This is a genomic window from Salinispora oceanensis (assembly GCF_000383575.1).
Lineage (GTDB): Bacteria > Actinomycetota > Actinomycetes > Mycobacteriales > Micromonosporaceae > Micromonospora > Micromonospora oceanensis.
On the sequence record NZ_KB911579.1, the window covers coordinates 3,150,280 to 3,263,407 of the forward strand.

Below are 113,128 nucleotides of genomic sequence, written 5' to 3' on the forward strand. Positions count from 1 at the left end.
AACACCCGTAGCGTCGTGATCAGTTCCGCTATGACCGAGTCGATCGGGCCACCGCCGCCCCGTCCGGCGGTGATCCGGTCCAGCCCAGCGTTCATCGCGCGACCGACGAGCCCGCCCGCCTTCATGCCGGCGTAGGCTGCGCCAACCGCAACCAGCGGGGAGGGGTGGTAACCGGCGGCGTCAACGGCTGCGGTGGCGGCAATCGCCATTCCACCCCCGGTAGCCTTGCCGATCTTCTCACTGGCCTTGCTGATGCCATCTCGCGCAGACTCGATGGCGGTGTCACGGAGAGCGCCGGCAACGGCGGTCAGCGCTCCGGCAGCCTTTTGCCGTGCTCCGGGCCTACCCAGGTCGCTGGTGCGCCTTCGCTGGTAGCGCCCTCTTGTCCACGCCATCGACGCTACCGAATCTGATCAAGGAATGCGCAGCCGGACGCGATCAGCATTGGCAAGATCCCAGCAGTTTCACCTGCAACCTCGGCTGCGGTGGTCTCCGCTACATCCTCGCCAGCCGCACGTTGTTCCTTGGCGCCTGTCTCAAAGTCGATGCAGGCTTCCCAGAGGGATCCGATGCTTGACGAGTAGGCCCACATTCCATAAATAGTTGAGTTGACTTTGACGTGTGCCTGACCGTTGTGTCCGATGAGGCGGCGGTCTGGTTCTTCGGGGGTGTTGCCCATCCCTTCGGCGAGTGGGTGGAGCTTGATGCGCCGGAATGGCTTCTCCAGCTCACCGTCCGGATCGAATTCGATCAGTAGGCCCCGGTCGAGGAGCTGCTCGATGACCGGCCCTGGGTTGGCGGGGCCGGCGCCCGCGGCGAGGAGGTCGCGTTGGAGCGTTTCGCGGGTGACTTCCAGGCGGGCGTGGCGCTCGGGGTCGAGGAAGGCGCGCCCCCATACCTGGAATTCGTCATCGGTGAGTTCCTCGGATTCGTTGCCGAGCCGAACCTCCCAGTACTCCGGGTTGGGGTCGGGTGGGGTGACGTACCGGTAGGAGGGGCCGAGGTTGAGGCCGACGGGGACGATGACGGTGGGCATCGGGGCACCTTCCGGGAGTTCGGTGTCAGAGGACGGCGTTGTACTTCTCGGTCTGCGCGACGGCGGCCTGGATCAGGCCGGCGCCCTCACCGAACTTCTGCTTGGCGGCGGTGAGCTTGCCGATGGCGCCCATGACGGCGGGCTGCTGGGTGCCGGCCGCGAGGGCCTGGAGTACGGCGATGGCCTTGTCGACCTGGGCGTTGACGCCCGCGAGCTGGGCGAGGGCCTTGTCCGCTTCAGTCTTGCCGTGGGCCAGGCCCGCCTTGATGTCTCCGATGGTGGCCATTGACTTTCCTCCCTGGGTTGTGGGGTCCAACGCCCTGCCGTCGGTCGCAGGTGCGCCTGGTGTCAGCCGCGGGTCGCGGCGATGAAGATGAACCACAAGATCGGCATGCCGACAAAACAGATCACGCCGCCGACTTTTCTGGACCGGGTGCCACCACCCCCGAGGCGAGGCTGCCCGACGAGACTGATGGTGAGATAGCCGGCGAAGAAGGCGAGCGCGGGCAGCCCACACAGGGACCAGGGCACCAGGTGCAATGGGATGCGACCGAGTTCCTTGTCGGGGCTGAGGGCAAACATCAGCAGCGATGCGAAGGTGCCGACTATCGCCGCGATGGAGTAGACGAGGGCATTGCGGGCCAGCGGGGTGAACGCCGGCAACAGCGGCGGCTGGGCTGCTCGCCGGTGGGCGTTCTCGGCGGCGGCGTCGGCGGCGTTCGCGGCGGCTGTCGCTCGCCGCAGCGCCTCCGCCGGGTCCGGGATGGGGCCGGGCGCGACCCGGTCAAACTGCGGCGCGGGTAGGCGCAGGGTGGCGGCGAGATGGTGCAGGTGCTGCCGTTGCGCCGCCACCCGGTGGGTGAGCTGATCCACCGCGGCCTGCCCGTCGCGGCCGGCGGCGGCCTGCTGTTCACCGCGGGAGCGTTCCTCCTTCAGCAGGGCGGAGAGGCGGCGGGCGTGATCGGTGTAGGCGGCCCAGCCACCATCGCGGGGCAGTGGAGTATCCGGTTGCTCAGTCATGCGTACTCATCGATCTGGTCTAGGGTGCCGGGGCGCACGTAGGGGACGATGAGGGCGCGGCGGTTGTCGTGCCGGTCGACCAGCAGTGCACGGTTGGGGCGGGACTGCCACTCCGACGCGTAGTCGCCGAGCAGGGAACTGACCTCGTTGCTGGGCAGGTTGAGGGCGACGAGGCAGGCGACCTCGTTGCCGCCGGTGGGCCCGAGGTCGCTGCTGAACCGGCTCACCGAGCGCCACCAGCCAAGCAGGTGGACACCGTGGGTGGGCCCATTGGCCAACACATCCCGCAGCTCGTCGTGCCCCGAGCGGTAGGTGGTGGGGTCGCTGGTGGTGAGCAGGCTGCTGGCGATATCCGCACCGAAGATCACCAGGTGGGTGGTCGGCCCATCGTCGGAAACGGTCGGCTGGGCGAGCTCCGCGAGCCGCGCCCGAAGCTGGGCCGCACTGAGCGTCTCGTACGGGTGCCCGGCGGCGGCGACCGCCTCCACGGTGGCGTCGGAGGCATCGTCGGCGGCGGCGACCAGCGGCGCGATGAGGAACCGGGCGGTGCCGGGCGCGTACTGGCGGGCCAAACTGGCCGTGGCCGCGTAGAGCACGTCGGCCCCGACCGGGGAGGTACCCAGGACCGCCAGGTGGCTGCCCGGGGTCGCGTCGAGGGTGAAACCCGCGGTGGGCAGGCCGACGGCCACGGTCCGGCCGACCAGGGCTCGCCGCCGCCGGACGTCGGGCGTCAGGGCGACGAAGGTGGGATCCTGGTCCGGATGTTGCTCGGCGTAGCCGGCGAAGACCGTCGGCGGGGCGCTACCGGGTCGGCGGGCACTCCACAGCAGGTGCCGCTGGGTGGCCACCGACCCCGCGTCGGCGTTCGGGAAGCGGATGACCCGGTTCGCCCCCGGAATCCCGGCCGCCGAGTTGATTACCGCCCCGCCGAGGGGCAGATTGTCCGCACCGTCGTTGAGCTGGTCGAGGACACCACCGCCACCGGCGAGGGCGACCCGCAGCGGAAACTGCCCAAAAATGGAATCGGTCTTGGTGAAGAGCGCCTCCACCCCGGAGATCGTCTGCGACGCCAGGATCAGGTGGACGCCGTACGAGCGGCCCTTGCGCGCCAGCTCCTCAAGGAGCGCCACCGCCTGCTGGGCCACCGCGTCGTTGCCCTCGAAGAGCACATGGAACTCGTCGATCACCGCCAGCAGCCGGGGCATCGCCACATCCGGCCGACCGGTCCGCAGATCGGCCAGCTTCGTCACGCCGGCCCGCTTCAGCTCCGTCGCCCGGCGGGTCATCTCCCGCGACAGTGTCCGCAGCACCGCCAACCCGTACTCCCGGTCGGACTCGATGCCGACCGTGTGGGCGTGCGGAATCCACGACGGGTCCACCACCGTCGGGGTGAACTCCGCGAACGACACGCCTTCCTTGAAGTCCAGCAGGTAGAGCGACAACTCGTCCGGCGAGTAGCGCGAGGCCAGGCCGTAGAGGACGTCGAGGAGAAACACCGTCTTCCCCGACCCGGTGCGACCCCCCACCAGCCAGTGCGGCGTCGCGTCGTCCAACGCCAGCACACACTCGGTACGCCCCTCCCGGCCCACCACGGTCCGCAGGCCGTCGATCGACGACTGCTGCCAGATCCGCTCCGGCATCAGCATCGTGAAGTCCGTCGCCGTCTGCACCCGAGCCGACTTCGCCAACCGGCGGCAGACCGCCTCCACCAGCGTGTCCGGCGGGCCGGCGTCCAGTCGTACCGGCACCGCCAACCCCGAGTCGTCCGAGCTGAACCGGTGCTGCCCCGGCGGGTCGGAGACCGCGAACACCCCACCGCTCGACGCCGTCAACGCGGTGGTGCCCGCCAGGCGCGGCGCCGGGTTCAGCCCGCCCGGATGCTGCGGGGGCGGGTAGCCGGCGAGCAGCAGGAACACCCCGGCCGCCGGGCCCGCGTGCGCGATCGCCGATAGCCGGGACCACTCCCTACGCCCGGCGCCCTCCGGCATCGCCGCCACGCACACCAGCAGCACCGAAGGGTCCGACTCGCCACCCTGGGCGCGCTCGATCCGCGTTTCCGCCTCGGCCAGCACCTGCTGAAACCCCGGCAGGTCGATCGCCGGCCGCGGCCACGCCTCCGCCTCCACCATCTCGCGGAACGGACCGAAGACAGTCCCGAGGGTCGCCCCATCCACTGCCGCGACCTGAAGCACGCCGTCCGGCATCGCCGCCAACACCCGCAGCAGTACGCCGCGCAGCCAGCGCGCCACCGCCGGATCACGGGCGTCACTGTCGACCGAGAGGTGACCGGCACCCAGGAACGGCGCCACAACGCTGAACCCGCTCCCCGCCACCGGCGTCGTGTCGCCCAGCCGAATCGGCATCGGCCGTCCCAGCGCCGCGTCCACACCGGTGGGAAGATCCGCGGCCGAGCCGTCCAATCGGCAACCAAGCCAACCGGGCGTCAGCCCCTCGGCGAGTCGCTGCATCCGGGCGGTGAGACGTTGTGCTTCCTCGCGGGCCTGCGCCGAGACGCCAGCTTCCGCGGTGCGGTCGCGCAACCGGGCCCGAGCAGCCTCAATGTGAGAGACGGCATCCCGGTGCGCCGCCACCGCCCGACCGAACGCTGACGCCACCGACTCCAACGCACGCCCCCAGCTCACCGACCACGGCTACTCGCGCAGACCCTACCCAAAGTGGCCACTCCGAGTCAGCCCCCACGTCGCCCTCAGCAACGGTTTCCATCGACACGCGCCTGCGCGGCCTTGAGCTGGTCGATTGCCTGGGTGCGGGACTTGATGGCGGAGGACTTGGCCAGCTTGAACACGATCACCGTGACGTCCTCACGGTTCAGCATTCGGTTCAGCGTGGCTCCGAGTTCTGATCTCAGTGATCATGAAGGTCGTGACCAGGACGGACGAGGCTTTCGGCACCCGCAGGGTCGGCCGGCGCTGGTGTGGATCGTCGCGCGGAAGTGCGGCGCCGCCAGTAGTGGACAGTGCAGATCCACACCAGCGGTCCCCACAGTACGAGCGGTAGGTAGGTACCCCAGAAAGCCACCGCCTGCCAGTCGCTGAACTGCATGACCCCCAGGTCGCCGTTCAGTTTCCGGCCTAGGACCAGCATCAGGAAGGCGTACGGCCACAGAACGGTGCAGATCGTGGCGCCGATCGCGGCTGGTACGACCGCAGCGAGTACCGGTATGCGCCGCCCGCCGAGACCGGGGACCCAGCGCGGGACGACCTCACCCCAGACCGCGACCAGGCCGACCGTCAGTAGTGCGAGCAGTTCGCTGACGATACTCAGGGTTATCACGTACACCGGGCCGTCCCACACCACCGGACCACGTCCTCCGGGTGCCGGCGTCTCCTCCATGAGATGGACGCCTGCCGCGACGAGAGCGATGCGCCAGATGCCAGAGGGAAGAACCGTGAGAGGGACCGCATAGGCGCACCACACCACCCACCTAGGAACCCCGTCGACAATCCGACCGTGTGGAGATATCACTCAAATACTCCTGTCGGGCGCGCTCTTATGAGGGACATTTGAAATTTCTGGAGGGTCCTCATCGCGCCACGCTACATCGAGACGTCGATGGCCGGACTGCGCGCCGGAAGACGTGTGGAGAGGCGCCAGGAGTGCCCTGTTGACGGTTCAGCCCACGGTTCACGACGGACTGCTCGTGCACGGATGTGGGCGCCAGGCGCCGTTGCTTCATCGTCCCTGGTGGACGGCCGGGTGCTCGGTGGTGCTCGTGCGACTAGCATCCCCCCGTCCCGCTCCGTCCTGGTGGCAGCCAGGCTGCCCCAGTGAGTTTTGATCATGGTTCCCCTCTCTTGAGCAGCCCGTCCGGGCCCGTCAACGACAGCCCTTGTTCCTTAGCGGCTCGGACCAACTCGACGGCGGCTTTCGCCTCCGCCGTCGGCTCGGGCCGCTTGTTGCGTCCGGTCTGGTCGTTCAGTGTCGCCGTCATCACGGCACCCTCCTCACCAGGCACAACGCCTGGCGGGTCAGGCCGGAATACCGTCAGATCAACACTCTCGCCGGCCCCCGGGACGCTGGTCGGCAGCATCCCGGGGGCCCTGGGCTGAGATCAGAAGCCGTGATTGATTCCGGTGAAGTTGTGGGTGACGCCGGCGGCGATGGTGTAGTTGCTTCCCCAGCCGCAGTACCAGGTCACTCCGTTGTCCAGGCAGAAGTGCATGGCGGTGACTCCTGGTAGCGGGGTGCTGGTGTCGGAGTAGGAGTAGGCCTGAACGGCCGTACCGTATGGGCCGAAGCGGCTCTGCCACCCGTCTCGCTCGAACCAGACGGATGCCCGCCAGCCGGCATAGCTGCTCCTGAAGGTGCCCTGGTAGTAGTTGTTGTCATTGCAGGTGCCGGCGACCGGGGTCTCGCGGACGGCGACAGCGGTGCCGATGTTCAGGGTGCTGGTGATGCTGGTGTTCACGCCGTCGCACCGTGCCTGTGCGGCGCTGGGAGACACCGCCAGTGATGCGAACGTGGCGCCGACAAGCCCCAGCATCGCGGTGATCGCACGCACCCTTGTTTGTCGCCTGAGCATGAGTTCTCCTTCCCTGGCACGGTTCGATGGACCGTGTCGTTCCGGGCCTGACTCTCGATGCCCCCAACCAACGGCACCGCTGTTGCACCGGAGTTGTGGCGCTGTTGTGTCTGGCGGTCTGCCCTGCCCCTGCGGTGGCGCCGCACGGAGGCGAGACGGCCCCACAACCGCGCCACAACAGGCAGGGGCTAATCCTGGAGGTGACCTGTTCGACCAGCGCCGATCGGGCGCCAAGGAGGTGGACTATGAAGGGCATGACACGGCTGGGCGCGGTCAGCGCAATGCTGGTGCTGGCGGTGGCCGCCGTATCGGTCGGTCCGGCTGTCGCGGACGATATCTGTGCGCCGCGCAGCATTGGCGTCAGCGATACCACCCAGTTCGAGGGTGGCTTCTTCGTCGAGACGATGACCTTCACCGTGACATCCGCGGGCTGCGCGGGGGGAACCGTCCAGTATGCGACGGGGGCTGACCCAGGCGGCGCGATGCCAATGGCTGAGCCCGGACTCGACTACACGCCAGTATCTGGTGAGTTGTCCTGGGCGCCGGGTGACACCACCAACCGCACGGTCGTCGTGGACCTTGTGGGTGACTACGCGATCGAGCCGGACGAGGTGTTCACGCTAGAGCTGTTCAACCCGGTCGGGCTGGTACTTGCCGACCCGGTCGGCCTGGGCACGATTCACAACGACGACGTCACGATCACGCCCCTTGGCAAGCCGCACTGTCTGGAATCGTGTGTAGCCTGCCGGCTGAGCGTGATCACATCGGAACCAGCGCCGGTTGATTTGACCATCCACTTCGCCACCCAGGACGGTAGTGCGACGGCCGAATCGGATTACACCGGAGTTTCGAACGGGGTGCTCACCATTCCGGCGGGGACGTCAGCGGCGGAGCTGAACATTGCGGTCCACGACGACCAGGTGGCGGAGCGGGACGAGAACTTCTACGTTTACCTCCACGCACCCTCGAACGGAAAGATCACTGAGGATCAGGTAGCCATGGGGATCGTTGACGATGACTGACCTGGTCGTGGGGGAACGTGGACGGCGCTGGTGTCGGTTGGCGGCGCGGCGGGCACGGCGGCGGGTGAGCTGAGCGGCGTTTCGCCGGTCAGCTTGCTGGCGAGCTGCTCCGCCTCATCGGTCGCGTTCGCCTCGCGGTACAGCCGAACAGCGGTTGACCAGTGGCGCTGGGCGGCACCTCGGCTGCCGGTCAGCTCCGCGAGGTCGCCGAGGTTGCGGTGCACGTGTGCCTGCTCGTACAGGTCGGGTACGGACCGCCGAAGGCTGGCGCTTGCCGTCAGGCACCGGTGGGCCTCGTCGAGGTTCGCCAGGCGTAGCTGCGCCTCGCCGAGTTGGTTGAGGGTGCGCGCCTCGATGTGCCGGTGCCCCAGTCTCCGACTCATGGCCAGGGCCCGGTCGAAATGCTCCACAGCAGACGCCGGATCGCCGCGCGCCAGGTAGGTGCGTCCGAGGTCGCTCAGGGCAACCATCTGGTAGCGGCGGTCGTCGGTTTCGCGGCTCACGGCGAAGGCTCCGTGGAAGCAGTCGAGCGCCGACTCGTGTCGCGTCTGCTGCAGGTACGCCTCGCCGAGGCTGTTCAACGTGCTGGCCTCGAGTCGGTGCAGACCGATGGATCGGCTGGTGGCCAACGCCGCGTTCAGTGGGGCGAAGCTGAGATCGGCACGGCCCATCCGGACCTGGACGTACCCGAGGTTGCGCTGGGCGGTCGCCGCGCCAGCCTGGTTGCCGCAGTGGTCGTGCAGCCGCAGCGCGGTCTCGTACGCCTCAATCGCGGCGGTGAACCGACGCATTTCGACGAACGCCCCGCCGATATTGTTGTAGACGTACGCCAAGCCGCTTTCGTCCCCGAGCGGCCGCAACAGCGCCAACGCCTGGTTGTGGCTGTCGAGTGCCCGGTCGAGCTGGTGCGTCGTGCGGTAGGCCACGCCAAGTGCCCGATGCATCTCGGCCTCGAGGACCGGATCGCCGAGCCGGCGGGCGGCCCGGACCCCGTGCTTGCACATCTCCACCCGCTCAGACCAGTCCCCGTGCACGTCGAAGTAGCTGGTCAGTAGGTAGGTCAGCTGGCATGCCGCAGCAGGCTGGGCGTGCTCCTCCGCGTACCGCACGACCGGCAGTAGATTCTCGCGCTCGGACTCCAGAAATGCGATCGCGTGTGCGCGAGCGGCGGGGAAGGGAAGCTCCGGAGCCGGATGACGCAGCACCGCCGCTACCCGGTCAAGACTGCTGTCGAGCACCTGGGTGGCCGTTTCGGCGCCGACGAGATACCAGTCGAGCAACCTCTCGGCCACCTCGGCGCGCGTACTCGCGGGCTCGTCGGCCAGCGCACACCGCCGCGCGAAGAGCCGGACCAGATCGTGGAACTGGTACCGGCCGGGCTGTGGCTCGGCGATCAGATGTGCCGCGACGAGTTCGGCCAACGCGTGTCGCCGCACGTCGGCGGGGAGGCCGCAGAGCGCGGCGGCCAGGGGTGCACCGATGTGCGGCCCGGGATGCAGGCCGAGCAGCCGGAACAGCCGCATCGCGGGTACCGACAGCGACTGGTACGCGCTGGCGAACACCACACTGACGTCGCGGCTGCCGTTCTCGACGGAGAGGTGGGCCAACCGGTCGCCGTCAGACAACTCCTCAACGAGTACCGCGATGGGCTGAGCCGGGCGCATCGCAAGCTTTGCCGCCGCGATCCGTAACGCGAGCGGAAGCCGACCGCACAGCTCGGCGAGCCCGGCCACCGCGTCGCGCTCTCGGCCTACCCGCTCGGCGCCGAGCATCTTCGCCATCAGGTCGGTCGCCTCGTCCTGGCTGAACAGGTCAGGGAGGATGGTGTGCACCCGGGTGTGCGTCACCAGGGCGACGAGGCTGTTCCGGCTCGTCAGCACGAGCAGGCTCGCGGCGCTGCCCGGGATCACCGGCAACACCTGCTCGGTGGACCCGACGTCGTCGAGCACGACGAGCATGCGCTGGTCGGCGAGGACCGTGCGGTACAGGGCGACCCGCTCGGCCAGCCCGGTGGGAAGCCGGTCATCCGGTATCCCGAGGCACCTCAGCAGGACTGCCACCACCTCAGCCGGGGCAAGCGCATCGGCCCGGTCGTGGCCACGAAGATTGACGAAGAGCTGACCGTCCGGAAATCGGTGGGCGACGCTGCCGGCCCACTGCACCGCGAGCGACGTCTTGCCGATCCCGCCTTGGCCGCTGATCAGCACCACGGGCCGGACGTCATCGTGCCCTGTCTCGATGACACTGCTCAGCTCACCAAGCTCGGTGCCGCGGCCGGTGAAGTACCCCACCGGTGCCGGCAGCTGCGCTGGTCGGGGTGGCGTCGCCGCGACCGGGTTCCGGCCAAGAACGGTACCCGGCGCCCGCAGCTCAGCCGGCGCGGCACCACGTAGTAGCGCGGTGTGCAAGTCTGCCAGTTCGGGCGACGGATCTACCCCGAGCTCCTCCGCGAGCCGAACGCGTAGCCGTTGATAGGCGTCCAGTGCCTCGGTCGGTCGCCCGGATCCCGTCAGGGCGAGCATGCGCAGGCCCACCAGCCGTTCCCGGGTCGGATCCGCGGCCAACAGCCGCTCTATGTCGCCGAGCGCCTCATCCGCTCTGCCGAGGCAGGTCAGTACCTCGCAGCGGTCCATCTGCGCGGCGAGCCGCAGGTCCGCCAGGCGCGCCGCCTCGGCCGCCGTCCATCCGATCGGCTCCGCGTCGGCGAGAGCCTCGCCACGCCACAACTCCAAGGCCTGCGCCATGGCGTCGGCAGCCCAACCGGCCATACCGGCGGCCAAGCCGTCCCGCGCCGCCCTGGTCTGCTGTTCGAACCGGTACGCGTCCACCGCCGTCGCGTCGATGGCGAGTAGGTAGCCCGGCTCCCGGGTCTGCAGAATTCCGCCCAACCCGCTCCCGTCGAGCGCGAGGCGCAGCCGCGCCACGTGACTGTGCAGCGACCGGACGGCGGTTCGTGGTGGACAATCTCCCCACAGCGCCTCAACGAGCCGCCACAGCGGCAGCACCGCGCCGGGCCGCAGGGCCAGGGCGGCCACCAACGCACGATGCCGTCGACCCACCAGCTCGGTCCGGCCGCGCGGTCCGATCACTTCGACGCCGCCGAGAATGCTGACCTGAACATCCGGCATCAAGGACCCCTCCCGCTATGGCAGCCCAGGCCGTCGCGGCTGCTGACGAGTTGGCATCGAGACCGGAAGGAACCTGGCTCCGAGGCCACCCTTCGACCAAAGGATAGGTAGGGACCGGCTGGGGCGGGCGGCTAGCGCTGGTACCGGACAGCCCAGACCACGGTGGGTGGCTCAGCAACTTCTGCTTGCGCCTCACGTAGCGGCAGGTCCCATAGTCGACGCCGTGGAGGATCACCTGACTGTGGGGCAAGCGGCCGAGCTGGCCGGGGTAACCGTCCGCACGCTGCATCACTATGACGAGATCGGCCTCCTGCGGCCGTCCACCCGGACCGTTGCGGGACACCGCGCCTACTCGGCGGGTGACGTGGAGCGGCTGCGGGAGGTGCTCGCGTACCGGCGGCTCGGCTTCGGGCTGCGGGAGATCGCGGACCTGGTCAACGATCCGACCACCGACGCGGTCGCGCACCTGCGTCGGCTGCGCGGGTTGCTGCTGGACCAGCGGGACCGCGCCGCCGCCATGGTGACGGCCATCGACCGGGAGTTGGAGGCACGGGCAATGGGAATCAGGACGACACCAGCTGAGCAGCTGAGAGTGTTCGGCGCGCAGCTGTACGACGAGATCGGGTCCGCCTACCCGGCGACGCGGCGCACCGAGCCACGGATCGCCGCCCGGATCTGGGACGCGCTGGGAGACGCCCGTACGGTGCTGAACGTTGGGGCGGGCACCGGCTCCTACGAACCGCACGACCGTGAGGTCACGGCGGTGGAACCGTCGGCGGTCATGCGCGCGCAGCGTCCCGCGGGCGCGGCGCCGTGCGTGGCCGCCGCTGCGGAGAGTCTGCCGTTCGAGGACCAGTCCTTCGACGCCGCGATGGCGGTCAGCACCGTGCATCACTGGCGGGACCCGGTCGCCGGGCTGCGGGAGCTGCGGCGGGTCGCCCGTCGGGTGGTGGTCTTCACCTACGACGCTGAGGACACCGGCTGGGGGCAGCGGTTCTGGCTCACCCGCGACTACCTCCCCGAGTTCGCGGACCTGCTCGTGGGCTGGCCTTCCCTCGCCGACCTGACCCGTGCGATCGGCGGACGTGCCGAACCGGTGCTCGTCCCATGGGACTGTGCTGACGGCTTCTTCGAGGCCTACTGGCGCCAGCCCGAGGCGTACCTGGACGAACACGTACGCCGGGCGACGTCGGTCTGGACCAGAGTGGGAGCGCAGGCGGAGCAGCGGGCAGTTCGGTCGCTCCACGAAGACCTGTCGTCCGGGCGGTGGGCCGAGCGGAACCGCGACCTCGTCGCCCTCGACGCGGCCGACCTCGGCCTCCGGCTGCTCGTAGCGGGAGGTGACGACGGCGCCGCCGTCACCCCGGCACGGACCTGAGCCGATTTCGCCATCGCCGCCGCCGCGACCCCGAGCCGGAGCTACGCCGTCTACCCGCGCCACCCAGGCGGCCCCTGAGCGGAGCCGGCGATCGGGTAGCCTGGTGCCCCAGCGGGCCGTTAGCTCAATGGTAGAGCTGAGGACTTTTAATCCTTAGGTTCAGGGTTCGAGTCCCTGGCGGCCCACTCCAAGCCACTCCTGAACTGCGGCTCTTGGTCGTACCGCAGTCGTCATGCGAACCAGTTGATCGAGGGTCCGAGCCTTTCCCGGCCAGCGAGCGATGCTGCATGCATAATGAATGCATGGTTGCTCTCCAGATTCGGGACGTGCCGGAAGAAGTGCGAGACGCCCTGGCAGCCCAGGCCAGGGCGCGCGGGCAGTCACTCCAGGCATACCTGCTGGAAATGGTGGAGACGCAGGCTCGACGGCTGCGCAACACGGCGGCCCTTGATCGCTTCGCCGGCCGATCCGACGGTGCTCGCTCTCTGCCGGGGGAGAGCGCCGCAGAGTTGAACGACCAGCGGGAGCAGCGCGGACCGTGGGGAAGCGCCGCGTGATCGTCGTAGATGCGTCGGTTCTGGCCGACGCTCTGGTCGATGATGGGCCGGTCGGGGACGCGGCGCGGGCGGAACTGACCGGAGATCCGCACTGGGCCGCGCCGAGTCATCTTCTGGTCGAGGTCATGTCCGTGATCAGAGGCAAGGTCCTCGGTGGGAAGCTCGGCCTTGACCGGGCTCAGGAGGCGATCGACGCCCTGCCTTCGTTGGTCATCGACGAGGTTGGCGTCGCGATGCTGGTTGACCGGATGTGGCAGATGCGGGGCAATGTCACGGCGTACGACGCGGCTTACGTCGCGGCGGCGGAGTTGATGGCCTGCCCACTCGTGACTGGTGATGGTCGGCTCGCCAAGGCCAGCGGTATCCGCTGCGAGATCCGACTGCTCACCGCGTCCTGACAGCGGCCGCCCGAGGATCATCGGCCTGACGCCCTTGGACCGGCCATCCTGAGTGGAAGCGGCTCACCGACAATCGTCGCACTGTGGTTCGTATGGGTGCCTCCGGCCCACCACCAAGGAAGTCCCCTGAGCTGGGTTTCTGGCAACCTCAGCGATCTTCCTATCCCAGGATCATCGATCTGTGGGGTCATTGTGAGCCCGAGGTGAGCCCGGGAGTGTATTGCCGTGTCATCGGACGTTGGAAGCTTTCATCGCCTCAGGACGCTCGCGCATCGGTGCTGGTCGAGTTCCTAGGCTCGTGTGAGCCCGGGAGCGCTTTGCCTGGATACCAGACGTGCGGCGGCTTCCGCCGCTTCGTGCGCCACCTCCGGCAGGACCGAGGTGTATGTGTCCGAGGTGAGCCCGATGGAGGCGTGGCCTACCATCTCCTGTACGACCTTCCGGTCGACTCCCGCGTTCTGGAAGTAGCGGGTGCTACCCGTGCCGGTCTCCGTCATGCCGGCGGCCGAGATCTTCATGGGTGCGCACTTCAACGTGCACCAGTCAGCCGGTGGCGCGGTAGAGCTTCACCCCGCCGCTGGCATCCGGTGGGCTGGCGACCGCGGTGTGTTCGTTTACGAGCCACGGTGTGAGGCCGGGAGCCGTTTCCCGGTCCTCGCCGGTGCGGGCGTCGAGGATGACGGGGCCGTTCGTCGTACGGCCGTAAACGGCTCCGTGCCATGTGGTGGTGACGGTGGGGGCGATGCGGTTGGCCTCTTTGTCGGGTAGTTCCCAGAGCCACTTCCCGCTGTCGTCAAAGGCACCCGTCCAGTCCTGGCGTTGGTCCTGGCAGATGGTGACGCTGCGGCCGTCGTGGAGACAGGTGATGTTGTAGGCGGTGCTGCTGGTAGCTGTTGACTCGTCCAGCACGCGGCCGGTGGCTGCGTCGAGGAGGCGGAAGAACTGCTTGCGGCCTTGCGATGCGCCGGTGGCGGTCACGATCTTCGGGCTGCCCGGCTTGATGGTGATCGTCGCTGCGGGCTCGGTGCGCCAGCGCTCCGCGCCGCTTTCTATGGCGAGCGCACGCGCGACTGCGGCCTTGGTGTCGGTACCTACTGCCACATTGCCAGCGACGGCTCCGAGGGCGAAATCCGGACGGCGCCAGATCTCGCGTCGATCATCGAGATTCACGGCGACGGTGTCGGTGCCGACCTGGGCGATGACCACGGGGCCGGACGCGCCGATGACGACCGGGTGCTTCCGCGTCAACTTGTGCTGACTATCGTCACTGGGCTCGATTTCGATCCGATGAGCTTCACGTCCGGTTCCGGCGTCAACGGCGAGGATTTCGATAACCGGGCGCGGCGGTGTTGTGCCCTTACCGGGAGCAGTGGCGGCGAAGGCAGTCACTACACTGCGCTGCACACCGGTTCCGGCCAGGATCGGCGGTTGAGCGGGGTTACCGCCAACGAACGGGTCTTGCGTCGACGGCGACAGTGCAGGCTGGTGTGCGGGTCGCAGCGTGCCGGTGACCATGCCGGAGGTGATGTCAACGATTTCCAGCCGGTCCACCGACGAGATCCAGAGACGGTTCCCGTCGAGTAACAGGGGTAGCGGCTCGACGCGTTGTCCACCCAGGTTGATCTTCGACAGTGATGCGCTGTCCGGTAGCGGGATGGGGTCGGACACGTCAAATGTGCGCGGTGGGTCAAAGGTGGGCCGCTCGCTCGGTGCGCTGGCTGTCGCTTGGGCTGGTGGCTGTTGCGCCTCCGGTGCGGTTCCGCAGCCGATGATGGCGGCAAGTGCGCCTAGGCCTATGCCGGACACGCCCAGATTTGCTTTGCGCACCGCGTCACGTCTCCCCGTCGCCGTTGGGTATAGCCGGGGAGTGTAGCGACTTTGTCGACTCTTCGTGTCCCGCCCGTCGCAGCCCGGAGCCGTACGTCGTGGAGTGAGATGGGCAACGGAACTCGGGAGGCTGCCATAGGTCATGAGCAGCATCAGGAAGGAATTCTCTGCTGGCTGTGCGTCCTCAGGCTTCTCCGCCACAAGGCGTCGGACATGACGTTCGGACACGTCGGCGGCCAGAGCCAACTCCGCCGGGCTCGCCTGCGGACGCTCGGCACGCAGCCGGGCTACAACGTCTGCTGTCCGCTCCGCGCGTCCCGTCACCGGCTTGCGTCGTGAGGTTCGCCTCCGGAGCGGCGCACAGTGGCGGACAACGCCAGCTCCGTCAGACCGTCATCGTGGCCGGATCCCGCGTCCGAGCGACGGCATGGTCATGAAGATCGAGAAGGAGTTGGAATGGGTTGATCTCTTCCGCATCGGCGAACCGAACCGGCGGTTCGGACGGATGGCCCGGGTGCATCGGGCACCGCCCGGTGCCCGTGAACTGGGCAAAGTCAGCGGTAGCGGGTCACCGGCGATCGTGGCGGTGTGGTTCGCATGGTGGTACCTCCGGCCCACTCCAAGCTAATCCTGAGCTGCGAAAACGGCAGCTGAAGATCATCGGGCACAGTCGGGCCGCAACCTAACTCCGGTCTTGGGCTCGGTAGCTACTCTGCCCGGCACTGCCGGAGTTCCGCGGGAGGTCACCGACCAGGCCACGCGGCCGGTCCTTCTTCGGCAGCCAGTGCACGTAGGTCTCCACGGTGATCCGCAGGTTGGCATGCCGGAGCGCCTTCTGCACCTCCTGGGGCTCGACGCCGAGTGGACGTGCGGCGCCTCGGTTCTCGACGTGGTCCTCTACTCCGATTTACGTAGTTCGAGACACGAAACCAGCATCGCAAATCTTCTCCCCTAGCCTTGACAGGCGAAGCATGCTTCGCGAATAATTCGTCGTAGTTCGAAGGGGAGTACCCGACGTTCCGCGCACCGCCGTCAGTACGAGTCCGGCCTACCCGGGTTCCGGTGGTGCAGCCACTGGTTCAGTGGCTTGGGGAGACCTTCGTCCAGCACCGGCCGGCCCTTGTGTGGGTCCGGCCAGGACGAAAGGTCTCCCCTGGCATGTCCGTGTCCTGGTGGGTCTGGGCCGTACTCATGCTCGCGGTTGCCGCGATGCTGGCAGTCGACCTGTTCCTGCATCGCGACAACCACGTCATCGGTTTCCGCGAGGCCGCGATCTGGTCTGGTATCTGGATCGTCGCCGGTCTGCTGTTCGGCGTGATCCTGTGGCTGTGGCAGGGTGGCGAGGTAGCCGGCACCTATTACGCCGGATACCTGATCGAGAAGGCGCTGTCGATCGACAACGTGTTCATCTTCGCGCTGATCTTCACCTACTTCGCCGTCCCCGCCGCCTTCCAACACAAGGTGCTGTTCTGGGGAGTCATCGGCGCCCTGGTGTTTCGGCTGGTGTTCATCATCGTCGGCGCGGAACTGCTGGAGTCGTTCTTCTGGACCGCCTACGTGTTCGGTGCGTTCCTCATCTACACCGGCTACCAGATGGCATTCCGACACGGCGGGCAGACCCCGCCGGACCGCAACCCGGTCGTACGTCTGGTGCGCAAGGTGATCCCGACCGACCCGGCATATCACGGCGACAAGTTCTTCACCCGAATCAACGGCAGGCGGGTGGCCACCCTGTTGTTCGTGGTGCTCATCGCGGTCGAGGCCACCGACCTGATCTTCGCCATGGACTCTGTGGCGACGATCTTGGCCATCACCACTAGCACCTTTATCGTCTGGACCGCCAACGCGTTCGCGATCCTCGGCCTGCGCAGCCTCTACTTCTGCCTCGCCGGGCTGCTGCGCCGCTTCGTGCACCTGCACTACGGACTCGCAGTCCTGCTCACCTTCGCCGGCGTCAAGCTGATCCTGTCGGAGACCCCGGTCGGCAAACTCCCGATTCCGGTCACTCTCGGCGTCATCGTCGCCACGCTCACGGTGTCGATCGTATGGAGCCTTCACAGCACCCGCGGCACCACCACGGACGCCATCGATGCCGGCGAGCCGACTGACTCCGCCCCGGATTCGCGCACTGATCACCTCGAACGGTTGCCGACACCGCGACGAGGGGCACGGTGATGACGACGACCCCGCTGTTTGTCCGCCGAACTGCCCACCACTGCGACCACCGATGTCAGGAACTATTCGACGCATGCCGCCGCGCAGCGGACCGCGGGCTGCCTGCCCGGCCGACGGCCTTCCGGTCCGGCACGCCAGCGTCGTCGGTGTCGACCTACGCCTGGCTGATCGTCGTCGCGGGTGACGCCCACTACCGTCGGCGCCCTCGACCACCATCGCGGCGTCGCCCGCGCCGTCCGGAACGGACAAGCAACCGCCACGCCCGGCCCTCGCGAGCGAGGTGGGCAGCGACCCGGCGGCGAGGCCGAGCCGTACAAAGCTGATCAGCCTCGCCGTGACACGTCCCTCGTGAGGCGCTGCCCCGTACCTACCAGACAGGAGGACCGATGGACGCCACCCGACGAGATCTCCCGCCCGGATCCGTCGTACGACGCCAGGCCGGCCGCATCGCCGATGTCCTGCGCGCGGAGACGACCGGCGGCGCGCTCCTGCTCGCCGGAGCCGTCATCGCGCTCATCTGGGCGAACTCGCCCGGATCCCCCGGCTACGACGCCATGCGCTCGTTCACTGTCGGTCCGACCTGGCTGCACCTGGATCTGTCGCTGGCGGCATGGGCCAAGGACGGCCTGCTGGCCATCTTCTTCTTCGTTGCCGGGCTGGAACTCAAACGCGAGTTCGTGACTGGTGAACTCCGGCAGCCACGCCGCGCCGCGGTGCCCATCGCCGCCGCCGTCGGCGGTGTCCTGGCACCCGCAGCCGTGTACGTGCTGATCACCGCCGCCGCCGGAGCCGACGCCCTACGCGGCTGGGCGATCCCCGCCGCCACCGACATCGCCTTCGCCTTGGCGGTACTCGCCGTCATCGGCCGGCACCTGCCACCCGCCGTCCGGGTCTTCCTGCTCACCCTTGCCGTGGTGGACGACCTGATCGCCATCATGATCATCGCCGTTTTCTACACCGCGACCCTGTCGGTCACGCCGCTGTTGGCCAGCGCCCTACCGCTGGTTGCCTTCGCGATCTTGTTACGACGGCGGGTGACCTCCGCCTGGCTGCTTCTGCCGCTGGCTCTCACCGCCTGGGCACTCGTGCATGCCTCCGGTGTCCACGCCACCGTCGCCGGAGTCTTGCTCGCCCTCACCGTGCCCGCCCGCCCGCAGGCCCAGCACGAGCACACCGCCGTGCCCACCAGCCTGATCGAACGCTTCGAGCACACCGTCAAACCGGTCTCCGCTGGCCTGGCCGTACCTGTCTTCGCGTTGATGTCCGCCGGGGTCGCCATAGGCGGCCTGGGTGGACTGGTGTCCGCCCTTACCGATCCGGTCGCCATCGGCGTCATCGCCGGGCTCGTCATCGGCAAGCCCCTCGGCGTCATCGCGGTCACCTGGCTCGTCACCCGCCTCACCCGAACAGGTCTCGGCACCAATCTGACCTGGACCCACATCACCGGGCTGTCCATGCTCGCCGGAATCGGCTTCACCGTCTCCCTGCTCATCGGTGAGCTCTCCTTCGCCGATGGCACCGGACGCCATGACCATGTGAAGATCGCCATTCTCACCGGATCTCTACTCGCCGCCATCCTCGCCGCCGTCATCCTGCGTCTGTCCCACCGTGCCCACCGACACAGCAACGACGCGATAACCCGCGAGCCCGAGCGGACCCGAGCCGGGGAGACGGCAGGGACTGCGTAGATTTCCGTGTTTGACCTGGGTGTGGTCCTTTCTGGACAGGTGTCGATCCTGTCCAGAAAGGACCTGTTGGACGGGCCGGGATGTTGTCGTACGGCGAGTCGCACGACGGCGGCCCGCAGCCGCCGCAGGGCGGTGTCCCTCGGCGGAGGGCGTGGTCCTCGACCTCATTCGTAGTGGTAGCGGCACTGTGCTATCTGCACTGTGTCGTCCATGATCCGGTATACGAGGCGGTGTTCCTGGTCGATGCGTCTCGACCAGAATCCCGCCCAGTTTCCGCGGAGCTGCTCCGGTTTGCCGATGCCTTGGTGGCCGTTGCGTCGGATGTCCTCGATCAGGGCGTTCACTCGTTTGAGCATCTGGCGATCTCGTTGCCAGGTCAGATAGTCTTCCCAGCCTCGGCCGGCGAACTGGACCTTCACGCTGCCGGCGCCTCGCCGGCACTGGCGTCGGGGTCGATCAGGTCGTGCGTCTCCCCACCGCCGTTACGCAGCTCTTCGACGGCTTCGTTCAGGCGGCGCGCGTTGGCGGGGCTGGCCATCAGGTAGGCCGTCTCCTTCAACGACTCGTACTCGCGCAGCGAGATGATGACCGCGGCCTCCCGGCCGTGGCGGGTGACCACCACTTCCTCGGCGTCGTCCACGACGTGGTCGAGCATCTTGGCCAGGTTCTGGCGGACTTCTGAGTAGGGAACGGTGCGCATGCTGCTGCCTCCCACACGTTACGTACAATAAATTGTACAAGCTTGCCCGGGCTGCTCGTCGGCTGTTCCGAGGTCTGGCCTTGAACTGTCGATCAGGCTCAAGGGCGGTGCGGGCGTAGCGGGAGCTGATCACCGATGATCGTGGCGAAGTGGTTCGCCTGGTGCTGAAGATCATCGGGGGCACGGTCAGGGTACAAGTGGCGTAGCGAAGGTCCCTCCTTCGGCCAGCCAGGCGCCTCGCGATTCCAGGCCACCCTCGACCATCAAGATCCGTAAGAGGGCCTAGCCGAGCGCCTGCATCACTGGGCTGAACCATCGGCCGCGATCTTCCGGAAAAGCTGACGATCCGGAGACCATCAGCGTGGTGCTGCTTCGCAGCGTGGCTCCGGCGCTCTCCACCCAGTCACGCAATTCTCCTTCGTGATCGAGCAGATCGACCCGCACGGACCCTCCCGCATCGCGGGCAAGATCACCGATCAGCGTCGCCGCAGCGCGACGATCCGCCGCCACCACCGGCCCGATCATCAGTTGGCCGAGGTTCCGCCACGCCGCGCCATACCCGACGATGTGGTCGTCGAGCTCCACCACGTGCAGTCGGGTGGCGAACGACAATAGCCGTTGCACCAGCTCCCCGCGCGGGGCGCCGACGATCGCGGCGTCGAGTGCCGCGATCGCCGAGACATCCTCCGGTGTGGCCGGCCGGGAGCGCGCCGTCGCATGGCCGGGGACGCTTCCGACGTACGTGTGCAACTCCTCGACGGCAGTGAAACCGAACTTCTCGTACAAGGGGCGGCCCGCTTCGGTGGCGAACAGTGCTGCTGTCCGGGTGGGGGTTGCCGCCAGGGCCTGGGTCACGAGCTGTCGGCCCAGTCCCTGGCCGCCGTGTCGCGAGGCGACCAGCACCATGCTGAGTACCGCGAGCGAGGTCCCGTACCGGGTCACGATCGCCGTGCCGACCACATCCCCACTGTCGTCCCGGGCACCCCACACGGTGCCCAGTTCGAACAGCAGACGCCATTTTCCTTCCTCGGCAGGCCACCCCCGGTCCTGTGCCAGAGCGAGGCACTGCGGAAGGTCCGCGACGGTCAACACCCCGATATTCCACGCCACGCCCACGATGCTGTCAGCGGCCGCTCACCGGCCGGGACGGCTCCGGTGTCCCGACCGTACGGGTCTGCCGCTGTGCCGGGGACTACCCTGCCGGCCGTTCCCCGCCGGGCGCGGCGAGCGGCTTCGTGCGGGGAGGTTCCAGGAGGACCGCTCGTACAGGGCGATCCCGGCGCAGACCGAGACGTTCAGCGACTCCGCGTCCGGATTGAGGGGGATCGACACGGTGCTGCTGGCGATGCTCTCGAATGACTGCGAAGTGCCAGTCTTCTCCGCCCCGAGCAGGAGGGCGAGCGGCTCGTCGGCGTCGCGCAGATCGCTGACCGCCAGATCGCCGTCCGTGTCGAAGGCGATCAGCGGGACTCTGCTGTGCCGGAAGTGGTCGATCGCCTCGGCCCGGGACGCGAGCACGATCGGCAGGGAGAAGACGTAGCCTCGGCTGGCCCGGACGAGGCGTCGGTCCGCGACGGTGGCCAGGTCGCTGTCCACGAGCATGATGCCGGCGGCGCCGAGCGCGAAGGAGGTGCGCACGATGGCGCCGATGTTGCCGACGATCTTCACGCCGTCCAAGACGATGATGTCACCGGTCGTGCGGGACAGGTCGTTGAAGCTCCATGGTCTCGGCGTGCGTGCCACACCGAACACCTTGGGCTTCTTGTCGGCCTTGAACAGGTTGCCCATGATCGGGACCGCCACCAGGCGAACGGGAATGTTCCGCTGCCGGCACGCGGCGAGTACGTCGTCGGGGAAGGGACTGCTCTCGACGCCGTAGACCTCGATGAAGTCCAACCCCGCGCGGATGCACTCCACGAGCGGCTCGGCATCCTCGATGAGCACGGTGCGGACGGCGGATCGCGAGTGCTTGACGACGTCGCTGATCCGCTGCACGGCCGGATCCGACCGTTCGGTGATGACATCGAGGCTTACCACGGGCGCGACCCTAGCACAAGCCCCTTTCGCTTCCGCTATCTGGCTCGAGCCGACGGAACCAGTCGTCAATCGAGCGCCGGTACCCGTCGGGCATGGGCAGGTCTACGATCTCGTCGGCGGCGAACAGGCGGCCTTCCTTGTGTTCGGAGCTCACCGTGATCGGCGAGTCGTCGTCGGCGAAGCAGCCGTAGGTCACGATCAGCACGTTGACGCCGTCGCCGATCTGGTACTGCCAGGAGTCGAGGATCGGGCCGACCCGTACCGCCCAGCCGGTCTCCTCGCTGATCTCCCGGCCGACGCAGCCAGCCGGGTCCTCGCCGAGTTCGAGCTTGCCGCCGGGCAGTTCCCATTCTTCTCGCTCGTTGCGGAGCAGCAGAACACGGCCGCCACGGACGCAGACGCCTTTGACAGACACCGGAAAGGCGTGTGGTCGATACAAGTTGAGTGTCCTTCCGCGGTCGGTTGGCATCACGGCATCGAGGGTAGCGGTGCCGACGCTGGGGCCTGCCGAAGGCGACCCGGAAGCCGAACGTGACCGCGAGCAGCCTCGTCAAGGCAGCGGGATGGCCCGGCTGGCGCCGGACCATCCTCGCGGCTGTTGACGGCCCGTGGGGTTAGGTGATGCTGCGGAAGAAGGTGCGGATGTCGTTCGCCAGTAGTTTGGTGGCGTCCATCGCGGGGAAGTGGCCGCCTTCGGTGAACTCGCTCCAGTGGCTGATTGCCTGCCCCGGGTCCATCGCGCGGCGTAGGAGTGGGTGGGTGTTGAACACGGCCCATCCGGTCGGCACGTGGGCGGCCATGACCAGGTCGAGGCCGGAGTGCTCGGCCTCGTAGTAGAACTGGGCGCTCGACGCGCCGCTGCGGGTGAACCAGTAGAGGCTGATGTTGGTGAGGAGCTGGTCGCGGTCGACCGACTCGTCCGGGGTCTGGTAGGTGCCGTTGGCTCTGGTCTTGAACTTTTCGGCGATCCACGCGAGCTGACCGACCGGCGAGTCGGTGAGGGCCGCGCCGATGGTGTCGGGGCGGTGGTTGTGCATCAGGAGGTACCCGCGATCGGCTGCGTCCTCGGTGCGTACCGCTTCGATCTGGGCGATCTCGTCCGCGGAGAGGCCGTCGGGGTAGGGGAACTTGTCGCCGACCAACCCGAGCAGGTGGGGGTCGATGCCGAGGTGCGTGCCGATAACGCGCTCCGGGTATTCGGCGGCGAGGCGGCCGGTGGTGCCGGAACCGATGTCGGTGCCGTGGGCGGCGAACCTCTCGTAGCCCAGGCGCGTCATGATCTCGGCGTAGGCCGCCGCGGTCCGCGCCAGTTCCCAGCCGGTCCCGGACAGCGGGGTGGAGAACCCGAAGCCGGGCAGCGACGGGATGACCACGTGGAACTCGTCGGTCAGCAGTGGGATGAGGTGCTGGTACTCGACGAACGAGCCGGGCCAGCCGTGGTTCAGCATCAGCGGGGTGGCCTGCGGGTTCGTCGATCGTACGTGGACGATGTGGAACGTCTGGCCGTTGACGACCGTCGTGACCTGTTCGAACTCGTTGAGTTTCGCCTCCTGCGCCCGCCAGTCGAACCCGTCGTGCCAGTACTCGGCGAGTTCCTTCAGGTACACCAGCGGGATGCCGCGGCTGAAGTCGGTGCGGTCGTCGCGGCCGGGCGTCGGGTTCGGCCAGCGGGTGTGGGCCAGCCGGGTGCGCAGGTCGTTGAGGTCGGCCACTGGGATGTCGATGCGGAACGGGGTGAGCGCGTTGTTCTCGTGCATGACACCGACGGTCTCAGGCAATGCGGCAGGTTAGCTTCCGCGATTGCCGAGAGAGTGGAGAAAGTAGTGGAGACCTCGGGTCGGTGTCAGCGGAGCTGGCGGTCGATTTCGGCCAGCTCCTCGGCGGTCAGCTCGAGGTTGTCCAGCGTGGCGAGATTGGCCTCGAGTTGGGCGACGCTGCTGGCGCCGATGATCAGGCTGGTCATTCGGGGATCGCGTAGGGCCCAGGCGAGTGCGAGCTGCGCGAGGGACTGGTGGCGACGTTGGGCGATGGCGGCGAGGCCGCGGATGGTGACCAGCCGTTCCGGGCTCACGTCCCGCTCGGAGAGGTGGACGCTGGTGCGGACCCGGGAGTCGGCCGGGATGCCGTCGAGGTAGCGGTCGGTGAGCAGGCCCTGGGCCAGCGGGCTGAAGGAGATGCAGCCCGCGCCGACCTCCGCGAGGGTGTCGAGCAGGCTGTCCTCCTCGGTCCAGCGGTTCAGCATCGAATATGACGGCTGGTTGATCAGCAGCGGGGTGCCCAGGTCGCGCAGGATCGCCGCGGCCCGCCGGGTCTGTTCGGCGGTGTAGTTGGAGATGCCGACGTAGAGCGCCTTGCCGGCCCGGACGACGGCGTCCAGGGCGCCCATCGTCTCTTCCAGCGGGGTGTCCGGGTCGTACCGGTGGCTGTAGAAGATGTCGACGTAGTCCAACCCCAGGCGGCGGAGCGACTGGTCCAGCGAGGCGACGAGATACTTGCGGGATCCCCACTCCCCGTATGGACCGGGCCACATCAGGTAGCCCGCCTTGCTGGAGATGACCAGTTCATCGCGGTACGGCTTCAGGTCCGTGGCGAGCATCCGACCGAAGTTCTCCTCGGCGGCGCCCGGCGGTGGGCCGTAGTTGTTGGCGAGGTCGAAGTGGGTGACCCCGAGGTCGAAGGCCCGGCGGACGATGTCTCGTTGCCGCTCGAAGGGGCGGTCGGGCCCGAAGTTGTGCCACAGGCCGAGCGAGATCGCCGGTAGGCGGAGCCCACTGGCCCCGCTGCGCCGGTAGGTCATCTGGTCGTAGCGGGTGGCGGCGGCCTCGTAGGTCACGATCAGGAGAGTAGCCGTTGGCCGGGTCAGGCGAGTTCGCGGGCGTAGCAGACGGAGAGTGACTCATCCTGGTACGGACCGAAGTTCGCGATGCGGTGGTAGCCCTCCCGTTCGTAGAAGCGGATCGCGTCGGGTTGGGCGGGGCCGGTCTCCAACAGCAGGGTCCGTACGCCGGCGGTGCGGGCGGTGTCCTCCAGGGCTTGCAGGATTGCGGTCGCCACGCCGGTGCCGCGGGCTCCCGGCTCGACGTACATCCGTTTGATCTCGGCGGATTTGGTGGAGAGGAAGCGGAGGCCCCCGCAGCCGAGCGCGGTGCCGTCGTGGTCGCGGGCGACGAGGAAGACGGGGACGCTGTCGGCGGTGGGCGGGGCGCCGGGTTCGTGGTCGTCGCTGTGGTAGCGCGCGTCCAGTTCGGCGCGTTGCGCGGCCCGCAGTCGGGTGCTGTCGGTGGACTCCCACGGTTCGGGGTGGACGGAGATCACGTGTCCTCCTTGGTTTGGGCCGGTCGCACCCCGGGTGGGGAGCGCTCGTAACAAGCGTTACCGTAACGTACGTTACGACAGGGAGCTGGCGCGGTGGGTGCGGGCCGGCCGGAGGGAATCGGACCGGGGAGGGTGGATGGCCAGCCGACGTGATCGCGTTGACCAGCGGCTACGCCTGTCGGCGGCCACCTGGTCGGTGCTCGCCGAACGCGGGCTACCCGGTCTCACCCTGCGCGCCGTCGCAGAACGGGCCGGCTGCACCACCGGGATGGTGCTGCACACCTTCGCCGACAAGCAGGCCCTGCTGGTGCACGCGCGCGAGCTGCTCCACCAGCGCACCGGCCAGCGGGCCGACGCCGCGCAGGCCGCCGCCGAAACACCCGGGATGGCGCTGCGGGCCGTACTGCTCCAGGCCGCCGCCCCGACCGCGGAGCGTCAGGAGGAGGCGCGGGTATGGGTGGGCTTCCTGGCCGCCGCCTTGGCCGACCCGGTCCTGGCCGAGCTGCACCGCAACTACAACCGCCGGTTCGTCGATCGGGTTCGGGGGCTGGTTGCCGCGGTCCGGCCCGACTGGCCCGCGGCGGACTGCTCGTCCACCGCCACTGGGCTGGTGGCCCTGGTCGAGGGGCTGAACACGCTGACCGCCATCGACCCGGCCACCTACTCCCGGGCGGCGCAGCGCGTCGCCCTCGACGCCGCGCTCGCCCGGCTCGGCCCGGCTGCTGCCGACCACCCATCCGGGTGAATAGCGGACCGGAACGCGACGCGGACCGGCGCGGCACGGGTTTGACTGGCAGGCGTGGACAGCGCAGCGCTGGTGCGGGCCTACGACGAGCTGCTCGCGGAGGTGGCCGCGGGAGGTTTCGGCCCGGCGCCGCAGGGGCGGCTCGACGCCGAACAGATCGTGGCCCATCTCGTCGCGAACGACGAGCTGATGATCGAGGCGACGGAGGCGGTCCTCGCCGGCTCGCCATTCGCCTACTACGACCTGGAGACGATGCACCGGCCCCAGGTCGATGCGCTGGTCGCCGAGCTCGGCGACCTCGACGCGTTGGACGCCCGGTTGCGCACCACCAGTAGCCGGCTGGTGGCCCTGGTCGATCGGCTCGGCCCGGCAGCCGGCACGCCGGTCGACACCCACCTGCGGGAGGGCTACGACCTCGCCGTGGACGGCCCGCTGCCCTGGGGGCGGGTGCTGGACCTGCATGCCCGGGTTCACCTTCCCAAACACCAGGCCCAGCTCAGAATGCTCCGGGTGACCGAGTAGCCGGTCAGCCGAGCTGCCACTGCTGGTCGGGGGCGTCAACGCAGGTGATCTGCCGGATGTCGGTGCCGGCGTCGGGCCGGCTGCCGTCCGGGTACGCGCACCGGCCGCTGTGTAGCGCCGCGATCAGCACCGACCCGCCGGTGGTGGGTACGAGCTGCCACTGCTGGTTGGCCTCGCCGTGACAGGGATACTGCTGCAGCCTCGCCCCGTCGTCGGCGTTGGCGCCCTCCACGTCGAGGCACATGTTCGAAGCCTGGTTGACCAGGCTCACCAGGCCGGGGCCGATGGAGTTGGGCAGCCACCGCTGGCGGGGGTCGGCGCCGTGGCAGTCGAGGAGTTTCGCGGTCGCCTGCGCGCCGTCTCCGTCCACGCCCAGGCACCGGCCCGACGCCACCTGGCGGAACGCGGTCGGGCCGGTGGGGATGGCCGGCGGGGAGCTGACTTCCTCGGTCGGTGGGGCGGAGTTCGGGGAGTTGGCTGCCACGGTGGGCGGGGCGGGCGGCTCCTGTGCCGACGCGGTTGTTGCGCCGGTTGGCGGGGTCGCGGCCGCCGCCGGGACGGCTGGAGCGCCGTCGCCCCCCGGGCCGCCGAGGACGAAGAACCCCCCGAGCAGGAGGCCGGCAACGCCGATGAGCACCGCCCCCCACAGCAAGGGATCGCGGGACAGCCGGGGGCGGGTGGGGCCGGGCCGGCGGTAGACGGTGCCGGCCGGATCGGGGCGTTGTGCGGAGGGGGACATGCCGGCATCCTGGCCCACCAGCGGGGGCCACGGCTAGCCGGCCCGGCCGCATCGCCGTTCAGTCGATGACTTGGACGTCATCCGAGAACGCGACCCGGTCGCGGACCATCCCCGCCTTCGGCCCCGGAATCGGGTAGTACCAGACCGCGTCCGGGCTGATCTGGCCGTTGTGTTCTAACGTGTAGTAGGACGCGGTTCCCTTCCACGGGCAGACCGTCTGCGTGTCAGACTCCCGGATCAGGTCGTCGCGCAGCGTCGAGCGCGGGAAGTAGTGATTTCCCTCGACCAGCACGGTGTCGTTGCTCTCCGCGATCAGCAAGTCGTTCCACACGGCCTTCGGCATGACCCTACGCTAGGCCGCTGTCCGCAAGTCAGGTGGACATTCTGGCCATCGGCCACCATGGACGTCCAGCGTTGTGGCCCGGTTGGGCTTAAAGTGATCTGATGAATGCCGTGCGTGATCATGATCAGGCGGTGGTCCAGCTCCGGCGCTCGTACGCGGCCGTGCGGCCGGGACAGCCGGTTCGGCTCGCCAAGCGCACATCCAACCTGTTCCGCCCGCGTGCGGCACCGCGCGCGCCGGGCCTTGATGTTAGTGGCCTCGGCGGTGTCCTCCACGTTGACCCGGTGGCTCGCACCGCCGACGTGCAGGGCATGTGCACGTACGAGGACCTGGTTAACGCGACCCTGCCGCACAAGCTGATGCCGCTGGTGGTGCCGCAGCTTCGTACCATCACCCTCGGCGGGGCGGTGACCGGCCTGGGTATCGAGTCCACGTCGTTCCGCAACGGGCTGCCGCACGAGTCGGTGATTGAGCTGGACGTGCTCACCGGGGCCGGGGAGGTCATCACCGCCCGCCCGGAGGGGGAGCACGCCGACCTGTTCACCGCCTTCCCCAACTCGTTGGGCAGCCTCGGCTACGCGACCCGGCTGCGGATCGAGCTGCAACCGATCGGCCGGCGGGTCGCGCTGCACAATGTGCGGTTCAACCGGCTGGAGGAGCTCGCCGAGGCGATCGGCGAGGTCATCGTCACCCGCTCGTGGGCTGGGGTGGCGGTGGACGCGATGGACGGGGTGATGTTCAGCCCGGACGAGGCGTACCTGGTGCTCGCCACCTTCACCGACGACCCCGGGCCGGTCAGCGACTACACCGGTCAGGAGATTTACTACCGGTCGCTGCAGCAACGTACCCAGGACGCCCTGACCGGGCACGACTACCTGTGGCGCTGGGACACCGACTGGTTCTGGTGCTCCGCGGCGTTCGGGGCGCAGCACCCGGTGCTGCGCCGGGTCTGGCCGGCGCGCTGGCGGCGCAGCGACTTCTACCACCGGCTGGTCCGGTTGGAGCACCGCCATCAGGTGGCCGCGCGGATTGACCGGTGGCGCGGCCAGCCGGCGCGGGAACGGGTGGTGCAGGACGTGGAGATCCCGCTGGGGCGCACCGCGGAGTTCCTGCGCTGGTTCGCCAGCGCGGTGCGAATGACCCCGGTCTGGCTCTGCCCGTTGCGGCTGCGGGAACCGAGCGGGCCGGGATCGGCCCGGTCCTGGCCGCTGTATCCGCTGCGGCCGGGGCAGGACTACGTGAACATTGGGTTCTGGGGAAGCGTGCCGATCGCCGGGGGTGCCGCCGACGGTGACATGAACCGGGCGATCGAACGCAGGGTGTCGGAGCTTGGCGGGCACAAGTCGCTCTACTCCGACGCGTACTACGACCGGGAGGTGTTTGACCGGCTCTACGGCGGCGACACCTGGCGGGCGGTCAAGGACCGCTACGACCCGGCCCACCGGCTAACCGGACTGTACGAGAAGGCGGTAGCACGAGCATGAGTCTGATTGATCGACAGCAGGAGTCGGCGAGCGTCTCCGCGGCCGCGCCGAAGGCGGCCGGCAATCGGGGACGCACCCTGGCCGACATCATTCGGGCGCTGACCACCGAGCCCCTGCCGGTGCGGATCACCGGGTACGACGGCAGTTCCGTCGGCCCGTCTGACGCCGGCATCACCCTCACCATCCACACCCCGCGCGGCCTGTCCTACCTGCTGACCGCCCCGGGTGACCTGGGGATGGCCCGGGCGTATGTCAGCGGCGACCTTGGCCTGTCCGGGGTGCATCCGGGTGACCCGTACGAGGCGCTGCGGGTGCTCAAGGACGAGGTGCGGCTGCGGATCCCGCCGGTGCCCGAGGCCCTGGCCCTGGTCCGGGGTCTGGGCTGGGAGCGGCTGCTGCCGCCGCCACCTCCGCCGCAGGAGGCGGTGCCCCGGTGGAAGCGGGTGTTGGGCGGGCTACGCCACTCCCGGATCCGGGACAGCAGCGCCATCTCGCATCACTACGACGTGTCGAACGCCTTCTACGAGAAGGTGCTCGGGGAGTCGATGACGTACACCTGCGCGTTGTTCCGCTCGCCGCAGGACTCGTTGGAGACGGCGCAGGCGGCCAAGTACGACCTGGTGGCGCAGAAGCTCGCGGTCAAATCCGGGATGCGGCTGCTGGATGTGGGCTGCGGGTGGGGCGGCATGGTCCGGCACGTGGCCCGCGAGTACGGCGTCCAGGCGCTCGGGGTGACCCTCTCCAGAGCACAGGCCGAGTGGGCACAGGCCGCGATCGAGCGGGAGGGGCTGACCGGGCTGGCCGAGGTGCGGTACCTCGATTACCGGGACACGCCGCGGGAGCAGTTCGACGTGGTGTCGTCGATCGGACTGACCGAGCACATCGGGGTGCGTAACTATCCGGAATACTTCGGCTCGCTCCGGGACCGGCTGCGGCCCGACGGTCGGCTGCTCAACCACTGCATCACCCGCGCCGACAACCGCGCGCCGCACCGCTCCGGCGCATTCATCGACCGATATGTCTTCCCGGACGGCGAGTTGGCCGGGCCGGGCCGGGTGCTCTCCGAGATCCACGACGTGGGCTTGGAGGTGCAGCACGAGGAGAACCTGCGCCGCCACTACGCGTTGACGCTCGCGGCCTGGTGCCGCAACCTCGTGGCGAACTGGGACTTCTGCGTCGGCGAGGTGGGCGCGGGAACTGCCCGGGTCTGGGGCCTGTACATGGCCGGATCCCGGATGTCATTCGAGCGCAACGCCATCCAGCTGCACCAGGTGCTGGCGACGCGGACCAGCGCCGCGGGGGTGACGAGCTACCCGCTGCGGCCGGACTGGCTGCCCTGACTCCGGTGCTGCCGGCGGTCTCCGTAAGGCGACCGCCGGCAGCACCCCGTACCCGCCCGGGCTCCACCGGACCTGGTGGCTGTCCGGGACCGCGGCCACTAGCCTGGAGCGGCTCGAAAGGGAACGGGGGAGTCGTGCAGAACCGACGTGTCGTCGTGCTGGTCGCCGTCCTGGTGTCGACCTTCGCGTTGCCGCTCTCGCTGACCGGGGCCTCGGTGGCGCTGCCGGAGATCGGGCGGGGCCTCAACGCCGACCTGGCCGGGGTGCAGTGGGTGGTCAACGGCTACAACGCCACCTTCGCCAGCTTCATGCTCGCCACGGGCGCCCTGGCCGACCTGGTTGGTCGGCGGCGGGTCTTCGCCGTCGGGCTTGTGATCTTCGCCGGGGCAGGGCTACTCGCGAGCGCCGCCGGCGACGTCCTCCTGCTGAACCTGTTGCGCGCAGTCGCCGGTGTCGGTGCGGCTGCCGCCGCGACCAGCGCGGGGGCGGTGCTGGCCAACACGTTTCAGGGGCGGGCCCGGACGCGCGCGTTCAGCGTCTTCGGGATGGCCATCGGTGCTGGCCTGGCTTTCGGGCCGACGATCGCGGGGCTGCTGATCGACCTTCTGGGGTGGCGGGCGGTGTTCGCCGTGCCCGCGTTGGTGGCGGTGGCGGTGCTGCTGCTGGTGCCGTGGCTGCCGGAGTCGCGTCAACCGCACGCGGGCCGGCTCGACTGGGGTGGGACCGTCTCCTTCACCGTCGCGCTACTACTGTTGATCTTTGGCTTCGTGCAGGGGCCGGCGTACGGCTGGGACGATCCGAGGATCGTGGCCGCCTTCGCGGCGACGGTGATCCTTTTCGTGGCCTTCGTCCGGGTGGAGCGGTCTCACCCCGAGCCGATGTTCGACCTGACCCTCCTGGCCAGTCCGCGCTTCGTCGGCATCTGTCTGGCGGCGGCGACTGTCGTCTCGGTTCTGGTGCCGCTGCTGGTGTATCTGCCGTCCTACCTCACCACGGTGGTCGGGTTGACGCCCAGCGCCGCCGGCCTGACCCTGGTCCTGCTCACCGCGCCGACCGTGGCGTTGCCGCTGCTCGCCGGGGCGTTGACCCGGTGGGTGTCGGCGTCGGCGGTGATCGTCGTCGCCGTCCTGTCGGTCGCCTTGGGAGCGGCGTGGGCGACCGTGCTCGCCCCGACCAGCGGCCCGGCTGACCTGGCCGGCCCGCTGCTCGTGATCGGTACCGGCATCGGGTTGTCCATCGGGCTGCTCGACGCGCTCGCCATCGGTAGTGTCCCGCCGCATCGGGCCGGCACCGGCGCCGGGATGATCAATACGGCGCGATTGGCGAGCGAGACCGTCGCCATCGCGGTCGTCGGGGCGGTGCTGGCGAGCACCACCGCGGGTCGGCTCGCCGATCCTGGCTTCACCAGCGGGCTGCGGACGGTGCTCTGGGCGATGGCCGGTGTGGCGGCGCTCGCCGCGCTGACCGTCGCGGTGCTGGTCCGCCGCGATCGACGCCAACGCGACCAGCCGGGCTTGCGTGAGGGGGCGGGGCGCGGGCTTTGACGGTCGTAGGCTGGCTGGTGAGATTTCGTCCGCCGGCGACGGTCGAAGACCGGCTGGTGGGATCTCGCCAGTGGATCACAAGTCTGGGAGGTCCGGCAGGTGCTCATCGTCGCCGGAAGTATGTACGTCGACCCGGAGGATCGAGAACGCTACCTCGCCGGGTGCCTTGAGGTCGTGACGGCTGCGCGGGGCGCGTCCGGCTGTCTCGACTTCACGATCAGCGGGGACCTGGTCGAGCCCGGCCGGATCAACGTGTACGAGCGCTGGGAGACCGAGGAGCAGCTGCTGACCTTTCGCGGTGCCGGCCCAACCGAGGAGCAGCAGGTGGCGATTCGAGACGCGAAGATTTTTCGGTACGAGATCTCTGCCGTCGAGACGCCCTGACGAGGCCGGTCCGCCTATCGTCTAGACCACTCCGTCGATCGGACACATTGTTTGCCGTAAGCCGTCCCCCGCGGGGTTACACCAGAGTTATTCCTGGTGACACCCCCGAATGGTGGCCTACGCGGCGGAGGGTCGGCGTGGCGATGACTGGCTCGACGGGTTCGACGTGGCGGTACCGGTGGGCGTACCGGCAGAACGAACGGCGACAGCGGGTGTTCCGCGAGGCCGACGGGGCGTGGCGGCGGCGGGACGAGGAGCTGCGGCGCCTACGAACCCTCGCCGAGGAGCTCGGTGGCTCGGTTGACGCGGGTGCGGGTCTCCCGATCGAACTCGACCCCGGGGAGACGGTCTGTTGGGTGCTGCCCGCCGCCCAACTGGTTGAGGTACGGCGTGCGGTGGTGCTTCCCGCACCCGAGCTGACGGTCACCCTGCAACCCGGTCCGCTGCGCAGGCGGCGCTCGGACAGCGTGCGGATCGCGGACACCGGTATCGCCGTGATCACCAACCATCGGCTGGTCCTGCTCGGTGGGCGCGGCCGGCGAGACTGGGCGTACGGAAAGATGACCGGTCTGGCGCACGACCCCCGCGCGCCGGTGACGCTGATCCAGGTGCTCGACCGGCGGCGCGCCTCCGGCCTGCTGCTGCCCGCGGATGCGGCGGCCGACTTCCGGTTCAAGCTGAGTGTGGCCTTCGCGGACGCGATCGAGCAGCGGGAGGCGGTGCTCGCCCAACTCGACGAGGCCCTCGTCGAGCACGCTCAGGGCAAGCCGCTTCGCCCCGCCGTTGTCACGCCCGCGCAGGCGCGGCTGACTGGGTTCGTCCTCGGTGGCGCGCGGACGGTGGCGGTCGCCGCCGGGATCGCCCTGTTGGTTCCGGCGGCGTTGATCGTCTCTGCCCCGTCCGCCCCGTCCGACTCGATCCGGACGGAGGTGGCGGCGGCGACGGCCGGGGACGCGACGGAACCGCCAGCGGTAGTCGCCTCGGCTACCGCTACCACCTCGGCGAGAGCTAGTGCCTCGGCTACCGCTGTCACGGCCGCCGGTGCGGGTCACGCCGAGGCGGGGCCGCCAGCACCGACGCCGATCGCGGCGCCAGACCTGTGTGGCGCCCCGACCAACCCGCTGGGGTACGGCTTCTGCGCTGGGGACCCGATCCGGAAGCCGGCCGCCGAGGTGTGTGACTGGTTCGACTGCGTGCCCGGATTCTGGGCCGGCCGGGGGTATCTGGTGCAGTGTGGGAACAGTTCGGTCAGTCTCGCTGGCGGCAGCCTGCGCGCCTGTGGACAGCACGGCGGCGTCTGGCGCACTGTCCGGGCGTTGAGTCCGTAGTCAGGATGAGGTCCCTCTGGGGCCGCTTCGGCTAACTGCCGAGGCTGTACCCGCCAGCAGGGGACGACCGTATCCAATCCCAGATGTGAAACGTTGTGCTGTACGTGACGGCGACCTCACCCCGCCTCGTGCGTGGTCCCCGACTGCCCTGGCGGTCCCGGTGGGCCGACCGGGAAAACGACCGGCGACGGCGTGTCCATGTGGCCGAGGCTGCTGCTTGGCGCCGCCGTGCCGACGAGCTGACCCGGCTGCGGGTTGAGGTCGGCCTGCTTGGGTCTGGCCGGCCGAGGAGCGTGCCGGTGCAACTCTGCCCCGGTGAGGTGGTCCACCGGGTCTTCCCGGTCGTGGAGTTGGTCGAGGCCGTCACCGGGAACGTCGGCCGGCTACCCGTGCCCGGGCGGGCGGTGGACCTGGCCGGCACCGACCAGCCGTCGCGTCCGCTGCCGCCGGAGATTCGGGCGGTGGAGGCCGGCAGCGGCGTGGTGACCGACCGGCGCGTGATCTTCCTCGGCCGGCACCGACAACGGGACTGGTGGTTCGAGGAGTTGGTCGCCCCGGCCCACCATCGCAGTTCGCCGCTGACCCTGCTGCCCACCGTTGACGGGTCCCCGGTGGCCGGGCTGCTGGTGGCGCGTCCGGTGACCGTGACCTTCCGCTTCCACCTCACGCTGGCCTTCGCCGATGGTCTCGGCAACCGAGATGCGGTCGCCGCCTGCCTGGATGAGCTGGTCGCCAAGCACCAGCGCACTCGGCCGACAGCGCCCCCGGTCGCCCTGCCGGAGCAGGCACCGATGCGGGCCCGGTTGACTAACCGCCGGTGTGTCAGCGCCGTAGCGGCGGTCGCCGCGGCGGTGGTGTCTGCTTTTGTTGTCGCCCCCGGGGTGGCAACACTGCCGCCGGCCGCGCCGGTGGCCGGGCTCGACCGGTCCGAACCCAGTGCGGCCTCTGGCCCGGGCGGCCCGGCCGGCCCAGCATCGAGCAGCCGCCCGATGCCCCCCGCGTCGCCGCAGCCCCCCGCGTCGCCGCAGCCCCCCGCGTCGCCGCAGCCCCCCGCGTCGCCGCAGCCCGCCGCGGTGCCGCCGTCCGCTGCGGTGCCGCGATCCGCCGGGGTGCCGCCGTCCACCGTGGTGGTGCCGTCGGCGCCACCCCCCGTTGAAACACCGGTACCGCACCGCCCCGAGCCGTCGCACCATGCCGATCGGCCGCACCACCCCGATCGGCCGCACCACCCCGATCGGCCGCACCACCCTGAACGGCCGCACCGCTCCGGGGACGGGTGGGACGCCAAATGCGAGTGGCACTGCGGGCCGAAACGCCGGAATGACCGGTCGTCCTCGGTCGGCCAGGACGGTCGGTCTAGCGGGTGGGAGCCCGGTCGCGACCGCGTCGCCGGGCGGGATGGGACGGGAGACCAAGGCGACGGACGCTCGCACGGCGCGACGAATCTGTCGTAGCCCGCTGGCAGGGTCCGAGCATGCTGTTGACCTCGCTGGCCGAAACCGATCGAGCTTCCCTGGCCGAGACCGACCGGGCCGCACTGGCCGAGCACGACCCGGCGCTGCTGACCGACATCGACCGGGCGTTCCGCGCTTCCTGGTCGACCGAGACCTGCGATCCGGTTGATCTGCCCTGGACTGCGACGAACCCGGCCCGTGGGCAGTGTGGCGTTACGGCGCTCGTGCTGCGTGAGCTGATCGGCGGCGAGCTGCTGTGCGCAGTGGTGCTGCGGCGGGACGGGTCCCGGCAGGGCATGCACCTGTGGAACCGCCTCCCCGGAGGGGTGGAGATCGACCTGACCCGGGAGCAGTTCACGGTGGACGAGATCGTGCAGGAACCGGTCGTGCTGGGGCTGGGGCCGCTACGCCGCTGCGTCCAGCAGTACGCGCTACTCCGGCACCGGGTGCGCGGCCTGCTCGGCCTGCCGCCGGACGGAGTGGTTCACGCCTGACCCGGCGCCTGGTAGGTGACCGGCGTCTGCGCTGCTTCGTCGATCTCCTCTGGCGTAATCAGCGGGATGACCTCGGCTCTCACTCCACCCGTCGCCTGGGCGGCGATGCCGAGCGCGGCGGTGGTCATGTTGTCCGGCACGTCGCAGGAGACGAAGAGGTCGTGTTTGCCGATCGCGAAGTACAACGACTCCACCCGCCCGCCCGCGTTTTCGATCAGCGCCCGGACCACCTCTGCCCGTGCCGTTCCACCCTGCTCACTCAGCCCTGCCATCCCCTGGGCGGTATAGGTCGCTTGAAAGAGATATTTCGCCACGCCCCTACCACCTTCCCGGGCACCCGCGGCCCGGTCCATTGGTACCCGCTCGCCACCCGGATACGCCTCAGTCGCTTGGCTGTTCGCGGACCCGGTGGCGGGCGGAGGGTCGCAGGGCTCAGGGCTGTGTCCGCGGCCCGGGACAAACGGGGGTGTGGGTCGCCGCGTCGTACGCCGGGTGGATCATCGCTGCGTGGCTGGCGGTAGTACGCCGTACCGGAGCAGGACGGTGTCGAAGTTGTCGAAGGCGCGTACGCCCAGGCGTCGGAGCGAGACCGGGTGCTTGAACAGGGGGGTGCCGCCGGCGAGGGCGGCGGGGCCGAGGAGCACGTGGATTTCGTCGATCAGACCGTGCTGGAGTAGCCCGTTCCAGGTGGCCCGGCTGGCCCAGGTGACGATCTCTCTGCCGTCCTGTTCCTTGAGCTTGGCGATTTCGGTGGGGGCGGCGGCCCGGCTGATGATGCGGGCGTTGTCCGCCCAGGGGTGGTCGGCCGGCGGCGGGGAGGCGTGGTCGGAGACGACCACCTTGTCGACCACGTTGTAGATCTTTGAGAACTCCCGGTCGGCCTCGAAGGCGGAGCTGTCGTCGGCGACGCCGGGCCAGTAGCTGGAGAACATCGCGTAGGAGTTCGCGCCGAGCAGTACGGTGTCGGCGGCCTGGATCCGCTCGAGGTTGTAGGTGCCGAAACAGTTCTCCATCGGCACTGTGACGCCGCCGCCGGGGCCGTCGTAGAAGCCGTCCATCGACACGGCACTGACCACGATGAGTTTTCGCATTCCGCTCCCTTTCGGTGCTCGCTTCTCGGCTACCGGGAGGGGGCGCAGCTGGGCCCGCGCCCTCCGCTCGGTCGTCGGGGTTCGTGGGTGGGACGGAGCGGGAGTGGGGATTTCGACATCACCGCCGGGGTCGGCCACGCCGTGACGAGGAACACCTGCCGGTGGGCCTCTGCGAGCGTCAAAACCGACGGCGAGTTGTCGGTGGGGAGGGCTACTCTTCCTGCGGTTCCGCTCTTCCCTGGCCAACCGCCGCCCATGGCGGGTGCCCGTGGCGTGCCTGCAGCGACCTCCCTTCGGTCGAACCGACATCAGGAGTATTCGTGACACAACAATCGGTCGCGTCCCCCCAACCGGGCGCGACATCGGACAAGCTTGACGCCGCGGTGCTCAAGGTGGCGGGCGTGGTCGTGCTTGGCGCGATCATGTCGATCCTCGACGTGACGGTGGTCAGCGTCGCGCTACCGACCTTCCAGAGTGAGTTCGACGCGTCCTACGCCCGGGTCGCGTGGACGATGACCGGCTACACCCTCGCCCTGGCCACGGTGATCCCGCTGAGCGGGTGGGCAGCCGACCGCTTCGGCACGAAACGCCTCTACATGATTGCCCTGGCCCTGTTCACCATCGGGTCCGGTCTCTGCGCCACCGCGGACACGATCAGCGAATTGATCGCGTACCGGGTGCTGCAGGGCCTCGGCGGCGGCATGCTGATGCCGATCGGTATGACGATCATGACCCGGGCGGCGGGGCCACACCGGATCGGGCGGTTGATGGCCGTCCTGGGCATCCCGATGCTGCTCGGTCCGATCGGTGGTCCGATCCTGGGCGGCTGGCTGATCGACGTGGCGAGCTGGCACTGGATCTTCCTGATCAACCTGCCGATCGGGCTGCTCGCCCTGGTCTACGCGCGGCTGGCCCTCCCGAAGGACGCGCCGGAGCCGTCCGAGTCGTTCGACTTCCTCGGCATGCTGATGCTCTCCCCGGGGCTGGCGCTCTTCCTCTACGGCGTCTCCACGCTGCCCGAGGTGGGCACCTTCGCCGACCCCGAGGTGTGGGTGCCGATGCTGCTCGGCGCCGCGCTGGTGGTCTCCTTCGTCCGTTACTCGTTCAAGCCCCGGCACCCGCTCCTCGACCTGCGGCTGTTCCGGAACCGTAGGTTGACCATCGCGTCGGTGACGATGTTCGTGTTCATTGTCGCGTTCATGGGCGCGGGTCTGCTCTTCCCGAGCTACTTCCTGCAGGTGCGCGGGGAGTCGACCCTGCACGCCGGGCTTCTCATCGCGCCGCAGGGCATCGGTGCGATGGTGACGATGCCGATCGCCGGGACGCTCGCCGACCGGGTGCCCGTGGGGCGAACGGTGCCGTTCGCGTTGGTGCTGATCGCCGCCGGGTTCTTCACCTTCACGCAGGTCGGCCCAGAGACCTCGTACCTGTTGATCTGTGGCTCGTTGTTCGTCATGGGCCTGGGCATGGGCGGCACGATGATGCCGATCATGACCTCGGCGCTGCGGACGCTGACCGGGCCGGAGGTAGCCCGCGGCTCTACCCTGGTGAACATCATCCAGCAGATCGGTGGTTCGGTCGGCGCGGCGGTGATGTCGGTGATCCTCACCAACGAGTTGAACGGGTCCCGGCCGATCCCCGGCCTGACCGGTCCAAACGGTGAGCCGGTCACCGAGGCGGGCCTTGCGATCGCCGCCCAGCGGCAGCCGGAACTAGCCCAGCAGGTCCCCGACCCGACGCTCATCGAGCGCGGGCTCGCCTTCGCCGCCGACTCCTTCGCCACCACGTTCTGGGTGGCCTTCGCGCTGGTCCTACTCACCTTCATCCCGGCCGCGTTCCTGCCCCGGCGGCGGGATCGGTCACAGTCGCGCGATGACCAGCCGGGCGAGCCGAGCACCCCGGTGGGTGTTCACTGAACTCCCCGGTGTCGGGGTCACCGCGGTGACCCCGACACCGGGCCTCGCCCGGGTCCGTCGGGGCTGATCACCGGGTCCCGCCCTCGCGGGCCACGGCCCTTCGCGCCACACCAGGCGGTGACAGCCCAGCCTGCCGCCGCCCAGCCGGTAACGTCGGCGCCGCTGACGAGGGGAGGTACCAGGTGGCGCGCGGTGGTGTCTTCTGTATCGAGGGCCAGTGGCACCGGGACCTCAACGAGCGCGGTTCGGTGCTGCCCACCCTGGAACTGCTGGAGCGACTGAGCCGGATCCGGTTTATCCACAAGGACGCGGCGACCCGGGACGAACTGTTCTACTTCGTTGACCGTTGGCTGCTCAAGCAGTATGCCGACTACCGGGTCGGCTTCTTCGCCACCCATGGGGAGCCCAGCCGGCTGCGCCTGACCGACTGGGAGTCGGTGGCCCTCACCGACGTGGCCGAGCTGATGGCTGGCCGCGGTGAGGGGCGGCGTCTCTACTTCGGCAGCTGCTCGGTGCTGCGCGCCAACGACGCGGTGCTGCGAGCGTTCCTGGATTCCACCGGTGCGGCCCTGATCTGCGGCTTCACCCGGGAGGTCGACTGGGTGGAGTCCGCCGCCTTCGAGACCGTACTGCTCGACGTGCTCGCCAACGGGCAGCGGCACAACGCGGCTGAACTACGAATGGGTTCGGCGCACTGGGCGCCGCTCGCCTCGTACCTCGGCTTCCGGGTGATCTACGCCAACGGCCGCTCCTGGCGCCCGCCGGTCCGCCCCCGGGTGCCCGCTCAGCCCGCCCGTCCGCCGCGCCCGCCGACCATCAGGCCGACGGTGTCGGGTCAGTAGGCGGCGGTGAAACGGGTGTTCTCGTGCCGTGGGTTCTCGATCTCGTCAACGATCGCGACGGCCATGTCCTGGTAGCTGAGGACCGACCGGCCCTCGTGATCGGTTACCGGGTGGTCCCCGCCGGTACGGTAGTGCCCGGTCCGGGCGCCGGGGTGGAACTCCAGTGGCGGTGGTGACACGTACGTCCAGCGCACCCCGTCGGCCGCGGACCGGTAGTACGCCAGGGCGTCGGCCTGGCCCAGCGCGGCGTCCCGGTACTCCTGGGGAAAGTCGGGCTCGTCCAGGAACCGGCCGCCGCGCGGGGTGCAGAGGGTGGCCCCGCCACCCAGGTGGATGATCCGGGGCGGGTTTGGTGTCTCACGTACCGCGCTGACCAGCGTTCGCGCCGCGTCTAGCCAGAGGCTGCGTTCCCCGCCACCGATCGCCACCACCAGCGCGTCCGCCTCCGGGGCCAACTCCCGTACGCTCCGCTCGCTGGTCGCGTCCCCGGTCACCACCTGCACTCCTGCCGGTAGGTACGAGGTGGCCTCTGGCCGACGTACCGCAGCGGTGACCCGGTGCCCGCGGTGGAACGCCTCCTGGGTGATCTGGAATCCCGCGGTTCCGCCCGCCCCGAAGACGACGATGTTGCCCACGCCCTCAGGCTAGGGATGCCGCCCGGCCACCGCCCGGGGAACGCCCATCTCGACCCCGGGCGGCCACGTCGCCGCCAGGCAGTGCGGCCCCGCTGCCCCCGTCGTCACGGCTGCGCTGCCCGGGTGGTTTGCGGTGCCGGTTCGGTCGGCCGTTGTTTGTCGGGGTCGGGCAGTAGCCTGGCGCGATGCCGGATCAGCACGATGGGGTAACCCTCCGCGACGAGGACTGGTATGGCGAGGAAATCGCCGAACGGCACTACATCGGCTGCCATTTCGAGCGGGTCGACCTCACCGAGGCGACCACCCGGGGGGCGCTCTTCACCGGTTGCACGTTCGGGAACGTCAGCTTCAACGCCTCCCGACACGTCAACACGGCCTTCACCCGCTGTGTCTTTCGCCGCTGCAACTTCTTCGCCGCCGAGTTCACCGGCTGCAAGCTGGTCGGCAGCACCTTCGACCAGTGTGACCTGCGGCCGATGACGATCGTCGGTGGCGACTGGTCATTTGTCGCGCTGCCGGGCGCCGACCTGCGCGGCGCGCGCATCGTTGACGTCCGGATGCGCGAGGCCGACCTGACCCGAGCGGATCTGAGCGGCGCGACGGTCACCGGGGTCGACCTGTCCGGGGCGCAGTTGCAGCACGCGAAGCTATCCCGTGCCGACCTGCGTCGCAGCGACCTCACCAACCTTGATCCGGTCGGGGTGGAGCGGGCTGGGGCGATCGTCAGCGCCGAGCAGGCGGTGGTGCTGGCCCAGACGCTCGGCTTTCAGATCGGCTGACCCGGGCCTCCCGGCAGCCGCACCGCAACGCACCGCGCCGTCCCGACCGGAGCCGCCCGGTGGTCGTGCCGCGCTGACCGGGTGAACCGGTCGAGTGGCCGCGGGACGGGATAGCGTGGGAGCAATAGATCGATCACGGAGGATGGGAGTCGTTGATGACCGAGCAGGTGCAGGACAGTCCCACGGACTGGGTGGCCGACCACATCGCTCGATACGAGCGAACCGACGGCGCGGACGGGCACGAATTTCGGCCCGGCGTGTTCACGCTGCTGTTGACCACCCGGGGGCGGAGGAGCGGTTCGCTGCGGCGTACCGCGCTCATCTACGGACGCGACGGCGACGCGTACCTGCTGGTCGCCTCGCAGGGGGCGCGCCGAAGCATCCTTCCTGGTACCTCAACCTGCGCGCTGATGAGCGGGTCGAGCTGCAGGTCGGTGCGGAGCGGTTCGCCGCCCGGGCGCGGGTGGCGGGCCCGGAGGAGAAGCCGCGGTTGTGGGCCACGATGGCGGCGATCTGGCCAGATTACGACGACTACCAGGCCCGGACCGACCGGGAGATCCCGGTGGTGGTCCTCGAGCGGAGCTGACCGTCCGTCTCCGCCGTAGCACGGTGGCCCCGACCCGTGGGCCGCAGCACTGGTTTTCACCCGATCAGGTACGGGCTGGCGGCCCGGGATGACGCAGGCCCCCGCCAAGGGGCACCGTTGGCGTGCGGGACCCAACGCGGTCCCGGGCCACGGCGGCGATCGCCGCCGGTTCCCCGGCCCCATCTGCGGCCGGTGGCGAATCCCAGGACCATGAGGAGCTCCGCCATGCTGACCATGACCGACAACGCCGTGCTGGTGATCCGAGACCTCGCCAATCAGCAGGACGTCGCGAATGACGGTGGGGTCCGGATCGCCGCCGACCCGGAGGAGGGCTCGCTCACCGTGCAACTGGTTGAGGGCCCCGCCGACGGTGACCAGGTGGTGGACAACCAGGGCGCCCGGATCTTCCTCGACTCGGACGCGGCCCAACTGCTCGGGGATGCCGCCGTGGACGTGACCGTTGACGAGGAGGGCATCGTGCAGTTCGGCTTCACCGAGCAGCCATGACCCGAGCTTCCCCCGGTGCGTGCGAGCGCCCGGCGTCGGGGCGTCCGACCGGACCCGGCGCTATCCCCGGACCCGGCGCTCTCCGCTGACGGGCCCCTACACCCGAGCGCCCCACCGCTGCGCAGGGCGGCGGTGGGGCAACGAGTGCACGGTGCCGTCCGACCCGCGTCGGTACGTCGCCGCGCTCTGGCCGTCTCCCACCAGCGCAGCCGTACGGCGGTACACCAGCGGGGACTTGGCGAGACCGGGTCAGTGCGGCCGGGCTGGAGGTCGCAGGGCCGGTCGGGCAGACTCTTCCCGCTCAGCGCGGGCGCAAACGGCGGGACAGCGGCGAAAGTACGGACCGCGCCGAACCGGCCTGACCGGCCGGGTTCGGGGTATCCGCGGTGGGTGGACCAGCCGACGATCGCCGACTACGGGTTCCTGTCCGACTGTCGCTCCGGCGCGCTGGTCGGTCGGAACGGCTCCATCGACTGGTGGTGCCCGGATCGGTTCGACTCTCCTGCGGTGTTCGGGCGGATCCTCGATCCCGAGGCGGGCCACTGGCGGCTGGCACCGGTCGACGCGGACCGTCCCGGGTGGCGGGTGGAGCGCGCGTACCGGCCGGAGACCCTGGTGCTGCGTACCGTCCACCACACGCCGCAGGGGAGCGTCGCGGTCACCGACGCGCTCGCCGCCGAACGCGGGGCGCGGGGGCACCAGCTTGGCCTGAACTCCCCCGCGGTGTTGCTGCGGTGCGTCGAGGGGCTCTCCGGGCGGGTGCGGCTGGCGTCGGAGTTCGTGCCCCGTCCTGACCACGGACTGCTCACCCCGTACCTGCACGACCAGCCGGGCGGGACGGTGCTGGCCGTGGCCGGCGCGACGGTGGTGGAGCTCTGCTCGGATTCGCTGACCCTGCGCGCCGGGACGGACCGGGTGCATACCGAGTTCGAGGTCGCGGCTGGAGAGACTGTCGGCTTCGCCGCCGGCTATCGGGCGGCGTACGGTGCGCCGTCGGTGCGGCTGAATCCGTCGGCCATGCTGGCCGAGACGGTGCAGGCGTGGGAGGCCTTCCGGGAGACCCACCGCTACCAGGGGTGCTACCCGGAGCTGGTGCGGCACAGCGCCGTCGTACTGACCGGGCTCACCTATGCCCGCAGTGGCGCGGTCGCCGCGGCGCTCACCACCTCCCTGCCGGAGCAGCTCGGCGGAGACCGCAACTACGACTACCGGTACGCCTGGCTACGCGACTTCTCGATGACGCTGCGGGCCCTCTGGGTGGCGGCCTGTCCGGCGGAGGCATCCCGGTTGTTCACCTGGGCGGCGCATTCGATCGGTCAGGTCGGTGCCGAGCCGGTGCCGGTGCTCTTCGGGTTGGCGGGGGAGCGGGACATCTCCGAGCATGTCGCGGAGCACCTGCGCGGGTACGCGGACAGCCGCCCGGTGCGGTTCGGCAACGACGCCTGGCGGCAGCGGCAGCTCGACGTACCCGGTGAGGTGGTGGCGGCGGTGTGGCGCCTGCACCACCTGCTCGGCGACCCGCTCGACCACGAGGTGCGCGAGATGGTGTGTGGGCTGACCGAGCAGGTCGCCGAGACCTGGCAGCTACCGGACCGGGGCATGTGGGAGACCCGGGACGCGGACCGGCACCACCTGTCGTCGAAGGTGCTCTGCTGGGTGGCGCTGGACCGGGCGGTGGCGTTGGCGCCCCGGCTCGGTGAGCGCGCGGACCCGCGTCGTTGGGCGACGATCCGCGACGAGATCCGGGACACCGTGCTGCGGTCGGGGTGGAGTGAGCGGGCCGGGGCGTACACCGGGGTGTTCGGCTCCGACGAGCTGGACGCCTCCGTGCTGTTCCTGCCGGTGGTGGGCTTTCTGCCGGCCACCGATCCGCGGATGCGGGCCACGATCGACGCGGTGGAGCGGGTCCTGGGTGCCGGGGGCGGGCTGATCCGACGGTGGGAAACCGATCCGGCCGGCTTCCTGCTCTGTAGTTTCCTACTGGTCGAGTGCCTGGTGCTGGCCGGGGAGCGGGAGCGTGCTGGGGCGCTGTTCGAGCGGGCGGCCGGGTACGCCAACGATGTCGGGCTGCTCAGCGAGCAGATCGACCCGCACACCGGCGTGCAGCTCGGTAATACCCCGCAGGCCCTGTCCCACATTGGTTTGATCAACGCCGCCTGGCGGTTGACTGATCCGACCACCGACTAGGGCGGCCCGGCGAGTTGTCGGCTTCCGTCGGGTGTCCGGCAGAAACCGGACACTGGTGTGGGTCGATAGCTACAAGTAATGTCTTGCCTCCAACGCGTGCCCCCGACCCTCCCGGAGGCGTACACCACCATGGGTGGCTTCCCCCTGCGTATCCTCGTCGTCGGTGCGGGTCTCGCCGGTCTTGCCGTGGCCCGGGCGCTGCAGATGGCGGGCTTCCGACCGGACCTCATCGACAAGCTCTCCCCCGGCGACCTGGTAGACAGCGGCCTCTACCTGCCGGGCAACGCTGATCGGGCGCTGCGCCGGCTCGAACTGGACGGCCCGGTCCGCCCGCTCGGCCAGGTGATCCGCCGGCAGTACTTCCGCGACGCGACCAGCGCGCCGCTGTGTGAGGTCGACCTCGACGCGCTCTGGTCCGGAGTCGGCCAGTGCCGGGCGTTGCTCTGGAGCGAACTGCACCGCGTTCTGCTCACCGGTGCCGGGGGAGTCGTGCGGTACGGAGTTGGGCTCGACGCCGTTGACCTCTTCCCGAGGACCGTCGGCATCACCTTCGCCGACGGTGAGACCGTCGAGTACGACCTGGTGATCGGCGCCGACGGTCCGCGATCCGAGGTCCGCGCCCTCGCCGCGCTGGGCGGTCCGCCCCGCCGCACTGGCCAGGTGGCCTACCGCGCCGTGGTGCGCGACGGACCGCCGGTAACGGAGTGGACCGCGTTGCTCGGCCACCAGACCGGCTTTCTGATCGTTCCGGTCGGCCCCGGTCGGCTGTACTGCTACGCCGACGAAACCGGTGTCGTCGCGCCGGCCGACCCGTTGACCCGGCTCGGTGAGTTGTTCGGCGACTACGGTGGACCGATCCCCGAGGTGCTGGACTGTCTGGGACAAGTGCGGGCCACCGTGACCGAGGAGGTCGAGCTGGGCCGTTGGCACCGGGGGCGGGTGCTGTTGGTCGGGGACGCCGCGCACGCTACCGCGCCGACCCTGTCGCAGGGGGCCGCGATGGCGCTCGAGGACGCCGTCGTGCTCGCCGAGTCGCTGCGGAGGTCGACCGGTGACATCGACGCGGCGCTGACGGCGTACGAGAGCCGCCGCCGCCCGCGGACCCGATGGGTGCGGGACCGGACCCGGGACCGCAACCGGACCCGGGACGTCGCACCGGCGTTGCGGGACCCGTTGCTGCGGGGGAGGGGTGGGCGCATCTTCGGCGAGCACTACCGGCTGCTTCTGGGGCCGCTGTGAGTCCGTTCGGCTGCTCGCCCCGAAACGGGTAACGGACATGGGACTCGTGTCCGGGCAGAGTACCCGGCCACCCCACGCAGCCGGGCGACCTGTCGGGGACTATCCTCCTTGCGGATGACGGCCGCTTTCCGCACAGCGTGCCGAGCGGGACAACCCAGAACCGGAGGCCACTCGTGACCACCGTCGCACCCAAGCCGGTCGTGACCCGGCCCTGGCCGGTCCGAGAGCCGGTTCAGGGGTCGGCTTTCGCGCGGCTGCTGCGCACCACGGACGCGAAGCAGATCGGGATCATGTATATGGTCACCGCGTTCGCGTTCTTCATGATCGGTGGGCTGATGGCCCTGATCATGCGGGCCGAGCTGGCACGGCCCGGGCTGCAGTTCCTGTCGCCGGAGCAGTTCAACCAGCTGTTCACGATGCATGGCACGATCATGCTGTTGTTCTTCGCGACGCCGATCGTCTTCGCCTTCGGCAACTACCTCGTGCCGATCCAGATCGGCGCCCCGGATGTCTCCTTCCCGCGGCTGAACAGCTTCGCCTACTGGCTCTTCCTCTTCGGTGGCACCCTGACCACCGCTGGCTTCATCACGCCGGGTGGCGCTGCTGACTTCGGCTGGTTCGCCTACACCCCGCTGAGTAGCGTGGAGCACTCGCCGGGCGTGGGCGCCAACATGTGGGTCGTCGGTCTGGCGATCTCCGGTCTGGGCACGATCCTCGGCTCGGTCAACATGATCACCACGATCCTGACCCTGCGTGCGCCCGGCATGACCATGTTCCGGATGCCGATCTTCACCTGGAACATGCTGGTCACCAGCCTGCTGGCGCTGCTGATCTTCCCGCTGCTCGCCGCCGCGCTCTTCGCGCTCGCCGCCGACCGCATCCTCGGCGCCCACGTGTACGACCCGGCGACCGGCGGGCCGCTGCTCTGGCAGCACCTCTTCTGGTTCTTCGGGCACCCCGAGGTGTACATCATCGCGCTGCCGTTCTTCGGCATCATCTCCGAGATCATTCCGGTCTTTTCCCGCAAGCCGATCTTCGGCTACAAGGGTCTGGTCGCCGCGACCGTCGCCATCGCCGCCCTGTCGATGAGCGTCTGGGCGCACCACATGTTCGCCACCGGCCAGGTGCTGCTGCCCTTCTTCAGCTTCCTGAGCTTCCTCATCGCCGTCCCCACCGGCATGAAGTTCTTCAACTGGATCGGCACCATGTGGCGGGGGCAGATCAGCTTCGAGTCACCGATGCTCTTCGCGATCGGCTTCCTGGTCACCTTCCTCTTCGGTGGTCTCACCGGGGTGCTGCTGGCCAGCCCGCCGCTGGACTTCCACGTCTCCGACTCGTACTTCGTGGTGGCGCACTTCCACTACGTGCTCTTCGGCACGATCGTCTTCGCCGTCTTCGCCGGCATCTACTTCTGGTTCCCGAAGATGTTCGGCCGGATGCTCGACGAGCGGCTGGCCCGGGTGCACTTCTGGCTGACCATGGTCGGCTTCCACACCACCTTCCTGGTGCAGCACTGGCTCGGTAACGAGGGCTTCCCCCGACGGTACGCCGACTACCAGGCCATCGACGGCTTCACGACGCTGAACATGATCTCCACGGTGGGTGCCTTCATCACCGGCATCTCGACCTTGCCGTTCATCTACAACTGCTGGAAGTCGTACAAGTCGGGTCCGGTGGTCGAGGTCGAGGACCCGTGGGGGTACGGCAACTCGTTGGAGTGGGCGACCAGCTCGCCGCCGCCGTTGCGCAACTTCGACCGGATGCCACGGATCCGCTCCGAGCGGCCCGCGTTCGACCACAAGTTCCCCGAGCTGGCCACCGGCCAGACCCTGCCGGCCGGCCCGGCAGAGGGTGGGGTCAAGCCCCTGACCAGGGAAGCCGACGGTGGCGCCAGCCAGGACGTGGCGGGCGACCAGGACCGCAACTGACGCTTCGCCGTACGTACCGACGACGGGCGCCGCTCCGGGGAACACCCGGGCCGGCGCCCGTCGTCGCAGAGCGATCCCGCACAAGTCGCCATACTGTCGCCCATGAGCCTGGACGTGCGCAGCGACGACAACTGCCACCTGTGGGCCGAACAGTCCGGTGCTGGGCCGCCGCCCGCGGAGGAACGTGAATGGGCGATCCTGCAATGGTCAGCCGACTTCGCCGACCCGGCACCGCGGTGCGACACGCCGAACGCATGGCCACCCCATGGCTGGGCATCAACCACGACTGCGGCCAGGCCATCAACACCGAGGTCAAGCACGAGCTCAGCGACTCCGAAATAGCTGTGCAGTGCCGAGCGCTCGACCTGCCCGTGCTGATCATCGACGGCATTGAGGACATCCGCCCCCGCTGGGCCGTCGACTCGCTGCACCAAGCGCTGACCAACAGCCAACGCATGAAGCTCGCCCGCTCCGGTCACTTGCGTGGGTCGAGAACCCTGACGATTTCCGTGCAGCGGTGACCACCTTCCTGACCAAACACAGCCGGGATGGCCCGCGGGGATGCCCCTAGCCCCGCCGGTGCGGCAACGGCTCACGCAGCGTGGGTCAGCTCGGGCGTGGGAACGGGGGCCGGTGCCTCGGTGTACCGGCGACGGCGCAGCTGCAGTGGGAGCACCGCCAGGGCGACCAGGGCGCCGACCGCGCCGGTCACGGCGAAGCCCCAGGCCGGCGCGGACGCGTCGATGACGGCTCCGGCCAGCGGGGCGCCGACCGCGACACCGACGGTGATGGCGGAGCCGTGTAGCCCCATCGCCTCACCGCGGGCGTCCGCGGGGGCCAGGCGACTGGCCGCGTCCGAGGTGGCGGCGATGGTGGGGGCGCAGAGCAGGCCGGCGGGGATCAGCACCAGGCTGAGCAGCCACCAGTTCGCTCCGGCCAGCCCGACCGGGATCGTGGCGACGCCCAGCGCCGCCAACAGCACCAGCGGCGACGGGGACCGGGTGATCGCCCCGTAGGCGAAGCCGCCGATCAGCGAGGCGAGCGCCCAGACGCCCAGCACGACGCCGGTGAAGCCCATGTCGCCGTTGTCGCGCAGGGCCGCGATCACGGCCACGTCGGTGCCGCCCAGCACCACGGTCGCGGCGGCGCTGACCGCCAGCACGGCGACCATTCGCGCGGTGAGCCACTCCCGCCGCGGCACCTTTCGTCGCGGGCCGGCCGCTTCGCTGGCGCCCCGGACCGGCGGGTTGAGCAGGAAGAGCCCGATGCCGGCAGCGACGATGGCGGCGCCTACCAGGTACAGCGTGGTCCGGGCGGAGATGGTGGTTACCGCGAGGGTGGCCAGTACCGGCCCGATCATGAAGGCCATCTCCACCGAGACCGAGTCCAGCGCGTAGGCGGGCCGGCGCTCCTCGGCCGGCACGATGGCCGCGATGGACTGGCGGACCACCGCGAAGATCGGCAGCGCCAGCGAACCGGCGAGGAAGGCGGCGGGCAGCAGCAGCGCATACGGCAACAGCGGCGCGGTGGACCAGAACACCGCTTCGGCGACGGCGGTCAGCACCAGCACCGGTCGCAGGCCGCGCTGGTCGATCAGGCGACCCAGCAGTGGGCCGCCGAGGGCCGCGCCGACGGTGATCGCGGCGCCGACCAGCCCGGCGGCGGCGTACCCCCGGTCGAGGTCCTGGACGACGTAGAACGTCAGGGTCAGACCGATCGTGGTGAGCGGGATCCGGGCGAGCACCGCCACGATCAGTAGGGCCCGGAGACCGGGCAGGGCGAGCGCTGCCCGGTAAGGCTTCAAGTTCACGTCGGTCCGTACCTCCGGGGGACATCCTGGCCCGCGGGTCCGGGGTTCACCAACGTGTTAACGGCTCATGCGGCCCTGATCACAGGCGTTCCCTCGGTGCTGATCCCGGCGCCAGCGAAGGCTCGTAGTGCCGCGTCGGCCGTTTCGGGCCCGATGGCGGCGGTCAGGTCCAGTCGGACGGTGGTCCGGAAGCCCTCCGCGGCCGCGTCCAGGGCGGTGGCCCGGACACAGAAGTCGGTGGCGAGCCCGACGATCTCCACCTGGTCAACCCCGTGCCGCCGGAGCCAGTCGGCCAGGCACTCGCCCTGGTCCGTGTGCCCCTCGAAACCGGAGTACGCGGCGGCGTGCTCGCCCTTGTGGAAGATCACCTCGATTCGGTCGGTGGCCAGGTCGGGGTGGAATTCCGAGCCGGGCGTCCCCACCACGCAGTGCGGGGGCCACGAGTCGACGAAGTCCGGCGGATCGCCGAAGTGCGCCCCGGGATCGATGTGGTAGTCCTTCGTCGCCACCACGTGGTCCCAGCGGTCCGGCGCGGTGGCGAGGAGCTGGCTGACCCCGGCCGCGACGCTGGCGCCGCCGCCGACCGCGAGTGAACCGCCCTCGCAGAAGTCGTTCTGTACGTCCACGATGATCAGTGCGTTGCCCATGTGTTGCCCCTTCAGTCGGCCGGTACGACCGTGACCGGAATGGCCGGATCGCCGGCGGAGAGCTTCAGTCCTTCCCAGGGGATCGAGATCAGGCACTGCCGCAGGTGTTCCCGCGACTCGTCCAGCGTCGGCTGCGCCGCCACCGCACCCCCCGCCAGGTAGGTGCGTTGCAGCAGCCGGTCGTTGGGCTGCCGCTCCGGCACGCCCTGCGGCACGATCACCTCCTCGGTGGCGGTGCCGGTCGGTTTGTGCCGGCGGACCGCCACCTTGCGGCCGCCGATGGTGGCCTTCTGTTCGGAACGCTTGACCACCGGGCGCCCTTCGACTTCGACGAGCTTGTACACCAGGCTGGCGGTCGGTGCGCCGGAGCCGGTGACGACGGCGGTGCCCGCGCCGTACATGTCCACCGGCTCGGCGGCCAGCGCGGCGATGGCGTACTCGTCAAGGTCGCCGGAGACGATGATCTTCGTCTCGGTGGCGCCGAGCGAGTCGAGCAGGTCCCGGGACTGCTGCGCCATGACCGCCAGGTCACCGGAGTCGATTCGGATCGCCCGCAGGTCCGGCCCGGCCACCGCGATCGCGTTGCGGATGCCCTGGCCGATGTCGTACGTGTCAACCAGCAGGGTGGTGTCCTTGCCCAGCGTCGCCACCTGGGAGGCGAACGCTGTCCGCTCGTCCTCGTGCAGCAGGGTGAAGGCGTGCGCGGCGGTGCCCGCAGTGGGAATGCCGTAGCGCTCGCCGGCGGCCAGGTTGGAGGTGAACCGGAAGCCGGCTAGGTAGGCCGCGCGGGCCGTCGCCACCGCCGCCTCCTCGTGGGTGCGTCGGGAGCCCATCTCGATCAGGGTGCGGCCGCGGGCGGCGGTGACCATCCGGGTGGCTGCCGCCGCGGTGGCGCAGTCATGGTTGAGCACCGACAGCACCAGCGTCTCCAGCACGACGCACTCGGCGAACGTGCCCGAGACGGTGAGGATCGGCGATCCGGGGAAGAAGAGCTCCCCCTCGGCGTAACCGTCGATGTCACCGGTGAAGCGGTAGGCGGTGAGCCACTGCGCGGTGGCGTCGTCCACCACCCCGGTTCGCCGGAGGAATTCCACCTCATCGGCATCAAAGCGGAAATCCCGGATCAGCTCCACCAGTCGACCGGTGCCGGCCACGACACCGTAGCGGCGCCCCGCCGGTAGCCGCCGGCTGAACACCTCGAACACGCAGCGGCGGTCGGCGGTGCCGTCCCGCAGCGCGGCGCGGACCATGGTCAGCTCGTAGTGGTCGGTCAGCAGCGCGGGGCCCAGGGTGCTCACCCGGCTCAGCCTAGAGTTCCCACGCGCTCCGTACCGTCCTGGCCCAGGAACAATCGGGGTGCCCGCCGTCACCTTGTCGCCGGCCGTGGCGCCCGCGCCGGCCTCGGCCGGCGAGCGGTCGGTGTTCCGGTTCCTCGAATCGGCGGATCCGGTGGCACGATGGGGGCATGGCGGCTCCACAGGTTGCACCACTCGAGACGCCGGACACCGACGAGGTGCCGGCGCCCGACCGACCGTGGGTGACGATCGTTTGGGATGACCCGGTCAACCTGATGGCGTACGTGACCTGGGTCTTTCAGAAGTTGTTCGGTTACAGCCGAGGGCGGGCCGAGCAGCTCATGCTGGACGTTCACCACAAGGGCAAGGCGGTCGTCTCCAGCGGTACCCGGGAACGGATGGAGCACGACGCGTCGCAGCTGCACGCGTACGGGCTCTGGGCGACGGTGGATCGGGCGTGAGCATGTTCCAACGCTGTAGTGGCCACTACGTGGCCACCTTCGCGGTAGACGAGGTCCGCGTCCTGCGGAAGGTCGCCACCGAGGTGGTCGGCCTGCTCACCGACGCGTTCGACCACGCCGACCCGGTGGTCGTGCGGCTCTTCCCGGAGGTCTACCCGGACGACGCGGCGGACGCCGCGGAGTTTCGTCAGTACACCGAGGGGGACCTGAAGACGGCGAAGATCGACCAGGCCGGCGCGATTCTCGCGGCGCTCCCCGACGACGCCGGTGGCGAGGTCCGGCTCGACGGTGAGGCGGCCGAGGCGTGGTTGCGGGCGCTCAACGACGCCCGGCTGGCGATGGGCGTCCGGCTGGAGATCCGGGATAGCACCGATCTCGGCGCGGAGCTCGATGACGCGGTCGCCACGGATCCGGGGTCCAGTCGGATGTTCCAACTGTCGGTCTACGCGTATTTGGGCTACTTGCAGGAATCCCTGCTCAGCGCATTGATCGACTGATCCGTGACCGTTGCCACCTCGCCGGCCAGCACGGGCAGGCGCTACGCTGGTCGGCGTGCTGAGCATCGACCGGGCGATCGTGGACGCGATCGTCGCCCATGCCCGTCGGGACCACCCCGACGAGGCGTGTGGCGTGGTCGCCGGTCCCGCCGGTAGCGACCTTGCCACTCGGCACATCCCGATGGAGAACGCCGCCCGTTCCATGACGTTCTACGAGTTCGACTCGATGGAGCAGTTGCGGGTGTGGCGGGAGATGGACGACCGGGACGAGGCGCCCGTCGTCATCTACCACTCGCACACCGCGACCGAGGCGTACCCATCGCGCACCGACGTCTCCTTCGCCGGTGAGCCCGACGCGCACTACCTGCTCGTCTCCACCCGTGAGCCCGACTCCGAGGAGATTCGCTCCTTCCGGATCGTGGCTGGCGTGGTGACTGAGGAGAAGGTCTGCATCCTGGACGCCGGGGTGGACCCGCACGCCGTGCAGTCCTACATGTTCGGGCAGAGCCCGGCGACGGTCGACTACGAGTGTTCTGGCCGCTGACTCCAGCGCGGTAACACCCCACCACGTCCCGTCACCATTTCGGCATTCCCCGAGCGAGGAGCACCGCATCATGGCCATCGAAGTTCGTATCCCCACCATCCTGCGCAGCCACACCGGCGGCGCGAAGATCGTCGAGGGGACCGGCGACACGCTGGGTGACCTCTTCGCCGACCTGGACAGCCGGCACGACGGGCTGAAGGGCCGCCTGGTTACCGACACCGGCGCGCTGCACCGCTTCGTGAACGTCTACATCAACGACGAGGATGTCCGCTTCCTTGGCGCGTTGGAGGCCAAGCTCAACGACGGCGACAGCGTGACCATCCTGCCGGCCGTCGCGGGTGGGGCCCCCGACTTCGCCGCGGTGGCCGCCCGCGGCCTGCGCGCCGGGTCGCCAGCCGCCCGCTGAGGGCGCGGCCCCGTGGCGCGCTACGACAGTCTGCTGGACGCCAGTGGCGGAACGCCCCTGGTCGGGCTGCCCCGGCTCGCACCGGCGGTGCCCGCGGGGGCGCCGCCGGTGCGGCTCTGGGCGAAGCTGGAGGACCGTAACCCGACCGGCAGCATCAAGGACCGGGCCGCGCTGTTCATGGTCCGCGCGGCCGAGGAGGCGGGCCGGCTCCGGCCGGGCGCCACGATCTTCGAACCCACCAGCGGGAACACCGGTATCGCACTGGCCATGGTGGCGAAGCTGCGTGGGTACCGGCTGGTGTGTGTGCTGCCGGAGAATGTCTCCACCGAACGGGTGCAGCTGCTGCGCATGTACGGCGCGGAGATTATCTTCTCGCCCGCGGCGGGGGGCTCGAACCAGGCCGTCGCCACCGCCAAGCAGATCGCCGCCGAACACCCCGACTGGGTCCTGCTCTACCAGTACGGAAACGAGGCCAACGCGAAGGCCCACTACCTGACCACCGGTCCGGAGCTGCTCCAGGACCTACCCACGATCACCCATTTCGTGGCCGGGCTCGGCACGACGGGCACGTTGATGGGCACCGGCCGCTACCTGCGCGAGAAGGTGGCGGGGGTCCAGGTCGTGGCCGCCGAGCCGCGCTACGGCGAACTGGTGTACGGGCTGCGCAACATCGACGAGGGGTACGTACCGGAGCTGTACGACGCCTCGGTGCTGACCCGGCGCTTCTCGGTCGGCACCCGGGATGCTGTGCTGCGGACCCGCCAGCTGGTCGAGGTGGAGGGGCTCTTCGCTGGACTCTCCACCGGCGCGATCCTGCATGCGGCGCTGGCGGTGGCGCACGAGGCGGTCCGGGAGGGGCGCCGCGCCGACGTGGCCTTCGTGGTCGCCGACGCGGGCTGGAAGTATCTCTCGACCGGAGCCTACGACGGCACTCTCGCCGAGGCGGAGGAGGCGCTGGAGGGGCAGCTCTGGGCCTGACCCACCAACTGGGACGGTGTCACGTTCGTGACACCTTTCCGGGGATGATTCATGCCTTCGGGCCGCCGAGCGTAGGCTGCCCAGCGTGGCGTACACGGCGGTTGGAACGATGCTCTGCGGAGAGGCAACCGGCCCGGACACTACAGAATGCGACAGTGAGACGACTCAATGCGACTAACGGTGTTGGGTTGCGCCGGGAGCTTCCCCGGCCCGGACTCCCCCTGTTCGGCCTATCTGGTCGAGGCCGCGGGCTTCCGGCTCCTGGTCGACTTCGGCTCCGGGTCACTGTCGACCCTCCAGCGTTACGTGGGGCTGCACGCTCCCGACGCCGTCCTCCTCACGCACCTGCACGGCGACCACTTCCTCGACGCCGCGCTCTACGTGGTGGTCCGCCGGTACGCCCCGGACGGCCCCTATCCGGCGCTGCCGGTGTACGGCCCGGCGGGCACACCGGAACGACTCGCCGCCCTGGCCGGAGCGCCGGACGGCACGGTCGAGGATGTGTACCAGTTCTCCGCCCTGGCCCCAGGGACCTTCCCGGTCGGCCCGCTGACCGTCACCGTGGACCGGGTCAACCACCCGATCGAGACGTACGGGGTCCGGCTGGAACACAACGGTCGGGTGCTCTGCTACTCCTCCGATACCGCCCCCTGCGAGGCGCTGCTGCAGCTGGCCCAGGGAGCCGACGTGTTTCTCTGCGAGGCGAGCTACCTCGACGGGGTGGACAACCCACCGGATCTGCACCTGACCGGCGGGGAGGCCGGCGAGGTCGCCACCAAGGCCGGTGTCGGGCGGCTGCTGCTGACCCACCTCGTGGCGGCCTGGGGCAGCGAGGCGCAAACCGTCGCGTCCGCCGCCGCTGCCTACGCCGGCCCGCTCGAGGTGGTCCGGCCGGGCGCGCGCTACGAGGTCTGACCGGTGTGGGCTGGCCGGGGCTTCGGCGGTCCAGCCGACCGGGACACCCCGGGGCGGGCCGCCCCTGCCACCACATAGGGTGCAGACATGGCGCGACCTGACGGGCGGCTGCCCGAACACCTCCGACCGGTGACCCTGACCCGCGGCTGGAGTACCCATCCCGAGGGCTCTGTGCTGGTGGAGTTCGGCGCCACCCGGGTGCTCTGCACCGCGAGCGTCACCGAGGGAGTCCCCCGCTGGCGCAAGGGCTCCGGCCTCGGCTGGGTCACCGCCGAGTACGCCATGCTGCCCCGGGCCACCAACACCCGCTCCGACCGGGAGAGTGTCAAGGGACGGGTCGGTGGGCGTACCCACGAGATTTCCCGGCTGATCGGCCGCAGCCTACGCGCGTCGATCGACCTGAAGGCGCTGGGCGAGAACTCCATCGTGCTTGACTGCGACGTACTCCAGGCCGACGGCGGCACCCGTACCGCCGCGATCACCGGCGCGTACGTGGCGCTGCACGACGCGGTGACCTGGCTCGCCACCCGCCGCTCCCTCGCCGGCCGGCCGGAGACGGTGATGCACCGTTCGGTGGCGGCGGTGAGCGTCGGCGTCGTCGCCGGTGAGCCGCGACTGGACCTTAACTACGCCGAGGACGCGACCGCCGAGGTTGACCTGAACGTGGTCTGCACCGGCGCCGGTGACTTCGTTGAGGTGCAGGGCACCGGTGAGGCGGGCGTCTTCAGCCGCGGACAGCTCGACGCCCTGCTCGACCTGGCCGTCGCCGGCTGTGTGGAGTTGGCCGAAGCCCAGCGGAAGGCGCTCTCGTGAAGGCGGCTTCGCTGCTGGCTTCCGTGGTCGTGAACGAAGGTGACTCAGCATGAACAAGGTTTTGCTCGCCACCCGGAACCGGAAGAAGCTCATCGAGCTGCAACGCATCCTCGATGGCGCCCTGGGCGCGCACCGGATCGCCCTGATCGGCCTCGACGATGTCGAGGCCTACCCGGAGCTGCCGGAGACCGGCCTGACATTCGGGGAGAACGCGCTGATCAAGGCCCGGGAGGGCTGCCGGCGCACCGGGTTGCCCACGATCGCCGACGACTCCGGCCTGGCGGTGGAGGCGCTCAACGGCATGCCCGGTGTCTTCAGTGCCCGCTGGGCCGGCCAGCACGGTGATGACCACGCCAACCTGCAGCTGGTGTTGAACCAGATCGCTGACGTGCCGGACGAGCATCGGGGCGCGTCCTTCGTCTGCACGGTGGCCCTGGCACTGCCCGGTGGCAAGGAGCACCTGGTGGACGGCCGGCAGGCCGGTCGCCTGCTGCGGGAGCCACACGGCGACGGTGGCTTCGGCTACGACCCGATCTTTCGCGGCGACGGGCAGGACCGGACCAACGCCGAGCTGACGCCGGCGGAGAAGGACGCGATCAGTCACCGCGGCAAGGCGCTGCGCGAACTGGCGAAGCTGGTCGCCAAGGTGTTGCCGCCGGCCTGACCCGCCGTACCCGGGCAGCGGCTACCGACCTCGGCAGCCGCTGCCCGGCACAGCCGAGCAGGAGGTCAGGCCAGCGTCCCGACCTCACGTTCGATCGCCGCCCGAAGCTCCGGACCGGCAATCACCGTCCGGGCGGTCTCCAGCACCGGAGCGAGGAAGATGTCCGGGCCGGGCTCACCGGCGGCCCCGGCCAACGCGGCGATGGCGGCCCGTCCGGCCGGCGACGGCTGTAGCGGCGCCCGGAGCTGGAGCCCGCGGACCGCGGCGAGGAGTTCGACCGCGAGCAGGCTGGTCAGGTTGTCCAGGACGGTCCGCAGCTTCTTGGTCGCCGCCCAGCCCATCGACACGTGGTCTTCCTGCATCCCGCTGGTGGGCAGGGAGTCCACCGAGGCGGGGGCGGCGAGTCGACGGTTCTCCGCGACGATGCCGGCCGCCGTGTACTGAGCGATCATCAGCCCGGAGTTGACCCCGGCATCGGGGGAGAGGAACGCCGGCAGGTCCCGGGAGCGGGTTACGTCGAGCAGCCGATCCACCCGCCGTTCGGCGATTGCGCCGACCTCGGCGGCGGCGACGGCGAGGAAGTCCGCGGCGAAACCGAGCGGCGCGCCGTGGAAGTTCCCGGTCGACTCGACCCGGCCGTCCGGCAGGACCACCGGGTTGTCCACCACCGAGACCAGTTCCCGGCCCGCCACCTGCCGGGCGAAGTCCAGGGTGTCCCGGGCCGCGCCGGCGACCTGCGGCGCGCACCGCATCGAGTACGCGTCCTGCACCGCGTGCACCACGTCGTCGCGGTGCGACGCCATCACCGCCGAGTCCTGGAGCAGGCGGTGGATGTTCGCCGCCGAGGTGGCCTGCCCGGGGTGCGGCCGGATGGTGTGCAGCTCGGGCTGGAACGGCCGGTCCGTGCCGAGCATCGCCTCGATCGCCAGGGCGGCCGTCACGTCGGCCAGGGTGAACAGGTGTGCGGCGTCGTGGTTGGCCATCAGCAGCATGCCGAGCATGCCGTCGGTGCCGTTGATCAGCGCCAGCCCTTCCTTGGCGGCCAGCTCGATCGGCGTGAGACCGGCCCGGCGCAGCGCCTCACCGGCCGGGATCCGGTCACCGGCCGCGCCCAGCACCCAGCCCTCGCCGAGTAGCGCCAGCGCGCAGTGCGCCAGCGGCGCCAGGTCCCCGGAGGCCCCCAGCGACCCGTGCTCGGGCACCCACGGGGTGACATCGTGGTTGAGCAGGTCCACCAGTGCGGTAGCGACCAGCGGCCGGACTCCGGAGCGGCCGAACGCGAGGGAACGGGCGCGCAGCAGCATCATCGCCCGTACCACCTCGCGGGGCATGGCGGTCCCCACCCCGGCGGCGTGCGAACGAATCAGCGCGTGCTGTAGCTCGGCCCGCCGCTCCGGGGCGACGAAGGTGTTGGCGAGCGCCCCGAAGCCGGTGCTCACGCCGTACACCGGCTGGCCGGCGGCCTCGATCCCGTCCACGACGGACCGACTGTTGGCCATCGCGTCGATCGCCGTCGGGTCGAGGACGACCTTGGCGTTGCCGCGGGCGACGGCGAGCACATCGGCGGGGGTAACCCCGGTTGGTTGAATGACTACGGTCGACATTGCGGTACTCCGTTGTGCAGGACCTGGCGGATCAGTGGAACCCCTGGCCGGTATGCCAGGTGCAGGTGGGACGGGGCGTCGAGGATCATCAGGTCGGCCCGGGCGCCGGGCGCCAGCCGACCCACGTCGGTGCGGCGCAGCGCCGCGGCGCCGCCGGCGGTCGCCGCCCAGACCGCCTCGGAGGGGCTCATGCGCATCTCCCGGACGGCCAGCGCGATGCAGAACGGCACCGACGAGGTGTACGACGACCCGGGGTTGCAGTCCGTGGCCAGCGCCACGGTCACGCCCGCGTCGAGCAGCCGCCGGGCGTCCGGGTAGGGCGATCGGGTGGAGAACTCCGCCCCGGGTAACAGGGTGGCCACGGTCGTTCCATCGGCCCCGACGAGCGCGTCAACGTCGGCGTCGGTGAGGTGGGTGCAGTGGTCGACGCTGGCCACCCCCAGCTCCACCCCGAGCTGGACCCCCGGGCCCGGACCAAGCTGGTTGGCGTGCAGCCGGGTGTCCAGCCCGGCGGCCCGCCCACGGGTCAGGATCGCGCGGGTCTGGTCGGCGTCGAAGGCGCCCCGCTCACAGAAGACATCCACCCAGCGGGCGTACGGCGCGGCGGCGGCGAGCATCGGGCCGCAGACCAGGTCGACGTAGTCGTCCGGGCGGTCGGCGTACTCGGCGGGGACGAGGTGCGCCCCGAGGAAGGTGGTCTCCGAGCTCACCTCGGCGGCGATCCGCAGCGAGCGGGCCTCGTCGGCGACGGTGAGGCCGTACCCGCTCTTGATCTCGATGGTGGTGGTGCCCTGCCGCAGCGCCTCCGCGTGTAGCCGGCGGGCGGTGGCGCGTAGCTCGTCGTCGGTGGCGGCCCGGGTCGCGCCGACCGTGGTGCGGATGCCGCCGCCGGTGTACGGCTCGCCGGCCATCCGGGCGGCGAACTCGACCGCGCGGTCCCCGGCGAAGACCAGGTGGGCGTGGCTGTCCACGAAGCCGGGCAGCACGGCCGCTGACTCGACGTCGATACGTTGGTCGGCGGCGGGCGCACCCCCGCTCGACCCGACCCAGGCCACCACGTCGTCCTCAACGAGCACGGCGGCGTCACGGCGGATGCCCAGCGGCCCCTCCCCGGCGGTGGTGTTGGTGACCAGCTCTCCGATGTTGTCCAGCAGCAGGCTACTCATGGCGCTCCGGTCACCTCCGCGATCGACGTGGCCAGCTCGGTGGGGACGTCAACGGTGCGGTGCCGTCCGTCCTGCACCACCACCTGGCCCTCCACCACCACCTGGTGCACATCCCCCGCGGTGGCGGCGAAGAACGCGCCGGCCGCCGGTACCCCCGCGGTCCGGGGGCTGTCCAGCCGGAGGGTGACCAGGTCGGCCCGGTCGCCCACCGCCAGCCGGCCGGCGTCGCCCCAGCCGAGGGCGGCATGTCCGGCGGAGGTGGCCGCGGTGACCAGCTCACCGACGGTGAAGTGGCCGCGCTGCCGGGTACGCAGGCGCTCGTCCAGTTCCACCGCGCGCGCCTCCTCGAAGAGGTCCACCACCGCGTGGCTGTCGCTGCCGAGACTCAACGGACTGCCGGCGTTGGCCATCCGGCGGGCCGGTCCGATCCCGTCGGCGAGGTCCCGCTCGGTGGTGGGGCAGAGGCAGACCCCGGTGCCGCTGTCCCCGAGCAGGATCACGTCCGAGCTGGTGGGGTGGGTGGCGTGCACGGCGGTGGTGTGCTGGTCGAGAACTCCCCGGTCGGCCAGCAGCCGGGTGGGGGTGCAGCCGTGCGTGGCCCGGCAGGCATCGTTCTCGGCCGGCTGCTCGGAGAGGTGCAGGTGCAGCGGGACACCCCGCTCCCGTGCCGAACCGGCCACCGTTGCCAGTTGGTCGGCGGGCACGGCGCGCACCGAGTGGATCGCCGCGCCCACCCGTACGTGCGCGTCGGTGGGGGTGAACGCCGCCACCCGCTCCGCCCAGCGCAGGGCGTCACCGTCGCCGAAGCGTCGCTGCGGCCCGGCCAGCGGCTCGCCGGCCACGGTGGCGGTCAGGTAACAGGCGTCCAGCAGGGTCAGCCGGATCCCGGCGTGCGCCGCCGCCTCGACCAGGGCGGCCCCCATCGCGTTCGGGTCGGCGTACGGGGTGCCGTCCGGGCCGTGGTGCAGGTAGTGGAACTCGCCGACGCAGGTGATCCCGGCCAGCGCCATCTCCGCGTACCCGGCGCGGGCGAGCGCGAGGTAGCTCTCCGGGTCCAGCCGCGCGGCCACCTCGTACATCCGGTCCCGCCAGGTCCAGAAGTCGCCGCGACCGCCGTGGGTGCGGCCGCGCAACGCGCGGTGGAAGGCGTGCGAGTGCGCGTTGGCCAACCCCGGCAGGGTCAGCCCGGGCAGGCGGACCGCGTCGGCGAGGACCTCGACCCCGGTGGTCGGCCGGCCCTCGGTGGTCAGCGGGGTGACCCCGGTGATCCGGCCGGCAGCGGTCTCGATCAGCACGTCCGGGGTCGGCTCGGGCTGCTCGGGTAGCCACGCGTACTCGGCCAGCCAGCGGGTCATGTCAGCTCCTCCAGCGCGGCGGCGAGGGCTTGCACCCCGGCCGCGCAGTCGTCGTCGTTCGCCGACTCCGCGGGGGAGTGCGACACCCCGGTGGGGTTGCGGACGAAGAGCATCGCGGTGGGCAGGTGTCCGGCCAGCACGCCGGCGTCATGCCCGGCCCCGGTCGGCAGCACCGGCGCGTCGAGCAGCCGGGCGAGCCGGTCGGCCAACCCGCCGTCGAATGCGACGAGGGGCGTGGCCGACTCCTCGGTCAGCCGCAGCCCGGTGCCGTCGCGCCGGGCCCGCTCGGCGGCCCGGTCGTGGACCGCCTCGACCAGCCCGGCGAGGGTCTCCGGCTCGGCCGCGCGGGCGTCCAGCCAGCCGGTGACCGCAGCCGGGATGGCGTTGGTGGCGTTCGGTTCCACCCGTACCCGGCCGACCGTGGCGTGGGCGCCGAGCCGCCGGGCCTCCTTGTTGGCGGCGAGCACCGTGAACGCGTACGTGAGCATCGGGTCGCGGCGGTCCATCATCCGGGTCGTACCCGCGTGGTTTCCCTCGCCGGTGAAGTCGAAACGCCACCGGCCGTGCGGCCAGATCGCGCTGGCGACGGCGACCGGCGCGGCCTGGTCGACCAGGGCCCGGCCCTGCTCGACGTGGAGCTCGACGAAGGCGGCGAAGCGGCCGAGCAGCTCCGGCCGGGCGCCGGCCGGCGGGCCACCCAGCGCCTCGGCGAAGCTCACCCCAGCCGGGTCGCGCAGCTCGGCCGCCTGCTCGACCGGCAGCGCCCCGGTGAGTAGCCGAGACCCCAGGCACGGTACGCCGAACCGGGCGCCCTCCTCCTCCACGAAGGCGGCGACCGCGATCGGCCGGTTGGGGGTGGTGCCGGCGGCACGGAGCTCGTCCACGGCGAGGAAGGAGCTGACGATGCCGAGCGGCCCGTCGTACGCCCCGCCGTGCGGTACCGAGTCGAAGTGGCTGCCGGTGAGCACCGCGTTCCCCGCCTCCGGGGCGCCCCACCAGGCGAAGAGGTTCCCGTTGCCGTCCTCGCTCACCGGCATGTCGCGCTGGTCGGCCTGGGCCCGGAACCACTCCCGCAGCCGCAGCTCGGGGTCGGTCAGCGCGTACCGCAGGTACCCGCCGCTACGGTCGTCCCGGCCGATCGGCGCGATCTCGTCCCAGAGCCGCCGGAACCTGCGCGGAAGGGAGCCCTCCACCACCGGATGCGTCAACACGGAGCTCTCCTTACGCCTTCGCCATCGGGATCTGTAGGCCGGTCTGCTCGGCGACCTGCCGGGCGTCGTCGTAGCCGGCGTCAACGTGCCGTACGACGCCCATCGCCGGGTCGTTGGTGAGGACTCGTTCGATCTTCTGCCCGGCGAGGGCGCTGCCGTCGGCGACGCAGACCTGGCCGGCGTGGATGGAGCGGCCGATCCCGACCCCGCCACCGTGGTGCAGGGAGACCCAGGAAGCCCCGCTGGCGGTGTTTACCAGGGCGTTGAGCAGCGGCCAGTCGGCGATCGCGTCGGAGCCATCGGCCATCGCCTCGGTCTCCCGGTACGGGCTGGCGACGCTACCGCAGTCCAGATGGTCCCGGCCGATGACCACCGGTGCGGAGAGCTCTCCGGCGGCGACCATCTCGTTGAACCGTACCCCGGCCCGGTCTCGTTCGCCGTAGCCGAGCCAGCAGATCCGAGCCGGCAGCCCCTGGAACGCCACCCGGTCGCCGGCCATCCGGATCCAGCGGGCCAGCTGCTCGTTCTCCGGGAAGAGTTCGAGGATGGCCCGGTCGGTCGCGGCGATGTCGGCCGGGTCGCCGGAGAGCGCCGCCCACCGGAACGGGCCCTTACCCTCGCAGAACAGCGGGCGGATGTAGGCGGGCACGAAACCTGGGAAGTCGAAGGCGCGCGGGTAGCCACCGAGCTGCGCCTCGCCGCGGATCGAGTTGCCGTAGTCGAAGACCTCGGCGCCCGCGTCGAGGAAGCCGACCATCGCCTCGACGTGTCGGGCCATTGACGCGCGGGCGCGGTCGGTGAACTCGGTCGGCTTGGCCGCCGCGTAGTCACGGGCGTCGGCCAGCTCAACCCCCTCCGGCAGGTACGACAGCGGGTCGTGCGCGCTGGTCTGGTCGGTGACCACGTCCACCGGGACACCGCGGCGCAGCAGCTCGGGGAAGATGGTGGCCGCGTTGCCGACCACGCCGATGCTGCGTGCCCGCCGTTCGTCACGGGCGGCGGTTGCCCGCTGCACCGCGTCGTCGAGGGAGTCGGCGACCTCGTCCAGGTAGCGCTCGCGTACCCGGCGTTCGAGGCGGGAGCGGTCGACATCCACGATCAGGCAGGCACCGCCGTTCATGGTCACGGCGAGCGGCTGGGCCCCACCCATCCCGCCGCACCCGGCGGTCAGCGTCAGCGTGCCGGCCAGCGACCCGCCGAACCGCTTGGCGGCGACGGCCGCGAACGTCTCGTAGGTGCCCTGGAGGATGCCCTGGGTGCCGATGTAGATCCACGATCCGGCGGTCATCTGCCCGTACATGGTGAGGCCGAGTTGCTCCAGCCGGCGGAACTCCGGCCAGGTGGCCCAGTCGCCGACCAGGTTGGAGTTGGCCAGCAGCACCCGTGGCGCCCACTCGTGGGTCCGCATCACCGCGACCGGCCGGCCGGACTGCACCAGCATCGTCTCGTCGTCGCGCAGCTCGGTGAGGGTGTTCAACAGCGCGCGGTACGACGGCCAGTCCCGCGCAGCCTTCCCGGTGCCGCCGTAGACGACCAGGTCTTCGGGGCGTTCGGCCACCTCCGGGTCGAGGTTGTTCATCAGCATCCGCCGTGCGGCTTCCTGGGGCCAGCTCCGGGCGGTGAGAGTGGTGCCGCGCGCGGCGCGGATCGGCTGGGTCATAGGGGAACCTCCTAACCGAGGAACAACTGACGACGGGCGGCGGAGGCTTCGAAGGCCTCCAGCCGCCGTTGGGTTTGTACGGGTGCGGCGTCGCAGATTGCCTGCAGTAGCACCATGGCCAGGGTCATCGGTGCGGTGTGTAGGTCGAACACGAGCTGTGCGCCAACGGCGGCGGGGAGCACCACGTCGGCGTGCTCGCCGGCCGGGCTGACCGGCGAGTCGGTGATGGCGACGACGGTCAGGCCCGCCGTCCGGGCCTCCCGCAGGGCGTCGAGGGCCTCCCGGGGGTAGCGGGGCAGCACGAGGGCGAGCAGGGCGGTCGCGCCCGCCTCGGCCGCCTGTTCGATCCGGTCGGTGAGCAGGCTGCCGCCGTCGTCGAGCACCCGTACGTCCGGGAGCACCTTGGCGGCGAAGTAGGCGAAGTAGGCGGCCAACGGCGCGGCAGCGCGGAGGCCGAGCACCGGCAGCGGGTGGCTGGCGGCGAGGAGCCGGCCGGCGGCGGCCACCCGGTCCCGGTCGGCGAACTGGTCGGCGAGCCGGTCCAGGTTCTCGATCTCGGCACGCACCGCCTGCTGGAGTTCGTTGTCCGAGTTCGGTCGTTCGCCGCGGGGCGTCGCGGTCAGCTCCCGGAGGTGGCGGCGCAGGGCGGGGTAGCCGTCATGGCCGAGGGCCATCGCGAAGCGGGTCACCGAGGGTTGACTCACCCCGGCCAACTCGGCGACCTCCGCAGCCGACAGGTACGCCACCGCCGGGCCCTGCTGGACGAGGCAGTGTGCGATCCGTCGCTGGGTCGGGGTGAGCCGGACCCCGCGGAACAGGTCCAGCACCCGGTCACCCGGGGACACGACGGATCCTTCATTCATGTTTCGACCCTATGCATAGAAACTTTCATCGGCAACCGGCCCGCCGCGGCCGGCGCGAGGCGGGGTGCGAGTGGCAGGGTGAGCCGATGCGGCTGAGTGCTGTTCACACCTACCCCGTCAAAGGCGGTCGGCGGCGGGACCACGATGTCGCCCCGGTGCTGCCCTGGGGCCTGGCCGGCGACCGGCGTTGGATGCTCGTTGACGCGGCGGGCATCGGCATCACCCAACGCGAGGTCGGCAGCCTCGTCGGGCTGCGTGCGGTGGCCCGAACCGGCGGTCTCACCCTGCGCGCCGCCGGCCACCCCGACCTCGATGTCGCGGAACCGGTGGACGGTGCCCCGATCGCGGTGCGCACCTTCCGTAGCCGCAAGCTGGACGTGTGGGCGCACGTCGCCGGTCCGGCCGCCGAGACCTGGGTCAGCCGGTTCCTCGGCCGCCCGGCCCGCCTGGTGTGGCTGGCCCGGCCGGCCCGCCACATCCCCGCCGCCGACCGCGAGCACGACCCAGGTGACCAGGTCAGCTTCGCCGACGAGGCCCCGATCCTGCTGGCCAGTACCGCCTCACTCGACGCGCTTAACGGGTGGCTGGCGGAGGCCGGCGAGCCGCCGGTGCCGATGACCCGTTTCCGCCCGAACCTCGTGGTCACCGGAGCGCCAGCCTGGGCGGAGGACGACTGGGTCGCCCGCCCGGTGCGCATCGGTGGTGTCACCTTCCGCGCCGCCGGCCCGGCTGGTCGCTGCGTAGTCACCACCACCGACCAGGAGACCGGGGTCCGGGGGAAGGAGCCGCTGCTCACCCTCGGCCGCTACCGCAACGTGCGGCAGAAGCTCCTATTCGGGCTGCACCTGGTGCCCGTCGAGACCGGTTGGGTCGCCGTCGGCGACGAGGTCGTGCCCGTCGACTGACCGCAGCGGGTCAGGCCGGGCCGCTGGTCATCCCGGGGCCGCCGCTGATCACCCGAGCCGCAGCTCACCTTCGGTCATCACCCGGGCCGGTCTGCGCTCAGATCGAGCCACATGTGGAGCTCGTCCCGATCATCTCCTGCCGCCACCCGCAGCGCGCCCGGCAACCGCCCCACCTCGCGGTAGCCGAGGTGCCGGTAGAAGCGATCCAGCCCCAATCCGTCCCGGACGGTGATCTGGAGCGCGGCGAGCCCCCAGCGGCGACCGATCCGCTCCGCCGCGCGCATCAGCTCCAGGCCGTAGCCCTCGCCCTGACAGTCCGGGTGGACCATCACCCGGGTGAGGACCCGATAGTGGGTCTTCAGGTGAAACCGGTTGTCGGTGAAGATCGCCATCGCGACGAGCCGGTCGTCGGCGTAGCCGAGGAGCAGCCGGTCCGGGCCGTCGGCGATCGCCGCGAGGGTCGGGTCGGCGATGGTCCGCACCTCGGCGGCGGTGACCGGCGCGACAAAGCCCACCGCGCCACCGGCGTTGGTGACGTCAACCCAGAGCGCGATGATCTCCGCGCGGAGGTCGGGCGTCAGGTCGGGGTCGAGTACGAACCGGAGGGCCACGCTGCTCATCCTGACCGGTCGGGTCGGGCCACCGCCCGAGAAAGTGACGAGCCCGACGGGGGCGAACCAGGCTAGGGTCCGTCCATGATCGCAGCGCTGCCACCGTTCGAGTTCGCCTTCCCCGGTCCGTTGCGCGACAAGCTGGTCGCCCTGGTGCTCGCGGGGGTCAAGACCACCACGACCGGCCTACGCCAGGACTACGAGATCGAAGGGGAAGAGCTACCGGTCGCGGGTACCCGGGCGGCGGTGATCGATTCTGCTGGTCGCCCGGTGGCCGTGATTGAGCTGACCGAGGTGCGGGTCAGCCGGCTCGGCGACGTGGACCTGGACCACGCCCGGGACGAGGGGGAGGGGGACGACTCGGTCGCCACCTGGCGAGCGGGGCACGAGAAGTACTGGCACGGGGCGGACTACCGAGGGTGGATCGGCGACCCGGACTTCACCGTGGACGACGACACGCTCGCCGTGCTGGAGCGGTTTCGGCTGGTGGAGACCCTCTGAGTGGTGCGGGAGGGGGGACTCGAACCCCCACGTCCTCTCGGACACAGGCTCCTAAGACCTGCGCGGCTGCCAATTACGCCACTCCCGCTTGCCGGGAAGAGTCTAGAGCCTCCCCCGGCGGGCCCGCGCCCCGCCCGGGTGGTCATCCTGGCGTGCCGGCGGATAAGCGGATAACCGGCCAGGGGCGCGGGCGCGCGGCCCGGCTGGCGTCGTCAGTCCAGGCCGAGATCGCGACGGATCTTGGCGACGTGGCCGGTCGCCCGGACGTTGTAGAACGCCCGCTCGATGCGTCCGTCGCCGTCAATGACGAACGTCGAGCGGATGACCCCGGTGACCGTCCTGCCGTACGACTGCTTCTCGCCGTACGCCCCGTACGCGGCGAGCACCGCCCGGTCGGTGTCGGAGACGAGCGGGAACGTGATGGCGTCCCGTTCGCGGAACTTGGCCAGCTTCTCCGGCTTGTCCGGGGAGATGCCGACGACCTCGTAGCCGGCGGCCTGGAGCGAGGCGAGGGAGTCGCGGAAGTCGCAGGCCTGCTTGGTGCAGCCGGGGGTCATCGCGGCCGGGTAGGCGTAGAGCAGCACCTTGCGGCCGCGGAGGTCGGCCAGCGCGAGCTGGTCGCCGCTGTCGGTGGGGAGGGTGAAGTCGGGGGCGGGGTCGCCAGGGGAGAGGCGGGCAGGCGCGGTCATGGCTGCGACCCTACCGCCGGGCCAGCTCCCGGTCCGCTTCGGTGGCGTGGCCCTCGGCGGCGTGGCGCTCGGTGTGGGTGGCGCTCGGTCGGCACGCCTCGCTTGCCCTGGCTGCGCGGCGACGTGACCGACGTCATCTCTTGTTGCCAAGGATTGGCAATAGCTCACTTCTCCTAATAGCCTGATGCGGTGGCGTGGACAGACCCGCCGGACACGTGGGAGGTCGCGTGGAGCACCTGGCGATGCACATCTCCAACGGGATCATCAACGGTCCCGTCGCCGCGATCTTCGCGGTGATCGCACTGGCGGCGATGGCACTCTGCGTCCAGCGCGGCCGACAACACCTGGACGACCGGCTGGCGCCGATGGCCGGCCTGGTCGCCGCCTTCATCTTCGCCGTGCAGATGATTAACTTCCCAATCTTCACCGCCGGGGTCAGCGGCCACCTGCTCGGTGGTGCGCTCGCCGCGCTGCTGGTGGGGCCGTGGGTCGGTGCGCTCTGCGTGGCCGTCGTGCTGACCGTGCAGGCGCTGGTCTTCGGCGACGGCGGCGTGGCGATGCTCGGCCTCAACATTACCAACCTGGCGATCATCGGCACCGCCGCCGCGTACCTGCTGATCGTCGGGCTGCTGCGGGTTCTGCCGCGTACGCCGGCCGGGCTCGCCGTGACCGCGTTCGTCTCGGCACTGGTCAGCGTCGTGGCGGCGGCGCTGGGCTTCGTCCTCCAGTACCAGCTCGGTGGCGCCGTGTATCTCGGCGACAACATCGCCGGCCTGGCCGGCACGATCGCCGTCACCCACCTGCTGATCGGCGTCGGCGAGGGCCTGATCACCGCGATGACGGTGCTGACCGTCGCGAAGACCCGACCCGATCTTGTGTACGCGCTGCGCGCCCGCGGACCGGTCGCGTCGTCCCCCGTCCCGGCTGTTGGAGGTGCCCGGTGAGGAAACGGACCTGGGGCTTCATCGCCAGCGGGCTGCTGGTCTCCCTGCTGCTGGCCGGGGTGGTGAGCAGCTTCGCGTCGGCCGACCCGGACGGGCTGGAGTCCGCGCTGCGGGAGGGCTGCACCGTTGACGCGGCGGGCACTGTCACCGGCGGGGACTGCCCCGCGCAGCGGGAAGCGGAGCACGAGATCGGCGGTCCGCTGGCCGACTACGGCGTCTCCGGCATCACCGACGACGCCCTTGCCACCGGGCTCTCCGGCGTCGTCGGCGTACTGCTGACCTTCGCCCTGGCCGGCGGCGGGTTCTGGCTGGTCCGTCGCCGGGCCGGGCAGCAAACCACCCAGGATGGGGACGCGGCGCAGCCGACCTCCACCGCCGGAGTGGGCTGAGGAGCGGGCCGTGGGCGCCGGGCACACCCAATTGCTCTACCACTGCTCCGACTCACCGGTGCACCGGCTGCCCCCCGAGGTGAAGATCGCGGCGATGGTGGCCTTCACCCTCGCCGTGGTCGCCACCCCCCGGGAGGCGCTCTGGGCCTTCGGCGGCTACGCCGTGCTGGTGGCGGCGGTCGCGGCGGTGGCCCGGGTCCGGCCCGGCTGGCTGCTGCGCCGGTCGCTGATCGAGCTGCCCTTCGTGCTGTTCGCGTTCGCCCTGCCGTTCCTCGGCGCGGGCGAGCGGACCGAACTCCTTGGCCTGTCGGTCTCCGTGGACGGGCTGTACGGGGCGTGGAACATCCTCGCCAAGGGCACCCTGGGCGTCCTGGCGTCGCTGCTGCTGGCCGCGACCACCACCACCCGGGACCTGATCATCGGGTTGGACCGGCTGCGTTGCCCGCAGCTGCTCACCCAGATCGCCACCTTCATGCTGCGCTACCTGGAAGTGCTGGTCGGTGAGGCTCGGCGGATGCGGGTGGCCCGGCTGTCCCGGGGAGACGATCCGCGCTTCATGTGGCAGCTGCGGGGGTTCGCGACCGGGGTCGGGGCACTGTTCCTGCGCGCCTATGAGCGGGGGGAGCGGGTGTACCTGGCGATGCTGTCCCGCGGCTACACCGGGCGGATGCCCCAGGTGTGGCAGGGCGCGGAGGCGGCGACCGTCGGGCAGTGGCTGGCCGCCTCGACCGTCCCCGCCGTGGCGGCCGGCGTCGCGGCCACCGCCCTGGTCCTGACATGATCGGGGACGTGCAGCCGATGACGCCCCCCAGCCTCGACGTGCGCGACGTGCGCTACGCCTACCCGGATGGGCACGAGGCGTTGCGGGGCGTGGAGCTGACCGTGCCCCGCGGTGACCGGGTGGCGCTGCTCGGGCCGAACGGTGCCGGGAAGACCACCCTGGTGCTGCACCTCAACGGCATCCTCACCCCCACCGCGGGGAGCGTGACCGTCGGTGGGCTCACCGTCCGCCCGGACCGGTCGACCCTGGCCGAGGTGCGCCGACGGGTGGGCATCGTCTTCCAGGACCCGGACGACCAGCTCTTCCTGCCCACCGTCGCCGAGGATGTGGCGTTCGGCCCGGCCAACCTGGGGCTGCGCGGCGCCGCGCTGACGACCCGGGTGGAGGAGGCGCTCGCCGCGGTCGGGATGAGCGAGCACCGGGACCGCGCCCCGCACCACCTGTCGTTCGGGCAGCGCCGCCGGGTCGCGGTGGCGACGGTGCTCGCCATGCATCCGGAGATTCTGGTGTTGGACGAGCCGTCGTCCAACCTCGACCCGGCCGCCCGGCGCGAATTGGCCGAGATCCTGCGGGCCCTGCCGGTGACCCTGCTGATGGTCACCCACGATCTGCCGTACGCGCTGGAGCTCTGCGAACGCTCGGTAATCCTGGACGCCGGCCGGCTCGTCGCCGACGGCCCCACCGGGGAGATCCTGGCAGACGAGGCGCTGCTTGCCCGGCACCGCCTCGAACTGCCCTACGGATTCACGCCCCGCTGACCCGGGTACGGATCAGCTGGCGGCCTCCACCGCGGCCCGGATGGCCTCCGGTGACCAGTTGTTGACCTGCTCACCGTCGACCAGGATGGTCGGCGTACCGGTGATCTCCGCGCGGCTGGCTTCCTCGGTGACGTGTTCGGTCCAGGACAGGTAGGTGCCGTCGTTGACACACGAGCCGAAGGTGTCCCGGTCGAGCCCGGCCGCAGCCCCGATGTCGATCAGCTCGGCGTCGCTGAGCTGGGCGCCGTTCTCGGGTGGCTGTTGGACGAAGAGCGCCTCGCTGAACTCGCGGAACTTCCCGCCGGCCGAGGCGCAACCCGCGGCGGCGGAGGAGCGGGTCGAGTACTGGGTGGTCGAGAAGCGGTTCAGGAAGGCCACCGGGTGGAAGACCACCCGTGCCTTGCCCTCGTCCGCGAGCTGGTCAACGGTTTCGCCGTTGACCTCCTGGAACTGCTTGCAGGCCGGGCAGAGGTAGTCCTCGTACAGGTCGATGGTGACCGGCCCGGAGCCGTACACGATGCCGGTGCCGGCCTCGTTGGCGCCAGGTGGCGGAGTGAACTCGTCGGCGCGCTGCTCGGAGTAGACGGCCCAGCCGGTGAAGCCGGCGATCACCAGCACGAAGACGGCGGTCGCCGACACCCACAGCGTCCGCCTGCGCCGCCGCTCCTGGGCCAGCTGGTCCCGGACCACCCGGGCGGCCTCCTTGCGACCCTTCCGACTACTCATCCTTGTCCTCCACTGCGCGTTCGCCCAGCAACCAGCCGTCCACCGAGAACGGGGTGCGGGGCCAGATCAACAGGAACCCGGCCAACGCCAGGAATCCCAGGTCCCGGAGGATTTCCGGGAGGTAGCTCGGGGTCTGCCCCGGGGCCAGCTCGCCGCCGACGCCGAAACAGCCGCAGTCGATGTTCAACCCGCGGGTCCAGGCCGAGACGATGCCGGCGATGAAGACCAGCAGCAGCGCCACCGAGACCCCGGCGGTCAGCCGGGTCGCCAACCCGAGCAGCACGAGTACGCCGAGGGCCAACTCGAGGAAGGGCAGCGCGGCGCCGATCACGGTCGCCAGGTCGTACGGGAAGATCTGGTATGCGTTCACCGCTCGGCCGGAGGCGGCGAGGTCCCCAACCTTGGCGGCGCCGGCGAGGAGCCAGACCGCGGCCAGGCCGAGCCGGGCGGCGAGGCCGATCCAGGGGCGGACGGTCGGCCAGCGGGCAACAGGGCTGCTCGATGTGGTCACGTTCATGTGGTCGCTCCTCGCCGCCGGCAAGTTCCCGCCCTTATCCGATCCACGTCAGGCCGACGGCGGGGGCAGCGGATGCGGTGTCGCGCGGGGCCAGGATCATGACAATCCAGGCTACGCGGAGCTAGATGTGGCGGTAGGGACCTTCGCCCCTAGATGGGCTCTGCCACGTCGGGAACTTTCCGCGGGCGAGCCCCGACCACCCATTCATGGGCCGGCAGGCGCGGCCCGGTCCTGGGCCCCCTCCGGCCCGGTCCGGTTGGGCATCAGGGAGCGTTCTGGGTGAGCATGACCGGCATGACTGTCGTCCTCCGCCGCTGGAGCGCCCGGCTCACCGCCGTTGGTGGCCTCCTGATCACCCTCGTAGCCCTGCTACTCGCCCCGGCCGGCCCGGCCAGCGCCCACGCGGTGCTGGTGAGTAGCAGCCCGGCCTCGTCGGCGGTGGTGCCGGACGCGCCCACCGAGGTGGTCCTCACCTTCAGTGAGTCGGTCCGTAAGGTGCCCGGCAAGACCCGGGTGATCGCACCGGACGGGTCGCGGGCCGACCGGGGCGAGCCCAGCTTCGACGGCGCGGTCGTCGTGATCCCGGTCGACCCGAACTCCGGTCGCGGCACCTACCTGGTCAGTTTTCGGGTGATCTCGGCCGACAGTCACCCGGTCTCCGGTGCCTTCACCTACTCCGTCGGTGCCCCGTCGACACCCCCGGTCGACACCGGCAGCGACAGCCGCGCCGACCCGGTGGTGAGCGCCGGAATCAAGGTCGGCAAGTATCTCGGCTACGTCGGCCTGCTGCTCCTGGTCGGCCCGGTGCTGGTCCTCGCCCTGCTCTGGCCCCGCCGGCTGTCCCGTCGCGGCCCCGCCCGGCTGGCGTGGACCGGCCTGGGCCTGCTGGCGTTCGCCACCCTGGCGACGGGCTGGCTCCAGGTCCCCTACACCAACGGCGGCGGCGTCTTCGACATCACGGGTGCGGGCCTGAGCACGGTGCTGGGGAGCGCCTTCGGCGCCGCGCATCTGGTCCGGCTGGGCCTGCTCGCGGCGGCGGCCTTCGTGCTCCGGCCGGTGCTGGCCGGCCCGGTCGGCCGGACCGATCTGGTGATCCTGGGCGTCCTCGGCGGTGCGGCCCTGCTGACCTGGCCCCTGTCCGGTCATCCGGCGGTCTCCCCGGCCCCGGTGGTCTCGGTTGTGCTCGACGCGGTGCACCTGGGCGGGATGGCGGTCTGGCTCGGCGGGCTGGTGATGCTCGTCGGCTTCCTGTTGCGCCAGGCCGACGAGGGGGAGCTGACCGCGATCCTGCCGATCTGGTCCCGCTGGGCGGCGCTCTCCGTCTCCGCGCTGCTCGTCGCCGGGGTCGTACAGGCGTTGATCGAGGTGGCCTCTTTCGCGGCCCTCGTCGACACCCCGTACGGTCAGCTGCTGCTCGGCAAGGTCGGGCTCTTCGTTCTGGTGGTCGCGGTGGCCGCGTACTCCCGGGCGCTGGTGCGTCGGCGCACGGCGGCCGAGCGGCCCGCGCCGGTGCGTCGGGCGATCATGGTTGAGCTGGCGATCACCGCCGTGCTGCTCGGGCTGGCGGCGGTGCTGGTCCAGACCACCCCGGCGCGGACCGCGGTCGCGGACACCGCGCAATCCGACGGTGGCTACTTCTCGACGACTCTGACCAGTTCGTTGTACTCGTTGCAGGTCGAGGTGGACCCGGCCAAGCGCGGCAACAACTCGGTCCACTTCTACGCCTACACCCCGGACAACCGACCCCAGCCGGTGGCGGAGTGGCGGGCCACCGTCGCGCTGCCGGCGGCGGGAATCGAACCGATCGAGGTGCCGTTGCTGCCACTGACCGACAACCACGCGACCGGCGAGATCAACCTGCCCGCGTCCGGGGATTGGCAGCTGCGGGTGACCGTCCGCACGTCTGAGATCGACCAGGCCACGGTGACGACCACCGTCGCCGTCAAATAGGAAGGGTTCCCACTTCATGATCCGTCTCCGGCGCAGCTCCGCCCCCGCCCTCCTCGCGCTCGGCGCGGTCGCCGCTGCCGTGTTCGGCTTCGCCGGGCCCGCCTCGGCGCACATCACGGTCGACCCGAAGGAGGCGACCCAGGGCGGGTACGGCCGGTTCGCCTTCCGGGTGCCGAACGAGAGTGACACCGATTCCACCACCAAGGTGGAGATCTTCCTGCCGGAGAACGCCCCGCTCGGATCGGTCTCGACGATGCTGGTCCCGGGCTGGACGGCGGAGGTGGAGAAGCGCACGCTCGACGAGCCGGTGGAGGTACACGGCAGCCAGATCACCGAGGCGGTAGCGAAGATCACCTGGACGGCGCAGCCCGAGGCCGGGATCGGGCCGGGCACGTTCCAGGAGTTCCCGGTCTCGGTGGGGCCGCTGCCCACGGTTGACACGATGGTCTTCAAGGCGCTGCAGACGTACTCGGATGGAACGGTCGTGCGGTGGATCGACGAGCCGACCGCCGACGGCGTGGAGCCGGAGGCCCCCGCCCCGGTGCTGGAGCTGGCGGTCGCCGCGGACGCCGATCCGGCGGCAGCCCAGGACGGGACGCCGGCCGCGGCGGAGGACGGGGCGACGGATGACGCGGCGGCGGGGGAGGGGCTGGCCGTCGGGCTCGGCGTCGCCGGCCTGGTCGCCGGCCTGGGTGGCCTGGTGCTGGGTGGGCTGGCCTTCACCCGGTCCCGACGTGAGCCCGCGCCGAAGGCCTGACCCGCAGCGCCTCTCCGCGGCGATGACTGTGGATATCCCCTGTTTGGGCGCTTCGGGTCGGTAAGGTCGTCCGAGTGCTCGACTACGGAGAGGGGTGAAGTCGGTGCGTTTGGTGCGGGTTGTCGCCGGGGTGCTGTTGATGGTCACCGGGATTCCGGTGCTGCTCGGTGGGGCCGCGCTCGGCGCTGACCTGACCCTGGACCTCCGGGCCGAGCTGCGGGAGAGCTGGGTCGCGCCGGTCACCGCCGCCCTCCTGGTTGGTGGGATGCTGCTGGTGTCGGGGGCCCTGGCGCTGCTGCTGCGACCGGTTCGCCCCCGGGAGGTGGTCTTCGTGGTCGAGCCGGACCAGGTGCCGCTCCTCGCCGGCCGGCTGGGAGTGACCTCGCTCAGCGGGCTCGGTGCACCCGCTGCCCGGGCGGGGGAGCAGCCGGTCGTCGCGCGAGACGGAAGCCCGCTCGTCCCACCGGCCCGGCAGCTCGTGTCGGTCGGCGCTTCCGGTGAGCGGACCCGTTCGATGCCGCGGCCAGCCGGGGAGCGCACGATCGCCCCGGCGGGGCGCCGGCGAGTGCCGGAGGCCGGCCCGGCCTGGCCGCTCAACGAGCCGACGGAGGCCGATGTGCCGGCTGATTCCGGCCGGTTGTCGGCGCGGCGGCTGCGGCGGTCTGCTCCGTCCGACTCTGCGCGGTAGCGGCTCGACTCGGCACTGCGCGGTGGCGCCTTGGCCATGCCCGGTAGCGCGACTCGACTGGGCGAGGTGCCGGTAACGGGGGCGAACGAGGACGGCCCTCCGTGCTGCCGACACGGAGGGCCGTCCCGCACCGGGGGATCGGTGCTACCGAAACGTCACTTACTTTCCCTGACGTCAGGTTAGCGCGCTGTGGGCGTCTCGTGAAGAGTGTCCGATTGAATCGGTCTGCTGTTGCGGATCGGCAGCACCGCCAGCAGCACCAGCCCCAGCAGCACGTACACGTTGCGATCCACGAAGTCGGCGACCGTGTCGGTGGGCACCAGGGCGGTGCCCCAATCGTGGAACGTCACCACGCCGTACACGGTGATCACGGCGACGCCGACGGCGAGCAGCCACAGCCGGCGGCGCGTGCTGCCCGGCCTCGCGCCGAGCGCCGCGTCCACCAGAACCACGACGGCCGGCACGAACCAGTAGATGTGATGGGGCCAGGTGATCGGGCTGATCAGCGCACCGACCAGGCCGGTGAGAGTGAGGCCGGCCAGCGCGTGCCCGGCACGGGCCGCCCGGGCAGCCCGCCACAGCCCGTACCCGGCGACCACCGCGACCAGGGCGAGCCACAGGAGCCGGTCCGGCTCCTGTGGCACAGTGAGGCGGTGGATCAGACCGAACAGTGACTGGTTGCCGGTGTAGTCGGTGCGGCCGACCCGGTCGGTCGCCCACAGCTCGTGCGTCCAGTAGCGCCACGACTCGAGCGGCAGGACAGCCGCGGCGAGCAGCGTCGCTCCCGCCGCCGTCGCGCTCGCCACCGCTGCCGCCCGCCACCGCCGGCAGGCCAACAGATAGACGATGAAGATGCCCGGGTACAGCTTGAGCGCCGTCGCCAGCCCCACCCCCACCCCGGCCCAACGTCCGTTCCGCGGCACGGCGAACAGCAGGTCCGCCAGGATCAACACCACCAACAGCATGTTGATCTGCCCGAAGGTGATGGTCTCCCGGGTGCTCTCCACGGCGAGTACGAGCAGCACCGCCACGGTGAGGGTGAAGACGCGTGGCAGGTTGTGTCGGGCGATCACCGGGTCAACCAGCCACCGGGTGGTCACCACCACCGCCAGCACCGTCAGCACCGTGAAGATCGTCACGGTGGCGTTCAACGGGAGCAGCGCGAACGGCGACAGGAGCAGCGCGCCGAGCGGTGGATAGGTGAAGAACAACTCGCCCTGCACCGGGTCCGGCTGGACGTAGTCGTAGAGCGGTTCGCCCGTGGCCCACCACTCCATCGCCGACATGTAGATCTTCAGGTCGAAGAAGCCGTGCTTCCACCCGTTCAGGTAGAGCGCGGGCAGCACGGCGGCGATAGCCAGTACCGTGACGATCCGACGTGCCGTCCGTCCGCTGGTGTCGTCCTTGACGACGACGGTAGGGGAGGTGGGTTCGGCTGGCACGAGAGAACCCTAACGGTCGCGGTGCCGACAGATGCGCGGCGCGCGGGCCGCTGGGCTGCGCGTAGGCTGTGCCGGTGGCAGATCTACTTGTCTGGATCGACTGTGAAATGACCGGCCTGGACCTCGGCGGCGACAAGCTGATCGAAGTCGCTGCGCTCGTGACCGACCCCGATCTCAACGTGCTCGGTGAGGGCGTTGACGTGGTGATCCGCGCCGACGAGGCGGCGCTGGAGAAGATGCCCGAGATCGTGGCGACGATGCACGCCAAGTCCGGGCTCACCGAGGAGGTCCGCCGTTCCACGATCGGGCTCGCCGAGGCGGAGGAGATGGTCCTCGACTACATCACCAGTCACGTGAAGGACCCGCGTACCGCCCCGCTCTGCGGCAACTCGATCGCCACCGACCGGGGTTTCATCGCCCGGGACATGCCGCGGCTGGACAACCACCTGCACTACCGGATGATCGACGTCTCCTCAATCAAGGAGCTCTGCCGGCGCTGGTACCCCCGGGTGTACTTCAGCCAGCCGCGGAAGGGCCTGGAGCATCGGGCGCTGGCCGACGTGCGCGAGAGCATCCGGGAGCTCGAGTACTACCGGCGAACGCTCTTCGTGCCGCTGCCGGGCCCAGACGTGGAGAGCGCCAAGGCCGTTGCCGCGAAGCTGTAGCCGCCGGGCCGGAACCCGCTGGACGCGGTGGCGCCGGTTGCGGCTATTATTGGTCGCGCCGCCAGGGTAACCCCCGGCGCGGCGGATGGTGGCTGTAGCTCAGTTGGCAGAGCACCGGGTTGTGGTCCCGGTTGTCGTGGGTTCAATTCCCATCAGTCACCCCAGAGGTGGATCTAATCCACCGCAGCTCAGGCCCCCTCCACGGAGGGGGCCTGAGTCGTTGTTGAGCAGCATCGACAGCAGCCGTGGATCTGTCTCATGCCCCCGCGGTAGCCGGCTGGATAGTTTTGTCTGGTTTATGGACTTTTTCCAGATTTGTTGCCTCGGATTACTTACGTCGGCCTAGCGTTGCTGGTGGCTGCCACCGCCCGGCTCGGTAGCCGAGGGACACCGACCCGGCCGTTGCGTGGGCTGGTGCCCCCTCGCCGCTCACGGGAAGGACGCCGACGCCGCGATGAACCAGCAGGAGCGCACCCACGGACCCGAACTGGACGACCCGAAGGAGAGCCGGGCTAGGCCACGGCGACGGTGGTGGGCCATCGGGGTGGCCGGGATGACCGGCCTGGCCCTCACCGCCGCGGGCACGCCGGTCACCGTGCCCGGCGGCGACCAGCCCAGCAGAGCCGCCAACGACCGGCCCTCGGGCTGGGAGCTGCGTGCGGACGGACGTGGTGCGGGCCAGGACGGCAAGACCGACCGGGACAAGGGCAAACCGGTGGGGACGCCGGTCCCCTGTGACGCGGACCGGTTGATCGCCGACGTCACCCAGGCGAACGCCCGCGGTGGTGCCGTGCTTGACCTGGCAAAAGACTGCACCTACCTGCTCACCGCCGACCTCGACGGCAGCGGGCTGCCCGCCATCACCACCCCGATCACCCTCAACGGTGGCAAGAACACCACCATCGAACGCGCCGCCGCCACTGCCCAGTTCCGCATCCTCACCGTCAACGCCGGCGGCGACCTCACCCTCAACCACCTGACGATCACTGGCGGCCACACCAACGATGCGGGGGGAGGGGGAATCCTCGTCAACGCCGGCGGAACCCTCGCCACCAACGACAGCACCGTCACCCGAAACCTCTCCGACAGCAACGGCGGCGGTATCCGTAACGCGGGAACCACCGTCGTCACCCGCTCCCAGGTCAGCCGTAACACCACCAACCAAACCGGCGGCGGAATCGAAAGCACCGGCCGGTTGGAGCTCGCCAGGTCGCAGGTCGACGACAACTCGGCCCTCCTCGCTGGTGGGGTCTTCGCCCCGGGCGTCACGATCCGAGCGGGGAGTATCTCTGGAAATCATGCAACGTCCGCGGTCGGCGGGCTGTTCGTCCAAGGCGGCGTCAGCACGCTTGTCGGCACCCGGATCGCCGGGAACACCGCCATCATCGTGGGCGGCGCCGCTGTTACCGGCAGCGGTGAGCTGACGCTGCGGCACGTCAAGCTCGCCGACAACACGGCCAACGCCGTCGGCGGACTCTTCGTCCAAGGGGGTGCCGTTGTCGGTAGTAGCGCCGTCGTTGCGGACAGCGTCATCGAGAAGAACATCTCCACGGCCAGCATCGCTGGTGGAGTCTTCAACGCGGGCCAGACGGTAGTGCGGCGCACGAAGATCAACGACAATCAAGCCGGTCTGGGTGGCGGCGGGGTTTTCAACACCGGCACCGGCACGCTCACCCTCGATGCGACCAAGGTCGTCAAGAACACCGCCGGCACCGACGGTGGGGGCATCTTCAACGACGGTACGGTCGAGTTGAACACCGCTACCGGCACCATCGTGGTCAAGAACCGACCCAACAACTGCGTCGACGTTCCCGGCTGCTCGGGCTGACCTCGGCCTGCCTCCGGCTGACCGGTTCAGGTGTCAGCGGAGGGAGATGTTCCCGACTCCACCGGCAGGGCGCTGCCCTTGACGTACTCCTCCCAGCTCAGGTTCCAGTCGGTCCAACCGTTGCCGTTCTGCAGCTTCCGTTCGGTGCCCTGCACCTGGACCGGGTCCCCGATCCGGGTGTTCTCGAAGAGCCAGGCGCCGTCGGCCATCGACACGTTGACACAGCCGTGGGAGACATTCACCGAGCCCTGCTGCCCCTCCGACCAGGGCGCGGCGTGGATGAACTCCCCACCCCAGGTGAGCCGCTGCGCGTACTCGATGTCCGTCCGGTAGCCATCGTCCGGCCCCAACTCCTCGTAGGTGTCGAAGACCGTCTCGCGGAGCTTCTCGATCACCACCATGGTGCCGCTCGACGAGGGCGTGGACTCCTTGCCGAGGCTCACCGGGATCGTGCGTACCTTCTCGCCGTCCTTCGTGACCACCATCTGTTTCGTCTCGTTCTCCACCGTCATGATCAGCGCTGGGCCGATCTTGACGTCGACGGTGAGGTCGGCCCGGCCGTACCAGCCGTCGCCGAGCGGCAGGCCGCCAGCCTGCACCCGGTACGAGACGGTGCTGTCCGCCTGCCAGAACTCCCGTGGGCGGTACCGCACCTCGGTCGGGCTGACCCAGTGCCACACCCCCTCCTGCGCCGGGGTCGCCGTCACCGTCATTCGCCGCTGCACGTCGTCCCGGTACTCCTCCGGGATGTCCCGCCCGAACTTCACGATGAGCGGCATCCCGACCCCGACCACCTGCCCGTCGCCGAGGAAACTGCTGATCCGCACCTGCTGATCCGGCTCGGCCATCGTGGTGAAGGTGCTGGTCGCGGTGACCGGACGGTCATCGTCTCCGGTTGCGGTGACAGTCGCCGTGTACGTCTCGCCGTACTCGAGCGCACCGGCGGGCAGCCAACTAGCGCCGTCGGCGGTGAGGGTGCCTTCGACCGCCCCGCCGGCCGAGTCCACCAGCGCGACGGTGGTCTCCCGGGACTCCTCCGCCGTGAAGGTGATCTGCGTGGACGCGGGTACGTCCCGGGCCTCCGCGGCCGGCTCGACGATCACGACGGAGGCCAGTGGGGGCGGTGTCGGGTCGTCGGTGGTGCCGTCGGCGGGTTGGTCCCCGGAGGCGCAGGCGGCGGTGAGCGTCAGGACGCCGGTGAGTAGTCCGGCCACGAATGCGGGCCGACGCAGACCGGGCCGACGCAGACCGGGACGGCGTCTCCCGTGCCGGAGCGGCGGGTGCGGAACGGCTCGCATGTGCTTTTCCTTACCTCTGGTCGTTGCAGCGGTAGACCGGGTGTCAACGCCGACGCAATCGGTCCGACGGAGCCGAGACGGAGCTGGTCGCCACCGCCCGCGGAACTGTCTTTCCACGCCTTCGGCGCGCAACTGGCGCACATCGTGCCGCAACCACGCCCCTCGCACTCACCCGCCCAAGGTCACCTCGGTGGTTTTGGTGCTATCTGTCCCGAAAACTCGACCGAAAGAGGGGAGCGGGGATCGGATTAGAAGCCGGCTGAACTGGCGTGCTAGGGTTCTCCCCGTTGCCAACGAGCGCCGCTAGCTCAACTGGCAGAGCAGCGGACTCTTAATCCGCGGGTTCGGGGTTCGAGTCCCTGGCGGCGCACCAACGAGCAAGGCCCTGACCTGGTACTTCTGTGCCGGTCGGGGCCTTTCGCGTACGGCGGTGGTGGCTGGTCGCTCGGTGGGTGCTCGGGAGCCGTTGGACCGGGTTGGGCTCGGTGGGACGGGGTGCGATGCCAGCCGGGTCGGAACCATGGATCCATCGGGTGGGCCGCTGTCCGGTGGAGGGGACCGGGCGTGGTTAGAGTCGGTTGTGCGTGCGATTGAGAAGGTCAAGCACACGCTCGGCATTGAACGCTCGGTGCGCCGCCGTGCGTACGCCGGTGCGATGAGAAAGGCGCAGATTCCTGACCCGACGAGGTAAAGTCCCGCGTCGTGATGACAGGGCTCGATCAACAGGGTGAGGACGGCCGCCGTCTCGGTCAGGAAGCGATGCGACGGCTACGGCCCGCTTCCGTGCGCATCGTGCATCTGAACGGCCCGACATTTCAAGCCCTTGCCCGGGGCGACCTGGCAGCGGCGAACATGGCCAGCCCTGTTCCCCTGTCGGCCTACTTTGCCGGCCCGGACTGGCGAGGCGTGTGGCAGATGCGTAGAAGACAGGTCGCGGACGACCCGGCCAGCGCGGCGTGGGTCACCGGAGTGATCTGGGACGAGCAGCGGCATCTGGCCGTGGGGCGGGCCGGCTATCACGGGCCGCCGGACCCGGCGGGGATGGTGGAGATCGGTTACGCCGTTGACCCGGCGCTCCGGCGACGTGGCTACGCCCGCGCGGCGCTGGAAGTCCTGCTGCGCCGTGCCGCCGAGGAACCGCAGGTCCGTACGGTTCGGGTCACCATCAGCCCCGACAACCTGGCCTCTTACAAGCTGGCGGCACAGTACGGCTTCATCGAGGTCGGACAGCAGTGGGACAACGAAGACGGCTTGGAAATCATTTATGAGCTTGCCTCAAGCTGAGAGGTAGGCAACGGCGAGTGGTCTTCCGGTCGGCTGCCACGTATCTCCGGCTCGGGTAAGAGCAGCATCGCCGGTGAGCTGCGACGCCGGCACGGCCGGGCTGCGCCCTGGTCGAGCAGGACTCCCTGCGCCGTATCTTGCTCCGCGAGCGGGACAAACCCGGCGGAGCGGCCCGGCGCCCCTGGCGCCGGGCCGGTCACGTCGCCCGCCCGCACTGCCAGCCGGGCCGTGCTGCCGGGCGGCCAGCTTCAGAGGTTGAGGGTGAATCCGCTGGCGGCGAGTTCGGTGAGAAAGGCTCTCGGCTCCACGAGGTGCTCGATGTGCCGTACTCCCGAGGGCATAGCGGGCAGGCCTCGGATGAGTAGCGCCGCAGCGAGACCGGTGGCGCGGCTTTGCCGGCGACCGCTGAAGCCTGCCCGACTGGTGCCGGAGTCGACGGTGACGGCAAATCCGTCACCGCCAAGCTTGATCTTGGCCAGCGCGTCCAGCATGGTGCGGCGGACCCAGGGGCGATGTAACAGGCTGGCGATGCCGGGTCGCCCGGCGGCTGCCAGCAGCGCGGTGGTCAGCCGGGAGTCCAGGCATAGGCCGGTACTCGCGGCGACACCCAACGTGGTGGACAGCGTGTACTGGTCTGAGAACGGGAACCGATACACGGTTCGCTCGCCGTGCGGAGCCGGAAATCGCACTGCCCACGAGCCGTGTAGGCGACCCAAGCCATCGAGAGTCCAGGCGAGCGCCGCTGGCCCGTGCCGTTCCCCGGAACCGAGCAGCACGCCGATTCGCACCTGCCGTGTTGTTGACTGTTCGACGCAGTGTCGGGCAAGCAGGTTGCTGACCCCGGGGACCAGTCCGACGCTGAGGGCCGCTGTGGCCTGCCGCTGGGAGGCGAGCTCGTCCAATCGTTCGATCTCGACGTGCAGTTGGTGGGAGGCCGAGATGTCCACGTAGTGGATCCCCCGCTCCAGGCAGGCGCGGGCGATCCGCGCGTTGTCGAGTTCGGCGCACATGAGCACGGCGTCAACCCCGTTGAGCGCGGTGGCCAGGTCGCCGGGATCGGCGGCGTCCAAGCGCACCACGGTGGACCCCGGCACGCGCGGCGCACGGTGTGGGTTACGGCCGGCCACTACCACGTCCGTTGTGGGCAGGTGACTGACCAGTGCGGCCACGGCGTGCATGCCGACGGCGCCGTATCCGCCGAGGACGAGGATCCGGTTCATCGGGCGACCGCCTCCTGCGGTGGTGTATTGCCGCTCGTCGGCTTCTTCGGTTCTCGGGTGCCCATGGACAGCGCGTAGAGGACTCCCAGGACGGCGATGGCGGCCGCGCCGGCAAACCCGATGCGTAGACCATCGGCGAGCGCGGTGGCCCCGTCGCCGCTGCCGCGGCTGTCGGTCCATGCTGCCGAGGCCATGAGCAAGGCGGTGAGGCCAAGGGCGGCGCCGAGGCGTTGGGCGGTGTTGACCAGGCCAGAGGCGGCTCCTTGCTGATTTTCTGGCGCACTGCGTACGGCGGGGGCGGTGGAACCGACGAACACGGCAGGCAGGCCGACTGCGAAGATCAGGCTGGCCGGCAACACGGCGGTCAGGTAGCCGGCGCCGGGGTGCAGCAGGGTCGCATATCCGGCCAGGCCGAGCGCGAGCAGGAACATCCCGGCCGCGAGAACCACGCGTGACCCGAAGCGGCCCATCGCCCAGGGCAGCGCGGTACGCGCGGTGACCATGTTGACGGCGGCGATGGGCAGTACGGCGAATCCGGCGGCGAGGGCGGAATATCCCATGGCCTGCTGGAGCATGAGTGACAGCAGCACGAACGCGGGCACGTGGGAGGCGCCCACGAGAGCGTTGGCCGCGACGCCGGCCCGTACCTGGCGTATCCGCAGCAGTTGCGGCGGCAGGATCGGGGCCGGATGGCGCCGCTGGTTGATCGCGAACACCGTACCGAGCCCGAGGGCGGCGACGGCTGCCGTGTAGGTGAGCGGCGTCCACCCGGCGGTGGGCAGCTCGGTGGCGAGCAGGACCACGGCGATCAGGGCCCCGGTGGCGGTGAGTCCACCTACCAGGTCCAGCCGCGTCCGAGCGCCGCTGGCGCGCCCGGCCCAGGGCGGGTCGGCGGGGAGCAGGCGCGGGCTCAGGAGAAGGGCGACCACACCGATCGGGACGTTGATCAGAAAGATCCAGGGCCAACCAAGTGTCTGGGTCAGGACGCCGCCCAACGCCACACCCGAGCCCGCGCCGGCGGCGGCCATGGCGCTCCAGACCGCGAACGCCCGACGGTAGGCGGCGGGTTCGGTGAAGATCGCGGCGATCAATGCGAGCTCGGCGGGGACCACGATCGCCGCACCAACGCCCTGTATCGCTCGACCCAGCAGCAGCGTGCCCGCGTCGGGCGCGAGGCCCGCCAGTAGCGACGCGCCGGTGAACAGCGCGATTCCGGCCTGGAACATGCGACGTCGGCCGAACACGTCCGCGGCCCTACCGGCGACCAGTTGCAAGCCGCCGAAGGTGAGTTGGTAGGCGTTGACCACCCAGGTCACCCCGGACTCGGTCAACGTCAGCGCTGCACCCATTGCCGGCAGTGCGACGTTGACGATCGACACCTCGAGAAACACCACGAGTTCCACGGAGGTGAGCAGCAGCAGCGCGGCGAGCCCACCCCGGCCCCAAGTTTTTGTAGTCACGCTACAAGAATGTTTTTGTAGTGGAGCTATAGTCAATGGGGTGAGCGAAACACCACACCGCAACCGCCAGCAACCAACCGTGAAGACACCACCCGAGGACGGCAGGACCGCGCGATCCCGGTCCACCCGGACGCGCATCACCACGGCGGCCACCGAGCTGTTCACCACTTCCGGCTACAGCGGCACCAGCATCGCGGCCATCGCCGCCAGGGCCGGCGTGAGCGAGCAGAGCGTCTACTACAGCTTCGGCACCAAGCGGGCCATCCTCACCGCGGCCCTCGACCTGGCCATCGCCGGTGACGACGAACCTGTTCCCACACTTGAGCGCGCCTGGGTGCGGGACGCACTCGCCGATCCGGACCCACGCGGGCAGATCCGCCGGCAGGTCGCCGGCGCCGCAGACGTCTACCGGCGCGCCGCGCCACTGTTGGACGTCGTGCGCAGCGCTGCCACCATCGACGCCGAACTAGCCGAGGTATGGGCGACCAATCTTCAGCAGCGGCTCACCGTGCAACGCGTCTTCGCCGAAGCGTTGGCCCGCAAGACGCCGCTGCCCGCCGACATGACCGTCGACGCGGCTGCCGACACCGCTCTGGCCATTCTCAGCCCCGAGACATATCACCTGCTCGTGCACCACCAGGGCTGGGTACACACGCGATGGCGGGACTGGGCCACAAATGCTCTGCAACGCCTACTCACGACGTTGCCGTAGCGCAGAAGCGATCCCGGCTGGATCACGCCGGGCACCCGTCCGTGGAGCGGGTTCGACGAAACAGCAGTTGCGGTGACGTACTTGTCCTGCACCAGGCGGGGCGCGACCGGCTCCGCCGGCAGGTTGTAGAGGAGCGGTCGCGAGGGCGCCGGTTGATCTGGAGAACGGGCTGTTCGGCATGTGCGCATCCGGGCAAGGCCCTGACCCGGTGGTTCACACCGGTTCAGGGCCTCCTGCGCGTACGGCGATGGTGGCCGGTCGCTCGAGAGCCGTTGGACGGTTGGACACCATGATCGCCCTGGCCGTCAACGAGGTGCGGGCGCCCGTAGACCGACAGAAGCTGCGGAGTCAGCTTGCCGAGCCGTGGTTCCAGGAACTGCGCCGCCATGGCGGCGAGGCCGCGGGCTTGATGTGAACGGTGGATCCGTCGTCACGGCAGCACCGCGCCTCGGTAGATGCGGTCGAAGAGGTTGAACAGGGGTGGGTCATAGGCCTGCAACTTCGTCCGCGTGTTGATGTCGTTGTGCACGCCGTCGCCGCCGGGTGGTCCGGGGAAGTTCACTCCGAAGTAGCTCTGGATACCCTCGGCGAAGTACTCCTTGATATCCGTTCCCGCGTACGTGTTGGTCCACAGACCGCTGGCGCGGGCGTTGCTCCAGGCACTGGACAACTCGGGGGACATCGCGGGGTCGATGTTCTGCAGGGCCATCAGATGCAGGGTGTGTCCGAACTCGTGCACGAAAAGATTCGCCCGCCCCTGGTTGTCCAGCACGTTGCTCTCGGTGCAGGTCGACAGCGGGAAGGAGGGGGTGGCGCCGAATCCGGCCCAGTACCGGTCGTCCAGGCTCGTGCCGAACTGCTGGTACACGTCGGGGATCGCGCTCATGCGCTCACCTCGGGCGACGACCACGAGGCGGACGTTCTGCCGGTTCAACTCGTGTACGGGCCAGTACGGGTAGGTCCACAGCAAGGTCCCGAGCTGGTTCCGCATCCGCACCAGGGTCTCGTCCTGCAGGTGGTGCGGACCGAAGACCGGTAGCCCCCAGGCATCGACGTACTTGCCGTACCACCGGGTGTCCAGACCGTACTTGGTTACCAGTGACGGCGGAATCGGCCCGACCGATTCGGCCAGCGCCGGTGACGCCCCGACAATCGTGGACAGCAGTCCTGTCGCGCCAGCGGCCAGCAAGGACCGGCGTGTGATGGCACCCAAAACATCGACTCCCCTCATTTGGGTTGCCATCGTCACGCGATGCCTGACGTCGTGTCAAATCCCCTGGAAGCATGGAGGATCCATGCTGAGGTTTGAGCCTCCAGAGATCGTTCCTTTGATCGTTTGTAGCCGAGTGGTGAGCGACCGTCGCGACCCGGCTATGTCTGCACGAACCGCGTCGGCTCCGGCCGGGCAGCGGTTGCGCCACTGCGGCCGGAGCGGCGAGACGTCAACGTCGCCAGTGCTCGGGAGCTGCTCGGGTGCCGTAGACGACGTGGCCACGAGGGCCTGATTCGCCACATTCCTTTGACTCTGTGATCGGCGATCGCCGGCAGCTTCCACACCCTGGTCGTGCAGCCGACGAGTTGCGGCAACCTTGACTGCACGGGAGGCACGGGGCAGCGCGCCCATCCCGCGCTCACGCGGGCTGAGGACGTCTGCGCACCACCACGATCGGCGAGGTGAAGTAGCCGGCGACGAACTGGCTCGGGTCGGCGTAGCCAGGGGGCAGCACGATCCCGCCCCAGTGGTAGAAGACGGAGAGGGGGAGCAGCGTCGCTTCTGGCCGCCGTGCAGGCTGGCGGTGGAGGTGAAGGCGGTGTCAAGACGTCGGTCCGGACACGGCGAGGTGCCAGCCGCTAATGTCCCATGCTGAGGCCACCGTCTACCGGAATGATCGCGCCGGAGACATAACTAGCGGTGTCGCCAGCGAGCCAGGTGACCACGCCAGCGACATCATCCGGCTGGGCGAATCGGCCAGCGGGGATCGCTCGGTGGAACTCGGCACGCCGCTCGTCGGGCACGGCGGCGAACTGCTCGGTCTCGACCGGTCCCGGCGCCACCACGTTCGCGGTGATGTTACGACTGGCGAGTTCGCGGGTGAGCGAGCGGGCTACGCCGACCAGCCCGGCCTTGCTGGCGGCGTAGTTGACCTGGCTGTGGCTGCCCGTGAGGCCAACCACGGAAGACAGGAAGATCAGCCGGCCCCACCCTTCCCGCAGCATGCTGTGCGACGCGCGGCTGGCACAACGAAAGGCACCGGTGAGGTTGGTGTCCAGCACCCGACCGAATTGTGCCTCGGTCAGCTGCGGAAACGGCCCATCATCAATGATGCCGGCGTTCGCCACCAACACCTCGACTGGTCCCAACTCGGCTTCGACCTCGTCGAAGGCCGCGTTGACGCTGCCCGCATCACGGACGTCACATTTGACGCCGAAGAAGCCTTCTGGAGACTCCTGGCCACGGTGTGCCACGGCCACCCGGTCGCCCTGTTTGCTGAATGCCTGCGCGGTGGCCAGGCCGATTCCCCGGTTGCCGCCAGTCACCACCACGGTTCGGGACATTGGAGCCTCCTTCCGGCCGACCTGGGTTACCCGGCCGGTCTCGGTTGACGCGCGGAAGGCGGAGGGGTTTGGCCCACTCCCTACCCGACCTTCGTCCCGCTGCACCACCGACCGCACCTGTCCCAGCACGGCGCGGCTACCGCTGCGCTCCCGAAGGCGCTGGCGAGGGAACGGTGTCCGGAGCGCGACGTTCCGCAGCACGGCCGGTATCGATTGGTGCCAGGTTGCATGCATGAGGACGGAGGGGCGTCAAGCGGGGACGATCTCGCCTTGGGTCAGCTCGAGGTTCGGGAACTCGTATCGTTCCCGCATGGCAGCGGCCAGGTCCGCGGTCGCTTGGTCGATCATGACCATGACGCCGGACCCGTCGGCGCGGGGTGCCACTGCCGCGACGGCCACTCCTTCGGCTTGCCAGTACTGGATGTCCTTCTTGATACTGTCCGACACCTCGTTGAGCACGGTGCGTGGATGTTGCGCGTCGGCGAAGGCCAACTGGACGTCCGGGTGCCGGAGGCGCAGACCGGTGTCGAGTTCGTCCACACCTGGCACTGGCACACGGTGGATCACCAGTGCCACTCCATTGGTACTCACGCCGGAGTACGAGTTGGTGGGGTAGGTGCGTTCGGCGTCGCGGATCAGCAGCTCTCGCGGTGGGTCACCGACAGCCGTGGAGGGCGTAGTCAGGAGTTCTCGGGTTTGGGCTGGTGGCGGCCCCGTCGGTTGTCCGAGATCATTGGTTTCGGATCTGGCGCACCCTGCTGTCGCCACCAGGAAGCTGGCTGCCGCGACCAAGCCGATTCGCTGCGTGCGCCTGGCAAGATTCAGCACAGCCGCGGACCTGACACCTTAGTTTTGCTCCAGCCCTCGGTTGTCCTGGGTTGCGCGATACGCCGACCCGGCGAGCGACCACCGGGTAGGTGACCGGAGTGCGCTCGCGGCGCGTGGTGCGCAGTCGCCTCGATTCGCTCGAGCTTGTCGCGGGCGTTCTGCTGGCGGGCGTGGTTGGTGTCCCTGGTGCGCAGCGTTCCGCGGTCGGGAGCGGTCACGAGGGGTCTCCGTGGTTACACGTTCGCCGGCGACCCACGCTACACCGATGTCGATACATGCCGCACCCATCATGTTTGACGAGGCAGACCCATTCCTGGACGCCAGCTATCGACGCAGGGCCGGGGTGCGCAGGGTTGCTCTGCTTGACCCCCAGCGGTCCCGACCATGATGCCGACCGGCGCCAGGTTGAAGACCGAGCCAGGTGCCAGCCACCGGGCCAAGACCTGCTTCAGGCGGGCTTGTTCGACTGGTGCTCGCCGAAGCTGACTAGCCCTACCGTGCTGACCAGCAGGCTGACGGCGATCGTGAGGCCGAGCGTCAGGTTGAGCAGCGGCCTGGCGTTGATCGCGCCCAGCACGGCCGCGTTCGCCGCGCCGGCCAGGAACAGGGCGGCCGGCCCCCACCAGGTCGGCCGTGCCGCCGACCGCGACAGGGCCAGCACCCCGGGAATGAGCGCGCCGAAAGCCGCCAGCACCCCGATCAGCCAGTTGCGCAGCGCCTCCGGGTCGAGCCCTTCGGAGCGTGGTTCGGCGCCGGACAGCAGCGCGGCGCAGGAACCGATAGTGAGCAGGGCGACCAGGCCTGCGGCCGACCGGAAGATTCCCGTGTGTAAGCGCACTCCAGTACCACTTCCGATCTACCCGCCGGGGTCAGAACTAGTGTGCAAGTGGGGTGGACCTGCCGTAAGGCAGCGCGTGAATTGTAGTCGAAAAGGGTCACCTTTGTCGCCCGTCAATGCCCCCGCCAGTACGGTGCCGATCGACATGGCGATCGCCGGCAATGCCAACACGTCGACCGAGGGCGTACATCTCGTTAACCTCCCGTCCGCGCAGCATGCCGTGCCCGTGGCCCGAGGCCGAACAGAAGATCCTGCTCGACCTGCGGAGCTCAGCGAATCCACCGGTCGTCATCCCGCACCAGACGTCAGATCCGGACGTGGGTTGGAGTGGCGCGGGAATGGCCCTGGACCGCCATCGCACCGGGCCGGGCCCCGCGTAGGGCGGGACGCCCGCCCGGGGTAAAGAGTGGATCAGGATGGCCGATCACGTCCGTGGCGGCGGCTGCCGAGGAGCTCGACCAGGCTGGTGAGCAGGGCGGCGGCGACAATGCCGATCGCCACGGCGAGTGCGTACCGGAGCGCGGTTGGCCAGCGTCCGTCGTTGGCCCCGAGCGTCGCGAACAGGGTCGCGGTTATCACCGCCAGCCCGATTGCGGATCCGACCTGCCGCATGGTCCGGTACATGCCAGCGGCGCTGCCGGCGTCAGCCCGGGGCACCTCCTGGAGAGCCAGCGTGTTGTTCGGTGTGATCACGAGGCCGCCACCGATCCCGACGAGTAGTAGCGTGAACCCGTTCACGATCGAGAAGCTCGCCCCGTGTAGGCCGGCGAAGGCTATCGTCACGGCGAGACTCGCCACGACGATGATTAGTCCGATAGCCAACAACGGCCGGCCGTAGCGGTCAGCCTTCCGTCCTCCGAGCACAGCCCCGAGGACTGAACCTATCGCGAATGGTGCGATCGTGAGACCGGTGTTTAGTGGACTGCGGTCGAGGCCGTACTGCAGGTAGAAGCTGAAGATTGCCGGTAGTGGGGCAAACCCGGCGCCGAGCAGGAATCCGATCAGTAGTCCCCAGCGGTACGTCCGATGGGAAAACAGACGGAAGTCGAAGACCGGTGGGTGGCGTCGTGCCGTGGCGTTTTCCCAGGACCGGAAGGCGACGAGGACACCAATTCCGACCGGTACCAATAGCCACGGCAGTAGCCCCGTCCACTGTCCCTGTTGCAGTGCGGGCAGGATCACCAACATGGTCCCGATGGCCAGTAGTAGCGTACCGACCAGATCGTGTTGGTGATCGGTCTGGTGACGGGTCGGTCTTTTCGGGAAGTAGCGCCAGATGAGCACCGCCGCCGCGAAGCCGATTGGGGCGTTAACGAGAAAGACCAGCCGCCAGCCGTCGTCCGTCCCGCCCACAGCGATGACTATGCCGCCGATTAGTGGGCCGAGGGCGGCGCCCGCGTGGGAGGTGGCACCGACTGCTCCAAAAGGGCGGCCTCGTTCCCCGGGGCGAAACAGCTCCTCCACCAAAGCGTTGATCTGGGGTGTGAGGATACCGGCGGCTGCGCCCTGCAGGAGCCGGGCGGCCACCAGCATGGTGCCGGAGTTGGCGAGTCCGGCCATCGTGTTGGCGCCGACGAACAAGGCGAGGCCGAGGAGCAGGGTAAACCGTCGTCCTTTGGCGTCACCGAGCCGACCTGCGGGAATGAGGACGAGCGCGAACATTAGCGAGTAGCCGGAGAAGACCCATTGGAGAATGTTGTTGTCGGTGCCCAGCGCGCGGTCGATTGAGGGCAGCATCACGGTGATGGCACCGAGGTCGATCCAGCTGATCAGCGAGACGGTCAGCGCGATGTTGAGGAACCGCCACGGCCGAGCATACGCGGCCGCTACCGGAACGTTTGACCGCGACATCCTCACCGCCTGATCCTGAGACAGCACCTACCGGGACCCGGTTCGGGGCTGTCTGCCTGGCCCGCGACCCGCCGGCGTAGGCGGCGGGCCTGAACCCTGCCGCCGCTCCGGCTGTCCGCACGGTCATCGCGTCAGAAAGCGGGCGCTCTCGGTCCCCTGCCCGCTTCGGGAGCAGTGAGTGCAGCAGAAAGGGGTCGGTGGCCATCGTGACGTTTGGGGAAATTATCAACCCTGGGCGGCGGACCGGTGACCGAATCGGCGATTGAGTCGACCTGGGGCCCAGGAACTGAGCCGTCTGGGCATGCACGGCGGTGGCCTTGATCTCCGCGCCGTACGGCACCCATTCGGACGGCCCCGTCCGGGACTACAGGCCCTGTGACCGCCCCCACTCGGCTTACCCGAGCCCAACGAGGCGGTGTTCGGTGAGCTGCGGCCAGCGTTGCGGCAGCCTGACAACCTGTGGGCAGTGCGGCGGCTCGCGTCGCCGAGTTAGAGAAGTTTACCGTGAGCGCGAAACATCGAGGCTAGGGTGGGGCTGTTCCGCGGCACATATCCGAAGAGTGCTTCCATTGGAGGGTCGGTGGGGGAGAACGGGGAGTCGGTAACGGTCGGCGACCTGTTGCTTGGTCGCCTCCATGACCTGGGTGTGCGGCATCTCTTCGGAGTGCCTGGCGAATTCACAATGGGGTTCACCGGGCAGGTTCTGGCCTTCGACGGCATTGACTGGGTCGGGAGTTCCAGCGAACTGAACGCCTGCTTCAGTGCTGATGGCTATGCACGGATTGCTGGCCTGGGAGTGATTGTCTCACAGTTCGGTGCGGGTGAATTATCGAGTATGAATGCAATGGCTACCGCGATGGTTGAGTCGGTGCCGATCGTATCGATCGTGATTGCCCCATCGACGGATGTCCTGCGGGAGCGTGCCCTGATCCGTCACTCACTTGTGGATAGCTTTTCGGACCATTGGGTTCAGGTGGCCCGGCAGGTGACCGTTGCCCAAACCTCGTTGACCCCGGAGTGTGCGCTGAGGGAGATCGACCGAGTTCTGGCCGAGTGTTGGTCGCAGCAACGTCCCGTGTACATACGGATTCCTGAGGATGTGGCGCGAACGCCCGTCCCGCAGCCGTCGCGACGTCTCACCCGCCCGGATCCGATCTCGAACTCCGCGCAACTGGACGCGTTTGCCGTCGCTGCGCAACGGCGACTCACAGACGCGGAGCGGCCAGCGCTACTGGTGGGAAATATTCCGATCCGCCTGGGTCTCGGGCCTGCTGTCGCCGCGTTCGCAGCCGAGCACAACTGGCCCGTCGCCACGCAGGCGCCCGGTCGGGGATTGTTTGACGAGTCTGATTCTCGTTTCATCGGGCTCTATAGTGGCAGTGGGAGTCGTGATCCAATCCGGGAGGTGGTTGAAGGTGCCGACGTCCTGGTCTGCTTGGGTGTCACCTTCTTTGCATGGAACGGTCTTTTCGCCGTAGACCGAGATCCTGATCGGATCATAAGCTTGGAGCGGGATTCCGCAGAGGTTGCCGGCACCCGGTTCGGCCCGATCTCAATGGCTGCGGCGCTGGGTCAACTGCACGAGATAGCGCCTACTCGTGCGAGTGGTTGGCCGAGTAGCATGGCTCCATCGATTAAGCCGTCCGAACTGGCTCGGGCGGGCACCGGGCCGATCCGTCATGAACGGCTGTGGCCTGCCCTCCAAGGGATTCTCCGTCCGGGGGATATCTTGGCCGGGGAGGTTGGGACATCATTTTTTGGTTTGGCAACGATGCGATTGCCGGCCGGGGTTACCGTTTTGGTGGCGCCGAACTGGGGGGCGGTCGGTTATGTTGTTCCTGCGTCTTTCGGTGCTGGAGTCGCGGTGCCCGAACGGCGAGTGGTGTCGATTACCGGCGACGGGGGCCTGCAGATGTCCTCGCAAGAAATCAGCCGGATGCTTTTCTTTGGTCAAAACCCGATCATTTTCGTGATCAATAACCGTGGCTACACCTCCGAGCGGGCAATTGAAAAAGAGGTTGGGAGAGGCTATGGGGAGGAGATACCTGATTGGCGCTACCGTGATCTACCGGCGGTGTTTGCTGCGGAGGGAACCTTCGCGGTGCATATCGCCCGGACCGAGGCCGAGCTGGCCGAGATCTTAACTGGTATCGAAGAGCGCCCGAACCGGTTGACTCTCATCGAGGTGATGGTCGATCCGACGGATGTGCCTGAAGGAATGCAGCAGTGGAGTCAAAAGGCTGCCGCCCCGCAAATTTAGCGGAGGGAGTGCGTTGCGCCCGTGTGGCATGGCCCCGACGTGTCTGATTCGGCGCTTTCTCTCATTTAATGGTTACTGGGGCGATCGCAGTGTGGCCGCCGGCCAACGGGCATCGTCTGTGGTAGGGGACGCCGCCTAGCCAGCGGGGTCCCCTACCACGGATGGTGGTGCTACTCGGTGACTGTAGGGCGCCGGCGCGCGAAGTGGATCAGCACCGCGCCGATGACCACGATGCCGCCACCGATGCCACCGAGGAGCGCCGTCTTGGCTCCGGTGATGGGCAGGCCGCCGCTGCCGCCGTTGCCATTACCGTCGTCGCTGCCGCCGTTGCCGTTGCCGTTGCCGCCAACGGTGACGATCAGCTTGACCTCGTTGTTGGCCGGGTCAGACTCGGTGGGTCCGGTGTGCGATCGGACCCGTAGGGTGCCGTCATCACCGGGCGTTGAGATGATCCGCAGCTTCATCAGCCCCTTGACACCCTCGTACCCGGATGCGATCGCCGGCCACTCGGACTCGGTACTGCAGGTGACCTCGGGAAGTTCCTCGACCGGCTGCCCGTTATTGTCCAAGAAGTAACACCAGGGACCGTTGTAATCCTCGTCGGCGACCAGCACGGTGCCGGTCGGTGCCTTGAACGTCCAGCTGGCGCCACCATCGGACGGGCCGTTGTTGACCACTGTATAGGGGATTTCGACGATTTCGCCGATGGCGCCGTTTACCGGCTCCGCGGTCACCGCAAAGTCGTGCGTGTTCGGCTTGGTCCAGAATGAGAAGCTGGCCCAGTTGTTCTCCGTGTTGCCTTCGCGCAGGCGGGCGGCCCGCGTGGTGGGCTTCAGGTCGGCGACAGCATCTGCGAATGTCTTCCCTGCCGACCCATTGCGGGTCAGCGACTTCGGTGACCGCTCGTCTTCCAGGTCGTCAACGAGTCCGACCTCGACGGCTCCGCTGTCCTCAGCAGGGCCGCGTAGGTTCTTACCGAAGGCGACGTGGAAGAGAGACGTACCCTCGGCGTCAACGAACTCGATGCCTTCACCGACACCGAGCGGCTCCAGGTTCGGTGGCGCCGGGCAGGTGACGACGTTCGGTCCGTAGACGTAGCCCTCCGGGTGCTCACCCGGCCACCAGTCCCGGTACTCACAGTCCGAGTACTGCTCGACGATGCCGGCGCCGGCCGGTACCGAGATCTGGACGTACCATTCGTCGGTCGGTGTGTCGCCGTCGTTGTAGATCCCTGCGGTGACCGGATGTACGTCGCCACCGCCGACCGGGTCATCTGGACCGGAGAGGTCGGCAGTCGACGCGACCAGGTCGGGGCCGCTTTCCACGATTACGACGTCGAGGTCGCCGCCGCTGATGTACTCGGCGCCATCGGGGCCAAAGGCGTGAATCGTGCCCTTGAGGGTGCCGGCGGGGCCGGGCTTGGCCTGCTGCTTGCTCCTCAGCTCGAAAGCGTTTACCCATTCGGTGTGCTGCGCCGGGAGACCGGTGAGTTCGCAGGTCACAATCCGACCATTCGCGTCGCAGTGGTCGATCCAGTCAGGCACGCTGATGTCGACCTCATGCAGGTCACTTGCGTCGAACGTCATGGTCACGTCGCTGGCTGGCTGGTCGCCCCAGTTGTAGGCATAGGCCCCGACGAGCCGGCCGCTGTTGTCGACCTCCCCGTTGGCGCTGTAGGAGATTGCCAGCTGAGGACCTGCGGCGAGGGCAGGAGGTGATATCAGAGTGCCGGCGGACGCGGCGACGACCAGAGCGGCCGCGCTCGCCGCTAGGCGGACCTTGAGATAGGACATGGCCAAGCAGAATACATATCTTTTTCTCGCCCAGACATCCAGCGGCAATGCATTTCGGTCTATTTTGTCCGTGCGGTGACCATTCTTCCGCATACGAGCTTATCCTGGAAGGTAAGCGCGGTTCGGGCAAAAGTGTCGAGGGGTGAATGCCGGCTACGGAACAGTGGCTGCTGAGCTGCTCCAGCCGCGCGAATTGGGGGCCTTCGGACAGCGCCGGGCGGTGGGGTGGACGGATGTTTGCCTGGAGTCCGCGCTTCGTTGCGAGTTGCGTGAGGTGCTTGGCGCTTCCGCTGCGAGCCCGGCTGCGCCGCCCCCTCACCTGCTCACCTCCGTGCCACAACAGACCCGGAGGTGACCGCGTGGTCGCCGCTGAGTAGCTGCCCCCGCGCCAGCTCCCGATAGAGCTCGTCCTCGGCCATGAGTTGGTCGTGGGTGCCGGTTTTGCGGACGCCGCCGTGGTCCATCAGGACGATCACATCGGAGGCTGCGACAGTCGACAGCCGGTGGGCGATCACTATCATCGTGCAGCCCGTCGCGAGTTCCTCGATCGCTTCGCGCAGTGCCGCCTCGTTGACTGAGTCGAGCTGGGAGGTCGCCTCGTCCAGCAGCACCAGCCGGGGCCGGCTCAGTAACAGGCGACCGATGGCCAGCCGTTGGCGCTCGCCGCCGGACAGCTGCGTTCCGCGGTCACCGATCTCGGTGTCCAGGCCGTCGGGAAGCCGGCGGACCAGGGCGCCGAGGCGGCTGGCCTCCACCACCGCGTTCAGCTGGTCGTCGGTGGTGGCCGGCGCGGTGTAGAGCAGGTTCTCGCGCAGCGTGCCGGCCAGTGCTGGCGCTTCCTGCTCCACGTAGCCGATCTGGCGGCGCAACTCCTTGAGCGGAATGTCCGCCACATCGCGGTCGCCGAGCAGGACCCGGCCCGTCTCGGGCTCGTAGAAGCGTTCGAGCATGCCCAGGATGGTGGTCTTTCCGACGCCGGAGGGGCCGACCAGCGCCGCCTGCGCACCGGCCGGAATGTGGAGTGACACCTCACGGAGCACGGGGACGTCCGTGCGGTAGCCGAAGCTCACCTTCTCGAACGTCACCGACGAGGGCGGCCCGCCGAACGGTACGGTCGGCTCGCTCGACGGCGCGGTCGCCGAGCTCGACTCCGCCGTCGACCCGGCGGTGTCTCCAGCCCCGGCGAGCGGGACGGCTTCGCCGACCATGGGCGCCGCGCTGCCGATTGTCGGCTCGACCTCCATGTCGTTCACCGCCACGATGCGTGTAGTGGCGGCCGAGGCCTTCTGCAGCTGGGTGACCGCATTCACGATGTGAATGATCGGGGAGGCCAGGTACAGGATGTAGAGCAGGAAGGCCACCAGGTCGGCGGCCGAGATACTCCCGTTGGCCACGCGCACCCCGCCGACGCCGAGGACCATCAGGAACGACAGCTGGACCGCGAGGCCGCTGGCGACGCCGACGATGGCGTCCAGTTTGATCGACCGCACGCCCGCCACGTACGACGTGCGGGCCCACGCACTGATCCGCTCGGACTCGCGTTCCTCGGACACGCTGGCCTTCACCGTGCGGATGGCGCCAAGGGCCCGTTCGAGGCCGGCGGTCATCTGCCCAAGCCCTTCCTGCGCCCGCTCGGTGGCGGTTTTGATCCGGTTCAGCGCGGGCACCACACCAAGGCCGACAACCAGTAGGACCACCAGCACCGACACCAGTTGCACCCAGTCCAGGTAGGCCATCAATGCGATCGCTCCGATGAGCGTCACCACGGCGGACACCGAGTCCAGCACGTTGGCCGTGATGACCGACCGCAGCAAGGTGGTGTCGGCTCCGACGGTGGACAGCAGGTCGCCAGACGAACGGCGGTCGTACTCTTTCATGCGCAGCCGCAGCAGCCGGTGCACCAGGGTCAGTCGCAGGCCCAGAACCATCCGTTCCCCCGAACGTTCCAGGATGAACAACTGGATCCCGGACAGCGCGGCGCCGCCCAGCACCAGGGCGACGAGAAGCAGGATGGGCTGCAGCAGGTCTCCGTCCTGACCAACCCGCTCCAGCACCTCTCGTGCTGCCAGGGGCTGGGCCAGCGCGGCGCCCGAGCCGAACAAACCCAGGCCGATGCCCACGACGAGTGTTCTCCGATAGGGCCGGGCAAACCTCAGCAGTGCCTTCAAGCCGGCGGGGTCGAACTGCTCCTCGGCGGTGTTCGGCTGCTTCTCCGTTCCCGCCCCGACCGGAAGTTCCTCGGCCTTCTGTACGTCACCCATTCTGTCTCCCTCACCTACCCGTCGTTTGTCAGCCAGGACAGTGCGGCGGTGCGCTTGGTGACAGCCACTACCGCCTCGCCGGACGGCGCCGTTTCGGGATCACCCTCACCCGCCTGAGTCGACGGTTCGGGACGGCGAACCGAGCTCGGGAAAAGCGTAGACCGCGGACCCAACCTCGAAAGCGGCCCGTCAAAGTCGCCAACGCCGGTTGGATATTGCTGGGCGTTGGGCCCAAGACGACCTGGATAGTTGTCAGGTTCTGGACAGCATTCGATCGGGACTACGGGTTGCTCTATCGATCGGTGCTCTGGTTGTGTTGCCGGCTCAGGAGCGTGCCACTGTGAGTGAGGAGTCGAGCGGATGGTCGCGGCACACGAGACGACGCTGCGGGAGTTGCTGGAGGGCGCGAAGCAGTATCGGGTACCGCTGTACCAGCGGACGTACTCGTGGACGGAAGCTCAGCTGCTCCGCCTGTGGGAGGACATCCGCAAGCTGGCAGACGAGCGGGTCGAGGATCCGGACATGACGCACTTCATCGGCTCGCTGGTGCTCGCGCCCAGCCCGACGAACGGGCCGGCGGGCGTCTCCGAGTTTCTGGTCGTAGACGGCCAACAGCGGCTTACCACCCTGTCCATCCTGCTCTGCGCCCTTCGGGACCACCGGGCCCAGCACGAGGACCCGGGCCACCGGGACCGGATCGACCAGGAATACCTGATCAACAAATGGAAGCCCACGCACCGGTTGAAGGTCGTGCCCACCCAGGCCGATCGACCCGCGTACGAGGCGTGTCTGGACGCCACTCCGCAGGCGGGCGGAAGTGACCGGGTCGGCGCGGCGTACCGGTTCTTCGTGGCCCAATTCGCCGCCGTGGACGACCCGGACGACCCGTTGGACATCCAGGGTCTCGAGGATGCGGTCATCTCGGGGATGGCATTGGTCTCGGTCGTCGCCCAGGCCGGCGACAACGTCTATCGGATCTTTGAGTCGCTGAACAACACCGGGCTCAAGCTCACCCAGGCCGACCTGCTCCGCAACTATCTCTTCATGCGGCTGCCGAACCGTGGTGAGGAGGTATACAGCTCGCTGTGGTTCCCGCTTCAGCAGCAGTTGGACTCCGGTGAGCTTGAGCAGTTGTTCTGGCTTGACCTGGTGCACCGAGATCCCGGGGTCAAGCAGACCGACACCTACACCAGCCAGCAGAAGCGGCTGAACGGCCTGCACACCGAGGCGGAGATCGAGGCCGAGGTGCGTCGGTTCTGCCGGCTCGGTGCCCTCCTGCGGATCATCCTGCACCCCGAGGAGGAGGACGATCCGGAGGTACGGCGGCGGCTGGCCCGGCTCAACGCGTGGGACACGACCACCGTGTACCCGCTGCTGCTGCATTTGTTGGACAGCCGCGAGCAGGGGACGGCCACCTCCGCGCAGGTCGCGTCGGCGATGCGGTACGTGGAGAGCTTCTTCGTCCGACGCCTGCTGATCGGCCGGGCAACCGCGAACATCAACCGGATCCTGCTGCGGGTCGTGACCGATATGCGCGCGGACCTGCCGGTTGACGAGGCGCTGCGGGCGTACCTGTCGGTCGGCCGGAAGTACTACGCCACCGACGCCAGCCTTCGGCAGGCGGTGCGGTCCATTCCGTTCTATCTCAACGGCCGCGCCAGCCAGCGCAAGCTTGTGCTTCGGTGGCTGGAGGAGTCGTACGGCAGCAAGGAGCCGGTGGCCCCGGACTCGCTGACCATTGAGCACGTCATGCCGCAGAGTCCCACCACGGAGTGGCGACGGACGCTGAGCGAGGATCTGCAGGGCGAGGAGACCTTCGCCGAGGTGCACGAGGCTCTGGTCCATACGCTGGGGAACCTCACCCTCACCGGCTACAACGCCGAGCTGAGCAACAGCTCCTTCCTGGTCAAGCGGGCACAGCTGGGCAAGAGTGGGATCTTGCTCAACGGGGAGATCGCCGCGCAGAAGCGCTGGGGCCGCCCCGAGATCTACGCCCGCGCCGACGCCCTCGCCGAGCGGATCATCGCCCACTGGCCGGGGCCCACCGCGGAGGCGGGCAACCGCTCCGAGGTGCCCTGGGACGTCATGAACAAGGCGCTCGCCGCGCTGCCCGCCGGCTCCTGGACGGCGTACGGCGATGTCGCCGCGCTGATCGGCAGCCATCCCGTGCCGGTCGGGACCCGACTGGCCAACCATCCGGCTCCGAACGCGCACCGCGTGCTTCAGGCGGAAGGCACGGTGTCGCCGAGCTTCCGGTGGGTCGACCCCGTCCGGACGGACAACCCGTTCGACCTGCTGCACGCCGAGGGTATCGAGTTCGACAGGTACGGGCGGGCTAGCCAGGCGCAGCGCTTCGGCGTTGAGGAGCTGGCCCAGCTCGCCGGTCTGCCACAGCAGGATGTGTCGCGGAAGTTTCTCCGTCCACGGTCCCGCCGTAGGGACGAGCTCGATGACCGGTTCGTCGAGCAACTGACCGACCTGCAGGATGCGCGGGTTGTGGCCGGAACGCTGGGTGTCATCGAGGCCTGGGTCAAGCTGGGTGGCCGAGCGCTCTACGGCTCGGCCGGCGAGACCTCGTGCTTGCTCATGGCCCGCGGGAAGGACCACGAGCTGGGCAACATCTGGCCCGCGGCGATCTACCCGAGTGGGAAGTTCGAGATCGTGTATCAGTACATGAGCACGCGGACGCCGTTCGACGACATCGCGCTCCGCGAGGAGTTCCGCCAGCGGTTGAACGAGCTGCCGGGGGTCAGGATCGCCGCGGCGAAGCTCGCCCTCCGCCCCGGTCTCCCCCTGGAGGTCCTCGCGGATGCCGCGGCTCGCGAGGCGTTGATCGCGCATCTCGACTGGTTCTATCGGCTTGCGATGCAACCCGGAACCTGACCACGCCGCGCCTGTTGGTCACGCAGCGGCACCTTACGTGCCCGGGTGGGTCCGGTGCGTGGCTCCCTCTTCCCTCAGCACGGCAGACAGGTACCGCTCGATTCGGGTCGGCTCCGGTGGGCCGGCGTAGCCGATGTGCCGGTCCGGCCGGGTCATGAAGGCCGCGGCGCCGGCGTCGTACAACCTCTGGGCGTTGCGGCCCCGGTCGAGGAGGACCGGAACCTGGGCGCGTAGGGCCTGGGCCACCTGCCAGGCGGGGGTCAGTAGCCGCAACTCCACCGCACCGGGCCAACGACGGGCCAGCGTGTCAGCCAGCCCGTTGATCTGTGTGGGCAGGGTCGGGTCGGGCTTCGGCGCGGTCAGCAGGAGGGTGTGGCGGGCGGTGGCGAGTTGGTCGTGTAGGCGCTGCGGCTGGTGGGTGACTCCGTCGAACAGCATCGGGTCGGGCAGGCGGTCCCCACCGTGCAGACCGCCCGCGCGGCCGGTCACCCCGGCGGTGCCGCGGTAGCTGTGGGCGAGCTGGGACAGTCGATAGGCGAGCAGTTGGCGGGCCGGCATGCTGGCTTGTAGCCCGGACAGCACCAGGTCGCGTAGGTGCCGGCGGGGGTCGCTCCGGAACAGCATCGCCGTCGCGCCGAGGTGGGTGAAGCGGACGACCTGTCGTCCGATGCGATGCCGTTCGGCCTGGTAGCTGTCGAGTAACGCGGTCGGGGCCCAGCCGGCTATCACCGCGGCGAGTTTCCAGCCCAGGTTGATCGCATCGGCGACACCGAGGTTGAGCCCCTGCCCGCCGAACGGGGTGTGGACATGCGCTGCGTCGCCGGCCAGGAAGACTCGACCCCGGCGGTAGCTGGTCGCCTGCTTGCGGGCCAGGTTGAAGGTCCAGAACTGGTCGGTGGATTCGATGGTGGCGGGGATGCCGGTCCGGGCCAGGGCCGCCTGCGCGTCGTGGTGGGTGGGGGGTACCAGTCGGCCGGTGGCGTCGATGGTTTGGGTGTACGCCAGCCGGAACCGCCGTCGCCCGGGTAGGGGAAAGACGCCGTAGATCCCGCTGCCGTCACTGGAGAAGGTCATCTCGTTGCGCGGCAACGGCCAGTCGACCACCGCGTCGCAGAGCACCCACGGATCGCTGTACGTGGTGCCGTCGAAATCGATCCCGAGCAGGTCCCGGACCGTGCTGTGCGCGCCGTCGCAGCCGACGACCCATTGTGGCGTGACGGTTTCGGTGTCGCCGTCCGGCGTGGTGAGGGTGGCGGTGACTCCGCTGTCGGTCGAGGTGAGGCCGACCAGGGTGGTGCTGCGGTGCAGGGGGACGCCGTGCCGGGTCAGGTGGTCGATGAGGATCTGCTCGGTGCGGTACTGCGGAATGTCGACCAGGTGCGGGTACGCCGTGTCGTCGAGCACGCGGAAGTCGACGCTGAGGCGGTCGCGGTGGCTCGTTCGCAGGGTGAGCACGTCAACCCGCTGTCCTTCGGCGAGGATCCGGTCGGCCACCCCGAGGTCGCGGAGATGCTCCAGCGTACGGGCGTGCAGCGCGGCGGATTTGGTCAGTGCCAGCGGGGAGGCGTGTTTGTCGATGATCCGGGTGTCGACACCGAGTCGGTTCAGTTGGGCGGCGAGGACCAGGCCGGTGGGGCCGGCCCCGACGATCAGCACCTGTGGGTGTGGCATGTCGTGCACCTCTCTACCGATGACCGAGGACCGATGGCCGATGATCAGCAAAAGCGAGCGCTCGCTCTTTTAGCGTGCACCCGCTCGCTGGACGCCGTCAAGAGCGAGTGCTCGCTTTACGATGAGCGGATGCCGAGAGTCTCCGAAGACCACCGCGCTGCCCGCCGCCGGCAGATCCTGTCGGCCGCCGCCACCCGCTTCGCCCGCGACGGTTTCCACCGCACCTCCATGCAGGATGTGGTGGATGAGTCCGGCCTGTCGTTCGGAGCCGTCTACCGCTACTTCCGCACCAAGAACGACATCGTCATGGCGATCTCCCTGGAGGCGATCGGCGTGATCGAGACGGTGGTCCGCGACGGTGTCCAGGCTGGTCGTCCCGTCGCCGACCTGCTGGCTACGCTGCCCGGCGCGCTGCTCGATCTCGAACAGATCGACGAGCGGATGCGGCTGGCGGTGCAGGCGTGGGGGGAGGCGCTCCGCGATCCAGCCCTTGCCCAGCGGATGCAGGAAGGGCTACGGCGGGCCCGGGCCGCGCTTCGGGAGAGCATCGAGGCCAACTGCGCCGACAGTGGCGTCCACCTCGACGCGGACGCCGCGGCGCAGGTCCTGATCTCAATCATCCAGGGTTTCATCCTGCAGCGCTCCTGGGATCCCCGCCTCGACGCCGACTCGTACGGCCAGGCTGCCCAAGCGTTGATCAGCGGTAGGCTCGGCGGCGCTCCGGCGGGGTAGGGGTTGATGTTGAGCGATCGCTGGCGTGGCGCCATGTCGCCGGAGAAATCTCTCATCGTGAGATGTTCCCCAACGTCGCCCAAGCCACTGAGGAGCATCTGCGGTATTGCCCTGATCTGATCGCCATCCACGAGGAAAGGGTCGTCAAAGGACTCAGCCCCGCTCTTCCCTGAATCCGCTCATTATGCGGAGGGCCGTGGCCGCCCGGGAGCGATTTATCTACGACCTGTACGCCACCTCGCTCACGCCATACTTCGCGCCAAGCTTCCTGGCCTCTACGGGTCCCGACCGGATGCACCGGTACCGCCGCGCACGGTTGATTCGAGATCGACATGGCGGTTGCTTGACTGGCGGCGATCAATGCCTTCGGTCGGGCAATCAAGGGGCGCGAAGCTGATCCGTCATAGTGCCGCGTGCGGTGTCGGCAGCGTGAAGGTCGCTCAGGTGGAAGAGGATGGTGTCTACACCTGGTACTCCGAAACTCATGCCCGCGCTCATCATCGTGCAGCTCATCGGCTGCTCGCTGGCTGCCGTCGCCAGCGAGCAGGGCTGCAGCGGCGGTTACCTGCGGCTGCCGACAGCGTGGTTCGACCGTAAGCCCGAACAGGGTCGATCCGCCGGGATGAAGCTGTGGGTGGGCAGTCAATCTGCACCGGGTGGGACGCTCCGCCCTACGCGCCTACGTCGCCGGCCACCTCGCCGGTCGGGCAGCACCGATGGCGGGGGTTGGTTTGGCGGCGGCTGGTGCTCGATGAGTTGTCCTGGTGCGGCTGTTCTGCTCCGGAGCGTTCTGGGATGGGAGTGGGTGGCCGCACCGGATGGGTCGGTCGAGGTGACCTGCCGGTGTGTGGACTGGCCTGGTGGGCGGAGAGTGGCGCCGAACAGACCTTCCCGTTAGCCGAGAATTCGGTTAACGTGAATGCGCGGTTGGTGGGGCGCAGCAGATCGTTCCCGCCGGCTTGTTTGTGGTCTTCCCAGTAAAGCCGGGCTGTCTGCGTTGAGTCCGGTAACGCACCACTGTCGGAGTACTGAAATCTCTTAACAGGCTGGGCGGCCGGTTCCCCTGATGTCAGCAGCGGCGACCGCCGCCACTGAATATTGGAGGATCGGGTGCGGGAGTCGACATCGCCGCCGCTATATGTGGTGCCGGAGAAGGGTGGGCTCGCTGACCTCGTCGCGGGCAACGCCGCCGAGGAGCCGGATGCGCCGGTGTTCCACCGCAAGGTCGGGGACCGTTGGGAGCCGGTCAGCGCCGCGACATTCTTCAGCGAGGTCACCGATCTGGCCCGTGGGTTGATCGCCAAGGGGGTCGAGCACGGGGATCGCGTCGGCCTGCTCTCCAGTAATCGGTACGAGTGGTCGCTCATGGACTTCGCCCTCTGGACGATCGGTGCGTCGCCCGTTCCGATCTATCTGACCTCCTCGCCCGAGCAGATCGAATGGATTCTCAGTGACTCGGGTTCGGTGGCGGTCGTGGTGGAGAACGCGACGCACGAGGAGGTGGTCCAGGGAATGCGGGGCAGTCTCCCCGCCCTGCAGCATGTCTGGCAGCTCGATGCCGGAGCGGTGGAGGAGCTTCGGGGCGCGGGTGCCGCGGTCGAACCGGCCGTGGTTGACGAGCGTCGGAAGGCCGTCGAGCCAAAGGACACCGCGACCATCATCTACACCTCGGGCACCACCGGGATGCCCAAGGGGTGCACCCTCAGCCACGCCAACCTGCTCGCCGGCTCCGGCAACTCGGTCGCCCTGCTGCGCACCATGTTCGGGCCAGTGGGTGACCTTCCCGCCTCGACTCTGCTCTTCCTTCCCCTTGCCCACGTCTTCGGTCGGATGGTGCAGGTCGGTGCCACGGTGGCGCGGACCCCGCTGGCGCACTGCTCCGATGTAAAGCAGGTTCCGGCGGAGCTGGCCAGCTACCAGCCGACCTTCCTGCTTTCGGTTCCGTACGTGTTGGAGAAGGCATATAACAGCGCCCGACGCAAGGCGTACGAGGGTGGCAAGGGCAAGATTTTCGACCGCGCGGCAGCGACGGCGATCGCCTACTCAGAGGCGGAGAAGCCCGGTCTGGGCCTGCGCCTCCGCCATGCGCTCTTCGATCGGCTGGTCTACAGCAAGTTCCGTGCCGCGCTGGGCGGGAACCTGCGCTACGTCATCTCCGGGGGCGCGGCGTTGGGGGAGCGCCTCACGCACTTCTACCGGGGCTGCGGCATCACGGTGTTCGAGGGTTACGGACTCACCGAGACCAGTGCGGCGGTCACGGTCAACTCGCTGGAGTCCTTCCGGCCGGGGACGGTGGGCCGGGTCGTGCCGAGCGTGCAGATGCGCATCGGCGAGGATGGTGAGGTGCAGTGCACCGGGGGGCCGGTGTTCGCGGGCTACTGGAACAACGAGGCGGCCAACGCTGAGGCCTTCACCGAGGACGGCTGGTTCCGCACCGGCGACATCGGAGAGTTCGACGACCACGGTCACCTGCGGATCACGGGTCGGAAGAAGGAGATCCTGGTGACGAGCGGGGGTAAGAACGTGTCCCCCACCCTGATCGAGGATCGCATCGCCTCCTCCCCGCTGGTCGCCCAGGCGCTCGTGGTGGGGGATGGGCAGAAGTACATCGCCGCGCTCATCACCATCGACTCGGAGTACCTGGAGCACTGGAAGACCAGCGCGGGAAAGCCGGCTGAGGCCACCTCCGCGGAGCTGGCCAATGATCCCGACCTCTTGCAGGAGCTGCAGCGCGCCGTGGACGCGGGCAACGCGGCGGTGTCCACGGCCGAGGCGGTACGTCGCTTCCGCGTGCTCCCCAGCGAATTCACCGTGGAGTCCGGCCACCTGACGCCGTCGCTGAAGATGCGTCGCAAGGTGATCATGACGGACTTCGCCGACGAGGTGGCCGAGCTGTACGACTGATCCACTCCTGGCCGTACCCCGGAAGGCCCTGCGCGTGCTACGTCACGTGTCAGGGCCTTCCGGCGTTCGTGTTCCTGGTAGCGAGCCTCGGGCTGCGTCACGATCCACCTCGGCGCCGGGAGTGAGGGCGGGCGACCGGCGTCCGGTGACCCACTAGTAGACACCGCATAGTACCGGCTGTATTATGTGGTGCATGATAGCGGCAGATCGATCGGATGATGTGGCCGAGCGGCAGGCCCAGCTACTGCGGGGTTGCCTGGACATGTGCCTGCTCGCGCTGCTTGCGGCCGAGCCGGCCCACGGCTACGAACTCGTCCGCCGGCTGGACACCGCCGGATTCGGAACGGTCAGCTACGGCACCGTCTACCCATTGATCACTCGCCTGCACCGCTTGGGTCTTGTCGCCAACGCGCTGCAGCCCAGTTCCAGTGGGCCACCCCGCAAGGTCTATCGCCTCACCGACACCGGCCGCGATCGGCTGCAGGTCTGGCGCGAGCAGTGGGCTCACTTCGCCAACGTGGTGAACACGACCCTCGCCATCCGTTCACCGGAACCAGGAGATGACCATGAGCACGTTGACCCCAGCCGTTGACGGCCTCCTCGCCACCGCCGACCGAGAGTGGCGCACTCTCGGGATCAACCGTCGCGACCGGGTGACGCTCGCGGCCGACCTGCGGGGCGAGCTCGAGGCGGCCGCCGCCGACGGGTTCGACCCGGCGGAGCTGCTCGGCTCTGACCCGGCCGGGTTCGCCCACCGGATCGCCGAGGAAGCCGGCGTGGAGCGGACCCCGCCCCGGTACGGCCAGATCCTCGGCGCGGCGACTGTGGGCGGGGTGGTCTCCTTCATCCTGGGCTGGGCCCTTGTTCTCGGCCTGCACGAGGTGTTCACGACGGCATTCGATCTGTCGCCCGAGGCGCGCGAACGCATGCCAGTCTGGCTCGGCCCCGCCGCTTTGTATGGCCTCGTCGTAGCGGCCGTGGTGGCCGGGGCTATCCGCGCTGTGCGGGTTGCCCAGCGCGACGTGCCCCGGGTCCAACACACCGCGGCGCGGATGGCCCTACTCCTGCCGCCGGCGCTGGTGGTGTCCAGCGCAGCCGCGTCTGCGGTCGGCTGGGTGCTCGGCTATTCGTTCAACCCGCTCGTGATCGGGGTCGAGGTGGCGATCGTCCTGGCGGGCTTTCTCGCCGCAACGACGCTGGCTCGATACTGGACCGTGACTGCCCCGGGTAACCCAGCCACCGAACTCGCTCCCGCTCTGCGGGAGCCGAGCGCGGCGGGGTAGCCGGCGGGCCACGGGGCGGTACGAGCGGGCGGGGCGGCGGGCGGCGGGACAGCGCCGGCAGAATTGTTGGTGTGATGGCTGATCCGCGACCGCCGGCCCGGTACGGCTACCGCAGCCTCGGGGCCGAATCCGGCTTCCGGGTCCGGTTGGCGGGCGCCGCCGCCAGCAAGCTGCAAGCCGGCATGTTCTCCTTCGCGCTGCTCTACGCGGTATCCGCCGGTCGCTCCTATGGTGTCGCCGCGCTGGTGGTCGCGGTCGCCGCGCTCGGCGGTATCGCGGCGCCCTTCCGTGGGCGGCTGCTCGACCGGTTCGGCGACAGGCGGGTCCTGTGGCCCATCCTGGCCGTGCATGTGGTCTCTGTGGCGGCACTGTCGGTCAACGAGGGGCTACATGGGCCGGTGCTGGCCACCTTTGGGCCGGCGCTCGTGGCGAACGTGTCGATGCCTCCGGTTGGGGTGCTGTCGCGGGTCATGTGGCGCAGGATGTCGCAGCCGGAGAATCTGCGGAGCGCGTTGGCGCTCGACGCGGTGCTCACGGACCTCGCCTTCGTCCTCGGACCCGCCCTGGTTGGTCTGTTGACCGCAACCGTGTCGCCGATGGCCGGGTTGGTGGTTTCCAGCGGCTCGAGTGCGCTGGCGACGGTCCTGCTCCTGCGGGCGCAGGCCGGTGGGGAACCTGCCCGGAGAGTAAACCGGGATCAGGCCGGGGACACCCACCGGCAGCCGTTGGCGGAAAGCCGCCGGGAGTCGGCCGGGGGCGCCCGCGGGGAGTCGGTTGCGGGCACCCGCCGAGAGCCGGACGGCACCACCCAGGAGTCGGGACGGGGTGCCGGCGGTGCGCGGCACTGGGTTGGGCCGCTTGTGCTGGGGCCCCTGCGCTGGCTGCTGCTCGTCGCCTGTCTCTTCTCCGCGGCGTTGCACGCCGTGCAGATCGCGCTCCCCGCGGTGGCTGGTCGGTCGGCTGGCGCCGTTCTGGTCAGCCTCCTGTCGGTCGGCAGCATCGTCGGTGGCCTGGCCGTTGGGGTGCTGCGTAGCCGGTGGGTACCGCGCCTGCCCGTTCTGCTCCTGGGGCTTGCCCTCGCGTGTGTGACCCTGGTGCTGGTCGGTCGGCTGCCGCTGGGGCTGTTGGTGGCCGGGTGTCTCCTGGTCGGTCTCTTCATCGGGCCCACCTTCGTTTCCCTGTACAGCGGTGCGGGGGACCTGGCGCCGTCGGGTACCGACGCGGAGACGCAGTCCTGGACCGGGGCTGCCATTCAGCTCGGCGCCGCCATTGGCGCTGCGGCCGGCGCTGCCGCCATCGAGGGCTGGGCGCCGCTGGCCGCGGTCGGGGTGGCCGCTGTGCTGGCATTCTCCGGGGTTGGGGCGGGCCTTCGGGTGACCCGCTCGCCGCGGCAACGCAGTCGAGCGGAGGGCACAAGCGGGAGTGCCCCTACCTCAGAGCTGGGTGAGGCCGACCCCCGTCCGCTGGTTGAGGCCGGCCCCCATCCGTTGACCGAGGTCGGCAGGCTTTCCGCGGTGACCAACAACCTCGCCGTACCACCGGGCGTTGATCCTGGCGGTAGAGGTGTTTCTGCCCGTATTGAGGGATAGGTAACCAGTAGTAGCGGCTGTCCTTCTTGCGGTACTTAACTGCGCGGAGGCGTACGCGATGCAGGGGTTCTCTCAGCGGCTGGGTCGGGGTGCCGGAGGGCGCCGGGCGGGACGCGCTGTCGTCGGATGGTTCGCCCTCGCGCTGGCGGTGACGCAGACGATCGGGGTGTCGCCGACATTGGCGCAGCAGCAGCCCGGATCGACCGCCGCGTCGGAATTCCTGCTGGCCTGGGGGAAGAATAACGATGGGCAGCTGGGTAACGGGAGCACCACCGGAAGTAACGAGCCGATCGCGGTGAGCCTGCCGCTGGGCGTCACGATCACCGCTGTCGCCGCCGGTCGGCATCACAGCCTGGCGTTGACCTCGGCCGGCACCGTGCTCGCCTGGGGCGCCAACCACTTTGGTCAGCTCGGGGACGGAACCCTGGTCGACCGTAGGGCGCCCGTGGAGGTGAGCCTGCCGGCGGGCACCACGGTTGCCGCGGTCGCCGCGGGCGCCACCCACAGCGTGGCGTTGACCTCGGCCGGCACCGTCCTCGCCTGGGGCGACAACGGCTTCGGCCAGCTCGGGGACGGGAGCACGACCCGGCGTACCACTCCCGTCGAGGCGAGCCTGCCGTCCGGAGCCACGGTCACCGCTGTCGCCGCTGCCGAAAGCCACAGCCTTGCGGTGACCTCCGCGGGCGCCGCGTTCGGCTGGGGGCTGAACAACCTTGGTCAGCTGGGCGACGGGAGCACCGACGATCGGAGTACGCCGGCCAGTGTCGCCCTGCCCCCCGGCGCCGAGGTCACCGCGATCGCCGCCGGCCGCCGTCACAGTCTGGCGGTCACCTCCACCGGCACCGCCCTCGCCTGGGGATACAACGCCTTCGGTCAACTCGGGGACGGGACCAACACCCACCGGAGCACGCCGGTCGGCGTCGCACTACCCCTCGGCGCCGACGTTGCCGCCGTGGTGGCCGGCCGCGTCCACAGCGCCGCCCTGACCTCGGCCGGCACCGTCTTCGCCTGGGGGGACAACAGCGCCGGGCAGCTCGGAAACGGGAGCAACAGCAGCAGCAACGAACCCCTCGACGTCAGCCTGCCCACGGGCACCACGTTCACCACCATCGCCTCCCGCGACAGCGACCACACTCTGGTGATAGCCACCGACGGCACCGCCCTCGCCTGGGGGAGCAATGTCTTCGGCCAGCTCGGTGATGGAACCGGCAACAACTCCAACACGCCGGTGACCGTCACCCTGCCCTCCGGTATCACCCTGACCGCCACCGCCGTCGGCGACGACCACAGCCTGGCTCTGCCGGCTCAGCAGGTGGGCTCCGCCACGACCCTGCAGGTCTCGCCGCCCGACCCGACCGCGGATCAGGACGTCACGCTCACCGCCGCCGTCACCTGTGACCTCGGGGACCCAGCCGGCAGCGTCACTTTCCGCAGCAACAACACCGAGCTCGCCACCGTGCCCCTGGACACCACCAACACCGCCACCCACACCACCCGGCTCCCCGTCGGCGCCAACACCCTCACCGCCGACTACACCAGCAGCACCACCGTCTGCCCCAACAGCCAGTCCGAGGCCACCACCATCACCGTCGCCGACCCGACCAGCCCCACGGACCCGACCGATCCCACCGATCCGACCGACCCTGATCTGCCCATCACCGGGGCCAGCCTGCCCGGCCTGCTCGGCGTCGCCACCCTGCTACTCCTCACCGGCGTCAGCTTCATCTACCTCGCCCGCCGACACCGGTCGACCCACCACTGAGGTGATCAGGTAGCGGTAAGGGGCTACCCTTGCGGCCCATGGACCTTCTCGTGGTGGGCGGCAGTGGGCTGCTGGGCCGAGAGATCGTTCGCCAGGCGCTGCGGACCGGCCGTCAGGTGGCGGCGACCTTCCACCGTCAGGCGGCGCCGGTGGCGGGGGTGCACTGGCGAAAGCTCGACATCCGACGCCGCGACGAGGTTGCCGCCCTGGTGCACCAGCTCCGACCGGGTGCGATCATCAATGCGGCCTACCAGCAGGACGACTGGGGCACCACCGCCGACGGCGGCATGTACGTGGCTGCCGCAGCCGCCGCCAACGGGGCCCGCCTGGTGCAGGTCTCCAGTGATGCGGTCTTCTCCGGCGCGGCGGAACGCTACGACGAGACGGATAACCCCGACCCGATCAGCCCGTATGGTGCGGCCAAGGCCGCGGTCGAGACGGCGACCAGGGGCCTGGATCCGAGTGCCGTCATCGCTCGCACCTCGTTGATCGTTGGAGTCGGTGGTAGCTCTCGCCAGGAGCGGCTGGTGCACACCCTCGCCGCCGATCCCACCCGTGGTGTTCTCTTCACCGACGAGCTGCGCTGCCCGATCCACGTCACGGACCTGGCCGCGGCGCTGCTGGAGTTGGCCAATTCCGATCACGCCGGAATCCATCACGTCGCTGGCGCCGATGCGGTCAGCCGCTACGAACTCGGCCTGCTCATCGCCCGCCGCGACGGTCTCGACGAGACGGTCCTGCCCGCCGGCCGCCGGGCCGACACCACCGTTCCTGGTCCGATCCGGGTCCGCCTCGACTGCACCGAAACCCAGTCAAAATTGACCACCCAGCTTCGCGGTGCCCGTACGTTCCTTGCCCCACCCGCCTAACTTGATCTTTAACTTGTGCGGCGTGGCCTCGGGAAGACAACCTCTCCCAAGAAGAAATCGACCAATCCCCGGCCACGCCGGCACAGGTTAGAGACCAAGTTAGGCCGCCTTCGAGGATCGGCTCGCCCTGGTCAACGACTGATCACCTTAACAACCAAGATCAGCCGTTGACCGGATCCGAGATCCTCCGCGTTGACGCATAGGGACGTGGGCAGGTAGGTGCGCGCCCGTCACGGAGCCGCCCTCTCTGGTCGGATATCGCGTCGGGCGGTCGTCACCGTGTCGGCCCACGTAGGAAGTTCTCCAAGCCAGCCAGGTCGTCGGTATTGATGTGGTCCACCCCGGCCGCGCGTAGCTCGTGCCAGACGGCCTCTCGTTGCGCTCCGGGCTCGTCAGGCGTGGCCCAAAAGCGCACCCGCTGCCCGTTCTGGTGCGCGGCGGCGATGATGTCGCGCAGCTGGGTTTGTTGCTCGGTCGGCATCGGGCCGACTCCCTGCCAGGTGAAAAGATTGTTCCAGTTGTCGCTGATCAGCGGCATGAACGCCGAAGTGGCACCGGTGTCGAGATCGGACATCCGGCCGTCGTAGAAGGCATACCGAACTGACTGGTCTTCCATCAGGTCCCGGGGCCGGTCCCCGCTGATCACGACCGTCACCGCGCTGGTGTGGACCTGGCCGAAGTCGTACCGGGTGAGCATCTGTTGGTACGACTGTAGGACCTGGTCGAGTTCGGTGTACGTCTCCGTGCCGGTGTTCTTGATGTCGACCAGCAGTTGCAGCGGCTGCGGGCTACCCGGATACACCTGGCCGTTGTTGCTGGCCACCCGGGCCGCGAGCGGGTCCAGGTAAAGATTCTGCAAGGTCCGGCCCGGTCGCAGGTCCCAGAAATCGTGACCGACCAGCAGTTCGTCGCCGACCAGGTAGATGTCGGCCTCGACGCTGGTGAAACCGTGATCAAGAGCGTCCAGCAGTGGCCGCTCGTGCTCGTAGTCGTTGTGTGCGTGCGCCTGTGCTAGTGGGCAGCTACTGCCAGCCCCCCAGGCGGGTGCTGCCCCCAGCAGCATCGTCGCCACCAGGCCCAGGGCCACCGACAACCGGCGAAGCATGAATCAACCTCCGAGGGTTTGTAACGCTCAAACGACACGGATGCTAGGCGCGGCCGGCGGCCGGCTGCCCAACCCACTGTTAACTCCAGCTGTACTTTGATCCGACAAATCCGCATGCCGCCCCTCGGTGCCATCCCTGGGGAAGGCGGCGTGACCTGCTGGAAAATCCCCAGACCCAAATGCCGCGGTGTCCGGTGGATCGTTAGGTCCTCAGTCGGTGTGGCGGGCAACCTCGGGATCGTTCACGAAGTCGTGCACGGTGGCATGGTCAGTGCCGCGAAACTGACGCAACAAGAGGCGCGGCGTAGCCAGCTCCATAGCGGCACATGCGTTCACTTTTATTCGGAGGCGGGCGAGCTGGTTTCGGCCATGGAACACCGCTGGGCTGGTATTTCGATCGGCGGATCGACCAGGGTCATGTGGTGGGCGTTTCTGCGCGTCGATCCGCTAAGGACCGCTAATAATGACTTCTGTCCTATTAGCGGAGGACTTTCCGCTCGGAGGTGGGTGCGATGCAGGGAATCTGCCAGCGGCGTGGCCGGGGCGGCGGAGTGCGGCCGGTGCGGCGTGCGGTCGCCGGTTGGTTCTCCCTCGCGCTGGTGGTGGCGTTCTCGCCGGTGATCGGCGGAACGTCCGCGTCGGCGCACCGCCAACCCGGATCGGCGCAACACCAACCCGGATCGACCTCCGCCAGCTCCGACGCGATCTTCGCTTGGGGTGGGAACGCCGGGGGTCAGCTGGGCGACGGGACCACGGACAACAGCAGTGAGCCGCTCGCGGTGCGCCTGCCCGCGAGTACCACGGTCGCCGCCGTCGCTGCCGGTGAGCGCCACAGTCTGGCCCTGACCTCCGCGGGCACCGTTCTCGCCTGGGGCAGCAACTCTGCAGGCCAGCTCGGTAACGGGACCACCGTCAGCAGCGGCGAGCCCGTCCCGGTGCGCCTGCCCGCGGGTATCCGGGTCGTCGCCGTCGCCGTCGGTGCCAACCACAGTGTGGCGTTGACCTCCACCGGCTCGCTGCTCGCCTGGGGCGCCAACCACTCCGGCCAGCTCGGCAACGGCACGGCTACCAGCAGCAGCACTCCCGTCGTGGTGCGCCTGCCGACGGGTACCGTGGTCGCCGCGGTGTCCGTGGGTCGCGACCACAATCTGGTCCTGACCGCGACCGGGCCGGCGGCCCTGCTCGCCTGGGGGGCGAACAGCGAAGGCCAACTGGGCGACGGAACCGTCTCCGGTCGCAGCGTCCCGGTCGCCGTTGCGCTGCCACCCGGCCCCACCATCACCGCCGTCGCTGGTGGAGGCGGCCACAGCCTGGCGTTGACCGCCGACGACACCGCCCTGGCCTGGGGCGACAATGCTCGCGGTCAACTCGGCGACGGCAGCACCACGGACAGCCTCGTACCCGTCCCCGTCGCTCTGCCCGTCGGCACCGAGGCCACCGCGGTCGCCGCCGGCCGTACGCACAGCGCGGTGCTGACCTCCGCGGGAACCGCCCTTGCCTGGGGCGGCAACCAGCGGGGGCAGTTGGGGAACGGCTCCACCTCCGACAGCAGTGAACCGGTCTCGGTCAATCTTCCGATCGGCCTGCGCCTCACCGCTATCGCCAGTCGCGACAGTGACCACAACGTGGCGATAGCCAGTGACGGCACCGCCCTGGCCTGGGGCGTCAACTCGCAGGGGCATCTCGGGGACGGGACCACCACCGACAGCGCCACTCCCGTGGCGGTGCGCCTGCCCACGGGTACCACGTTGGACATGATCGCCGTCGGCAACGACCACAATCTGGCCCTGTCCACGCTGCCTGCGGCTTCCGCGACGGTCTTGCGGGTTTCGCCGCCGGACCCGACCGCGGATCAGGACGTCACGCTGACCGCCACGGTCACCTGCAACGCCGGCGACCCGGCCGGCAGCGTCACCTTCCGCAGCGACAACACCGACCTCGCCACCGTGCCGCTGGACAGCACCAACACCGCCACCCACACCACCCGGCTCCCGGTCGGCGCCAACATTCTCACCGCC

Annotated in this window: 107 protein-coding genes, 4 tRNA genes and 3 pseudogenes (2 of these 114 running past the window's edge); 60 read left to right on the plus strand and 54 right to left on the minus strand. The window is 69.4% G+C overall.

Features of this window, described 5'->3' with window-relative positions:
- From SALPAC4_RS0114725 to SALPAC4_RS0114765, 9 genes are all read right to left on the minus strand, one after another.
- Positions 1-209, minus strand: the 5' portion of a protein-coding gene (locus SALPAC4_RS0114725; protein ID WP_019870975.1) for a hypothetical protein. 223 nt of this gene lie to the left of the window's left edge; the window shows 209 of its 432 coding nt (coding positions 1-209); the start codon lies at positions 207-209; its stop codon lies beyond the left edge, outside the window.
- A 191-nt stretch (positions 210-400) separates the two neighbouring features.
- The gene (locus SALPAC4_RS0114730; RefSeq protein WP_019870976.1) at positions 401-1,036 is read right to left on the minus strand and encodes a hypothetical protein; all 636 of its coding nucleotides are present in this window, start codon (positions 1,034-1,036) and stop codon (positions 401-403) included.
- Positions 1,037-1,061: 25 nt separating this feature from the next.
- Complete coding sequence (locus SALPAC4_RS0114735) at positions 1,062-1,322, minus strand: hypothetical protein (RefSeq protein ID WP_018218703.1); 261 nt, start codon at positions 1,320-1,322, stop codon at positions 1,062-1,064.
- Positions 1,323-1,384: 62 nt separating this feature from the next.
- On the minus strand, positions 1,385-2,056 hold the full coding sequence (locus SALPAC4_RS0114740; RefSeq protein ID WP_019870977.1) for a hypothetical protein: 672 nt from the start codon (positions 2,054-2,056) through the stop codon (positions 1,385-1,387).
- Positions 2,053-4,524, minus strand: coding sequence for an FtsK/SpoIIIE domain-containing protein (locus SALPAC4_RS0114745; RefSeq protein WP_027644480.1), 2,472 nt, complete (start codon positions 4,522-4,524; stop codon positions 2,053-2,055). Before SALPAC4_RS0114745 ends, SALPAC4_RS0114740 begins: the two co-directional genes overlap by 4 nt.
- Positions 4,525-4,763: 239 nt before the next feature.
- A complete protein-coding gene (locus SALPAC4_RS28825) occupies positions 4,764-4,892 on the minus strand; it encodes a hypothetical protein (RefSeq protein ID WP_019870979.1) in 129 nt (42 codons plus the stop codon).
- A gap of 29 nt (positions 4,893-4,921) precedes the next feature.
- On the minus strand, positions 4,922-5,374 hold the full coding sequence (locus SALPAC4_RS0114755; protein WP_027644479.1) for a hypothetical protein: 453 nt from the start codon (positions 5,372-5,374) through the stop codon (positions 4,922-4,924).
- A 481-nt stretch (positions 5,375-5,855) separates the two neighbouring features.
- Positions 5,856-6,008, minus strand: coding sequence for a hypothetical protein (locus SALPAC4_RS28540; RefSeq protein WP_223874878.1), 153 nt, complete (start codon positions 6,006-6,008; stop codon positions 5,856-5,858).
- A gap of 120 nt (positions 6,009-6,128) precedes the next feature.
- Positions 6,129-6,599 carry a hypothetical protein gene (locus SALPAC4_RS0114765; RefSeq protein WP_027644478.1) on the minus strand — a complete coding sequence of 157 codons (471 nt, stop codon included), beginning with the start codon at positions 6,597-6,599 and terminating at the stop codon, positions 6,129-6,131.
- Positions 6,600-6,853: 254 nt separating this feature from the next.
- On the opposite strand from SALPAC4_RS0114765, the gene SALPAC4_RS0114770 reads away from it, so the two are divergent.
- Entirely contained in the window at positions 6,854-7,621 is a 768-nt protein-coding gene (locus SALPAC4_RS0114770; RefSeq protein WP_019870983.1) for a Calx-beta domain-containing protein, read from the plus strand.
- On the opposite strand, the gene SALPAC4_RS0114775 is transcribed toward SALPAC4_RS0114770, so the two are convergent.
- Entirely contained in the window at positions 7,588-10,749 is a 3,162-nt protein-coding gene (locus tag SALPAC4_RS0114775; RefSeq protein ID WP_019870984.1) for an AfsR/SARP family transcriptional regulator, read from the minus strand. The genes SALPAC4_RS0114770 and SALPAC4_RS0114775 overlap by 34 nt on opposite strands.
- Positions 10,750-10,972: 223 nt before the next feature.
- On the opposite strand from SALPAC4_RS0114775, the gene SALPAC4_RS0114780 reads away from it, so the two are divergent.
- From SALPAC4_RS0114780 to SALPAC4_RS0114795, 4 genes are all read left to right on the plus strand, one after another.
- The gene (locus SALPAC4_RS0114780; protein WP_019870985.1) at positions 10,973-12,127 is read left to right on the plus strand and encodes a MerR family transcriptional regulator; all 1,155 of its coding nucleotides are present in this window, start codon (positions 10,973-10,975) and stop codon (positions 12,125-12,127) included.
- 113 nt (positions 12,128-12,240) lie between these two features.
- Positions 12,241-12,312, plus strand: a tRNA-Lys gene (locus SALPAC4_RS0114785).
- A 117-nt stretch (positions 12,313-12,429) separates the two neighbouring features.
- The gene (locus tag SALPAC4_RS0114790) at positions 12,430-12,684 is read left to right on the plus strand and encodes a FitA-like ribbon-helix-helix domain-containing protein (protein ID WP_019870986.1); all 255 of its coding nucleotides are present in this window, start codon (positions 12,430-12,432) and stop codon (positions 12,682-12,684) included.
- Entirely contained in the window at positions 12,666-13,082 is a 417-nt protein-coding gene (locus SALPAC4_RS0114795; RefSeq protein ID WP_019870987.1) for a type II toxin-antitoxin system VapC family toxin, read from the plus strand. The genes SALPAC4_RS0114790 and SALPAC4_RS0114795 overlap by 19 nt, the downstream gene beginning before the upstream one ends.
- A 290-nt stretch (positions 13,083-13,372) precedes the next feature.
- On the opposite strand, the gene SALPAC4_RS0114800 is transcribed toward SALPAC4_RS0114795, so the two are convergent.
- From SALPAC4_RS0114800 to SALPAC4_RS27970, 3 genes are all read right to left on the minus strand, one after another.
- Entirely contained in the window at positions 13,373-13,600 is a 228-nt protein-coding gene (locus tag SALPAC4_RS0114800) for a hypothetical protein (RefSeq protein ID WP_019870988.1), read from the minus strand.
- A gap of 25 nt (positions 13,601-13,625) precedes the next feature.
- Positions 13,626-14,633, minus strand: a complete 1,008-nt coding sequence (locus SALPAC4_RS0114805; RefSeq protein WP_223874763.1) for a PQQ-binding-like beta-propeller repeat protein — start codon at positions 14,631-14,633, stop codon at positions 13,626-13,628.
- Positions 14,634-15,591: 958 nt separating this feature from the next.
- Positions 15,592-15,750 carry a hypothetical protein gene (locus SALPAC4_RS27970; protein ID WP_019870991.1) on the minus strand — a complete coding sequence of 53 codons (159 nt, stop codon included), beginning with the start codon at positions 15,748-15,750 and terminating at the stop codon, positions 15,592-15,594.
- Between the two features lie 317 nt (positions 15,751-16,067).
- On the opposite strand from SALPAC4_RS27970, the gene SALPAC4_RS0114820 reads away from it, so the two are divergent.
- Positions 16,068-17,084 carry a TerC family protein gene (locus SALPAC4_RS0114820; protein WP_019870992.1) on the plus strand — a complete coding sequence of 339 codons (1,017 nt, stop codon included), beginning with the start codon at positions 16,068-16,070 and terminating at the stop codon, positions 17,082-17,084.
- A gap of 386 nt (positions 17,085-17,470) precedes the next feature.
- Entirely contained in the window at positions 17,471-18,772 is a 1,302-nt protein-coding gene (gene nhaA, locus SALPAC4_RS0114825; RefSeq protein WP_019870993.1) for a Na+/H+ antiporter NhaA, read from the plus strand.
- A 164-nt stretch (positions 18,773-18,936) separates the two neighbouring features.
- On the opposite strand, the gene SALPAC4_RS0114830 is transcribed toward nhaA, so the two are convergent.
- The 8 genes from SALPAC4_RS0114830 to SALPAC4_RS0114865 all read right to left on the minus strand — a co-directional run bounded on the left by SALPAC4_RS0114830 (position 18,937) and on the right by SALPAC4_RS0114865 (position 24,824).
- Entirely contained in the window at positions 18,937-19,191 is a 255-nt protein-coding gene (locus tag SALPAC4_RS0114830) for a Txe/YoeB family addiction module toxin (RefSeq protein WP_018216555.1), read from the minus strand.
- Positions 19,188-19,472, minus strand: a complete 285-nt coding sequence (locus SALPAC4_RS0114835; RefSeq protein WP_018732879.1) for a type II toxin-antitoxin system Phd/YefM family antitoxin — start codon at positions 19,470-19,472, stop codon at positions 19,188-19,190. Before SALPAC4_RS0114835 ends, SALPAC4_RS0114830 begins: the two co-directional genes overlap by 4 nt.
- A gap of 282 nt (positions 19,473-19,754) precedes the next feature.
- Entirely contained in the window at positions 19,755-20,564 is an 810-nt protein-coding gene (locus SALPAC4_RS0114840; RefSeq protein ID WP_019870994.1) for a GNAT family N-acetyltransferase, read from the minus strand.
- 42 nt (positions 20,565-20,606) lie between these two features.
- The gene (nshR, locus tag SALPAC4_RS0114845; protein WP_019870995.1) at positions 20,607-21,509 is read right to left on the minus strand and encodes an NshR/TsnR family 23S rRNA methyltransferase; all 903 of its coding nucleotides are present in this window, start codon (positions 21,507-21,509) and stop codon (positions 20,607-20,609) included.
- A 10-nt stretch (positions 21,510-21,519) separates the two neighbouring features.
- A complete protein-coding gene (locus SALPAC4_RS0114850) occupies positions 21,520-21,924 on the minus strand; it encodes an NUDIX hydrolase (protein ID WP_019870996.1) in 405 nt (134 codons plus the stop codon).
- Between the two features lie 199 nt (positions 21,925-22,123).
- The gene (locus tag SALPAC4_RS0114855; protein ID WP_019870997.1) at positions 22,124-23,266 is read right to left on the minus strand and encodes an epoxide hydrolase family protein; all 1,143 of its coding nucleotides are present in this window, start codon (positions 23,264-23,266) and stop codon (positions 22,124-22,126) included.
- 86 nt (positions 23,267-23,352) lie between these two features.
- A complete protein-coding gene (gene mgrA / locus SALPAC4_RS0114860) occupies positions 23,353-24,348 on the minus strand; it encodes an L-glyceraldehyde 3-phosphate reductase (protein WP_026323239.1) in 996 nt (331 codons plus the stop codon).
- 20 nt (positions 24,349-24,368) lie between these two features.
- A complete protein-coding gene (locus SALPAC4_RS0114865) occupies positions 24,369-24,824 on the minus strand; it encodes a GNAT family N-acetyltransferase (RefSeq protein WP_019870998.1) in 456 nt (151 codons plus the stop codon).
- Between the two features lie 136 nt (positions 24,825-24,960).
- Between SALPAC4_RS0114865 and SALPAC4_RS0114870 the strand changes: the two genes are divergently transcribed.
- Both SALPAC4_RS0114870 and SALPAC4_RS0114875 read left to right on the plus strand, forming a co-directional pair.
- Positions 24,961-25,569, plus strand: a complete 609-nt coding sequence (locus SALPAC4_RS0114870; protein WP_019870999.1) for a TetR/AcrR family transcriptional regulator — start codon at positions 24,961-24,963, stop codon at positions 25,567-25,569.
- A gap of 54 nt (positions 25,570-25,623) precedes the next feature.
- Positions 25,624-26,091, plus strand: a complete 468-nt coding sequence (locus SALPAC4_RS0114875; protein WP_019871000.1) for a hypothetical protein — start codon at positions 25,624-25,626, stop codon at positions 26,089-26,091.
- A 4-nt stretch (positions 26,092-26,095) separates the two neighbouring features.
- On the opposite strand, the gene SALPAC4_RS0114880 is transcribed toward SALPAC4_RS0114875, so the two are convergent.
- Both SALPAC4_RS0114880 and SALPAC4_RS0114885 read right to left on the minus strand, forming a co-directional pair.
- Positions 26,096-26,830 carry an RICIN domain-containing protein gene (locus SALPAC4_RS0114880; RefSeq protein WP_027644477.1) on the minus strand — a complete coding sequence of 245 codons (735 nt, stop codon included), beginning with the start codon at positions 26,828-26,830 and terminating at the stop codon, positions 26,096-26,098.
- A 58-nt stretch (positions 26,831-26,888) separates the two neighbouring features.
- Complete coding sequence (locus tag SALPAC4_RS0114885; protein ID WP_019871002.1) at positions 26,889-27,173, minus strand: DUF427 domain-containing protein; 285 nt, start codon at positions 27,171-27,173, stop codon at positions 26,889-26,891.
- A 101-nt stretch (positions 27,174-27,274) separates the two neighbouring features.
- Between SALPAC4_RS0114885 and SALPAC4_RS0114890 the strand changes: the two genes are divergently transcribed.
- From SALPAC4_RS0114890 to SALPAC4_RS0114920, 7 genes are all read left to right on the plus strand, one after another.
- Positions 27,275-28,657, plus strand: coding sequence for an FAD-binding oxidoreductase (locus SALPAC4_RS0114890; RefSeq protein WP_019871003.1), 1,383 nt, complete (start codon positions 27,275-27,277; stop codon positions 28,655-28,657).
- On the plus strand, positions 28,654-29,997 hold the full coding sequence (locus tag SALPAC4_RS0114895) for an SAM-dependent methyltransferase (protein WP_019871004.1): 1,344 nt from the start codon (positions 28,654-28,656) through the stop codon (positions 29,995-29,997). Before SALPAC4_RS0114890 ends, SALPAC4_RS0114895 begins: the two co-directional genes overlap by 4 nt.
- A gap of 134 nt (positions 29,998-30,131) precedes the next feature.
- Positions 30,132-31,541: an MFS transporter gene (locus SALPAC4_RS0114900; protein WP_019871005.1), complete on the plus strand. Its 1,410-nt coding sequence runs from the start codon at positions 30,132-30,134 to the stop codon at positions 31,539-31,541.
- Positions 31,542-31,640: 99 nt separating this feature from the next.
- Positions 31,641-31,925, plus strand: a complete 285-nt coding sequence (locus SALPAC4_RS0114905; RefSeq protein ID WP_018729724.1) for a putative quinol monooxygenase — start codon at positions 31,641-31,643, stop codon at positions 31,923-31,925.
- A 137-nt stretch (positions 31,926-32,062) separates the two neighbouring features.
- A complete protein-coding gene (locus SALPAC4_RS0114910; RefSeq protein WP_027644476.1) occupies positions 32,063-33,253 on the plus strand; it encodes a hypothetical protein in 1,191 nt (396 codons plus the stop codon).
- A gap of 104 nt (positions 33,254-33,357) precedes the next feature.
- On the plus strand, positions 33,358-34,707 hold the full coding sequence (locus SALPAC4_RS0114915) for a hypothetical protein (protein WP_397537956.1): 1,350 nt from the start codon (positions 33,358-33,360) through the stop codon (positions 34,705-34,707).
- A gap of 20 nt (positions 34,708-34,727) precedes the next feature.
- Positions 34,728-35,201 (plus strand): YunG family protein, encoded by a 474-nt coding sequence (locus SALPAC4_RS0114920; protein ID WP_019871007.1) that lies wholly within the window; start codon positions 34,728-34,730, stop codon positions 35,199-35,201.
- On the opposite strand, the gene SALPAC4_RS0114925 is transcribed toward SALPAC4_RS0114920, so the two are convergent.
- Both SALPAC4_RS0114925 and SALPAC4_RS0114930 read right to left on the minus strand, forming a co-directional pair.
- A complete protein-coding gene (locus SALPAC4_RS0114925; protein ID WP_027644474.1) occupies positions 35,192-35,515 on the minus strand; it encodes a GYD domain-containing protein in 324 nt (107 codons plus the stop codon). The two genes, SALPAC4_RS0114920 and SALPAC4_RS0114925, sit on opposite strands and share 10 nt — an antisense overlap.
- Before the next feature lie 183 nt (positions 35,516-35,698).
- The gene (locus tag SALPAC4_RS0114930) at positions 35,699-36,292 is read right to left on the minus strand and encodes a dihydrofolate reductase family protein (protein WP_019871008.1); all 594 of its coding nucleotides are present in this window, start codon (positions 36,290-36,292) and stop codon (positions 35,699-35,701) included.
- Between the two features lie 320 nt (positions 36,293-36,612).
- Between SALPAC4_RS0114930 and SALPAC4_RS0114935 the strand changes: the two genes are divergently transcribed.
- Both SALPAC4_RS0114935 and SALPAC4_RS0114940 read left to right on the plus strand, forming a co-directional pair.
- Positions 36,613-38,208 (plus strand): DHA2 family efflux MFS transporter permease subunit, encoded by a 1,596-nt coding sequence (locus SALPAC4_RS0114935; protein WP_027644473.1) that lies wholly within the window; start codon positions 36,613-36,615, stop codon positions 38,206-38,208.
- A gap of 182 nt (positions 38,209-38,390) precedes the next feature.
- The gene (locus SALPAC4_RS0114940; RefSeq protein ID WP_019871010.1) at positions 38,391-39,050 is read left to right on the plus strand and encodes a DUF6642 family protein; all 660 of its coding nucleotides are present in this window, start codon (positions 38,391-38,393) and stop codon (positions 39,048-39,050) included.
- On the opposite strand, the gene SALPAC4_RS0114945 is transcribed toward SALPAC4_RS0114940, so the two are convergent.
- Positions 39,044-39,685, minus strand: a complete 642-nt coding sequence (locus SALPAC4_RS0114945) for an NAD(P)-dependent oxidoreductase (protein ID WP_019871011.1) — start codon at positions 39,683-39,685, stop codon at positions 39,044-39,046. The two genes, SALPAC4_RS0114940 and SALPAC4_RS0114945, sit on opposite strands and share 7 nt — an antisense overlap.
- Before the next feature lie 185 nt (positions 39,686-39,870).
- Here SALPAC4_RS0114945 and SALPAC4_RS0114950 point away from each other — a divergent pair, with 185 nt between their 5' ends.
- The 7 genes and pseudogenes from SALPAC4_RS0114950 (at position 39,871) to SALPAC4_RS0114980 (ending at position 47,432) form a co-directional block, all read left to right on the plus strand.
- Complete coding sequence (locus SALPAC4_RS0114950) at positions 39,871-40,464, plus strand: pentapeptide repeat-containing protein (RefSeq protein ID WP_018734884.1); 594 nt, start codon at positions 39,871-39,873, stop codon at positions 40,462-40,464.
- Positions 40,465-40,619: 155 nt separating this feature from the next.
- Positions 40,620-41,050: pseudogene (locus tag SALPAC4_RS26615) on the plus strand (nitroreductase family deazaflavin-dependent oxidoreductase).
- Positions 41,051-41,275: 225 nt separating this feature from the next.
- Positions 41,276-41,557, plus strand: a complete 282-nt coding sequence (locus SALPAC4_RS0114960; RefSeq protein ID WP_019871013.1) for an adhesin — start codon at positions 41,276-41,278, stop codon at positions 41,555-41,557.
- Positions 41,558-41,947: 390 nt separating this feature from the next.
- Positions 41,948-43,744 carry a glycoside hydrolase family 15 protein gene (locus tag SALPAC4_RS0114965; RefSeq protein ID WP_019871014.1) on the plus strand — a complete coding sequence of 599 codons (1,797 nt, stop codon included), beginning with the start codon at positions 41,948-41,950 and terminating at the stop codon, positions 43,742-43,744.
- A 129-nt stretch (positions 43,745-43,873) separates the two neighbouring features.
- Positions 43,874-44,983 (plus strand): FAD-dependent monooxygenase, encoded by a 1,110-nt coding sequence (locus SALPAC4_RS0114970; protein WP_027644472.1) that lies wholly within the window; start codon positions 43,874-43,876, stop codon positions 44,981-44,983.
- 173 nt (positions 44,984-45,156) lie between these two features.
- On the plus strand, positions 45,157-46,911 hold the full coding sequence (gene ctaD / locus SALPAC4_RS0114975) for an aa3-type cytochrome oxidase subunit I (protein WP_019871016.1): 1,755 nt from the start codon (positions 45,157-45,159) through the stop codon (positions 46,909-46,911).
- Positions 46,912-47,099: 188 nt separating this feature from the next.
- Positions 47,100-47,432 carry a hypothetical protein gene (locus SALPAC4_RS0114980; RefSeq protein ID WP_223874764.1) on the plus strand — a complete coding sequence of 111 codons (333 nt, stop codon included), beginning with the start codon at positions 47,100-47,102 and terminating at the stop codon, positions 47,430-47,432.
- A gap of 71 nt (positions 47,433-47,503) precedes the next feature.
- Here the strand turns inward: SALPAC4_RS0114980 and SALPAC4_RS0114985 are convergent, their stop codons facing one another.
- The 3 genes from SALPAC4_RS0114985 to SALPAC4_RS0114995 form a co-directional block, all read right to left on the minus strand.
- Positions 47,504-48,721 carry an MFS transporter gene (locus SALPAC4_RS0114985; protein ID WP_019871018.1) on the minus strand — a complete coding sequence of 406 codons (1,218 nt, stop codon included), beginning with the start codon at positions 48,719-48,721 and terminating at the stop codon, positions 47,504-47,506.
- 65 nt (positions 48,722-48,786) lie between these two features.
- Complete coding sequence (locus tag SALPAC4_RS0114990) at positions 48,787-49,368, minus strand: nicotinamidase (protein ID WP_018734881.1); 582 nt, start codon at positions 49,366-49,368, stop codon at positions 48,787-48,789.
- A gap of 11 nt (positions 49,369-49,379) precedes the next feature.
- Complete coding sequence (locus SALPAC4_RS0114995; protein WP_019871019.1) at positions 49,380-50,666, minus strand: nicotinate phosphoribosyltransferase; 1,287 nt, start codon at positions 50,664-50,666, stop codon at positions 49,380-49,382.
- A 167-nt stretch (positions 50,667-50,833) separates the two neighbouring features.
- Between SALPAC4_RS0114995 and clpS the strand changes: the two genes are divergently transcribed.
- From clpS to rdgB, 8 genes are all read left to right on the plus strand, one after another.
- On the plus strand, positions 50,834-51,124 hold the full coding sequence (gene clpS / locus SALPAC4_RS0115000) for an ATP-dependent Clp protease adapter ClpS (RefSeq protein ID WP_018253938.1): 291 nt from the start codon (positions 50,834-50,836) through the stop codon (positions 51,122-51,124).
- Between the two features lie 2 nt (positions 51,125-51,126).
- Positions 51,127-51,621: a DUF2017 domain-containing protein gene (locus tag SALPAC4_RS0115005; protein WP_188116870.1), complete on the plus strand. Its 495-nt coding sequence runs from the start codon at positions 51,127-51,129 to the stop codon at positions 51,619-51,621.
- Positions 51,622-51,676: 55 nt separating this feature from the next.
- Positions 51,677-52,165: a Mov34/MPN/PAD-1 family protein gene (locus SALPAC4_RS0115010; RefSeq protein WP_018218761.1), complete on the plus strand. Its 489-nt coding sequence runs from the start codon at positions 51,677-51,679 to the stop codon at positions 52,163-52,165.
- Between the two features lie 70 nt (positions 52,166-52,235).
- Positions 52,236-52,571 (plus strand): MoaD/ThiS family protein, encoded by a 336-nt coding sequence (locus SALPAC4_RS0115015; protein WP_019871020.1) that lies wholly within the window; start codon positions 52,236-52,238, stop codon positions 52,569-52,571.
- 12 nt (positions 52,572-52,583) lie between these two features.
- Positions 52,584-53,549 carry a PLP-dependent cysteine synthase family protein gene (locus tag SALPAC4_RS0115020; RefSeq protein ID WP_019871021.1) on the plus strand — a complete coding sequence of 322 codons (966 nt, stop codon included), beginning with the start codon at positions 52,584-52,586 and terminating at the stop codon, positions 53,547-53,549.
- Between the two features lie 168 nt (positions 53,550-53,717).
- Positions 53,718-54,464 (plus strand): MBL fold metallo-hydrolase, encoded by a 747-nt coding sequence (locus SALPAC4_RS0115025; RefSeq protein WP_027644471.1) that lies wholly within the window; start codon positions 53,718-53,720, stop codon positions 54,462-54,464.
- 87 nt (positions 54,465-54,551) lie between these two features.
- The gene (gene rph / locus SALPAC4_RS0115030) at positions 54,552-55,277 is read left to right on the plus strand and encodes a ribonuclease PH (RefSeq protein ID WP_027644470.1); all 726 of its coding nucleotides are present in this window, start codon (positions 54,552-54,554) and stop codon (positions 55,275-55,277) included.
- A gap of 49 nt (positions 55,278-55,326) precedes the next feature.
- Positions 55,327-55,941 (plus strand): RdgB/HAM1 family non-canonical purine NTP pyrophosphatase, encoded by a 615-nt coding sequence (gene rdgB, locus SALPAC4_RS0115035; protein WP_011905008.1) that lies wholly within the window; start codon positions 55,327-55,329, stop codon positions 55,939-55,941.
- 65 nt (positions 55,942-56,006) lie between these two features.
- Here the strand turns inward: rdgB and hutH are convergent, their stop codons facing one another.
- Genes hutH through SALPAC4_RS0115065 form a run of 6 tightly spaced genes read right to left on the minus strand, consistent with a single transcriptional unit; the run spans position 56,007 to position 63,800 of the window.
- The gene (gene hutH / locus SALPAC4_RS0115040) at positions 56,007-57,545 is read right to left on the minus strand and encodes a histidine ammonia-lyase (RefSeq protein ID WP_019871024.1); all 1,539 of its coding nucleotides are present in this window, start codon (positions 57,543-57,545) and stop codon (positions 56,007-56,009) included.
- Entirely contained in the window at positions 57,533-58,711 is a 1,179-nt protein-coding gene (gene hutI / locus SALPAC4_RS0115045) for an imidazolonepropionase (protein ID WP_019871025.1), read from the minus strand. The genes hutH and hutI overlap by 13 nt, the downstream gene beginning before the upstream one ends.
- Complete coding sequence (locus SALPAC4_RS0115050) at positions 58,708-60,066, minus strand: formimidoylglutamate deiminase (RefSeq protein ID WP_019871026.1); 1,359 nt, start codon at positions 60,064-60,066, stop codon at positions 58,708-58,710. The genes hutI and SALPAC4_RS0115050 overlap by 4 nt, the downstream gene beginning before the upstream one ends.
- Positions 60,063-61,277 carry an allantoate amidohydrolase gene (locus SALPAC4_RS0115055; protein WP_019871027.1) on the minus strand — a complete coding sequence of 405 codons (1,215 nt, stop codon included), beginning with the start codon at positions 61,275-61,277 and terminating at the stop codon, positions 60,063-60,065. The genes SALPAC4_RS0115050 and SALPAC4_RS0115055 overlap by 4 nt, the downstream gene beginning before the upstream one ends.
- 10 nt (positions 61,278-61,287) lie before the next feature.
- Positions 61,288-62,937 (minus strand): urocanate hydratase, encoded by a 1,650-nt coding sequence (hutU, locus tag SALPAC4_RS0115060; RefSeq protein ID WP_019871028.1) that lies wholly within the window; start codon positions 62,935-62,937, stop codon positions 61,288-61,290.
- An 11-nt stretch (positions 62,938-62,948) separates the two neighbouring features.
- A complete protein-coding gene (locus SALPAC4_RS0115065) occupies positions 62,949-63,800 on the minus strand; it encodes a MurR/RpiR family transcriptional regulator (protein ID WP_019871029.1) in 852 nt (283 codons plus the stop codon).
- 86 nt (positions 63,801-63,886) lie between these two features.
- Between SALPAC4_RS0115065 and SALPAC4_RS0115070 the strand changes: the two genes are divergently transcribed.
- Positions 63,887-64,705 carry an MOSC domain-containing protein gene (locus SALPAC4_RS0115070; protein ID WP_019871030.1) on the plus strand — a complete coding sequence of 273 codons (819 nt, stop codon included), beginning with the start codon at positions 63,887-63,889 and terminating at the stop codon, positions 64,703-64,705.
- 77 nt (positions 64,706-64,782) lie between these two features.
- Here SALPAC4_RS0115070 and SALPAC4_RS0115075 read toward each other — a convergent pair whose 3' ends face one another.
- Complete coding sequence (locus tag SALPAC4_RS0115075) at positions 64,783-65,325, minus strand: GNAT family N-acetyltransferase (protein ID WP_019871031.1); 543 nt, start codon at positions 65,323-65,325, stop codon at positions 64,783-64,785.
- 75 nt (positions 65,326-65,400) lie between these two features.
- Between SALPAC4_RS0115075 and SALPAC4_RS0115080 the strand changes: the two genes are divergently transcribed.
- Positions 65,401-65,817 carry an ASCH domain-containing protein gene (locus SALPAC4_RS0115080; protein WP_019871032.1) on the plus strand — a complete coding sequence of 139 codons (417 nt, stop codon included), beginning with the start codon at positions 65,401-65,403 and terminating at the stop codon, positions 65,815-65,817.
- 1 nt (position 65,818) lies between these two features.
- On the opposite strand, the gene SALPAC4_RS0115085 is transcribed toward SALPAC4_RS0115080, so the two are convergent.
- Positions 65,819-65,905, minus strand: a tRNA-Leu gene (locus tag SALPAC4_RS0115085).
- A 124-nt stretch (positions 65,906-66,029) separates the two neighbouring features.
- Positions 66,030-66,506, minus strand: a complete 477-nt coding sequence (bcp, locus tag SALPAC4_RS0115090) for a thioredoxin-dependent thiol peroxidase (protein WP_019871033.1) — start codon at positions 66,504-66,506, stop codon at positions 66,030-66,032.
- Positions 66,507-66,733: 227 nt separating this feature from the next.
- Here bcp and SALPAC4_RS0115095 point away from each other — a divergent pair, with 227 nt between their 5' ends.
- The 4 genes from SALPAC4_RS0115095 to SALPAC4_RS0115110 are packed head-to-tail and all read left to right on the plus strand — an operon-like array spanning position 66,734 to position 69,378.
- On the plus strand, positions 66,734-67,450 hold the full coding sequence (locus tag SALPAC4_RS0115095) for an energy-coupling factor ABC transporter permease (protein ID WP_019871034.1): 717 nt from the start codon (positions 66,734-66,736) through the stop codon (positions 67,448-67,450).
- Entirely contained in the window at positions 67,447-67,839 is a 393-nt protein-coding gene (locus tag SALPAC4_RS0115100) for a PDGLE domain-containing protein (protein ID WP_018729757.1), read from the plus strand. The genes SALPAC4_RS0115095 and SALPAC4_RS0115100 overlap by 4 nt, the downstream gene beginning before the upstream one ends.
- Before the next feature lie 10 nt (positions 67,840-67,849).
- On the plus strand, positions 67,850-68,620 hold the full coding sequence (cbiQ, locus tag SALPAC4_RS0115105) for a cobalt ECF transporter T component CbiQ (RefSeq protein WP_019871035.1): 771 nt from the start codon (positions 67,850-67,852) through the stop codon (positions 68,618-68,620).
- Complete coding sequence (locus SALPAC4_RS0115110; protein WP_019871036.1) at positions 68,617-69,378, plus strand: energy-coupling factor ABC transporter ATP-binding protein; 762 nt, start codon at positions 68,617-68,619, stop codon at positions 69,376-69,378. The genes cbiQ and SALPAC4_RS0115110 overlap by 4 nt, the downstream gene beginning before the upstream one ends.
- 12 nt (positions 69,379-69,390) lie before the next feature.
- Here SALPAC4_RS0115110 and SALPAC4_RS0115115 read toward each other — a convergent pair whose 3' ends face one another.
- Both SALPAC4_RS0115115 and SALPAC4_RS0115120 read right to left on the minus strand, forming a co-directional pair.
- Positions 69,391-70,104, minus strand: coding sequence for a DsbA family protein (locus SALPAC4_RS0115115; protein ID WP_019871037.1), 714 nt, complete (start codon positions 70,102-70,104; stop codon positions 69,391-69,393).
- Positions 70,097-70,621 (minus strand): MauE/DoxX family redox-associated membrane protein, encoded by a 525-nt coding sequence (locus SALPAC4_RS0115120; RefSeq protein ID WP_018729761.1) that lies wholly within the window; start codon positions 70,619-70,621, stop codon positions 70,097-70,099. Before SALPAC4_RS0115120 ends, SALPAC4_RS0115115 begins: the two co-directional genes overlap by 8 nt.
- Before the next feature lie 285 nt (positions 70,622-70,906).
- Between SALPAC4_RS0115120 and SALPAC4_RS0115125 the strand changes: the two genes are divergently transcribed.
- The 3 genes from SALPAC4_RS0115125 (at position 70,907) to SALPAC4_RS0115135 (ending at position 74,016) form a co-directional block, all read left to right on the plus strand.
- Complete coding sequence (locus SALPAC4_RS0115125; protein ID WP_019871038.1) at positions 70,907-72,571, plus strand: copper resistance CopC/CopD family protein; 1,665 nt, start codon at positions 70,907-70,909, stop codon at positions 72,569-72,571.
- A 16-nt stretch (positions 72,572-72,587) separates the two neighbouring features.
- Entirely contained in the window at positions 72,588-73,328 is a 741-nt protein-coding gene (locus tag SALPAC4_RS0115130) for a YcnI family copper-binding membrane protein (RefSeq protein ID WP_019871039.1), read from the plus strand.
- A gap of 103 nt (positions 73,329-73,431) precedes the next feature.
- Positions 73,432-74,016, plus strand: a complete 585-nt coding sequence (locus tag SALPAC4_RS0115135) for a hypothetical protein (protein WP_027644469.1) — start codon at positions 73,432-73,434, stop codon at positions 74,014-74,016.
- Between the two features lie 179 nt (positions 74,017-74,195).
- Here the strand turns inward: SALPAC4_RS0115135 and SALPAC4_RS0115140 are convergent, their stop codons facing one another.
- Positions 74,196-75,458 carry a glycosyltransferase 87 family protein gene (locus SALPAC4_RS0115140; RefSeq protein ID WP_019871041.1) on the minus strand — a complete coding sequence of 421 codons (1,263 nt, stop codon included), beginning with the start codon at positions 75,456-75,458 and terminating at the stop codon, positions 74,196-74,198.
- 68 nt (positions 75,459-75,526) lie between these two features.
- On the opposite strand from SALPAC4_RS0115140, the gene orn reads away from it, so the two are divergent.
- The 3 genes from orn to SALPAC4_RS0115155 all read left to right on the plus strand — a co-directional run bounded on the left by orn (position 75,527) and on the right by SALPAC4_RS0115155 (position 77,951).
- Complete coding sequence (orn, locus tag SALPAC4_RS0115145; protein WP_026323243.1) at positions 75,527-76,123, plus strand: oligoribonuclease; 597 nt, start codon at positions 75,527-75,529, stop codon at positions 76,121-76,123.
- Between the two features lie 88 nt (positions 76,124-76,211).
- Positions 76,212-76,287: transfer RNA gene (locus tag SALPAC4_RS0115150), tRNA-His, on the plus strand.
- A gap of 290 nt (positions 76,288-76,577) precedes the next feature.
- Positions 76,578-77,951, plus strand: a complete 1,374-nt coding sequence (locus tag SALPAC4_RS0115155) for a hypothetical protein (RefSeq protein WP_027644468.1) — start codon at positions 76,578-76,580, stop codon at positions 77,949-77,951.
- Positions 77,952-77,977: 26 nt separating this feature from the next.
- Here the strand turns inward: SALPAC4_RS0115155 and SALPAC4_RS0115160 are convergent, their stop codons facing one another.
- Positions 77,978-79,165, minus strand: a complete 1,188-nt coding sequence (locus SALPAC4_RS0115160; protein WP_019871043.1) for a L,D-transpeptidase — start codon at positions 79,163-79,165, stop codon at positions 77,978-77,980.
- A gap of 381 nt (positions 79,166-79,546) precedes the next feature.
- Between SALPAC4_RS0115160 and SALPAC4_RS0115165 the strand changes: the two genes are divergently transcribed.
- The 3 genes and pseudogenes from SALPAC4_RS0115165 to SALPAC4_RS26620 all read left to right on the plus strand — a co-directional run.
- Positions 79,547-79,622: transfer RNA gene (locus SALPAC4_RS0115165), tRNA-Lys, on the plus strand.
- A 332-nt stretch (positions 79,623-79,954) separates the two neighbouring features.
- Complete coding sequence (locus tag SALPAC4_RS0115170) at positions 79,955-80,533, plus strand: GNAT family N-acetyltransferase (protein WP_019871044.1); 579 nt, start codon at positions 79,955-79,957, stop codon at positions 80,531-80,533.
- Positions 80,534-80,566: 33 nt separating this feature from the next.
- A pseudogene (locus tag SALPAC4_RS26620) lies at positions 80,567-80,706 on the plus strand (kinase); the annotation flags it as partial.
- A 75-nt stretch (positions 80,707-80,781) separates the two neighbouring features.
- On the opposite strand, the gene SALPAC4_RS0115175 reads toward SALPAC4_RS26620, so the two are convergent.
- Positions 80,782-81,753, minus strand: coding sequence for a saccharopine dehydrogenase family protein (locus tag SALPAC4_RS0115175; protein ID WP_019871045.1), 972 nt, complete (start codon positions 81,751-81,753; stop codon positions 80,782-80,784).
- Positions 81,750-83,156, minus strand: a complete 1,407-nt coding sequence (locus SALPAC4_RS0115180) for an MFS transporter (RefSeq protein ID WP_027644465.1) — start codon at positions 83,154-83,156, stop codon at positions 81,750-81,752. The genes SALPAC4_RS0115175 and SALPAC4_RS0115180 overlap by 4 nt, the downstream gene beginning before the upstream one ends.
- A 97-nt stretch (positions 83,157-83,253) precedes the next feature.
- Between SALPAC4_RS0115180 and SALPAC4_RS0115185 the strand changes: the two genes are divergently transcribed.
- Positions 83,254-83,925 (plus strand): TetR/AcrR family transcriptional regulator, encoded by a 672-nt coding sequence (locus SALPAC4_RS0115185; protein WP_019871047.1) that lies wholly within the window; start codon positions 83,254-83,256, stop codon positions 83,923-83,925.
- 289 nt (positions 83,926-84,214) lie between these two features.
- Positions 84,215-84,340, plus strand: a complete 126-nt coding sequence (locus SALPAC4_RS28830; protein WP_263404839.1) for a hypothetical protein — start codon at positions 84,215-84,217, stop codon at positions 84,338-84,340.
- Positions 84,341-84,355: 15 nt separating this feature from the next.
- On the opposite strand, the gene SALPAC4_RS0115195 is transcribed toward SALPAC4_RS28830, so the two are convergent.
- From SALPAC4_RS0115195 to SALPAC4_RS0115215, 6 genes and pseudogenes are all read right to left on the minus strand, one after another.
- Entirely contained in the window at positions 84,356-85,138 is a 783-nt protein-coding gene (locus tag SALPAC4_RS0115195) for a hypothetical protein (protein WP_027644464.1), read from the minus strand.
- A 469-nt stretch (positions 85,139-85,607) separates the two neighbouring features.
- A pseudogene (locus SALPAC4_RS29140) lies at positions 85,608-85,738 on the minus strand (NAD(P)H dehydrogenase); the annotation flags it as partial.
- A gap of 38 nt (positions 85,739-85,776) precedes the next feature.
- Complete coding sequence (gene fabG / locus SALPAC4_RS0115200) at positions 85,777-86,481, minus strand: 3-oxoacyl-ACP reductase FabG (protein ID WP_027644463.1); 705 nt, start codon at positions 86,479-86,481, stop codon at positions 85,777-85,779.
- A gap of 249 nt (positions 86,482-86,730) precedes the next feature.
- Positions 86,731-87,030 carry a hypothetical protein gene (locus SALPAC4_RS28545; protein WP_188116877.1) on the minus strand — a complete coding sequence of 100 codons (300 nt, stop codon included), beginning with the start codon at positions 87,028-87,030 and terminating at the stop codon, positions 86,731-86,733.
- Positions 87,031-87,757: 727 nt separating this feature from the next.
- Positions 87,758-88,147: a hypothetical protein gene (locus SALPAC4_RS0115210; protein ID WP_019871052.1), complete on the minus strand. Its 390-nt coding sequence runs from the start codon at positions 88,145-88,147 to the stop codon at positions 87,758-87,760.
- 411 nt (positions 88,148-88,558) lie between these two features.
- A complete protein-coding gene (locus SALPAC4_RS0115215; RefSeq protein WP_019871053.1) occupies positions 88,559-89,998 on the minus strand; it encodes an MFS transporter in 1,440 nt (479 codons plus the stop codon).
- A 580-nt stretch (positions 89,999-90,578) separates the two neighbouring features.
- On the opposite strand from SALPAC4_RS0115215, the gene SALPAC4_RS25735 reads away from it, so the two are divergent.
- Entirely contained in the window at positions 90,579-92,258 is a 1,680-nt protein-coding gene (locus SALPAC4_RS25735) for an alpha-keto acid decarboxylase family protein (protein ID WP_080640904.1), read from the plus strand.
- 170 nt (positions 92,259-92,428) lie between these two features.
- On the opposite strand, the gene SALPAC4_RS0115225 is transcribed toward SALPAC4_RS25735, so the two are convergent.
- Both SALPAC4_RS0115225 and SALPAC4_RS0115230 read right to left on the minus strand, forming a co-directional pair.
- Positions 92,429-94,051 (minus strand): hypothetical protein, encoded by a 1,623-nt coding sequence (locus SALPAC4_RS0115225; RefSeq protein ID WP_019871055.1) that lies wholly within the window; start codon positions 94,049-94,051, stop codon positions 92,429-92,431.
- A 323-nt stretch (positions 94,052-94,374) separates the two neighbouring features.
- Positions 94,375-96,312 (minus strand): ABC transporter ATP-binding protein, encoded by a 1,938-nt coding sequence (locus tag SALPAC4_RS0115230; RefSeq protein ID WP_019871056.1) that lies wholly within the window; start codon positions 96,310-96,312, stop codon positions 94,375-94,377.
- 360 nt (positions 96,313-96,672) lie between these two features.
- Between SALPAC4_RS0115230 and SALPAC4_RS0115235 the strand changes: the two genes are divergently transcribed.
- Entirely contained in the window at positions 96,673-99,195 is a 2,523-nt protein-coding gene (locus SALPAC4_RS0115235; protein ID WP_019871057.1) for a GmrSD restriction endonuclease domain-containing protein, read from the plus strand.
- A gap of 33 nt (positions 99,196-99,228) precedes the next feature.
- On the opposite strand, the gene SALPAC4_RS0115240 is transcribed toward SALPAC4_RS0115235, so the two are convergent.
- Complete coding sequence (locus SALPAC4_RS0115240; RefSeq protein ID WP_027644462.1) at positions 99,229-100,866, minus strand: FAD-dependent monooxygenase; 1,638 nt, start codon at positions 100,864-100,866, stop codon at positions 99,229-99,231.
- Positions 100,867-100,995: 129 nt separating this feature from the next.
- Here SALPAC4_RS0115240 and SALPAC4_RS0115245 point away from each other — a divergent pair, with 129 nt between their 5' ends.
- The 7 genes from SALPAC4_RS0115245 (at position 100,996) to SALPAC4_RS0115280 (ending at position 110,005) form a co-directional block, all read left to right on the plus strand.
- Positions 100,996-101,598, plus strand: coding sequence for a TetR/AcrR family transcriptional regulator (locus SALPAC4_RS0115245; RefSeq protein ID WP_027644461.1), 603 nt, complete (start codon positions 100,996-100,998; stop codon positions 101,596-101,598).
- Between the two features lie 1,110 nt (positions 101,599-102,708).
- Positions 102,709-104,502: an AMP-dependent synthetase/ligase gene (locus tag SALPAC4_RS0115255; protein ID WP_027644460.1), complete on the plus strand. Its 1,794-nt coding sequence runs from the start codon at positions 102,709-102,711 to the stop codon at positions 104,500-104,502.
- Positions 104,503-104,722: 220 nt separating this feature from the next.
- The gene (locus tag SALPAC4_RS0115260) at positions 104,723-105,094 is read left to right on the plus strand and encodes a PadR family transcriptional regulator (RefSeq protein WP_019871061.1); all 372 of its coding nucleotides are present in this window, start codon (positions 104,723-104,725) and stop codon (positions 105,092-105,094) included.
- Positions 105,069-105,785 (plus strand): hypothetical protein, encoded by a 717-nt coding sequence (locus tag SALPAC4_RS0115265; RefSeq protein WP_019871062.1) that lies wholly within the window; start codon positions 105,069-105,071, stop codon positions 105,783-105,785. The genes SALPAC4_RS0115260 and SALPAC4_RS0115265 overlap by 26 nt, the downstream gene beginning before the upstream one ends.
- A gap of 74 nt (positions 105,786-105,859) precedes the next feature.
- A complete protein-coding gene (locus tag SALPAC4_RS0115270) occupies positions 105,860-107,374 on the plus strand; it encodes an MFS transporter (protein ID WP_019871063.1) in 1,515 nt (504 codons plus the stop codon).
- Between the two features lie 58 nt (positions 107,375-107,432).
- Complete coding sequence (locus SALPAC4_RS0115275; RefSeq protein WP_020113511.1) at positions 107,433-109,136, plus strand: RCC1 domain-containing protein; 1,704 nt, start codon at positions 107,433-107,435, stop codon at positions 109,134-109,136.
- Between the two features lie 38 nt (positions 109,137-109,174).
- A complete protein-coding gene (locus SALPAC4_RS0115280; protein WP_019871065.1) occupies positions 109,175-110,005 on the plus strand; it encodes an SDR family oxidoreductase in 831 nt (276 codons plus the stop codon).
- A gap of 274 nt (positions 110,006-110,279) precedes the next feature.
- On the opposite strand, the gene SALPAC4_RS0115285 is transcribed toward SALPAC4_RS0115280, so the two are convergent.
- A complete protein-coding gene (locus SALPAC4_RS0115285) occupies positions 110,280-111,110 on the minus strand; it encodes a phosphatidylinositol-specific phospholipase C/glycerophosphodiester phosphodiesterase family protein (RefSeq protein WP_019871066.1) in 831 nt (276 codons plus the stop codon).
- A 512-nt stretch (positions 111,111-111,622) separates the two neighbouring features.
- Here SALPAC4_RS0115285 and SALPAC4_RS0115295 point away from each other — a divergent pair.
- On the plus strand, positions 111,623-113,128 hold the 5' portion of the coding sequence (locus SALPAC4_RS0115295) for an RCC1 domain-containing protein (protein WP_027644458.1). The gene runs 195 nt beyond the window's last position; the window shows 1,506 of its 1,701 coding nt (coding positions 1-1,506); its start codon is at positions 111,623-111,625; its stop codon lies beyond the right edge, outside the window.

Coding starts and splice junctions, on each gene's coding strand:
- SALPAC4_RS0115075 (WP_019871031.1), bottom strand. CDS start 65,325: ATGAGCAGCGTGGCCCTCCGGTTCGTACTCGACCCCGACCTGACGCCC.
- hutU (WP_019871028.1), bottom strand. CDS start 62,937: ATGACCCAGCCGATCCGCGCCGCGCGCGGCACCACTCTCACCGCCCGG.
- SALPAC4_RS0115240 (WP_027644462.1), bottom strand. CDS start 100,866: ATGCCACACCCACAGGTGCTGATCGTCGGGGCCGGCCCCACCGGCCTG.
- SALPAC4_RS0115170 (WP_019871044.1), top strand. CDS start 79,955: ATGACAGGGCTCGATCAACAGGGTGAGGACGGCCGCCGTCTCGGTCAG.
- SALPAC4_RS0115215 (WP_019871053.1), bottom strand. CDS start 89,998: ATGTCGCGGTCAAACGTTCCGGTAGCGGCCGCGTATGCTCGGCCGTGG.
- SALPAC4_RS0115125 (WP_019871038.1), top strand. CDS start 70,907: ATGACCGGCATGACTGTCGTCCTCCGCCGCTGGAGCGCCCGGCTCACC.
- SALPAC4_RS0115265 (WP_019871062.1), top strand. CDS start 105,069: ATGAGCACGTTGACCCCAGCCGTTGACGGCCTCCTCGCCACCGCCGAC.
- SALPAC4_RS0114970 (WP_027644472.1), top strand. CDS start 43,874: ATGGGTGGCTTCCCCCTGCGTATCCTCGTCGTCGGTGCGGGTCTCGCC.
- SALPAC4_RS28830 (WP_263404839.1), top strand. CDS start 84,215: ATGATCGCCCTGGCCGTCAACGAGGTGCGGGCGCCCGTAGACCGACAG.
- SALPAC4_RS0114820 (WP_019870992.1), top strand. CDS start 16,068: ATGTCCGTGTCCTGGTGGGTCTGGGCCGTACTCATGCTCGCGGTTGCC.
- SALPAC4_RS0114950 (WP_018734884.1), top strand. CDS start 39,871: ATGCCGGATCAGCACGATGGGGTAACCCTCCGCGACGAGGACTGGTAT.
- SALPAC4_RS0115230 (WP_019871056.1), bottom strand. CDS start 96,312: ATGGGTGACGTACAGAAGGCCGAGGAACTTCCGGTCGGGGCGGGAACG.
- SALPAC4_RS0115080 (WP_019871032.1), top strand. CDS start 65,401: ATGATCGCAGCGCTGCCACCGTTCGAGTTCGCCTTCCCCGGTCCGTTG.
- SALPAC4_RS28825 (WP_019870979.1), bottom strand. CDS start 4,892: ATGCTGAACCGTGAGGACGTCACGGTGATCGTGTTCAAGCTGGCCAAG.
- SALPAC4_RS0115270 (WP_019871063.1), top strand. CDS start 105,860: ATGGCTGATCCGCGACCGCCGGCCCGGTACGGCTACCGCAGCCTCGGG.
- SALPAC4_RS0114765 (WP_027644478.1), bottom strand. CDS start 6,599: ATGCTCAGGCGACAAACAAGGGTGCGTGCGATCACCGCGATGCTGGGG.
- SALPAC4_RS0114960 (WP_019871013.1), top strand. CDS start 41,276: ATGCTGACCATGACCGACAACGCCGTGCTGGTGATCCGAGACCTCGCC.
- SALPAC4_RS0115245 (WP_027644461.1), top strand. CDS start 100,996: ATGCCGAGAGTCTCCGAAGACCACCGCGCTGCCCGCCGCCGGCAGATC.
- SALPAC4_RS0114895 (WP_019871004.1), top strand. CDS start 28,654: ATGAGTCTGATTGATCGACAGCAGGAGTCGGCGAGCGTCTCCGCGGCC.
- SALPAC4_RS0114740 (WP_019870977.1), bottom strand. CDS start 2,056: ATGACTGAGCAACCGGATACTCCACTGCCCCGCGATGGTGGCTGGGCC.
- SALPAC4_RS0114790 (WP_019870986.1), top strand. CDS start 12,430: ATGGTTGCTCTCCAGATTCGGGACGTGCCGGAAGAAGTGCGAGACGCC.
- SALPAC4_RS0115050 (WP_019871026.1), bottom strand. CDS start 60,066: ATGACCCGCTGGCTGGCCGAGTACGCGTGGCTACCCGAGCAGCCCGAG.
- SALPAC4_RS0115155 (WP_027644468.1), top strand. CDS start 76,578: ATGAACCAGCAGGAGCGCACCCACGGACCCGAACTGGACGACCCGAAG.
- SALPAC4_RS0114930 (WP_019871008.1), bottom strand. CDS start 36,292: ATGCGAAAACTCATCGTGGTCAGTGCCGTGTCGATGGACGGCTTCTAC.
- SALPAC4_RS0115025 (WP_027644471.1), top strand. CDS start 53,718: ATGCGACTAACGGTGTTGGGTTGCGCCGGGAGCTTCCCCGGCCCGGAC.
- nhaA (WP_019870993.1), top strand. CDS start 17,471: ATGGACGCCACCCGACGAGATCTCCCGCCCGGATCCGTCGTACGACGC.
- SALPAC4_RS0114890 (WP_019871003.1), top strand. CDS start 27,275: ATGAATGCCGTGCGTGATCATGATCAGGCGGTGGTCCAGCTCCGGCGC.
- SALPAC4_RS0114775 (WP_019870984.1), bottom strand. CDS start 10,749: ATGCCGGATGTTCAGGTCAGCATTCTCGGCGGCGTCGAAGTGATCGGA.
- SALPAC4_RS0114835 (WP_018732879.1), bottom strand. CDS start 19,472: ATGCGCACCGTTCCCTACTCAGAAGTCCGCCAGAACCTGGCCAAGATG.
- SALPAC4_RS0115130 (WP_019871039.1), top strand. CDS start 72,588: ATGATCCGTCTCCGGCGCAGCTCCGCCCCCGCCCTCCTCGCGCTCGGC.
- SALPAC4_RS0114920 (WP_019871007.1), top strand. CDS start 34,728: ATGCTGTTGACCTCGCTGGCCGAAACCGATCGAGCTTCCCTGGCCGAG.
- SALPAC4_RS0115275 (WP_020113511.1), top strand. CDS start 107,433: ATGCAGGGGTTCTCTCAGCGGCTGGGTCGGGGTGCCGGAGGGCGCCGG.
- SALPAC4_RS0114745 (WP_027644480.1), bottom strand. CDS start 4,524: ATGCAGCGACTCGCCGAGGGGCTGACGCCCGGTTGGCTTGGTTGCCGA.
- SALPAC4_RS0114880 (WP_027644477.1), bottom strand. CDS start 26,830: ATGTCCCCCTCCGCACAACGCCCCGATCCGGCCGGCACCGTCTACCGC.
- clpS (WP_018253938.1), top strand. CDS start 50,834: ATGGCGGCTCCACAGGTTGCACCACTCGAGACGCCGGACACCGACGAG.
- fabG (WP_027644463.1), bottom strand. CDS start 86,481: ATGTCCCGAACCGTGGTGGTGACTGGCGGCAACCGGGGAATCGGCCTG.
- SALPAC4_RS0115015 (WP_019871020.1), top strand. CDS start 52,236: ATGGCCATCGAAGTTCGTATCCCCACCATCCTGCGCAGCCACACCGGC.
- SALPAC4_RS0115005 (WP_188116870.1), top strand. CDS start 51,127: ATGTTCCAACGCTGTAGTGGCCACTACGTGGCCACCTTCGCGGTAGAC.
- SALPAC4_RS0114800 (WP_019870988.1), bottom strand. CDS start 13,600: ATGAAGATCTCGGCCGCCGGCATGACGGAGACCGGCACGGGTAGCACC.
- SALPAC4_RS0114980 (WP_223874764.1), top strand. CDS start 47,100: ATGGGCGATCCTGCAATGGTCAGCCGACTTCGCCGACCCGGCACCGCG.
- SALPAC4_RS0115120 (WP_018729761.1), bottom strand. CDS start 70,621: ATGAACGTGACCACATCGAGCAGCCCTGTTGCCCGCTGGCCGACCGTC.
- SALPAC4_RS0115225 (WP_019871055.1), bottom strand. CDS start 94,051: ATGTCCTATCTCAAGGTCCGCCTAGCGGCGAGCGCGGCCGCTCTGGTC.
- SALPAC4_RS0114770 (WP_019870983.1), top strand. CDS start 6,854: ATGACACGGCTGGGCGCGGTCAGCGCAATGCTGGTGCTGGCGGTGGCC.
- SALPAC4_RS0115175 (WP_019871045.1), bottom strand. CDS start 81,753: ATGAACCGGATCCTCGTCCTCGGCGGATACGGCGCCGTCGGCATGCAC.
- SALPAC4_RS0115070 (WP_019871030.1), top strand. CDS start 63,887: ATGCGGCTGAGTGCTGTTCACACCTACCCCGTCAAAGGCGGTCGGCGG.
- SALPAC4_RS0114885 (WP_019871002.1), bottom strand. CDS start 27,173: ATGCCGAAGGCCGTGTGGAACGACTTGCTGATCGCGGAGAGCAACGAC.
- SALPAC4_RS0114855 (WP_019870997.1), bottom strand. CDS start 23,266: ATGCACGAGAACAACGCGCTCACCCCGTTCCGCATCGACATCCCAGTG.
- SALPAC4_RS28540 (WP_223874878.1), bottom strand. CDS start 6,008: ATGACGGCGACACTGAACGACCAGACCGGACGCAACAAGCGGCCCGAG.
- SALPAC4_RS0115285 (WP_019871066.1), bottom strand. CDS start 111,110: ATGCTTCGCCGGTTGTCGGTGGCCCTGGGCCTGGTGGCGACGATGCTG.
- SALPAC4_RS0114990 (WP_018734881.1), bottom strand. CDS start 49,368: ATGGGCAACGCACTGATCATCGTGGACGTACAGAACGACTTCTGCGAG.
- SALPAC4_RS0114870 (WP_019870999.1), top strand. CDS start 24,961: ATGGCCAGCCGACGTGATCGCGTTGACCAGCGGCTACGCCTGTCGGCG.
- SALPAC4_RS0115115 (WP_019871037.1), bottom strand. CDS start 70,104: ATGAGTAGTCGGAAGGGTCGCAAGGAGGCCGCCCGGGTGGTCCGGGAC.
- hutH (WP_019871024.1), bottom strand. CDS start 57,545: ATGTCGACCGTAGTCATTCAACCAACCGGGGTTACCCCCGCCGATGTG.
- rdgB (WP_011905008.1), top strand. CDS start 55,327: ATGAACAAGGTTTTGCTCGCCACCCGGAACCGGAAGAAGCTCATCGAG.
- bcp (WP_019871033.1), bottom strand. CDS start 66,506: ATGACCGCGCCTGCCCGCCTCTCCCCTGGCGACCCCGCCCCCGACTTC.
- SALPAC4_RS0115065 (WP_019871029.1), bottom strand. CDS start 63,800: ATGAATGAAGGATCCGTCGTGTCCCCGGGTGACCGGGTGCTGGACCTG.
- rph (WP_027644470.1), top strand. CDS start 54,552: ATGGCGCGACCTGACGGGCGGCTGCCCGAACACCTCCGACCGGTGACC.
- SALPAC4_RS0115280 (WP_019871065.1), top strand. CDS start 109,175: ATGGACCTTCTCGTGGTGGGCGGCAGTGGGCTGCTGGGCCGAGAGATC.
- SALPAC4_RS0114730 (WP_019870976.1), bottom strand. CDS start 1,036: ATGCCCACCGTCATCGTCCCCGTCGGCCTCAACCTCGGCCCCTCCTAC.
- SALPAC4_RS0115235 (WP_019871057.1), top strand. CDS start 96,673: ATGGTCGCGGCACACGAGACGACGCTGCGGGAGTTGCTGGAGGGCGCG.
- SALPAC4_RS0115110 (WP_019871036.1), top strand. CDS start 68,617: ATGATCGGGGACGTGCAGCCGATGACGCCCCCCAGCCTCGACGTGCGC.
- hutI (WP_019871025.1), bottom strand. CDS start 58,711: ATGAGTAGCCTGCTGCTGGACAACATCGGAGAGCTGGTCACCAACACC.
- SALPAC4_RS0114735 (WP_018218703.1), bottom strand. CDS start 1,322: ATGGCCACCATCGGAGACATCAAGGCGGGCCTGGCCCACGGCAAGACT.